Origin of the sequence: Halomonas sp. AOP12-B1-6 (assembly GCF_052379225.1) — a bacterium.
GTDB classification, from domain to species: domain Bacteria; phylum Pseudomonadota; class Gammaproteobacteria; order Pseudomonadales; family Halomonadaceae; genus Vreelandella; species Vreelandella casei.
Window position 1 is genome coordinate 1 of record NZ_JBQSYK010000004.1, and the last position, 115343, is coordinate 115343.

Consider the following 115343-nt stretch of genomic DNA (forward strand, 5'->3'; position numbering starts at 1 on the left):
TAGCCAGCTTTCTGACATTATTGTCGTCGAAAGCGCTGACACCTTCAAGCGCCCGATTTATGCCGGCAATGCGATTGCCACGGTGAAAAGTGACGATGCGCTGAAAGTCATCACTGTACGCACCACCGGCTTTGATGCCGTGGGCGAAGGTAACAACGCCTCTGTGGAAGCAGTCGATACGGTGGTTGAAAACAGCCAGTCCCGCTTTGTCAAAGAAGCGCTGGCCCAGTCAGACCGGCCCGAGCTAGGCGGCGCCAAGGTGGTGATCTCCGGCGGTCGCGGCATGGGCAATGGCGAGAACTTCAAGCTGCTCGACGGCATTGCTGACAAGCTGGGCGCGGCCATTGGCGCCTCTCGCGCCGCGGTTGACGCAGGCTTTGTGCCTAATGACATGCAGGTCGGGCAAACGGGCAAGATCGTCGCACCGGACTTGTACATTGCCGTGGGTATTTCTGGCGCGATTCAGCACCTGGCGGGCATGAAAGACTCTAAAGTGATCGTCGCGATCAACAAAGATGACGAAGCGCCGATCTTTCAAGTGGCCGATTACGGCCTGGTCGGTGATCTGTTCGAGATTCTGCCTGAGTTTGAAAGCAAGCTGTAGGTGCTAAGATAAAGAGTAAGAAAAACCACTTCGGTGGTTGAAAATCTGCGGGCTGACCGCATATCAGTAGTGTAAGCAACGAAAGCCACTCAAGGAGATGATGATATGGCACATACATTACCCGAACTGCCGTACGCATATGACGCTCTCGAACCAAACATCGATGCGATGACGATGGAAATTCATCACTCTCGTCACCATCAAACCTACATCACTAACCTGAATGCCGCGCTAGAAGGCACAGGTCTTGAAGATGTTCCCGTTGAAGAGCTGGTTGCTAATCTGGATCGCGTTCCAGAAGCCAAGCGCCAAGCGGTTATCAACAATGGCGGCGGCCATGCCAACCACTCTATGTTTTGGCAGATGCTGTCGACTAACGCTGGTGGTAAGCCGCAGGGCGATGTTGCTAAAGCAATCGACGCTGAACTGGGTGGCTTAGAAGCTTTCCAGGAAGAGTTCAAGAAAGCGGCGGTTGGTCGTTTTGGCAGCGGCTGGGCGTGGTTGTCTCTGACGCCCGAGAAGAAGCTGGTAGTGGAAAACACGTTGAACCAGGATAGCCCGCTGATGCACGGCAACACGCCGCTGCTCGTTCTGGATGTTTGGGAACACGCCTACTATCTGAAATACCAAAATAAGCGTCCTGACTACATTGCCGCGTTTTTTAACGTTGTGAATTGGGAAGACGTTGAGCGTCGCTACCAAGCAGCGATTAGCTGATAGTGCAGTGATTTACTAGCGACGTTTGCTCGTAAAGCTGTGAAAAACCGTCCACTTTTTAGTGGGCGGTTTTTTCGTTATGGGGCGCAGAGTTAGCGCTGAATTGTCAATACAACTAAAAATAAAAATACCACATGTGCTTGAATTGATTTTTAAGTAGTCTATATATAGTATCCATGGTGCCTTTGAGAGGGGAGAGGCGCTACATGTGCTCTATCCTAAAAATGCCGCTTTGAACAGGGGAATATCCATGGAAATTCAGATTTATAGCAAGCCTGCGTGTGTGCAATGTACGGCTACATATCGCGCGCTTGATAAGCAGGGCCTTGAGTATAAGGTTATCGATATTACTGCGGAGTCTGGTGCGCAAGAAGAAGTCGAAGCGCTTGGCTATCGCCAGCTTCCTGTCGTCGTTGTAGGTGAAGATCACTGGTCGGGTTTCCGTCCTGATCGTATTCAAGCACTGGCCTAGATTAGATCATTGTCATGCTGGTAAATTGCTCAGAAATATCGGTAGCCGGCACGTTGGTTTATTTCTCTACCAAGTCAGGTAATACCCATCGTTTTGTAGAAAAGCTTGGTTTCGCCGCAACGCGGCTGCCGCTGAATAGAGATGAGCCTGCTGTACGCATCGACCAGCCCTTTATTCTAATTACGCCTACCTATGGTGGCGGCGGGGCGCAGGGCGCGGTGCCAAAGCAGGTCATTCATTTTCTCAACGATGTACATAACCGCCACCTCCTGCGGGGGGTGATCGCAGCGGGAAATACTAATTTTGGCGATGCGTATGGTCTAGCTGGCCGTATTATTGCGAAAAAGTGTAGCGTCCCTCTGCTGTATCGGTTCGAACTTTTTGGCACCGACGATGACGTCGCCAATGTCCGCAAAGGAGTAGTAGAGTTTTGGAAACGACAAGCGTAGCCACAAAAAAATCAGTCACACAAAACGGGGCAGAAGCAAAGCGGCCAGCGGCGGCTTCTGAGACGCGTACTCTGGATTATCATGCGCTTAATGCCATGCTCAATCTGTACGGTGCCGATGGCGAACTGCAGCTAAGCAAAGACCGCGAGGCGGCGAGGCAGTATTTTTTACAGCACGTCAATCAGAATACGGTGTTCTTCCACTCGCTGGAAGAAAAGCTCGATTACTTGGTTGAAGAGCAGTATTACGAAGCCGAAATGCTTGCGCAGTACAGCTTTGCTTTTGTAAAAGCGCTGTTTGAACAGGCCTATGCGTACAAATTTCGCTTTCCCAGCTTTTTGGGCGCCTTTAAGTATTACACCAGCTATACCCTGAAGACGTTTGACGGCAAGCGCTACTTAGAGCGCTACGAAGACCGTGTCTGCATGGTGGCGTTGACGCTTGCACGCGGTGAAGAGGCGCTGGCTAAGTCGCTAGTGGATGAAATTATCAGCGGACGTTTTCAGCCCGCTACGCCTACCTTTTTGAACTGCGGTAAGCAGCAGCGTGGCGAGCTAGTATCGTGCTTCTTGCTGCGTATTGAAGACAATATGGAGTCGATTGGCCGGGCGATTAACTCCGCGCTGCAGCTCTCTAAGCGCGGCGGTGGTGTGGCCTTTTTGCTGACCAATATTCGTGAGTCTGGCGCGCCCATTAAGCGTATAGAAAACCAGTCGTCGGGCATCATTCCGATTATGAAGTTGCTGGAGGACGCCTTTTCCTACGCTAATCAGCTAGGCGCCCGTCAGGGGGCTGGGGCGGTGTATCTTAATGCCCACCACCCGGATATCCTGCGCTTCTTGGATACCAAGCGGGAAAACGCCGACGAGAAAATTCGCATCAAAACGCTGTCGTTGGGCGTAACGATTCCGGATATTACTTTTGAACTCGCCAAGCGCAACGACGACATGTATTTGTTCTCGCCCTACGATGTAGAGCGTGTTTACGGCGTGCCGTTTGGTGATATCAGCGTCACCGAGAAGTATCACGAAATGGTGGCGGATGCGCGTATTCGCAAGCACAAAATTAATGCGCGAGCGTTTTTCCAAGTGCTGGCTGAACTGCAGTTTGAGTCGGGCTATCCGTATATTATGTTTGAAGACACGGTCAACCGGGCTAACCCGATAGCTGGCCGTATCAATATGAGTAACCTTTGCTCTGAGATTCTTCAGGTTAATACGCCCACCGAATATGACGAAGACCTTGGCTACCGCCATGTGGGTCAAGACATCTCGTGTAATCTGGGCTCGATGAATATCGCCAAAGTAATGGACGCAGGCGATATCGGTACCAGCGTAGAAATCGCTATCCGTGGCCTCACGGCCGTGTCGGAAATGAGCAATCTACGCAGCGTACCTTCTATTGCTGAAGGCAATGCGCAGTCGCGGGCGATAGGCTTGGGTCAAATGAACCTGCACGGCTATCTGGCGCGGGAGCATATTTATTACGGCTCTGATGAAGGCTTGGATTTTACCAACCTGTATTTCTACTGCGTGGCTTTCCATGCCATCCGCGCATCTAATCGCTTAGCCATTGAGCACAGCGGCACTTTTGCAGGCTTTGCAGACTCTACCTACGCTTCTGGCACCTTCTTCGATAAATATACCGATCAAGCGTGGCTACCGCGTACTGATAAAGTGCGTGAGCTGTTTGAGAAAAGCGGGATTGCCTTGCCGAGTCAGCAGGATTGGCAGGAGCTGAAAACATCGGTCATGGCACACGGTTTGTATAACCGTAACTTGCAGGCCGTGCCGCCTACCGGGTCGATCTCTTACATCAATAACTCTACCTCCAGTATTCATCCGGTGGCGGCGAGAATTGAGATTCGTAAAGAGGGTAAGCTTGGCCGTGTTTATTATCCGGCGCCTTTCCTGAATGAAGCTAATTTTGACTATTTCCAGGACGCCTATGAAATTGGTCCGGAAAAAATCATTGATACCTACGCCGAAGCTTCGCAGCACGTTGATCAGGGCCTATCGCTGACGCTGTTCTTCCCGGATACCGCCAGTACGCGCGACATCAATAAAGCGCAGATTTACGCTTGGCGTAAAGGCATCAAAACCCTTTACTACATTCGTCTGCGTCAGAGTGCGTTAGAAGGCACCGAAGTGGAAGGCTGTGTTTCGTGCACGCTGTAACCAGCAAAGCGCTTTGCGCCCCGTGTCTATTATTGAACGCTACGTTTTGCTAACCGAGCTTTGAGAGCAATGTCATGAACACCATGCAACGTTTGTCGCGGGTTGACGCGATCAACTGGAATCGGCTTCAGGATGATAAAGACCTGGAAGTCTGGAATCGCTTAACCAGCAATTTCTGGCTGCCCGAAAAGGTGCCGCTTTCTAACGATATCCAGTCGTGGAATACGCTGACCCAGCAAGAGAAACAGCTGACAATTCGAGTATTTACCGGCCTTACGCTGCTAGATACCATTCAAAGCAGCATTGGTGCGCCGGTGCTGATGGAAGACGCGCGTACGCCTCACGAAGAGGCGGTTTATACCAACATCGCCTTTATGGAGTCGGTGCATGCGCGCTCCTACAGCTCTATTTTCTCTACGCTTTGCGCCACGCGCGATGTTGATGATGCATTCCGGTGGAGTGAAGAGAACCCTACGCTGCAGGCGAAATCTCAGTTGATCCTAGAGCGCTACCGCTCCGATGATCCGCTGATGCGTAAAGTGGCCAGCGTTTTCCTTGAGTCGTTTTTGTTCTACTCCGGCTTTTATCTGCCGATGTACTGGTCAAGCCATGCCAAGCTGACCAATACCGCTGACCTGATTCGTTTGATCATTCGTGATGAAGCGGTTCACGGCTACTACATCGGCTACAAGTTCCAGCAGGCATTGGCTGAAGCGACACCGGCACGACAGCAAGAGGTGAAAGATTACGCCTATGAGCTGTTGCTGGAACTGTACGATAACGAAGTGCGCTACACCGAGTCGCTGTATGACGAGGTAGGCTTGAGTGAAGATGTTAAAAAATTCCTTCATTACAACGCCAACAAAGCGCTGATGAACCTAGGGTTTGAGCCACTGTTTCCCAGCAGCGTCACTGATGTTGACCCTACTATCATGGCCGCGCTGTCACCCAACGCCGATGAGAATCACGATTTCTTCTCAGGCTCGGGCTCTTCCTACGTGATTGGTAAGGCCGTCGCCACTGAAGACGACGACTGGGCGTTTTAATCGCGCACGCTGAAAGCTAGGCTAGACTATTATTAAAGGCGGTAACTCATCAGAGTTGCCGCTTTTTTTTATGCAAATGTTGGGCGTAACATCGGCTAATTGTTAATGATAAATATTGTCATTAATTCTATTAGTGGTAGGCTATGCGTCGTAAAAGATGAACGCAAATCGTTCTAATACCTAATTAGCTTCTAGTCGGGCGGCAGCAGTTGCCCGCTACTCAGTGACGGAGAGTCGACGTGCTGAACAGGCCTTTCTTTGCTTTGCGTGGATGTTGGCTAGCGGGAGTGCTGGCCAGCAGCGCGCTAATGGCAAGTGATCAAGCAGTGGCTCAAGCGGCCCAAAGTGTACAAGCCCAGCAAACCCAGGCAGCTCTCCAGGAACAGATAGATGCCGCTGATGAGCAAACGCGCTCTCAGTTAGAAGAGTTGCGCCGTTTAGAGCGTGAAAGCCGACAGTTAACGACTGATAACGCCTCCTTGGCCGGACGTTTAGCTTCAGAAGCCGAGCGTCAGCAGCGCCTTGCTACCGCGTTAGATACGCTGGAAGAAACGCGTGCAGCGCTTCCCGTGATTGAACAAAATATGTCCGAGCAGCTAAGCCAGTGGATCGAAAGTGATCTGCCATTTCTACGCGATGAGCGCCTAGCGCGCGTTGAGCGCCAGCAAGATGAGCAGGGCGCGGATACCATTGAGCGTATTGGCGGGCTGCTTGAAGCGTGGCGCGTTGAGCTTAACTACGGGCGCGAGATCGACAGCTGGCGTGGCCGTTTGCAACAAGATGGGCGGGAGCGGGAAGTGGACTTCTTGCGTATTGGGCGTATCGGCTTTTACTACCTGACACCGGATGGGCGTGAAGGTGGCGTTTGGAATGCACAAGACGCCGCATGGCAGGCCCTGGATGATTCCTACCTGCGCGAAGTGCGCAACGGGCTGCGCATGGCGGAAGACCAGCGTGCCCCTGACCTATTAACCTTGCCGCTCTCGATCAGTGCCAGTGAACCGCGGGGAGAGCAGCCATGAGCCGTTTTTGCTTAATTACTGATTACCTATCGACGCATCGTTTAGCTCTTCATCGGTTATCTCTTCGCCGAGTTGGCTATGCTTGCGCTTTAGTGGGGCTGGTAGCGGTCAGCGACGTTTCAATGGCGCAGACTGATAGCACTACCTCGCTGCGCGAGGCCCGCGAGGCCGCCGAAACGCGTGATCAGCAGCGGCTAATGGGCTTTATAGACGATCAGCAGGCTTTAGCGTCTGCGCTGGAGCAGGCGCGTGCTGAGAATGAGGATGCTCAGCAGCAGTACGAAGCGCTACAGACGCAGCAGGCAGAACAGGCGCAACAGGCCAGTGAGTTAACTGAGCGTCAGTCTGAACAGGGTGAGGCAATGTCCGGCTTGCTGGCGAGTCTGGCTCAGCACAGTGCGGATGTTCGCAATGAGCTAGGCGGTGATAGCCTTCTGGCAATAAGTGAAGAGGCACTGCCGCCGCGCTTGGATAATGTGGAAGTGTTGGAGCGCCACCAGTTAGAAAACGTGGTGGACCGGCTAGCCGCATTGACCGCCAGTACTGGGCGCGCGGAGCATCTTGAGCTAGCGGTGGCGGACGCGAATGGCGACATAGCGCCTCAAACCGTTGTGCGGCTGGGCGACTTTGCTATTTTTAGCGAGTCTGAATTGCTCCAGCGCAGCGAGGGAGACGGCGGTTTGGCGGTGTTGCCTCGTACCCCACGGCAAATTGGTGCGCTATTGCCTGCTTATTTTCAGGATGAGAGCCGTGTGTTTGCCGTTGACCCAACCCAGGGCAGCGTGCTGCAGGCACTCGCTCAGCAGCCCAGCTTATGGGAGCGTTTTCAGCAGGGCGGCTATGTGGGATATGTCGTTGTAGTGCTTGGTGTTATTGGTCTCGTGGTTGGCTTAGGGCAGTACGCGTATCTGGTGCTGGTGAGCATGCGCGTACATCGTCAGCGCCAATCACTAAGCCAGCTGCAAACCAATAATCCGCTAGGGCGTGTACTGCTGCGCTTTGAGGGTATGGATAAGCATCAAACCTCAGAGGCATTAGAAGCACGCTTAGACGAAGCGGTGTTGGCTGAACTGCCGAAGCTTGAACGAAGCCAGCCCATGGTTAAGCTGCTGGCGGCTATTGCGCCGTTACTCGGTTTGCTGGGTACCGTGACCGGTATGATTGTGACCTTCCAGGCGATTACCGTTTTTGGTACCGGTGACCCTCAGTTAATGGCAGGTGGGATTAGCCAAGCGCTAGTTACCACCGTGCTTGGCCTCATTACGGCGGTGCCGCTGCTCTTTGTGCAGACCGCGCTTGCTGGCCGTAGCCGCTATTTAACGCACGTGATCGAAGGGCAGGCGAGTGCGACATTGGCCGACCACCTTGAGACCCACGCGCCCGCTCATACGGTGACTTAACATGTCCTCTCTTCCTCTATGGCTCGAACCCGTTGAGCGCTTGGTGGAAGCTGGCGGCGCTGTATTAGTGGTGCTAGCGGTGGTGGCCGTACTGGTTTTTGCCATGGCCATGGAGCGCTGGTGGTACTACCGCATCACTTGGCGCGTGGCCCGGCGTCAGCTACTGCATCGCTGGGCCGCTCGCAGTGACCACGCCAGTTGGAGCGCGCGGACATTGCGCCAAGTGTGGGCCGAAGCATTGGTGGCCAAACTGCGCAAACCGCTGCCATGGCTGAAGCTGCTGGTGGCGCTATGCCCCTTATTGGGTCTGCTGGGTACGGTGACAGGCATGATCAGTGTGTTTGATAGCCTGTCGCTAAGTGAAACCCATCAGGCTCGCGCTATGGCGGATGGCGTGGCGCGAGCCACGCTGCCCACGCTGACCGGTATGGCCATTGCGGTGGTAGGGCTATTGTTTATTAGCCGCTTAGAACACGTGATTCGTCGTGAAGACCAGCGGCTGCATGATCGCTTGGCTCGGGCGTTGGAGGAAAGTGATGCGTAGACGCCGTTCTATAGATAACAATGCGGAGAGCAATGAGGTCAACCTCACTCCGATGCTTGATGTCGTGTTTATTATGCTGATTTTCTTTATCGTCACCACGAGCTTTGTCAAAGAGAGCGGTGTCGAGATTGAACGTCCTGAGTCCAGTGCTGCCAGCCCACGCCCGGATGCTCAGGTGCTGGTGGCTATTTCGCCTGAGGGTGCGGTCTGGGTCGACGGCAGCCCTGTCGACGTGCACCGGATTGGTCAGCAGGTTGCCGGTATGTTGAGTAAAGATGGCTCTGTCGTTATCCAGGCAGACCGCGCGTCCACCACCGGGCTATTGATTGAAGTCATGGACCGTTTGCGTGAGGCGGGAGTCGACCAGGTGGCGGTGGCAGCGAGTCGGAGCAGGCCATGATGCGGCAAGGGCTGTCGTTATTAGGTGGCGCGGTATTGGCGGTAGGCTTGTTTTGGCTGCTGGCGCAATTAGTGACCCCGCCGGAGCGCACGCCAGAAAAGATAACCATGAGCATGGCCATGAATATGGTGGAAATGCCTGACGTCGCGCCTGAGCAAGAAGCCCCGGCACCGCAACCCGCCGAGGCTGCACCGCAGCAGGCGCCGCCTCCCATGCCTACACCCGAGCCACCGCCAGTATCAGACAGCGCGATTAGCATGCCTGAAATTGAACTGCCGGATGAGCCTGTCGAGCCGGTTGAGATGGACAGTGAACTACCTGAGTTGACCGAAGTTACGCCGGAGCCGACGCCTGCGCCAACGCCACGGCCTGAGCCGGCACCTGCGGAGCCCGCGCCTACTCAGCGGGAAGCTGCATCTAGTGCCTCGGAAGCAGCGCCCGCCGAACGTGAAGCCGCGCCACAGGCTGAGCCTGCGCCCTCTAATGAGCCCGTGAGCGTTGGTCAGGCCACGCCGACTAGCCGGGTTAACCCCAGCTATCCATCGCGTGCGCAGCGTCGGGGCATGGAAGGTTTTGTAGAAGTGGCCTTTATGATTCGTCGTGATGGCAGCGTTGACGCCTCTTCTATACGCGTCACTAACGCGCAGCCGCGCCGAGTGTTTGAAGAGGCGGCGCAGCAAGCTATTGCCCAGTGGCAATTTGAACCCAGCGATCAGTTGCGCAATGCCACCCAGCGGATCGAGTTTGAGTTGAGGTAGCGCTATGAAACGTCTGATGTCTATTGTATTACTCAGCGTCTGGTCTGCCGGAGCGCTTGCAAGCCCTGCGCTGAAGGGCGATGTTATTGCTGATCTCACTGGATTGCAGCGCCAGTTGCAGCAAGGTCTCTTAAGTGATGTTGCCGAGCGGGCGACGTCGCAGGCGGAGCGATTAGCCGGCGGTAATCAGTCAGACCGCTGGGCTAGCGCGCTCTATCAGCAGCTTGCAGCCGGTGCATTGATGCGCCAGGACCAGCCAGGTGAGGCGGCCGATAGGCTGGCCATTGCCCGCGGATTAAATGGCGTTGATAGCGAGCAGGCGGCACAGTGGTTGCGAGAAGAAGCGTCATTGCATCGCGCTGCCGGTCAGCGTGACCAGGCAATTGAACTGCTTAGTGAGTGGTTGGCTAATCATCAAGACGGCGATGCTAGCTGGCAGCTAACCCGGTTGCTTGCCCAACAAGAGCGCTGGGATGAAGCCGCTGGCTGGCTTGAGACAGCGCTGGAACAAACATCACAGCCTAGTGACGCTCAGCACACCTTAATGCTGGCCGTTTATCGAAACGCAGGGCGGGGTGAGCAGGCGTTGAGCCGTTTGCTGGATGGTTTGGATGCTCAAAGCGAAGCCGCTCAATGGCGAGAGGCGGCTGGGCTGGCTCAGCAGGCGGGGCAGGCGAACGTTGCCGCTGGCCTATGGGACATGGCATGGCAGCTGGGTAAGCTAACGCAGCCTGAGGATCGCTGGTTGTTAATTCAGCTGCATCTTGCGGGAGGGACGCCTGCCCGGGCGGCAGAGTATCTTGAGCAAGCGCTGAGTGAAGGCGCTATTGTCCGTGAGGAATCAACGTTGCGCCTGCTGGCCAGCGCTTGGCAGCAGGCAAAGCATGCTGAAAATGCGCTGAATGCCTGGCAGGCCTTAGCGCTACATACCGAGTCCGCCGCTGATTGGCGTGCCTATGGCCAGTTAGCTTACGCCTGGGGTGACGATCAGCAGGCGAAACAGGCGTTCACTCGAGCGTCAGCGTTAGGCGACGATGAAGCCGAGCAGTGGCTAGCCAGTTTTAGCTAAGCTTTGAGCGTTAGGTTAAAATCGCTCCAAATCGGCGCATGATCAGAAGGGCGCTCAATGCCTCTCAGGTCATAGTCAATGCCTGACTCAGTGGTGCATTCGGCCAGTGGCTTGGTGACCAAGATGTAATCAATGCGCAGGCCGCGCTTGGGATTTTGATCAAACGCTTTGGAGCGGTAGTCAAACCAGCTGAAGCGATTGTCGATATGGGGGTAGCAAAGACGATAGCTATCGGTTAATCCCCAGGCTTTAATGCCAGAGAGCCACTCACGCTCAATCGGTTGGAAGCTGGCTTTGCCTTCGCGTAGCCAGCGCTTGCGATTAGCTTCACCAATGCCGATATCCTGGTCTTCGGGCGAAATGTTGAAGTCGCCCATCACTGCTAGCCGCTCGTCAGGTCGATGCTGTTCGTTAAGCAATCTGGCGAGCTGGCCATAAAAGCGTTCTTTATGCGGAAACTTGGTGGGATGCGTAACGTTTTCACCCTGAGGGAAGTAGCCATTCCAGATCGTTACGGGGTCACCATCGTCAGCTAGCAGGCGCACGCCAATCATGCGGCGCTGTGCGTCTTCTTCATCATCAGGAAAGCCGTAAAACACGTCTTGCGGCGCTTGGCGGCACATTAGGGCAACGCCATAATGTCCCTTTTGACCGTGATAAAAAACGTGATAGCCCATAGCTTCTACGTCTGCGAGCGGGAATTCGCTGTCTTGTACTTTGATTTCCTGCAGGCCAATCACATCAGGCTGCTGGGTATCGATCAGTGCCTGTAACTGGTGAAGACGCGCACGAATGCCGTTGATATTGAACGAAACCAAGCGCATTACGAGTCGCTTCCTTTAGGGCTGTCAGGCTTGTCAGGATGAATAGCAATGGTTTGGCCGCTCTGCTGGCGGGCGAGCTTTTTCACCGCTTGCAGCTTGCGCTGCTGCTGCTTTTTGGCTACAAAACGCACCGAGGAAACCACTTGATCAGGATTGTCGTGGCGCCATTTTTTGTAATCTTTGCGCCGTCCGGTACGTATAGTAACCTTGTCGGCCAGTGAGCGAGTTTTTTTCTTACGCGTCATGTCGCGCTCCTTACGTCGATTTGACGGCTATTCTAACAGGCCTTGGGCCTCCTTCGACAGCAGGACGCGCTCTTATCGCCAAGCCCTGGTACAATGCGCACTTCTTAATGCCTAACCTCCACAGCAATGGACAGATAGACAGCCTATGAGCGAGTCGGAACAGACCACAGCACCGGCCCAGAACCGCAAGCCAAAACGCCGCCGTCGGAAGCCGCGTCGTCGCCAGTCGAGCTGGGATCTTCGTCAGTTTCAGGTGCCTGCCGTGGCCGGCAAGTGGCGCTTTCATGACTTTGATCTGCCGCTACCACTGATGCGCGCTATTCATGCCCAAGGGTTTGAATACTGCACGCCTATTCAAGCTGAGGCCCTGCGCCAGACGCTTTTAGGTGGCGACATTGTCGGCAAAGCGCAAACGGGAACCGGTAAAACAGCCGCCTTTTTGATCTCAGTCATGAGCTACTTCCTAGAAGAGCCCACGCCCGATGGTCAAAAGCCGGGTGCACCACGCGCGCTGATCATTGCGCCTACCCGCGAGCTAGCGCTGCAGATTGAAAAAGATGCCAAAGCCTTAGCACGCTTTACGCAGCTCAATGTGGCCAGCGTCGTCGGCGGTATGGACTATCAGAAGCAGCGTGAGAGCCTGGGTAGCAAAATCGATATTCTGGTGGCAACGCCAGGGCGCTTGCTGGACTTCCACCAAAAGCGTGATATTGATCTCAGTGAAGTCGAAGTACTGGTGCTAGATGAAGCCGACCGTATGTTGTCGATGGGCTTTATTCCTGATGTGAAGCGGATTATTCGCTACACGCCGAAAACAGAAGAGCGTCAAACGTTTCTGTTCTCGGCTACCTTTACCGACGACATTCTCAATCTTGCCAGCCAGTGGACGCTTGATCCTGCCCACGTCGAAATAGCAGTGACGGTTGAAAACCAGGCAGATATAGATCAGCGCGTTTACTTGGTGTCAGATGATGACAAGCAACGCTTGCTGGTTAATTTGCTACAGCAGGAAAGCTTTGAGCGCGTCATGGTCTTCGGTAACCGCCGTGATTTGGTGCGTAAGCTGAATGATCTGCTCAGCAAAGCCGGCGTTAGCGTGGCGATGCTGTCGGGCGATGTGCCGCAAAATCAGCGTATCAAAACGCTGGAAAGCTTTCGTGAAGGCGAAATTCAGGTATTGGTCGCAACCGATGTGGCCGGCCGTGGGATTCATATTGAAGATGTAAGCCACGTCATCAATTACACCCTGCCTGAAGATCCTGAAGACTACGTGCATCGTATTGGACGCACCGGGCGTGCAGGTGCGAAGGGCGTCTCGATTAGCTTTGTCGGTGAGGAAGATGCGTTTTCACTGCCGGAAATCGAGCAGTACATCAACGACAAGCTGCCCTGCGTACATCCGCCGGAAGGTATGCTCTAAACCGCATGCTTGATACAGCCCTAAAAGGCGAGATTCAAGACGCGTATCGTCGCGTGGTGGAAGGCCTTGGGCTAACCCCGCGCTACGGGCAGCGCATGATGATCGCCGAAATTGCCCGCACCCTCGGTAATATCGAAAGTGATAGCGAGGGTAAACGGACTAACGATACCCACGTCTGCGTGCTGGAAGCGGGTACCGGTACGGGGAAGACGCTGGCCTATTTGATTGCCGCGCTACCGATTGCTAAGGCGCGAGGCAAGCGGCTAATTGTATCGACCGCAACGGTCGCCCTCCAAGAGCAGGTGCTCAACCAGGACTTACCTTCGTTGGCTAGCCATAGCGGCATTGCCTTTCGCTACGCATTAGCGAAAGGGCGAGGTCGCTATGTTTGCGTGGCACGTTTGGATCAAGAGCTGGAAGGTACTGACCCCAACCCAACGCTTTCGCTTTTTGAGCAGTCGTTGCAAACACAAAGTAGCGATTTTAGCGTACTCGCTAGCGATATGGCGCAGGCATACGGCCAGGGGGAGTGGGAAGGCGATCGTGATAATTGGCCGGCGGCCATTGACGATGCGCATTGGCGCCGCTTAACGGTCGATCATCGCCAGTGCACGGGCCGGCGCTGCGGGCATTTTGGTGCCTGCGCGTTTTTTCGTTCGCGGCGTGAGCTTGAAAATGCCGACGTCATCGTTGCCAACCACGATCTTGTGCTAGCTGATTTAGCGCTGGGGGGCGGTGCTATTTTGCCCGATCCGGCAGACTGCATTTTCGTGTTTGATGAAGGCCACCATCTGCCTGAGAAGGCGCTTTCCCACTTTGCGCATCGTTTTGCGGTGCACGGCTGTTTGCGCTGGTTGAAGACGTTAAGAACCAGCCTGACTGACTTGCATCAGGGGTTGGCCGTTCAACCCACCGTCGCCCGGCTTTTGACAAGCTTGCCTGAGTTGATTCATAACCTTGAGCCTACGCTGGGTGACGTATTTAGCGTGGGCCATCAGCTGGCGGGGCGGCCGAATGGGTTAGCCGATGAAGAGGCGACTCATCAACTGCGATTTGAGAAGGGGCAGATTCCGGATGCGCTGCGCGAGCAGGCCCAGCAGCTGCTGGTTATGTTTGCCTCGCTGTCGCGCTGTCTTGAAAGTATCAGCGATATTTTGCGTGAAAGCCTGGATCCTGATAAGCAAACCGGCTTAGATCGCGAGCAGGCCGAAACGTGGCTGCCTCTAGTGGCGCTACTTCATGGGCGGGCTTTGGAGGCTCACGCATTGTGGCAGGCATTTAGCGAGCAGGATGCGGCTAATGAGGCGCCAAGCGCTCGCTGGATTACCCTTAGCCGTGTAGTAGGAGAGCCGGAAATTGAGTTTTCGGCCAGCCCCGTGTCGGCTGCCCATACCCTGGCTAAGCATTTGTGGGGCCGCTGTCACGGCGCGGTAGTGACCTCGGCGACGTTGACGGCGCTAGGTCGCTTTGAGCGCCTGCAAGAGCGCGCGGGTCTGGCTAATCGCTATCGTTATCAGGCATTGCCTAGCCCGTTTGACTATGCCAATGCCGTGTTGCGAGTGCCGAAAGAGGCGACTGATCCTAGCGATAGGGAGGCTCACGAGAGAGCCATCGTCAGCTTTGTCTCTCAGCTGGCCGACAAAGAGGCTGCGCTGGTGCTGTTTTCTTCTCGTGCGCAGCTGCGCGCAGTCGATAAAGCATTGCCTGTTAGCGTTAAAGCTCGCGTATTGGCGCAGGATTCACTGCCCAAACGTGAGCTGATCGAAAGGCATCGTGCAGCGGTTGATAAGGGCGATGGCAGCATTATTTTTGGCTTGGCTAGTTTTGCTGAAGGTATCGATCTGCCGGGCGATTATCTAACTCATGTGGTCATTACGCGCTTGCCGTTTGCGGTGCCCGATGACCCGGTGGGCGCCACCTTAGCAGAGTGGATAGAGAGCCAGGGCGGTAATGCCTTTATGCGCATTAGCGTGCCCGATGCGTCTATAAAACTGGTTCAGGCCTGTGGGCGATTGATTCGTAAAGAAAGCGATCGCGGCACGATTACCTTGCTAGATAAACGTGTAATTACCCGCCGTTACGGGCAAGCCTTGCTGGACGCACTGCCGCCTTTTCGGCGTGAAATTGTCCAATAAAGTACCGCCGTGATGAGATCTCTGAGGGGTTTTCTTAGAAAGGCTTTTTAGGGGCAGCTGTTCAGGTAGGCGTGTTTGGAGCAGGGCTGTTAAAAAACACAAATCCCCGCCGTGGCGGGGATTAAACGTTTTTTCTTAATGAGCGCTTACTTGATTAGTAAGACTTACTGGCCAATGCGCTTAGACAGTGGAACGGTGAGTTTATCGTTCATGCGGTTGAAAGCTTCTACCGTGGTGTCCCAGTCGATACATGCATCGGTAATGGATACGCCATACTGAAGCTGGCTGAGGTCTTCAGTTAGTTTCTGATTGCCCCAGCCAATATTAGATTCAATCATCAGCCCAATAATGGAAGTGTTACCTTCCAAAATTTGGTTAGTGACGTTTTCTAATACTAGTGGCTGTAGCGCCGCATCTTTATTGGAGTTGGCGTGAGAGCAGTCAATCATGATGTTGGGTGAGAGCTTGGCTTTTTTCAGCTCTTTCTCTGCGAGTGCCACGCTTACGCTGTCGTAGTTGGGCTTGCCGTTACCGCCACGCAGGACTACATGGCCGTAGGCATTGCCGCGCGTACGAATGATGGCTACTTGGCCGGCCTGGTTAATGCCCAAGAAATTGTGCGGGCTGGCAACAGACTCAAGCGCGTTAATAGCGACATCGAGGCTGCCGTCTGTACCGTTTTTGAACCCGACGGGGCAAGAAAGGCCAGATGCCATTTCGCGGTGAGTCTGGGACTCGGTGGTGCGTGCACCAATGGCTGACCAGCTGATGCAGTCTTGCATGTACTGCGGCGAAATTGGGTCCAGCGCTTCGGTGGCCAAAGGTAGGCCCATTTCGGCAAGATCGACCAGCAGCTTGCGCGCGATGTGCAGGCCCTCATCGATCTCAAAAGAGTCGTTGAGATGCGGATCATTAATAAGGCCTTTCCAGCCCACCGTTGTGCGCGGCTTCTCGAAGTATACGCGCATGACTATATACAGGCTGTCGCTGACTTGATCGGCCAATGTGCGTAGGCGACGAGCGTAATCCAGCGCAGCATCGACATCGTGAATTGAACATGGGCCGACAACGACCAGCAGTCGCGGGTCGTTGCCATCTAGGATATTCTGGATGGTTTGGCGACCCTCAATGACGGTGCGCTCTGCCGCAGCGGTGAGCGGTACTGCATTCTTGAGGGCTTCTGGTGTGGTGAGTACGTCTTGAGCGAGGACGTTAAGGTTATTAACCTGTTGTTCTGACATCTTGCTACCTGTGCTTGCGTAATGGCTGAAAAAAGTGAGGGGCGATAAAAGTGGCGCCTACTATCGCTTGCTGAGCAGGTAAAAATCAATTGCTGTGGAACTATCGGTAGTCGAAAAGTGTCAGCCACAAGGTTTTTATGTATTCAGATTAAGCGCTTGATGCGCCGCACAGAACGCGTAACACTGGCGCCACTTTGTTATAAAATGTAGCGGCTCAACGCGCTTAGGTTGTTAAAAAACTTAGGTTGTTAAAAACTTAGCTTGTTAAAAAAATATAGCTTTATCATAGAATGTGGCAACAGGTGTGGACGATACGTTCGCCGTTTACTTTCACTTATTATTAATCAATGCCCAAGGGACGCTATGCTGCTTGCTGTGAACGCCCACTGGTTAGGGCTAATAGGAATGGGGCTCGGCGCATGCCGTACGAGCTTGAGGAGCGTGTGAATGAGCACTCGGGAAACAGACCAACAGCTTGTTGAACGTGCTCAAAAAGGTGATACGCGCGCTTTCGATCTGCTGGTAAAAAAATACCAGCATAAAATTATTGGTTTAATTAGCCGCTACGTACACGATCACTCTGAAGTTCAGGATGTAGCGCAGGAGGCATTTATTAAGGCGTACCGCGCCTTAGGCAAGTTTCGCGCGGAAAGTGCTTTTTATACGTGGATGTATCGGATTGCGATCAATACGGCGAAAAACTATTTAGTTTCGCGGGGGCGTCGGCCGCCCGGTAGCGATTTAGATATTGTTGATGCTGAGATTATCGATCAAAGCGGGCGATTAGCAGACTCTGAATCGCCAGAAGCCGCCATTGCCAGGGACCAGTTAGAGGCGGCGGTCTACCAGGCAATCGCTAACCTGCCCGATGACCTGCGTACGGCTATTACCTTGCGCGAGTTAGATGGCCTTGCCTATGAAGATATAGCGCAGGTGATGCAGTGCCCGGTAGGCACCGTGCGTTCGCGTATTTTTCGTGCTCGCGAAGCAGTCGACGAACATATTCGTCCGCTTGTTTCCACGGCACGGAACAGCCGCGATGAATGATGGTCAGAAGTAACAAGCAATATGGCTGGCAAGGAATGCCTTCACAAGAATTAGCTTTTACTTTTTTGTGAACTGTCTGGGAAATGACGCGTCATAGAGCTGACTGCCTTGATTAGTAGGCACTGTCTTAATTGGCAAACGCCTTAATTGGCAAGCGCCTTAATTGACAAAAGTCTTACTTGGCAAAAGATTGAAATGATGGGCCTTAAGCAGCAGTTGTTAAGACTTGTTTTGGCCAGTGAAGTCGTCGGGGCGATAGCGCGTTTAACTCGCAAGCGTTGCCTCAGTACTTCTTTTAAACAGTGTGAGGGTGTGAAGTATGAGTCAAAACACACGGGAATCACTTTCGGTGTTAATGGATGGCGAGAGTGATGAGCTTGAGCTACGCCGAGTGTTGAAAGCACTGCCTAATGATGACGGTGCCGCAGAGACATGGAGGCGTTACCATTTAGCACGCAGCATGATGCAGCGTGAAAGAGGGGTTGATGTAAGCCTTGACCTTTCTGCTGGCATTATGGCCCGATTGCGCGACGAGTCCGCTCCTTCCATGGATATTGAAGAGCGTGTTGCTACGCGTAGCGGTGGGATCTCCTTCGCCCGCGGTGCGGGTGTTGCGGCCGCCGTATCGCTAATGGTGATCTCTGGCGTACAGTTCTTTGGCAACGGTTTGTCTGAGAGCCAGGGTGGTGGCGGTATTGCCGCATCATCTAATGCGACTAGCCAGGTACAGCCAGTCAATTTAGCCGCCCAGCCTGCTATGGCATCAAATGCTGATATGCCTATGTTTGAGCCTACGCCTTTTCGAATTAGTGGCCAGTCAGCTCAGAGCGGCCTGATGAATGTTAGTGAAGCAGGCTTCTCTGCCCAGTCATCTCAGGGTATTAGCGCCTCGCAAGGGACTAATATTAACGTTGATCAGATCGGCATGCTGCAATCCTATTTAGAGCAACATACTCAAAGTGCTGCTTATGGAAGTGGCGACAGCTGGATGCCGCTCATGCGCTCTTCAGCGGTAACTGAGCCGCTGGGCCAGCGTTAATTATCTGCCATCACTCGGTGGAGTACTGTTAGGTGAGTAGAGCGTGCTAAGAAATAGAGCGTTCAACGTGTTAATACCCTCCCGAGCAGGGCATGCATGGGTACTGGCACTGTCAGTCGGTATGTTTTCGCTTCAGGCAAATGCGCAAAGTGATGACAAGGCTAATTCTGGCTATGAGTGTGCGGACACCTTGGTTTCGACACCCAGTACCGGCGCGGAATGGTTAGAGCGCGGCTTGTGGGCTAGCCACTGCTATGCTTTTCAGGCAAGAGCCGTGGCTATAGATGCTATCAATGTGCGTACACTGGCACTTTCGCACCGCATTCAAGACGGCATACGTCAGCAGGTGGTGCAGTATTTGGATGGCCCCTCAGTCAGCATTGAGCGGCGTTCGCCGGTAGGTAGGCTAGCGTGGACCGAAGACAGTGGCAGTGGTGGGTTTCCTTCCCCAGCTAGGTGGGCAGCCCATCTTGAAGAATATTATCAGATTGATCTTGAGGAAGATGCGCGTGTCGCTGGTCGAGACGCCGTAAAACTAATTTTTGAGCCTCTTGATCAATGGCGTTTTGCTCACGAGTGGTGGTTAGATCGTGAGACAGGGCTGCTGCTCAAGCACGTGCTTATTGATCAGCAGGGTCGCATTATTGAGACCTTCCAAATTACTCAGCTTCAATCGCCTGAGCAGTACACCGGAAATATCCGCATAGACTCTCCGAAGGTTGCGCTCAGTACATCATGGCGTACGACTTGGTTGCCCGAAGGTTTTGTGGGCCAGCCGGTTGCATTCTCTGGCAACGACGTTCAGCAGCGTGTTTATAGCGACGGTTTAGCCACCGTGAGTATTTTTGTCGAACCTCTTGAGGAAGATGAAGCTGACGGCTTGCGCGAAGGTGTGCAACAGGTGGGCGTATCTGCCGTGGCTATTGAGCATTACACCACCGACGAGGGGCGCTGGCAGTTGATTGCCATTGGTGAAATGCCGGTCACTACCCTCCAGCGAATTGCTCGCTCAATTACTTTTGATCAAGATGCTGAAGAAGAGAGCGGTCGTGCAGATCCTTAGCGATTCAATAGGGGCCGCGTGGTGACGGAAACTACCTGCGCCTCTTTGCTGCGTGTGGCCAAGATAGTTGCCCATGCTAATGACGGACTTGTTGTTGAGGTGGTCGCTCAGGAAGGCTGCGAGCAGTGCGCTAAGGGCCGAGGCTGTGGGGTAGGGCTGCTGGCCCGTCAGCGTAGCCGGCAATTAGTCGTTGCGCTTCCGTGTGCAGCTTCAATCGATACCGACCAGTCAGTTGAACAGTGCTACCCATTAGGCCAACAGGTCACCATAAGCCTGCCGCGAACCTCTGTTACGCTGCTGGCTTTTTTTGTATATGCACTCCCCTTAATGGCGGCACTCTTGTTGGCTGGCTTAGTCCCGCTAATCAGCACTGCTCAGTGGCTTGCGCCACTGGTGTTTTTTGCGGGCCTAATCGTGGGTGCTATTAGTATGAAAGTATTATTGCGTGAGCGAAGTGAACGCTTTCGCCCTCGCTTGGTCTGTTAGTTCTCCCGCACCTCGCTACGAGTTGCACGGCCTTTGATGATTATTACGTTCAGTAGGAGCTCTTGCATGAAGCGCTTGATTCTCCCTTCCACGCTCTGGGTATGCATGGTGGCATTGCTAACGGCTGGGCAGGCTGCTAATGCCCAAAGCCTGCCGGATTTCACCGAACTCGTTGAAGCCGCCGCGCCAGGTGTGGTGAATATCTCGACAAGCCGAACGATCCAGCGAAGCAGTTCGCCTGGATATGAAGGGTTTGGTGGCCAGGAAATTCCGGAAATTTTCCGACATTTTTTTGGAGAGAGCTTTGGTGGTAACCGGCCATCGCCCCCAGATGGCGGGCAGGGGCATAGCGAAGAGCGCCAGTCTTTAGGCTCGGGGTTTGTCATTAGTGATGACGGCTATGTCATGACAAACGCCCATGTCGTTCAGGATGCTGATGAAATATTGGTGCGCCTAAACGACCGCCGTGAGCTGAATGCCGAGCTGATTGGCTCTGACCCACAAACTGACGTGGCGTTATTGAAGATTGATGCAGCCGATCTGCCGACACTGACCCTGGGCAACTCCGACAAGCTGAAGGTAGGTGAGTGGGTTGCTGCCATTGGCTCGCCCTTTGGCTTTGATCACTCGGTCACTGCAGGCATCGTTAGTGCGATTAATCGCACCTTGCCAAGCGATGCATATGTGCCCTTTATTCAGACGGATGTCGCGATAAATCCCGGTAATTCAGGGGGGGCCGCTGTTTAACTTAAGCGGTGAAGTGGTGGGTATTAACTCGCAAATTTTTACCCGCAGCGGTGGCTTTATGGGTGTCTCGTTTGCGATTCCCATCAACGTGGCGATGGATGTGGTCGATCAGCTGCGTGAAAGTGGCCGGGTAGATCGAGGCTGGCTGGGCGTAATGATTCAGCCTGTCTCCCGCGATTTAGCAGAATCTTTCGGCATGGAAAACGCTATTGGCGCCTTGATTGCCGATCTCGATCCTGAAGGTCCTGCTGCGCAGGGTGGCTTGCAAGCGGGCGATGTGATTATTGAGGTCAATGGCGAAGAGGTCGAACGCTCCAGTTCATTGCCACGCCTGATTGGCCGTGGGGAGCCTGGTTCAGAGGTAGCGTTAACCTTGATTCGCGACGGTGAAGAAATTTCTCAGTCCGTTGAGCTGGGCAATTGGCCAGATACTGAGGGGCAATCTGACCAGGCCGATAGTAATAATCAGGTACGCCTTGGCGTAACGGTGGCAGAAGTTGGTGAAGAGGCGCGCGAGCAGCTAAATATTTCTGGCGGTGTAGAAGTTCGCCAGGTTGAGCCTGACAGCGTCGCTGCTGGTGCCGGCATCCGCCCCGGTGATGTGCTGGTGAGTGTTGATCATCGCAGCGTGTCCTCATCGGACGAGCTGATGAAAATTGTCGAAGGATTGCCTTCTGATCGCGCCATTCCAATACGTCTATTCCGCGAAGGCCGCTCGCTGTTCGTCGCGTTACGCCTGGAATAAGCACCTTTTTTTCACACCTAGTCCGGCGGTTCTCGCCGGACTGCTGTTCCTATCCTGCGCATATCGCTACAATGGCGATTATCTTTTTGTCGAAAATAGCCTTTATGAAAAAAATGGCAGCTGTTTTCGAGCTTTGAATTCTCGAAGCGGCCTGCAGTTGAGGCCGCTTGCGTACCACTAAGGCAGAACAGAATCGATGTCCCAAGACGTTCCCAACGGAAAACTCAAGCACATACGTAATTTCTCCATCATCGCGCATATTGATCATGGTAAATCGACGCTCTCTGACCGTCTTATTCAGACCTGTGACGGCTTAACCGCCCGAGAGCTTAAAGAGCAAGTGCTTGATTCCATGGACATCGAGCGCGAGCGCGGTATTACAATCAAAGCGCAGTCGGTCACGCTGGATTACACCGCAAGCGATGGGCAAGTTTACCAGCTGAATTTTATCGATACGCCGGGCCACGTCGATTTCTCCTACGAAGTATCCCGTTCGCTTTATGCTTGTGAGGGCGCGCTATTAGTCGTTGATGCCGCACAGGGCGTGGAAGCTCAGTCGGTCGCTAACTGCTATACCGCCATTGAACAAGGGCTAGAAGTACTGCCAGTGCTGAATAAGATCGATCTTCCCCAGGCTGATCCTGATCGTGTGGCGCAAGAGATTGAAGAAATTATCGGTCTGGATGCGACCGATGCCTGTCAGGTATCAGCTAAAAGCGGTATTGGTATTGATGCACTTTTAGAGCGTCTGGTGCGCGATATTCCGCCGCCCAAAGGTGATCCAGATGCGCCGCTGCAAGCGCTGATTATCGACTCCTGGTTTGATAACTATCTAGGCGTTGTATCGCTGGTGCGGCTATTTGATGGCACGCTGCGCAAAGGCGATAAGCTCCGCATCAAATCGACAGGCCGCGACTGGAACGCCACGGAGGTGGGTGTGTTTACGCCCATGCGTAAGCAGACGGATATTCTGCGTGCCGGTGAAGTCGGCTTTGTTGTGGCCGGTATCAAAGAGATTCACGGCGCGCCCGTGGGCGATACCATTACCCACACTAAAACGCCCGACGTTGAACGGTTGCCCGGTTTTCAGAAAGTTAAGCCGCAGGTTTACGCCGGCATGTTCCCGGTGAGTGCGGATGATTACGAAGACTTTCGTGACGCCCTTGAGAAGCTGGCACTTAACGATGCCTCGCTTGCCTATGTGCCTGAAAACTCCGATGCATTGGGTTTTGGTTTCCGGGTGGGCTTTCTTGGCACGTTGCACATGGAAATCGTTCAGGAGCGGCTTGAGCGTGAGTATGATATTGATCTGCTCACCACCGCGCCGACCGTTGTCTATGAGCTGGCGATGAAAAATGGCGACCTTAACTACGTCTCCAACCCGTCTAAATTGCCAGATATGGCCGATGTTGATGAAATGCGCGAACCGGTAGTGCGCGCTAATATTTTGGTTCCTCAGGAGTATGTTGGCAACGTCATTACGGAATGCGAACAGCGCCGTGGTACTCAGCTAGACATGCAGTTTTTGGGTAATCAGATTCAGCTGGCCTACGAATTGCCCATGTCGGAAGTGGTCATGGACTTCTTTGACCGTTTGAAGTCGATCTCCAAAGGCTATGCATCGCTTGAATATAACTTCGAGCGCTTTGAAGAGGCCAAGTTGGTGCGCCTTGATGTGCTTATTAATGGCGATAAAGTAGACGCGCTAGCGGTCATTATCCACCGCGATCACGCCCATCATCGCGGTCGTCTGCTGGTGGAGAAGATGAAAGAGCTGATCCCACGGCAGATGTTTGACGTAGCTATTCAGGCCGCTATCGGTGGCCAGGTCGTGGCACGTTCAACGGTAAAAGCGCTGCGTAAAAACGTAACGGCTAAGTGTTATGGCGGCGATGTTAGCCGTAAGAAGAAACTGCTCGAGAAACAGAAAGCGGGTAAGAAACGCATGAAACAGGTAGGGCGTGTTGAAATCCCTCAGGATGCCTTCCTTGCTGTGCTCAAGGTTAACGACTAGGAAAGAATACCACCCATGGATTTTTCATTACTTCTGGTACTTGCCGTTGCGCTTTCGGGCGTTATTTACCTGCTCGACGTGGTGCTGTTAAGGCCTAAACGTCGCCAGCGTGTTGCGACAGCTGATGCCAATACCCAGGAAGGGTTAGACGAGCCCACCCGTGAAAAGCTGCTGAAAGAACCGTGGCCCGTCGATTACGCCCGTTCGTTTTTTCCGGTGCTGTTGATCGTGCTCGTAGTGCGCAGTTTTATTGTGGAGCCGTTCCAGATCCCCTCGGGTTCAATGCGGCCTACGCTCGAAGTGGGCGACTTTATCCTGGTCAATAAATTTGCCTACGGCCTGCGGTTGCCGGTGGTGAATACCCGGTTTATCGAAGTTGATGACCCTGAGCGTGGCGATGTCATGGTATTTCGCTTTCCTGACGAGCCCTCGGTGAATTTCATCAAGCGCGTGGTGGGGTTGCCGGGAGATCGCATTCGTTATGAGGGCAAGCAGCTTTACATTAACGGTGAGCCGATTGCTAAAGAGCTGACTGAAGAAGGCCCTGAAGCCTCTCCTGAGCAGCTACTGTTAGCAGAAACGCTAGGTGACGCTGATCACTTTGTTTATAACAACCCGCGCGACCCTGGCCCGCAAATGCGTGAAGTGGAAGTGCCTGCAGGGCACTATTTCATGATGGGTGACAATCGTGACCATTCCAACGACAGCCGCTATTGGGGCTTTGTGCCGGAAGAGAATATTGTCGGTCATGCCTTTGCGGTATGGATGCACTGGGACGGCGGATTGCCGAGTTTTACCAGCGTGCGGCGCATTGAATGAAGGTTTTGCTTACGTTGAGTTTAGTCAGTTATGTCACTTTAGTTAACGTCAATGACGTAGGAGAGCTGTGAGTAATTCCTTGAACGCTTTTTGCCGACGAATCGGCCATACCTTTGGCGATGATATGCTATTGGAGTTGGCCTTGACCCACCGCAGCTTCGGTGGTCGTAACAATGAGCGCCTGGAGTTCCTAGGTGACTCTATTGTCAACTTTGTGATTGCCGAAGCGCTGTTTCAGCTCTTTCCTCAGGCACGCGAAGGCCAGCTTTCACGGCTGCGCGCGCGACTAGTGAAAGGCCAAACGTTGGCCGAACTTGCGCGTGAAATGGAGTTTGGCGAATGTTTGCGGCTAGGGTCTGGCGAAATGAAAAGCGGCGGACACCGGCGCGAATCAATTTTGGCAGACGCGGTTGAAGCCATCATTGGCGCTATCTATCTGGATGCCGGCATGGACGTTGTGCGTGATCGCGTATTGGATTGGTATGCAGAGCGGCTTGGCAATATCTCGCTACAAGATACCCAAAAAGATCCAAAGACCCGGTTGCAGGAATTTCTTCAGTCGCGCCAAGCGGCATTGCCGCGCTATGAAGTTGTCTGCGTGAAGGGTGAGGCGCATGCCCAGACCTTTACCGTGGAATGCTACATTGACCTGTTGACTGAGCATACCACCGGTAAAGGCCCTAGCCGCCGCCATGCTGAACAACAAGCGGCAGAAGAAGCGCTTTCGTATCTTGAAAAAAGTCCTGGAGACAAATCATGAGCCAATCCTGTGGATTCGTTGCCATTGTCGGTCGACCCAACGTGGGCAAGTCCACCCTCATGAACCGTATTCTAGGGCAGAAGGTGTCGATTACATCACGGCGCCCGCAAACCACGCGGCATAAGGTGATGGGCATTAAAACGGTTGAAGAGACGCAGTTTGTCTATGTCGATACCCCGGGCATGCATATTATGTCCAAAGATCGTAATAAAGCGATTAACCGCTTTATGAACCAAGCGGCGACTCAGGCGTTGCGCGACGTTGATTGCGTGGTGTTCATCATTGACCGCACCCGCTGGACGGAAGAAGATCAGGCCGTTCTCAAGCGCTTGGAACATGTAAAAGCGCCGGTGATTCTGGCCGTTAACAAAGTTGATCGGCTGAGTGAAAAAGGCGACCTGCTACCGTGGCTAGCAGAAGTCGGTGCGCGGCGTGATTTCGCCGCGGTGGTGCCTATTTCCGCCAAGCACGGCACCCAGGTAGACACGCTAGAAGACGAGGTGGCTAAATACCTTCCTGAAAGCGTTCACTTTTTCCCCGAAGATCAGATTACCGACAAAAGCATGCGCTTTATGGCGGCTGAGATGGTACGTGAAAAAGTCATGCGCCAACTGGGCGATGAACTGCCTTATCAGATGACCGTTGAAATTGAAGAGTTTCGCGAAACAGAGCGGGTGACGCACATCAGCGCGTTGATTCTGGTCGAGCGCCAAGGTCAGAAAGTCATACTGATTGGTGAAAACGGCGACCGGATCAAGAGCATTGGGCGTGAGGCGCGTCTGGATATGGAGCGCGCGCTAGGCACAAAAGTAATGCTCAACCTATGGGTTAAAGTAAAACGCGGCTGGTCAGACGATGAGCGCGCGTTGAAAAGCCTGGGTTACGACCTAGATTGAGCCTAGCGATGCCGCCGGAGCCGGCTTTTTTGCTGCACCGGCGGCCCTACCGTGAAACCAGCGCGTTAGTCGATCTACTAACGCTCAACCACGGTAGGGTGCGTGCCGTTGCTCACGGCGGTCAGCGGCCGGGTTCAAAGTCGCGCCAGCGCTTGCAGCCATTCACCCCGCTATTTGTCACCTGGCAAGGCACGCGTGAGTTGAAGCGGCTTACGCTGATGGAGTCTCGCGGGCAAACGGCGCTTCTGGCGGGTGAAGGGCTGCTATGCGGGCTATATGCGAACGAAATCGCCACGCGGCTTATGCCATTAGAACTATCGGCGCCGGACGTGTTTGCGTTTTATACGGTGCTGTTAGAAGCACTGCCGATCCCTGCCGAACGTGCGCTAGCGCTGCGCCGCTATGAATGGGCGCTGCTAGAAACGCTGGAGGCAACGCCGCAGTTTACGACGCTTGACGGTGGCGTTTTAGATCCCCATTTGCGCTATCGTTTCGATGCCGCTAGTAGGGCGTTTGCCGTTTCCGAGCGCGGGATAGACGGCCGAACGCTGCGCTACATTGAGCAAGGCGATTGGCAGCATGAAGGACTTGCCAATGCGCTTAAGGCCGTTATGCGCGCGGCGCTAGCGCCTCACCTAGGCACCGCCGTTTTGCGCTCACGGGAGCTGATGCTCGATTTGGCTCGCCGTCGTCAACGTTCTTAATGGCTGTATTTGATAATTTATAAACTCTTATTTTCTTGCTGCGTTGGAGGCACTATGCATCCCCCTCGGATACTGTTAGGCGTCAATATTGATCACATTGCGACACTTCGCCAAGCCCGAGGCACGCGTTATCCTGACCCCGTGCAGGCGGCTTTAGTCGCCGAGGAAGCCGGTGCCGATGGGATTACGGTGCATTTGCGCGAAGACCGCCGCCATATACAGCCGCGAGACGTGCGCATTTTGGCCGAGATGCTTAATACGCGCATGAATTTGGAAATGGCCGTTACCGAAGAGATGCTCACTTTGGCTGAGGAGGTGCGTCCTGCGCATGTCTGCTTAGTGCCTGAAAAGCGTGAAGAGTTAACCACCGAAGGCGGTTTGGACGTCGTTGGTAGCTTTGACGTGATTGCGGGCGCTTGCCAGCGTCTACGCGCGGTAGGCTGTGATGTTTCGCTATTTATTGATCCTGAGGAAGCTCAGATTGACGCAGCCCGCCGCGCTGGCGCACCCACTATCGAGCTGCACACCGGTGCCTATGCGCAAGCTAGGTCTGGCAGCGATGCCGCGAATGCGGAATATCATCGCTTAACCGTTGCCGCCACTCATGCCGTGTCGCTGGGGTTAGTCGTCAATGCCGGTCATGGGTTGCACTACCATAACGTTGAGGCGATTGCCGCATTGCCGGGCATTAACGAGCTCAATATTGGTCACGCCATCATGGCACGCGCGCTTTTCGTGGGTCTCAAAGAGGCCGTGCAGGAGATGAAACGCTTGATCATTGCCGGCCAAGAGGCCGGCTTAATGGCCGCGTTAGATGCTCATGACCTGGAACACGACCATTCACATGGCGAGAGCGCTGGCCATGAAGGTGATTCTGAGCATCGCCATAACGGATGCTGCGGGCACTAATGAGCGGTTTCTTTGTTTAGAGGTTATGTTGGCGATGATTGTGGGAATTGGCTCTGATATTGCCCGTGTTGAGCGCTTTGTACAGGCTATACAACGTCACGGTCCGCGCTTTGCTCAGCGTATTTTAGGCCCTGATGAGCATGCTGCGTGGCTGCAAAAGTCACAGCCTGCCGCCTTCTTGGCCAAACGGTTTGCCGCTAAAGAAGCGTTTGTGAAAGCGCTCGGACTCGGCCTGCGAGAAGGCATGCAGTGGTGTGATATTCAGGTGCTTAATGACACCTTGGGTAAGCCACATTTTGTGCTCAGTGGCCAGGCCGAACGGCTCCTTCTGGCGGCGGGCGTTACAGCTAGCCATGTCACGCTAAGCGACGAGGCTGAGTATGCGGTGGCCTTCGTTGTGTTGGAGCGCTAGCCGCTTCAACCATCAGGCCCGTGATTAACCTATAGCGTTGGTTGAAAGAACCTGCACTAATGCCTAAGTAGCAGCGGGCGATAAGTTCGCAGCTTTGCCATGGCTCTATACAGGTCTTCTAAGAGCCCATGTACATGGGCTAAACCACTGGTGCGAAGCCGGGTTTCCAGCGTTTCTACCAGCAACGCCAATTCAGGCGCGCCACAGTAGCGGCTAGCGCCATTCAATCCGTGCACCCAATCCAGCAGCGTCGCCAAGTTTTGCTGTGAGTAAGCGCCGCGCATCTGCTTTTCACTCTCTTCAAGGCTGTCAATTAGCCGCTTTAGCTGCTCGCGCGCTAGGTAGTCTTTGCCGCCCGCTAGGTGCGCTCCCAGCTCCAAATCCACCACTGGTAATGTCGCAGGCTTGGTATTGGCATAGCGAGGTTTAATGGCCATTTTAGCGCCCCTCGGTGAGGACGGTGGTGTCGTAAAATCGGCAAGTCGGTGGGTCTGGCTTAAAAATCTACTCAGTAGCTGGTGCAGTTGCGTCTCATCGATGGGTTTGATGAGTACGTCATCTAAACCCTCCGCCAGCCACTTTTCGCGCTCACTGCTGAGTACGTGGGCGGTAACGGCCACAATCGGGCAGCGTGCCCAGGTGCTGCTCAGACGGCGCAGCGCGTGAGTGGTTTGAACGCCGTCTAGCCCCGGCATGCGAATATCCATTAGCACCATATCAACGTTATGGTTGCGTGCGAACTCTAGCGCGTGATGGCCGCTTTCTACTGCTGTGATGTGAATTGTCGGGCTTTCTAGCATGCTTTTAAGCAGCTCCCGGTTCGGCGCATTATCGTCCACAATCAAAAGCTTTAAGACCGGCGACTCCGTAGGGGGCGAGTTGGGATGGTCTGCAGGCTTACTGGGAATAAGCGCAGGTAATAGCAGTTGATACAGCGAGGTTGCCAGTTGATCACGTGAAAAGGGCTTATAAAGCGTTTCTCCACCATAGGTTAAACGCAGTGGCGGCAGGTCGAAGCTATTGCTATTGGCTAAAATCAACACCGGACACGGGGTTTGATCAATCACGTTTTGCCAATGGGTTTGACGTTCGAGGCTAAAATCATTGTGCTCTAGCCCAAGGATTAGCAGCTGCTCCTGCTCTAAGGCATCTACTGGCATCGGTATCGCTTGCCAGCGCTGAAGCAAATGCTCCAGCATATGCCGAGTGGGCAGGTGTTCTTCATACAGGCGTATATGGGGATTATCTAAGCTGATTTCCGGGGGGCGCTCAATGGCTTTATGCGCTAGCATTGGCAGCGTAAACGAGAACGTAGTACCCGTGCCAAGCTCGCTTTCAACGCTGATCTCGCCACCCATGCGCTCAATCAACTGGCGACAAATGGTTAGCCCTAAGCCGGTGCCGCCAAACTGGCGCGAATGGCTGGGCTCTGCTTGTGTAAACGCGTTAAATAACGCCTGCTGATGGGTGTCGCTTAAGCCAATGCCGGTGTCACTGACGCTGATGCTCAGCACCACATGCTGCCCTTCATGGTTATCCAGCATGACGCGAACAATCACTTCACCCTGATGGGTGAACTTAAGCGCATTGCTGATTAAGTTGTTCAATACTTGGTGGATGCGTAGCGGGTCGCCGCATAGCGGTGTCGGCACATCGTCGTATACCATCGCCACTAAATGCAATTGCTTACGCTGGGCTTCTGGCGCATGCAGCCCCATAACCTCATCGACCAGCGTCACGATATCAATATCGGCTTCTTCTAGGGTCAGGCGATTGGCCTCAAGTTTAGAAAAGTCGAGCACGTCATTAACCAACATGAGCAGGTTGTCGCTGGCGCGATGCACGTGTTGAAGCCATTCCTGCTGGCGGGTGTCCAGTGATGAGCGGCCCAGTAATCGGCAAAAGCCTATAATACCGTTCAGCGGTGTACGGATTTCATGGCTCATATTGGCAAGAAATTCAGACTTCACAGCGTTTGCACGCAGCGCGCTGCGATGAGCCAAATCGAGCTTTATGTTCTGCTCTTCAATGGTTTTCATTGATGCTTGCAGCTCGCTGGTGGCCTGCTCGATTTGCGTTTGCATATCGCGCTGCGACTGCTGAAAGTGTTCCGCAAGGGTATTGACATGGGTATAGAGGTGATTAAGTTCCGCGGCACCCGAGGACGCTAAACGCAGCTGATAATCGCCGCGGGATAAGCGATACAAAGCATGACTGGCTTCTTCAATATGCCGGGTAACGTAACGGCTGATGGCAAAGGCGATTAAAAACAACAGCAGCCCCAGTAGCATGCCACCTAGGCTAAGGCTGGCAATCAATTTATAGCGCTCAAGCGTCAGCGCACGGATTTCCATTTCTACATCTAGCCAGCCTAGGATATTTAAATCGCTAGCGTTAAACGTCGTGAGCGGTATGCGTAATCGCCACCTATCGTCATCAATAATAAGCTGCTGATCCGCCGGTGGGCTCAGCGGCACGGGGGCGGGCTTGCCAAGTAACAATAGGCGACTGCCTTGCTCATTAAACACCGCAACCGTCCTCAGTCCATTGAGGCTCAGTAGCTGACGCGCTAAGTTCTCAAGCTGCTCAAGGTCGGCATCAGCAATTGCCTCACTGAGGCTGGGTGTTATTAGTTCGACAGCATTTTCTAAGCGCTCTTTTTTCATGGTATGCGTCTGGGCATCGTTCTGTACCATCAGGAGTACGGCCATGATGGCGTATACCAAAAGGGGTAGACCGAGTAAGGCAAACAGCAGACGGGTATTCAAAGACATGAAAGAAGCTCGCTGATTCAATGAGGTTGCCTGTCCAGGCCGAGGCAGCACCGATATAATGCAGCATAACGGTTACGATAAGGAATGTTCGATGAGCTATTTCAAGAACGATTTCAAAAACGATCTCAAAAACGATTTTACAAACTATCCTACGCTAGAAGATGTGGTGGGCAATACGCCGCTGGTGCGGCTGAAGCGAATTAGCGCTGGGCGCAACAATACACTGCTAGCCAAGCTTGAAGGTAATAACCCCGCGGGGTCGGTCAAAGATCGCCCAGCACTGTCTATGTTAATAGAGGCAGAAGCCCGCGGCGAAATTTCTCCCGGCGATACACTGATAGAGGCAACTTCAGGCAATACCGGTATTGCGCTTGCCATGGCAGCGGCGATTAAAGGCTATCAGATGGTGTTGGTAATGCCAGAAAATGCCTCGGATGAGCGTAAGCAGGCAATGGCTGCCTACGGGGCAAAATTAATTTCGGCAAGCAAAGCGGGAGGCATGGAAGGGGCTCGCGACATTGCGGATGACATGATAGCCAGAGGGGAAGGTAAGCCGCTCAACCAGTTCGCTAATCCGGATAACCCGCTGGCGCATTACCGTACAACCGGCCCTGAGATATGGCAGCAAACGGGCGGGGAAGTGACTCACTTTGTAAGCTCCATGGGCACCACCGGCACCATCATGGGCGTATCGCGCTATTTGAAAGAGCAGAATCCGGCAATTCAAATTATTGGCTTGCAGCCTGCTGATGGCGCCAGCATCGCCGGTATACGTCGTTGGCCGAAAGAATACCTGCCGGCTATTTTTGAAGCCCCCCGCGTGGATGTCACGCTGGATATCGGCCAGCAAGAGGCGGAAGAGCACATGCGACGTCTAGCGCGTGAAGAAGGCATCTTAGCGGGTGTGTCCTCCGGTGGCAGCTTGGCCGGTGCGCTGCGTATCGCAGAGCAAACGGAAAATGCCGTGATCGTGTTTATCGTCTGTGATCGCGGTGATCGCTATCTTTCCACCGGCCTTTTTGCCCCAGGAGTATAACGATGGCTATGTTGGGAAAGCGGCGGCCACCAAGGCCTGCATCGGGCCATTCTGGTTTGGCGGGTACGCCAGGTGGCAAAGGGGTGCATGCCCTCTCCGAAGATAGCTCACCGTTAGTGATTGAGCGCTTAGCGCACGATGGCCGGGGTGTTGCCCATGCGGCCAACGGTAAAACCGTGTTTGTCGCTCAGGCATTGCCGGGTGAGCGGGTTGATGTTGCTATTCACTTGACGCGCAAACGCTACGACGAAGCGCACATCAAATCACTGTTGACCACCTCTGAGCAGCGCGTAACGCCGCCATGCCTACACTTTGGCCGCTGCGGAGGCTGCGATTTGCAGCATTTGAATATTGACGCGCAGCGTGCGCATAAGCGCGACGTGGTGCGCGATCTCTTTGCCCGTCAGGGCATCACGCTGGGCGATATTAGTTCGATTCAGGGCAGTGACCAGGGCTATAGGCGGCGTGCCCGGTTAGGCGTCAAAGTGGATAGCCAAGGCAGTACCCACCTAGGTTTTCGGGCCGCCCATAGCCATCGGCTGGTCGATATTGAACAGTGCCCGGTATTGGTTGACTCGTTACAGCAGTTGTTAACGCCCCTGCGTGAACTGCTGCAAACGCTAGAGGCTCCGCGTCAGGTAGGTCATATCGAACTACTGGCAACGGCCAGTGCGCAGGTAGTGTTAGTCCGTCAGTTAAAAGAACATGCACCGGATGCCGAGCGCTGGAAGGCCTTTGCGCAAAGCCAGCGGGTAGCGTTAGGCACTTGGCTGGGGCGTGAAACGGCCACGCTGCACTGGGGTGGTGCGCCGCCGGTGCTGGAAGAATCGCTGACGCTCGACGGGCAGCCGCCGCTTGCGCTCAGCTTTGCGCCAGGCGATTTTTTACAAGTCAACGCTCAGGTTAACCAGCAAATGGTGGCTCAGGTGATTGAATGGCTAGCGCCTAAGCCTGGGCAAAAAATACTCGACCTGTTTGCGGGTATTGGCAATTTCAGCCTGCCCATCGCAGCAGCCGGCGCCGAAGTACATGCGGTAGAAGGGAGCCCCGCCATGGTGGCGCGCATTGCCGACAATGCTGCGCGTAATCAGCTGGTAGTAAGCGGTGAGCAGGGGGATTTGAGCGACCCCGCGAACGTTAAGGCGCTGTTAGCCACCCATCGTGATAGCGACGCGCTGGTGCTTGATCCGCCGCGCATCGGCGGTGAAGCAATATGTCAGGGGCTGGCTCATCAACGGGTACCCAGAGTGGTCTATATTTCCTGTGACCCCGCAACACTTGCCCGAGATGCGGCACATCTTGTGCATGCGGGTTACCGTGTGAAGCAAGTGGCCGTCGCCGATATGTTCCTTCACACTGCGCATATGGAAACGCTGGTGCTGTTTGAGGCTGATGGTGTTTAGGTGGATGGCCTTAAGTAAACAGTTTTAAGTAAATGGTTTTAAGCAAATGGTTTTAAGCAAAGATTATTTAAGTTGTTGTTAGTTAAGCAGGCGCTTTGTAGGCTGATAGGTTGGAAGTGCCGGGGCTTATTTTCGCCCATCGCATCGAGCCACGGAGGCGGTCGTGTGGAGACCGCTTCTCTGAATGGATGAATTATTGTCATGGTAAAAGTGCGTGAAGACCAGCCGCTCACTGCTAGCGGGCAGGTAGACATACAACAATGGTTAACGCGCCTGCAAGAAGATGTGCGCCTAAGGGATCCAGAGCGATTAGTCGACGCCTGTAAACTAGCCGAAATGCTGGAAACTGAGGCACCACGTACGCATCGCGTCTGGCTATCGCCTGGCTCTAGCTTCCGAATGGGGCTGGAAATGGCGGATATTCTTGGTGATTTGAAGCTCGATCAAGCCACTCTTGAAGCCGCTGTGCTCTACCGCTCGGTGCGAGAGGGTTTGCTCAGCCTTGAAGGCGTCTCCAAGCGTTTTGGCAGTGAGGTCTCCAGCCTCATTGATGGCGTATTGCAAATGGCCGCTATCAGCTATCCAGTAGCGCCTGACCATGCTATGGGGCAGCATAATCAGCAGGAAAATCTGCGCAAAATGCTGGTCAATATGATTGGTGATGTGCGCGTGGCGCTGATCAAAATCGCCGAGCGTACCTGTGCGCTTCGTCAGGTCAAAGACGCGCCGCTGGAAAAGTGTTTACAGGTTGCCCGTGAAGTCGCCGATATTTATGCCCCGCTGGCGCATCGGCTAGGGGTTGGCCAGCTTAAGTGGGAATTGGAAGATCTCTCGTTTCGCTATTTGCACGAAGATGAATACAAAGCGATTGCTAAGCTGTTGGCGGAAAAGCGTCTGGACCGCGATCGTTATATTCATGATGTCGTGGAAACCATCAAAGCCTTGATGGAAGCGCAGCACATTCACCGCTACGACGTGGATGGACGCGCAAAGCACATCTACTCGATCTGGCGAAAGATGAAGCGTAAGCGGATCGACTTTTCCCAGGTTCACGATGTGCGCGCGGTGCGCATTTTGGTGCCTGAGGTGACCGACTGCTACACCGTGCTAGGGATTATTCACTCGCGCTGGCATCACGTGCCCAACGAGTTCGACGACTACATCGCCAACCCCAAAAAAAATGGCTATCAGTCGCTGCATACGGCCGTTATGGGGCCGGAAAATAAGGTTCTCGAAATTCAGATTCGAACCTTCGCTATGCACGAAGAAGCCGAGCTTGGTGTTTGTGCCCACTGGCGCTACAAAGGCCATGACACCAACGCTAAAAGCCGTAGCTACGAAGAAAAAATCGCTTGGCTGCGTCAAGTGCTTGAGTGGCAGGATGAAGTGGGCGGCTTTGGCGATCTTCGCGAAGGACTGGCCAGCGATGTCGCCCCTGACCGTATCTATGTCTTTACCCCAGATGGCCACGTGATTGACCTCCCGCGTGTCGCGACCCCCATCGATTTTGCGTACCGTGTGCACACGGAAATAGGCCACCGCTGCCGGGGCGCCAAGATTAACGGCCGCATTGTGCCGCTGACTTATAAGTTGAAAACCGGTCAGCAGGTGGAGATCCTGACGGCCACTAAAGGCGGGCCTAGCCGCGACTGGCTAAATCCTAGCCTGGGCTACGTGCGGACTTCTCGCGGTAGAGCCAAAATACAGGCGTGGTTTAAGCATCAGGCGAGGGATCAGAACCTTGACGAAGGGCGCGCGCTGTTTGACCGCGAGATGCGCCGCCTAGATGTAGAAGACCTTGACCTGCCTAGATTGGCGAAGGCCGTGAACTACCTCAATGCTGAGGATATGTATGCCGCGATCGGCGCCGGTGACTTACGTATTGGCCAAGTGCTGCACCAAGCGCAGCAGCTGTTCGGTGAAACCGATGATCAAGAGCAGCTCGACCGGCTGCTTGCCAAGCCTAAGCGCCAATCGAGCAAGGCTACGAAAAGCGATATTACGGTGCTTGGCGTGGGCAATCTCAAAACCAGCATGGCGAATTGTTGCCGCCCGGTGCCCGGCGAGCCGATCGTTGGCTTTATCACCCAAGGCCGTGGCGTCACCGTTCATCGCCAGGACTGCAGCAACATTTTGCAATTACGCCTGGATGAGCCTCAACGCATTATTGAGGTAGAGTGGGGCGAGCGTGCCCAGACGCGCTATCCGGTGACGATTGAAATCCAAGCCTGGGATCGTTCGGGGCTGCTGCGCGATGTCACCAGCTTATTAGGTAATGAAAAGGTCAACGTGCTTGCCGTCAACACCTTAACCAATATCGACGAGAGCATTGCTCGTCTGCGGATTACCTTAGAAGTGGATGGCCTTGAGTCACTGGGTCGCCTTTTTTCACGTATTCAGCAACTGCCTAACGTCACCGAAGTGCGTCGCCTGCGTAATGCCGACCCTGAGCATCAACGTCACAAGGGAGGAGCATAATGCGCCACCGAATGGATGATCTGCTGACCCTCATGCAGGTGCTGCGCGATAGCGAGCAGGGCTGCCCGTGGGACCTGCAGCAAGATTGGGAAAGCATCGTGCCGCACACCTTGGAAGAGGCATATGAAGTGGCCGATGCCATTGAAAGGCGTGCTTTTGATGAACTGCCCGGCGAGCTAGGCGACCTACTTTTCCAAGTGGTTTACTACGCCCAGTTCGGTGCAGAGGAGCAGCGCTTCGACTTTGCTGATATTGTCGATACGCTGACCGCTAAGATGCTGCGGCGTCATCCACACGTGTTTCCCAACGGCACGCTTGCCTCGCGCCGCCCACCGGGTGTCAGTGCCGAAGAGCTTCAAACCCAACAGGTCAACAGCCGCTGGGAGTCGCTGAAAGCTGAAGAACGTGAGGAAAGAGCGCGCGCCGAAAAAGCCGCCGATATGCCATCGGTACTCGACGACGTGCCGCGCACGCTACCTGCACTTAGTCGCGCCGCTAAGCTGTCTAAACGGGCCGCAAGGGTGGGCTTCGATTGGCCTGATGCTCAAGGCGTGATAGCCAAAATTCGTGAGGAGCTGGCCGAAGTCGAGGAAGCGCTCGCCGCCGGCGACCAGCGGCATGCCCAAGAAGAAGTGGGCGACCTGCTGTTTGCGGTCACTAATCTTGCCCGCACGCTGAATGCAGACCCTGAACAGTGCTTGCGCGCCACTAATGCTAAGTTCGAACGCCGTTTTCGCCATGTCGAGCGCGAGCTTAGCGCTGCCCAACGGCCGCTAGAAGATGCCTCTCTAGATGAGATGGAGGCCCACTGGCAGGCAGCTAAAGCACAAGAAAAACAACCCAGCCATTGCTGATTTAATCATGCTTAATCTAATGATGACGCGACCCCTGCAAGGAGGCCATGCCAATGAGTCAAGACCTACACGAATCCCTGCGCGATAACGTACGCATTCTAGGCGATAGCCTGGGGCGGACGATTGCCGATGATTTAGGCCAAGCATTTGTCGATAAAATTGAAACGATTCGCGCTCATGCCAAGCGCGGACGTCAGGGTGATTCGCTGCAGCAGCGTGAGTTAATTGAGTATCTTCGCCAGCTACCCGAGCGTGACCTGCTGCCGGTCACTCGGGCGTTTAACCAGTTTTTGAATCTGGCTAACATTGCCGAACAGCACTATCGCGCGCGTTTTCGTCGCGTTGAAGATTACAAACCCGGCTTCCAGCCAGTGCTCGGCGAACTGCTTGAGCGTGCCAAAAAAGCAGGTAATTCACCGCGTAAGCTGGTCGAAACGCTCGCCAATATGCGCGTTGAGCTTGTGCTGACCGCGCATCCCACCGAAGTTATTCGCCGCACGCTCATTCAAAAATACGATGCGATTGATGAATGCTTAACCGCTATTGAAAGCTCGGAAGATTATCCTGAGCGTGGCACCCGTGCCCAGGGGCGCCTGGAAGAGCTGATTAGCCAAGCCTGGCACACCGATGAGATCCGCCACGAGCGGCCAACGCCGGTGGATGAAGCCAAGTGGGGTTTTGCTGTCATTGAAAATTCACTGTGGCAGGCGGTGCCCGATTTTCATCGCGATCTGGACAACCTGCTGTTGGATACCGCCGGTGAGCGGCTCCCCCTGGATGCCGCGCCTATACGCTACGCTTCCTGGATGGGCGGCGATCGCGATGGCAACCCCAACGTTACCGCTAAGGTGACCCGCGAAGTGCTATTGCTGGGTCGCTGGATGGCCGCCGATCTGTATTTGCGCGATCTTGAACAGTTGAAAACAGAGCTTTCCATGTGGAAGGCCAATAGTGCGCTTAAAGCCGAAGCCGGTGATGTGGCGGAGCCGTACCGCGAAGTTCTCAAACGCTTGCTAGCCAGGGTCGAAGCGACCCGCGACTGGGCTAAAGCCGAGCTGGATGGGCGTAACTATGACGGCGGGCCTATTATTGAAACCCGCGATCAGCTCTACTCACCGCTGCTCGCCTGCTACCGCTCGCTGTGCGATGTTGGCCTCGATACCATCGCCAACGGCGCGCTGCTTGATACCCTACGCCGAGTCGCGGTATTTGGCGTGACGCTAACCAAGCTGGACCTGCGCCAAGAAGCGAGCCGCCATGCCCAGGTCATAGAAGAGCTAACCAGTTCACTTGGGCTTGGCCACTACCAAGAGTGGGACGAAGCCAAGCGCCAAGAATTCCTGCTGTCTGAGCTTGCCTCGCGTCGACCGCTGATTCCGCGCCGCTGGGAATGCTCGGCCGAGTCTCGTGAAGTGCTGGACACCTTTAAAGTGATTGCTCAAGAGCACACCGAAGCGCTGGGCACTTACATTATCTCCATGGCAGCAGAACCTTCAGACGTGCTCACCGTAGCGCTGCTGATGAAAGAAGTCGGTGGGCAGATAACGCTGCCGATTGCACCGCTGTTTGAGACGCTCAACGATCTGGATCATGCCGGCGCCGTGGTTGATCAGTTGCTCTCTATACCGGGCTATCGTGCACTGATTGGCGACCGTCAAGAGGTCATGATTGGCTACTCAGACTCGGCTAAAGATGCCGGTCAGCTTGCCGCAGCCTGGGCTCAGTACCGTGCCCAAGAATCGCTGGTGGCTGTCTGTGAGCGCCATGGCGTGGACTTAACCTTGTTTCATGGTCGCGGTGGCACGGTAGGCCGTGGCGGCGGTCCTGCCCATGCGGCGATTCTCTCTCAGCCCCCGGGCTCGGTGAACGGAAGCCTGCGGGTGACCGAACAGGGTGAGATGATTCGCTTCAAGTTTGGCCAGCCGGATATCGCGCTGCGCTCTATGGAAATCTATGCCTGTGCGGTGCTTGAAGCGACGCTGCTGCCGCCGCGTGCGCCAGAACCTCAGTGGCGCGAGGAGATGGACCAGCTCGCGAAGGTCGGCCATGCCGCCTACGTAGGCGTGGTGCGTGAAGACCCAGATTTTGTGCCTTACTTCCGAGCAGTTACGCCGGAAGGCGCGTTAGGCAGACTGCCGCTAGGTTCGCGGCCGACTAAACGGCGTCAGGATGGCGGCGTCGAAACGCTGCGTGCGATCCCATGGATTTTCGCCTGGACACAGATTCGCTTAATGTTGCCCGCATGGCTGGGCAGCGGCGAAGCTTTTGCGAAGCGACTTGAACAGCCCGGCGGGCGTGAAGTGCTGCAGGAAATGCGTAAGGACTGGCCGTTCTTCGGTACCTACTTGGACATGCTTGAGATGCTGTTGGCCAAAGCTGACGTGGCGATTGCCGCTTATTACGAGCACCGCTTGGTGGATGAACCTTCGCTAAAAGCGCTTGGTAAAAAGTTACGCCATCGTTTCGCATCATTGGAAGATGCGGTACTCGATATTCTTCAGCAAGAAAAGTTGCTGGAGAACACTCCGTTGATTCGTCAGGCGATTGATGTGCGTAATCCTTACATCGACCCGCTCCACGGCCTCCAGGCGGAGTTGCTGCAGCGTAATCGTGACGCCGACGGTGCTATTAGCGCAGACCTTTCGCGTGCGCTCATGGTCACCATGGCCGGTATCGCCGCTGGCTTACGCAACACAGGCTAAGCGTTTTTATTTTCACAGCGTTCTAGCATAACGTTCTACAACAAGGAGGCGTCAATGTCCTCAGATGCTCAAGCGGTACTCGATTTTTGGTTTGAAGCGTTGACGCCAGCTCAGTGGTTTAAAAAAGATGCGCAGATGGATCGTACGATTCTTGAGCGATTCAGCAAGCTGCATGCCCAGGCCGCGCAGTGTGAGTGCTATCCTTGGCGGCAAGTGGCCCAAGGGCGACTTGCCGAGATCATTGTGCTGGATCAGTTTTCACGCAATATGTATCGTGACGACGCCCGTGCTTTCGCTACCGATACCTTAGCGCTGGCGCTTGCTCAAGAGGCCGTGGCAGTGGGTGCCGACACCGAGCTTGCGAGTGCGCAGCGGGCATTTCTCTATATGCCCTTTATGCATAGTGAGTCTGCTGCGATTCATGATATTGCCATGCAGCTGTTTAACCAGCCGGGGTTAGAAAATAATCTTGATTTTGAGGTGCGTCACAAAGAAATCATTGATCGCTTTGGGCGCTATCCTCACCGTAATGCACTGTTGGGCCGGGCCTCGACTGACGAGGAGCTGGCTTTTCTGAAGCAGCCCGGTTCGTCCTTTTAATTTTGTATACCTATTGGCTTCATGGCGCGTTATGTCGTTACGAAAATCTACTCGTATTAATAAGTACATTAGTGAAAGCGGTATGTGCTCGCGACGCGAAGCCGACCGTTTTGTGGAGCAGGGCAACGTATGGATTAACGGTCGTCGCGCCACTACCGGTGACCAGGTGGTCGCGGGGGATCTGGTTAAAGTTAATGGCCAAGACATTGAGCCTCAGGAAGAGGACGATCTGGTTCTGATTGCGCTGAATAAGCCGGTGGGCATTGTCAGCACTACCGAATCTAGCGAGAAAGACAATATCGTTGAGTTTGTAAAACACGGCGCGCGCATTTTTCCCATCGGTAGGCTCGACAAAGACTCCCAAGGGCTGATTTTTTTAACCAATAACGGCGACTTGGTTAATAAGATTTTGCGCGCTAATAACAATCATGAAAAAGAGTATCAGGTGACGGTGAACAAACCGGTTACCGATGAGTTTATTGACGGCATGCAGAATGGTGTACCTATTCTCGGCAAGGTGACCAAGCGCTGTAAACTGCGCAAAGAGTCGACGTTTGTATTCACGATTACCTTGGTGCAAGGGCTCAATCGCCAAATTCGCCGCATGTGCGAATATTTTGGCTATGACGTTACGCAGCTAATTCGCACGCGGATTATGAACGTACCGCTTAAAGGCTTAGCGCTGGGCGACTGGCGCGATTTAACCGTTAAAGAGATCGATACCATCGTCACGCTGACCGAAAGCTCAGAGGCTGCGCCAGAGAAGAAGAAAAGCAAACCTAAAATTGACAGACCCAACTACAGCGCACGTTCAAATACTGAAAAGAAAAACCAGCCTGGCGCCAAGGCTGCCAGCGGCAAAGTACACAAAGACCCAAGAGCTAAAACTGTTGGATCAGGTAAGCCCCATGCCAAAGGCAAAAGCTCGACGGTAGGAAAGCCTGGCGCAAATAAACCCGGCGCCAAGGGCAAAGCTGGCGCGAAAGGGGCGGGTAAAGGACACATCGCGCGGGGGAAGCCTACTGCCGGTGGCAAGCCTTCTCAGCGGCGTAAGTAGCCAACAGCGACGATCATTGCTTATCTTTTTCAGGTTCAACCATATTGATTTATATTGCGGCACTTTATGCGGTGGTTAGCGTGATCACCTACATCACTTATGTTGTCGATAAAAAAGCGGCGATTAAAAACCGCCGACGGGTGAGTGAGAAATCGCTTCACCTGCTTGCACTAGCCGGTGGCTGGCCAGGGGCATTGCTGGCGCAGCAACGGTGGCGGCATAAAACGCAAAAAACCAGCTTCCGAGTCGTTTTTTGGCTGACGGTTATTGCCAATTTGGCATGTTTAGTTGGTTTCGTGCTCTACCCTTACAGCGGATGAAATAATGACGGCCTACTTTGTTCAAGCGTTTATCTATCTGCTGGCCGCGGTGATTGCGGTTCCTCTCGCCAAGCGCTTTGGTCTGGGGTCAGTATTGGGTTATTTGGTTGCCGGTGTGGTCATTGGCCCCATCCTAGGGCTGGTCGGTCAAGAGACTAATACGATTCAACACTTCGCGGAATTTGGCGTCGTGATGATGCTATTTTTAGTCGGCATGGAGCTTGATCCCAAGGCGCTGTGGGCCATGCGCGTACGTCTGCTGGGATTGGGAGGGCTTCAGGTGGTGCTAACGGCGGCAGCCGGTGCGGCTATCGCTTGGTGGCTGGGCTTGGTGTGGCAAACGTCATTAGCTATCGGGTTTATTTTTGCACTTTCGTCTACTGCGATTGTGCTCCAAACGCTAAATGAAAAAGGGCTTGTTAAAACCGAAGGTGGGCGCAGTGCTTTCTCGGTTTTACTGTTTCAAGATATTGCTGTTATTCCCATGCTGGCGCTTATTCCGCTGCTGGCGCTGCCTGAATTAATGAGCGCCGGCGGTGATGACGGCCACGCAAGCTTAAATCTGGTATCCAGCCTGCCCGGCTGGGCACATGCCCTGGTGGTCGTGGCGGCCATTGGGAGCGTGGTGGTGGGTGGCTACTACTTGGTGCCTTTACTATTTCGCTATGTGATTGGCTCTGGCCTGCGTGAGGTGTTTACCGCCACGGCGCTAATGCTGGTGATAGGTATTGCTGCACTAATGAGCCTGGTTAATTTGTCGCCGGCGCTGGGTGCCTTTTTAGCCGGGGTGGTGCTCGCTAACAGTGAGTTCAAGCACGAGCTTGAAGCCAATATTGAGCCGTTTAAAGGCCTGCTGCTGGGGTTGTTTTTTATTACCGTTGGGGCGGGGATCAATTTTTCTGTGCTGGCAGCAGAGTGGGGCACGATTCTCTCGTTAGGCTTGGCGGTTATCGTGGTCAAGGGCATCGTCTTGTTGGGCTTGGCGCTGCTGTTCAAAGTGCGGGGCAGTAACGGCTGGCTGTTCACCTTAAGCCTAGCCCAGGCCGGCGAGTTTGGTTTTGTATTGCTTACCTATAGCGTACAAAATAGCGTTATACCGGCTGATATTGCTCAGGTTCTTTCGCTCGTTGTGGCCCTGTCGATGTTCTTAACGCCGCTGCTGTTTATCGTCTACGACAGGCTAGTGTTGCCGTACTATAGAACTGCCTCCAACGATGATCGTGAGGCTGATATGATCGAAGAAGAGGCGCCCGTTATCGTCGCTGGCGTCGGTCGGTTTGGGCAAATTATCTGCCGTTTGCTACGCGCCAACAACATTCCTATCGTGGCGCTGGATCATGAGATCGAGCAGATCGAGAACCTGCGTAAGATCAATATTAAAAGCTACTTTGGTGACGCCACCCGCTCCGATTTGCTAGAAACCGCTGGGATTGAGAACGCGCGGTTGATCGTCATCGCAATAGACGACCCTGACCGCGCTGTGCAAATGGTTAAGCACGTCAAGCAGTTCTATCCCAAGCTCTGGGTGCTAGCGCGGGCCTTCGACCGTGGCCACGGCTATCGGCTGCGAGAAGCAGGCGCCGATGATGTGGTAAGCGAAACCTATCATTCTGCTCTAGAGCTGGGCGGCCATGCGCTAACCGCCATGGGCGTTCACCCCATGCGGGCTAAGCAAATGACCTGGGCTTTTGTGCAAAATGAAGAGGCCCATGAAGATGAGCTGTTTAACGTTTGGAAAGAAATAGAGCAAGGTATTAGCTTCAGCCCCCGCTACGGCGAGCTGTTTATGAAGCTGGAAAGCGCTTTGAACAGCGCTATGCAGCAGAATTGGAACGAACCACAGCGCGAAGATGTACCGATTTGGACACCGCCAGCGTCTTCAGAAGATGAAGGCCGTTAAAACGGCAGATGCAACGAGGCGCTTAACATATTGAGGTGGCTAAGGGTGGGAGCGTCGATACGTTCGTACTCTAAGCGACTGACCAGCCGATTAATCGTCATGGTTGCACCAAAGCCTTGCAGCATCGCGCTGCCGCTTTCGTCGACCCCTTCAACATTGCTCTCACCGCGCCATTCGGTGATGCCGGATTTCGCATAGACGCTAAAGGCGCCCATGCGAACTCCGGCAATAATGGCGCCGCCCAAGCTCAGCGTATCCATAATCAGCGGGTTAATATTGGAGGCGATAGCGGCTTCTTCGCTTTCGCGATAGGCAATTTCAGCGCCGATATCCAGCTGGGGAAGCCGCCAAGGGCTAAACCCTGCCGTTAGCCGAAAGCCGGTGGTATACGTGTCTAGGCTGCTGAGATCGCTACCCTCCAAGATAACACCGTTGTCTAGTTGCATAAGTTCGCTGTCGGCAGCCGTGTAGGCCATTACCGGCGGGGTATCATCGGCGTAGCTGCTTAACCACGGAACAGAGCAACAAAGTAGGGTGCTTGCCAAGCGTTTTATTGGCATTTCTCGTACACCTATCGCAGGGGAGAAAACATTATTTGCATTCAGATTAGCAACTGGCCTGAATCTCTACCACTTTAATTGCACCTTCAGCCAAGTTGTCGACTAGGTTTTTGCCCATACTGGTGAAGCGTTCTCCGAACACCCACTGGGGCGAGAGCACGGGCTGTCGCGGCGTTTGTTCTTTTTGGCGCTGGCGATGGCGCCACGCTAAGGCGGTATCACTCCAATCGTCCACGTGCTCAATAGCAAAACCACCTGCTTCAAGCAGCTGGGTTAATTCTATTAGGCTCAGCAGGTGAGAGTGCTCAAGCGATACTGCCCAGGGCACAGGGAAACGCAGTGCTGCTACGTTGGGCCCACTGACCACTTCGTGCATTACTAGCTGCCCGCCCGGGCGGATTACGCGGCGGCTTTGCGCCAGCACCCGGGCCGCATCGGGCATATTGAGTAGGCTATGCTGAAACAGCACCGCATCAAAACTATTGTCCGCAAACGGCAGAGCACTTGCGTCGCCCGTTACCCAGGAAAGCACGTGCGCCTCAGGCTGATGAACCCGCATGCTCAGCGTTTTATTGAGTGCGCTGAAGCCATGCGTAATATCCAGCCCGGTCATTTGAAAGCCGAGCGCGGCGCCTTGGCGCATCAGCCCCCCTAACCCTGCGCCGATATCCAGCACTTTCGGGTGGGCGCGAATATCCAAGCTCGCGCTGAGCCGTTCGAGCAGCCGGGAAGAGGCCGCTACGCCGCCAATATGTAGCTGATCCAACGGGGCAAGCTGGTGCAGCGTGGGGCCGTCCGGATAGTGAGCATCGATCTGAGCCAGCACGTCATCAGCGCGCAGGGCCCGCTGATAGTGGTCCGCTAGCGGATGGAAGGATGGCATGGCGGATTACTTCTCTTGTTCCAAGCCTGACTCTTGTTCCAAGCCTGACTCTTGATCCAGGCCCGGTTTATCCAAGCCCAGTTCTTGAATGGAAATTTCGCGCATTTTGAATTTTTGAATCTTGCCGGTTACTGTCATCGGGAACTCGTCAACGAACTTAAAGTAGCGTGGGATTTTGAAGTGGGTGATCTTGCCTTTGCAGAACTCGCGTAGATCGTCACTGGTGACGTCGCCGGCAGTGCCGTTAAGTTTTACCCAGGCAATCAGTTCTTCGCCGTATTTTTTGTCAGGCACGCCGGTGACCTGCACATCGGAGATCGCAGGGTGGGCGTACAGGAATTCCTCGACCTCTTTAGGGTAAACGTTCTCGCCGCCGCGAATGACCATGTCTTTGATACGGCCTACGATTTGGATATAGCCTTCTTCATCCATGGTGGCCAGGTCGCCAGTGTGCATCCAGCCAGCCTCGTCTATTGCTTCCAAGGTGGCTTGGTCATTGTTCCAGTATCGCAGCATTACGCTGTAGCCCCGGGTACACAGCTCGCCGATTTCACCCCGCGGTAGAATACCGCCGTTACCGGGGTCGACAATTTTGTTTTCCAGGTGAGGCTGGGTACGGCCCACGGTAGAAACGCGTTTCTCAATGCTGTCATTGGCGCCGGTCTGGGTAGAAACCGGGCTGGTTTCGGTCATGCCATAAGCGATCTGAACACCCTTCATATTCATCTTGCTGATCACCTGCTTCATGATCTCGGTCGGGCAGATCGAGCCCGCCATAATGCCCGTGCGTAGGGATGATAGGTCGGTGGTAGGGAAGTCAGGATGATCAAGCTCTGCGATGAACATCGTCGGCACGCCATAGAGAGCGGTGGCTTTTAGCTCCTCAACCGCTTTAAGCACTTTGCCTGGATCAAAGCCTTCATCCGGATAGATCATCGTTGCGCCGTGGGTAATACAGCCCAAGTTACCCATTACCATGCCGAAACAGTGATACAGCGGCACCGGAATAACCAGCCGATCTTGGCTCGTAAAGCCCATGCTTTCGGCAACGAAAAAACCATTATTAAGAATGTTGTGATGGGAAAGCGTGGCGCCTTTGGGAAAGCCGGTAGTGCCAGAGGTGTACTGAATATTGATCGGATCATCAAACTGCAGCGTGGCCTGCAGGTCATTGAGGTCGGTTTGGCTAACCTTATCGGCTTCCTGCATTAGATCTGACCAGCGCCACATGCCGGGCAGCTTGTCGTGGCTTAGGTTGATGATGCATTCAAGATCTGGCAGTTTTTGCGACTTCAGTTCACCTTCCATGCAATCGTTAAGCCCCTGTTTAAGTTCTGGCGCTAGCTCATACAGCATCTCGCTGTAATCAGAGTTTTTAAAACGATTGGCGGTGACTAAAAAGCGTGCGCCGGAATGGTTAAGCGAGTATTCAAGCTCATGAGTTCGGTAGGAAGGATTAATGTTGACCAGAATGGCGCCAATTTTAGCGGTGGCAAACTGCGTTAGCGTCCACTCGCTGCAGTTGGGCGCCCAGATCGCTACGCGATCGCCTTTTTTAACGCCGATAGACAGCAGGGCACGGGCGCAGCGGTTAACTTCTTCCTGAAGCTTTTGATAGCTCCAATGGATGTTTTGATGCACGACGATCAGGGCATCGTTATCGGCATGCTGGTGCGCTATCTGATCGAATTTGTCGCCGATAGTCATGCCGAGTAAAGGTTTGTCTGCCGTGCTGCTGGTGTAGCTGGGTAAGGTGGATGCTGGTGAGGACATGGTCGATCTCTCCGATATTTTTTCTTGTCAGACGGATAGCCAGAGGCTGATTGGCGGCTGCTATGGGCGTTCGTTATTGTTGTATAAGACCTTTCGCCAACGCCACTTTAGAGCTTGGCTTGCGGCCTAGCTCGCCTGTCACCCAAAAGGCGGTATCGATAATGGCCTGCAGGTCGATTCCCGTTTTAATGCCTAGCCCCTCAAGCAAATAGAGTACGTCTTCGGTGGCTACGTTGCCGGACGCGCCCTTGGCATACGGGCAGCCGCCAAGGCCAGCCGTGGCGGCATCGATAACGCTAATGCCTTCTTCCATTACCGCATATAAATTAGCCAGCGCCATACCGTAGGTATCATGAAAGTGAGCGGCGAGATGCTCGATCGGCACGTGCTGCCGTGTGGCTTCAATCATACGCTTGGCCGCCAGCGGGGTGCCGACACCAATCGTATCGCCCAGCGACACCTCGTAGCAGCCCATCGCATAAAGCGCCTTGGCGACTGCCGCCACTTTAGCAGGGGCAATATCTCCCTCGTAAGGACAGCCCAGCACACAGGACACATAGCCGCGTACCCGCACACCCGCTTCGTGAGCACGTTCAAGTACGGGCTCAAAGCGCGCCAGCGACTCAGCAATCGAGCAGTTAATGTTCTTCTGCGAGAAGGCTTCTGACGCGGCACCAAATACCGCGACTTCTTCCACACCGACGGACAGTGCGTTTTCCAGCCCTTTCAGGTTGGGAGTAAGCGCGGAGTAGACCACGCCTGGCTGGCGCTGAATGCCGCGCATTACTTCAGCCGCGTCACCCATTTGCGGCACCCACTTGGGCGAGACGAAGCTTGCGGCTTCAATATGCGTGATGCCCGCGCTAGCAAGCCGTTCGATAAGAGCAATTTTGGTTGCGCTAGGAACGATTGCCCCCGGCTCGTTTTGTAGGCCGTCACGGGGGGCCATTTCGAAAAGCCTGACTGACGTAGGCAGTGACATCGGTGAGTTCCTTATTCGTCGGCCGCAAAATCGAGCAGCACGGCCCCTTGATTAACGGTATCGCCTGCCTGGAAATGAAAGGTTTCCACGCTGCCGTCGGCAGGTGCAATCATGGTGTGCTCCATTTTCATCGCTTCCATGACCATCAGCGGCATGCCTTTCTCAACGGCCGCGCCGGGCGCTGCCAGCAGCGCGACGACGGTGCCATTCATGGGCGCGGTCAGGGTAGACTCCGCCTCATGCTGGCCGTGATTGATGGCATCAATACGCCGCCAGAATAGCCGGGTTTCACCACTGGGGTCAGCCATGACGACTACGTTGCCGTCTCGGCGCGCCTGTAGCCGGCGGCGGTGGCCGTTTAGCGTCACCGCTACCGCATCGCCGGTCAGCGGCTGTACGCTGGCCGTGAGGGTTTCATCGCCGATAGTCAGGTTCCAGAGTGATTCACCGGCGTTGCGTTTGCCTTCCACCGTTACCACGGCATTTTCGCCCTCGGCAGTCTGGGCACTGGCAGGGTCGCACAGCGCAATGCGGATAGTATGAGGCGCGTTCAGGCGAAAGCCGTCGTGACGATCCCAGGGAGAATCACTGTGGCATTCGTTAGCCAACTGATTAAGGCCAATCAGCGCTGCGCTGGCGTAGTCTTCATTGCTGAAGACGCGCGGGGCGAAAAGAGTAGCTTCGTTGCGCTCGATAAAGCGCGTGTCCAGCTCGACGTTATTAGCGCCCAGATCTTTGAAGTTCGGGTGAGTCGCCAAACGCATTAAGAAGGCACGGTTAGTCACCACGCCCTGCACGTCCAGGGCCGCTAGCGCGCGGTTAAGCGTGGCTAGCGCTGCATTACGGTCAGCGCCATGCACAATGAGTTTGGCGAGCATGGGGTCGTAGTGCATGGACACCGCATCGCCACTTTCCACGCCGCTGTCCAGGCGTACCTGATCCTGATTTTCAAAAGAGTCTAAACCCGCGCCGTCTAAATCCAGCGCAAAACGAGTGAGCAGGCCGGTTGCCGGTAAAAAATCTTGATCCGGGTCTTCGGCGTAAATCCGCGCTTCAAAGCTATGCCCGCTAATGGTCAGCTCGTCTTGGGAGCAGGGCAGCGGTTCGCCCATGGCCACGCGCAGCTGCCATTCAACCAGGTCTTGGCCGGTGATCATCTCTGTGACCGGGTGCTCAACCTGAAGGCGGGTGTTCATCTCCATAAAGTAGAACGAGCCATCCTGTCCTGGCGAACCGTCTAGCAAAAATTCGACGGTGCCCGCGCCTACGTAGCCTATCTCTTGAGCGGCGCGAACAGCGGCGTCGCCCATGGCACTGCGCAGCTCGGCGGTCATGCCGGGGGCGGGCGCTTCTTCGATGACTTTTTGATGACGACGCTGAACGCTGCAGTCGCGCTCGAATAAATACACCCCGTTGCCGTAGCGATCGCAAAATACCTGGACTTCCACATGGCGCGGCTGCACCAGATACTTTTCGATCAGCATGCGGTCGTCGCCGAACGCGGCTTTAGACTCGCGTCGGCAGCCGTCTAACGCGGCCTGAAACGCATCGCCGCTTTCCACCACGCGCATGCCTTTACCGCCGCCACCCGCGCTGGCTTTTAGCATCACCGGGTAGCCTATTTTGTCTGCTTCAGCGCGCAGCAGGGCGTCATCCTGGTCATCACCGTGATAGCCCGGTACCAGCGGCACACCGGCATTGGCCATGCGTGCTTTGGCGGCGGATTTATCGCCCATGGCAGCAATGGCCGAGGCGGGCGGGCCGACAAAGGTGATTCCCGCCTGTTCTAAGGCTTTAACGAAGCTGCCATTTTCGGATAGAAAGCCGTAGCCCGGGTGGATTGCACCGGTACCTGTGCGCTTGGCAGCGTCAATGACCGCGTCGATATTAAGGTAGCTTTCGCGCGCGGCGGCGGGGCCAAGGCGAATGGCTTCGTCGGCTTCACGCACGTGCCGCGCATTGGCGTCGGCATCGGAATAGACCGCGACGGTTTTTAAACCCATACGCCGCGCGGTGCGCATCACCCGGCAGGCAATTTCGCCCCGGTTAGCGACCAGTAAGGTATCAAAAGGCGAGTGACTCATGAGCGACGCTCCGAAGCGTGAGATGCATGGTTAGATTCGGCCCAGGCGGGGCGGCGCTTTTCAAAGAAGCTGGATAACCCCTCTTGGCCTTCTGGGCTTACCCGCAGCTTGGCGATCACCTGGCAGGTATGCTCGCGGGTCTTATCAGCATCAGGTGCTTGAGCAACCGTGGCCATCAGTGCCTTAGAGGTGCGTTGGGCTTGAGGCGATCCCGCCAGCAGAGTGGCTATCATGGTGTCTACGGCGGTATCTAATGTCTCGTGCTCCACGACCTGGTGAGTTAAGCCGAGCGCTAACGACGTGGGGGCATCGATGATTTCCGCCGTTAACGCATAGCGGCGCATCTGACGTTCACCTAAGGCGCGCTGTACATAGGGGCTAATCACCGCCGGCGAGAGGCCGATTTTGACTTCTGACAGGCAGAATCTGGCTTTATCTGAGGCAATTACCACATCGCAGCAGGCAGCAAGGCCTACCGCGCCGCCATAGGCTGCTCCCTGCACACGACAAACCGTGGGGCAGGGCAACGTATCCAAGCCGTGCATTAGTGCCGAAAGCTTGCGGGAATCGGCTAGGTTAGCTTCGAGATCGTAATCAACAATCCGTTTCATCCAGTTTAAATCGGCGCCTGCCGAGAAGCTTTTGCCTTCCGAACCCAGCACAACGACGCGAACATCCCCCGCTTCAGCAAGGGTATGCAACTGCTCAAGATGCGCGTTCAGCTCAGCGATCAGGCTGTCATCAAAGGCGTTATGTACCTCTGGGCGGTTTAAGGTTAGGCGCGCCACTCCGTTTTCTAGAATCAGTGTTGAGTAAGTCATCGGTGCTGAGTCAGTCATTGTATTTGCCCCTACATCCGGAACACGCCGAAGCGCGTCTCTTCGACTTCGGCATTCATCGCCGCGGCGAGGGAAAGCCCCAGCACATCGCGGGTTTGCAGCGGATCAATCACGCCGTCGTCCCATAAGCGGGCGCTGGCGTAATAGGGGTGGCCCTGATGTTCATACTGCTCGCGGGTGGGCTGCTTAAAGGCTTCTTCTTCCTCTTTGCTCCACTCGCGGCCTTCGCGCTCGTGCTGCTCGCGTTTTACCTGCCCCAGTACGCCTGCTGCCTGCTCACCGCCCATGACGGAAATGCGTGCGTTAGGCCACATAAATAGCAGGTTGGGATCATAAGCACGGCCACACATGCCGTAGTTACCGGCGCCAAAGCTACCCCCAATCAGCACGGTGTACTTGGGCACCTTCGCGCAGGCCACGGCGGTCACCAGCTTAGCGCCATGCTTGGCGATGCCTTCGTGCTCGTACTTAGAGCCAACCATAAAGCCGGTAATGTTCTGTAGAAAGATCAGCGGAATCTTGCGCTGGGCGCACAGCTCAATAAAGTGCGCACCCTTAACGGCGCTTTCTGAAAACAGCACGCCATTGTTGGCCACGATGCCAACCGGAAAGCCATGGATATGCGCAAAGCCGGTTACTAGAGTTTCGCCGTAGTAACGTTTGAACTCATCAAAGTCGGAGTCATCAACGATACGGCCAATGACTTCGCGCACGTCATAGGGCTTTTTAAGATCGGTGCCGACAATACCGTACAGCTCGGAAGGGTCGAGTTTGGGTGGCTTGGGTGCCTGCATGGCGAGCTTTCCGCGCTTTTGCCAGTTCAAACGCGAGACGCAGGCGCGAGCAAGCTGCAGCGCATGGACGTCGTTTTCGGCGTAATGGTCGGCAACACCGCTGACCTTGGCGTGAACGTCTGCACCGCCCAAATCTTCTGCACTAATGCTTTCCCCGGTCGCCGCTTTGACCAGTGGAGGGCCGCCGAGAAAAATCGTGCCCTGCTCTTTAACGATGATTGACTCATCGGCCATGGCGGGAACGTAAGCACCGCCTGCGGTACAGGAACCCATGACCACGGCAATTTGCGGAATGCCTTCCGCTGACATAGTGGCCTGGTTGTAGAAAATCCGCCCGAAATGGTCGCGATCAGGAAAGACTTCATCTTGGCGAGGCAAAAAGGCACCGCCGGAGTCAACTAAATAAATGCACGGCAGGCGATGCTTGCGGGCAATTTCCTGGGCGCGAAGATGCTTTTTAACGGTTAGCGGGAAGTAGGTGCCGCCTTTAACCGTGGCATCGTTGGCCACAATGACGCACTCAACGCCAGAGACGCGACCAATGCCAGTCACAACACCTGCGGCGGGTATATCACCATCGTAGATGTTATGGGCCGCCAGGGCGGAAAACTCTAAAAAAGGAGAGCCTTCATCAATTAAGTGATCAATGCGGTCGCGCACAAACAACTTGCCGCGGCTCTCGTGGCGCTCGCGGGCTTTGGCACCGCCCCCTTGAGCAACGCTGGCCGTCAGCTCGCGCAGCTTATTAACTTCGCCGAGCAGTGAGGCTTCATTGGCTTGAAACACATCGCTACGCGGATTGACTTGGCTATTGATAGTACTCATGGCGCGACCCTAATGACGTTTGTTGAAGACGTTTATAAAACCCGCTTGCTAGAGGGTTTCGGTGAAGAGTTCGCGGCCAATTAACATCCGGCGAATCTCACTGGTGCCCGCGCCGATTTCATACAGCTTGGCATCACGCAGCAGGCGCCCGGTGGGGTATTCGTTGATATAGCCATTGCCGCCCAGCAGTTGGATAGAATCCAGCGCTACCTGAGTAGCTTTTTCAGCGCAGTAGAGAATGACCCCGGCCGCGTCTTTGCGCGAGGTCTGGCCGCGGTCGCAGGCGCCCGCCACGGCATACAAATAGGCGCGACAGGCGTTCAGCGTGGTGTACATGTCAGCGACTTTGCCCTGCACCAGCTGAAACTCGCCAATCGACTGGTTGAACTGCTTACGTTCGTGGATATACGGCATCACCACGTCCATGGCGGCCTGCATAATGCCAATCGGGCCTGCGGCCAGCACGGTGCGCTCATAGTCCAGCCCACTCATTAACACGCGAACACCTTTGCCTTCACCGCCCAGGATGTTTTCAGCGGGTACGGCGCAGTCCTGAAACACCAGCTCGCAGGTGTTAGAGCCACGCATGCCGAGCTTGTCGAGCTTTTGAGCGGTAGAAAAACCGGGCATGCCTTTTTCGATGATAAACGCGGTGATCCCTTTTGAACCGGCCTCTGGATCAGTCTTGGCATACACCACTAGTACGTCCGCATCCGGACCGTTGGTGATCCACATTTTGTTGCCGTTTAGCACGTAGCGATCGCCATCTTTCTTGGCGCGAAGCTGCATCGACACCACGTCAGAACCCGCGCCGGGTTCTGACATCGCCAGCGCACCTACGTGGTCGCCGCTAATCAGTTTGGGCAGATATTTCGCTTTCTGCTCAGGGGTCGCATTAATCTTGATCTGGTTGACGCACAGATTAGAGTGAGCGCCGTAGGAAAGGGCAACCGATGCGCTAGCGCGAGAAATTTCTTCCATGGCGATACAGTGAGCCAGATAGCCCATGCCGCTGCCGCCGTTTTCTTCAGAAACAGTAATCCCCAGCAGCCCCATGTCGCCAAATTTCTTCCACAGGTCGTTGGGGAACTCGTTGCTGCGATCGATCTCGGCGGCGCGCGGGGCAATTTCGCTGGCGGCAAAGGCATTGACCTGCTCGCGCAGCATATTCAGTTCGTCATCGAGGCCAAAATTGAGTTCTGAGTAGTGTGAAAACATGGTCAATCACCTTTTATAAATTGTACTGATAACGGTTAGTGAACTGTGATGACTAGACGCTGGCGGAAGAGGGGGATTGGGGCTGCTTGTTTGTACCCGACTGTTCTTCTTTCGGCTTTTTTGGTTTGGGTGTTTTTTCGCTGGGATCTTTTTCGAACAATTCTTCCAGCGCTTGGCGGCAGCGTATTTCGGCGCTTTCAAGCTCTAGCTGCACCATGGTGATGTCTTTCATTTGCTGGTCAAGCGCCGCCTGCCGCTCGCCAATTTTGCTGAGCATTAAGTTCAGCTGTTTTTTACTGCCGCTGCGCGTCTCATCCCACAGCTCAAATAGTTCGCGAATTTCAGCCAGTGAAAACCCCAGCCGCTTGCCGCGGATAGTGAGTTTAAGCCGCACCCGGTCTTTGCTGCTGTAAACACGCGTTTGGCCGCGCCGAGTAGGGTGGAGCAACTCTTGATCTTCATAAAAACGGATGCTGCGGGTAGTTAAGTCAAACTCGCTGGCCAATTCGCTGATCGAGTAAGTTTTGCTCATGGTCGACGTTCTCTCAAAAGGCTTGTTCCTAGATATAGATCTTAGCTATAGCTCCTATGGAACACTGCCCATGAGGCTAAAACAAGTTTACGTTAACGTAAAGCAATAGTTGTGCGCAGTTGAAATGCGTTGAAAGCAATTAAGCTGTTGATAATTAATGTTTTAGGGTGCGTGATTGTTGAGGTACATAAAGCCGATAGACCAAAGTTGTAATTGTGCTGCCACGGCTAGAGTTGCTAGTTTGCACACATACCTTACGTTCAGGTCAAGGCAGTGGTAGGGACTTCTGCTTACCTGTGAAGATTTAGCACAAGAACAATAAGAGGTCTGTCACTCTATGAGTGCAAGCGATGTCATTCAGGGACCTGTCCTCGAAACACGAGGGCTGACCAAAGAGTTTCGCGGCTTCACCGCCGTAGACGACGTTAATCTCCAGGTGCAGGAAGGGCATATTCATGCGCTGATTGGTCCTAATGGAGCGGGCAAGACCACCGTCTTTAACCTACTAACAAAGTTTCTACCGCCGACTCGCGGCGATATTTTGTATCGAGGCCAATCGATCACTAGTAAAAAATCGAATCAGATTGCTCAGCTAGGCCTGGTGCGTTCGTTTCAGATCTCAGCCGTGTTTACCCATATGACGGCATTAGAAAATGTGCGAGTGGCGCTGCAGCGCAAGCTAGGGACATCATTTCATTTCTGGAAGTCAGAGAAGTCTCTTGATCATCTCAATGAACGCGCCCTTGAACTGCTGGAAGAAGTGGGCCTGCGTGAGTACGCCGATACCTTAACGGTGGAAATGCCCTATGGGCGCAAACGAGCGCTTGAACTGGCAACTACCTTGGCGCTAGACCCGACCATGATGTTGCTGGATGAGCCAACGCAGGGCATGGGCGCAGAAGATGTTGATCGTATCGTGGCCTTGATTAAACGTGTATCGAAAGGGCGCACCGTGTTGATGGTAGAACACAATCTGAGCGTTGTTAGCCGCCTGTGTGATCGCATCACCGTATTGGCGCGAGGATCAGTATTAGCAGAAGGCGACTATCAAAGTGTGTCTCGTAATCCGCTGGTTCGCGAAGCCTATATGGGCAGTGATGCCGCTGAAGAGGAGGCCGTCGTATGAATACTGCTGAAGAGCAAGCGCCTATCGACTCTGCTTTAACCGACCCTGCTCTAATCAAAAATACTCAAAGCCTGGAAATGTTGCGTGTTCAGGATCTACACGCGTTTTACGGTGAATCGCATATCCTGCACGGCGTAAATTTTAACGTAAAGCGCGGCGAGCTGGTGACACTGCTGGGCCGCAACGGCGCAGGACGCAGCACTACGCTGAAAGCGATTATGAACATGGTGGGGCGGCGTACGGGCTCTATCGTGATTAATGGCAATGAAACGCTTGCGATGAAGCCGCACCATATTCCGCGTTTAGGCATTGGTTATTGCCCGGAAGAACGCGGCATATTTGCCAGCCTTGATGTTCACGAAAACCTACTGTTACCCCCGACCGTTAGCTCAGGCGGCATGAGCCTAGATGAAATCTACGCCATGTTTCCGAATCTTTACGAGCGGCGTAAAAGCCAGGGCACGCGGCTTTCCGGCGGGGAGCAGCAGATGCTGGCCATGGCGCGAATTTTGCGCACCGGCGCGCGCATGCTGCTGCTTGATGAAATTACCGAAGGCCTTGCCCCGGTGATTGTGCAGAAACTAGCCGAGGTATTAATTCAGCTAAAAGCGCGCGGTATGACCATTGTGTTGGTAGAGCAGAACTTTCGCTTTGCAGCACCGCTAGCCGACCGCCACTTTGTGATGGATCACGGCCAGATTGTCGAAGAAATTACCGCCGCGCAGCTACCCTCGCGCCGTGAGCATCTCAACTCCATGTTAGGGGTATAGCGCGCCGATAAAACGCACCTTTTCATTACTCGCCTAAGCATCACTCTAACTAAGCATCACTATAAATAAGTACCACTATAAATAAGTACCACTATAAAAAGTATGTCGTTACACAACAACAAAGGCCCTAAGGGCCAGGAGACGAACATGACCTTTATGAAAAACCTTACGAAAACAAAGCTGGCTGCCAGCATTGCCGTTGCGGCCGCCGCTAGCTTTGCTGTTTCCACCGCTCACGCCGAAATGAGCGATAGCGAAGTTCGAATTGGCTACCTGGCCGATATGTCCGGTACTTATCGTGACTTGGCAGGCCCCGGCGGGCTAACCGCACTCGAAATGGCCGTTGCGGATTTCGGCGGCAGCGTAAACGGTAGCCCAATTGTGTTGTTCAGCGCAGACGATCGTAACAGTGCCGACGTGGGTGCCAATACGGTGCGTGGCTGGATCGATCAGAACAACGTAGACATGGTGGCGGGTCTGGTCGCCTCTTCAGTGTCGATTGCGGTCACTAAAGTGCTTGAGGAAAATAACGGGCTCGGCATTGTGTCTGGCTCGGCGGCGTCCAGTATTACCAACGAACACTGCACCCCTAACCACATTCACTGGGTCTACGATACCTATCCGCTGGCTAACGGTACTGCGAAAGCGGTCGTAGAGCAGGGCGGCGACACCTGGTTTCTACTGACAGCCGACTACGCCTTTGGCCATGCCCTGGAAGCCGATGTGACCAAGGTAGTTGAAGCCAGCGGCGGTGAAATCGTCGGCGGTGTCCGCCATCCGTTCCCGACTAACGATTTCTCGTCTTATATCCTGCAGGCCCAAGGGTCGGGCGCCAAAATTGTTGGCCTAGCCAATGCGGGAGCCGATACCGTTAATGCCATCACCACGGCCAGCCAGTTTGGTCTAACTCAATCCGGTCAGCAGCTAGCGGGCCTGTTGATTTTCTTGAACGATGTTCACGCACTTGGTTTAGAAGCCACCCAAAACCTGCTGCTGACCACCGGTTGGTACTGGGATATGGACGAGCAGTCGCGTGAATGGTCTCAGCGTTACTTTGATGAAGTGGGCAGTATGCCGACGATGGTGCAAGCCGGTATTTACTCCAGCACCATGCATTACCTGAAAGCCGTTGAAGAGGCCGGTACTGACGACCCTGAAACCATTCGTGCCCAAATGGCCGAGATGCCGATCAACGATTTCTTCGCACGCAATGGCCGTATTCGTGAAGATGGCCGCATGGTGCACGACATGTATCTTGCTCAGGTAAAAACGCCTGAAGAGTCTACCGGTGAATGGGACCTTTACGAGATCCTCAGCACTATTCCCGCCGAAGAAGCCTACCGTCCGCTATCCGAAAGCCAGTGCAAGCTGGTACAGAACTGATTTGCATAAGAGCTAATTTGGATAAGAACTCATCTGGAGTGATTTTACACGTGATGTGTAGCAATGGTTGGCGGCGTCATGCCGCCAACCGCTTGATGGCGAGGAGATTCACATCATGACGATGATATTCGGCGTGCCTATGGCTGTCTTCATGGGCCAGCTAACGCTTGGTCTAGTGAACGGCGCCTTTTACGCACTGCTTAGCCTGGGCCTGGCGGTCATCTTCGGCCTACTGAAGATCGTCAATTTTGCCCATGGGGCGCAATACATGCTGGGCGCCTTCGCTGCGCTACTGGGCTTTCGCTATCTGGGCATTAACTATTGGCTGGCGCTGTTCTTAGTACCACTTGTGGTCGGTGCTTTCGGTGTGTTGCTAGAGCGGTTTTTACTGCGCCGCATCGCCCATTTGGATCATCTCTATGGGCTGCTACTAACCTTTGGTTTAGCGCTTATTTTTGAAGGTACACTGGTCAATTTCTTTGGTGTTTCCGGGGCGCGCTATGCTACGCCCGAGATTCTTCAAGGTGGCTTGAACCTTGGCTTTATGTTCTTGCCCACTTATCGCGCCTGGGTACTGGTGGCCGCTTTGGCGATGTGCCTATTCACCTGGTTCATGATTGAGCGTACGCGGTTAGGCGCCTATCTGCGGGCGGGCACAGAAAACTCCCAGCTGATGCAGGCCTTTGGCGTCAATGTGCCGCTGCTGATCACGCTTACCTATGGGTTCGGCGTCGGGTTAGCCGCGTTTGCCGGCGTGTTAGCGGCGCCGCTCTATCCCGTGTCACCAACCATGGGCTCAAGCCTACTAATCGTGGTATTCGCGGTGGTGGTCATTGGTGGGATGGGGTCTATTTTAGGCGCTATTATCACCGGTTTGGCGATGGGGATTATCGAAGGCTTAACCAAAGTGTATTACCCCGAAGCATCTAATACGGTGATCTTTCTTGTCATGATCCTCGTGCTCATGTTGCGCCCCGCTGGGCTATTCGGTAAGGAGGCATAAACATGACAGAACCTCAAACGACGCTAGCGCCAACGGCCGTGCTTGAACGCCAAAAACGCGCCAAATTTCGCCGCAATATGTTTTATCTGGCGTTGATTGTAGTGGGGCTGGTGGCGCCTTTTATGGTTTACCCCGTTTTCTTAATGAAAGTGCTCTGTTTTGCACTGTTCGCCTGCGCGTTTAACCTGCTGCTTGGCTATGCGGGGCTATTGTCCTTTGGGCATGCGGCTTTCTTAGCGACCGGCGGCTATGTGACCGGCTACCTGCTGGCCAGCTACCCAGGGTTAACGCCGGAGCTAGGCATTCTCGCCGGCACGTTAATGGCAACGCTACTAGGCGTACTGTTTGGTGTGCTCTCTATTCGGCGCCAGGGTATCTATTTTGCCATGGTGACCTTGGCGATCGCTCAGCTGGTGTACTTTATGTATATCCAGACACCGTTTACCGGCGGTGAAGATGGCCTGCACGGCGTCCCTCGCGGGCATCTGTTTGGAGTGATTAGCCTGAGCAGTAACCTATCGATGTATTACTTTGTGCTTGCGATATTCATCGCAGGCTTTGCGCTCATTCAGCGCACCGTGCACTCGCCGTTTGGTCAGGTGCTTAAGGCGATCCGCGAGAATGAGCCCCGGGCGGTATCGCTGGGCTACAACACCGATGCCTATAAGCTAGTGGCGTTTGTGATCTCTGCAGGCTTGGCGGGCTTAGCCGGCTCGACCAAAACGGTTGTGTTTCAGCTGGCCTCGTTGACCGATGCACACTGGCATATGTCCGGTGAGGTAATTTTGATGACCCTGCTAGGCGGCGTGGGTACCTTGCTAGGGCCTTTGATGGGCGCAGGGCTAGTGGTTAGCCTGCAGCATATCCTCGCGCAATCGCCGTTAGGCAACTGGGTTAGCGTGATTCTAGGTCTCATCTTTGTGGTTTGTGTGCTGAGCTTTCGTAGCGGCATTATTGGTGAACTGGACAAAATGTACCGCAAAAACTTTAAGTAGAAGAGTCGCTTTAACGCTTCTTGCTTGCCGATATTGGGCGCCGTATGGCGCCTTTTTTTTAGCGCTACTTTTGTGATGGCTGACCCTTTCTACACCTAAGGTCGCACGCTTGGGTATGTTGCTTGTTAGGGGGTAAATAGATAAGTTAACGTTAACGTCAATTATAACGACAACAGCCAGTGTGTACGCACATTAGCGGAGATCCGCCATGAATTTTGAGCTTAATGAAGACCAGGTTGCCTTTGCTGATATGGCGCGTGCTTTTGCCCAAAATGAGCTAGAGCCACACGCCGCTGAGTGGGATCAAACCGCATTCTTTCCCGTTGATGTGATTCGTAAAGCGGGGGAGCTGGGCTTTTGTTCGCTTTACGCACCCGAGAGCGTAGGCGGGCTTGGGCTTTCGCGCTTGGATGCCAGTATCATTTTTGAACAGCTTTCCATGGGCTGCACCTCAACCACCGCCTATCTCACTATTCACAATATGGTGACCTGGATGCTGGCAGACTTTGGCACGCCAGATGCAGTCAAGCAGTGGGGCGAAAAACTTGCCACCGGGGAGCTCCTAGGCTCCTACTGTTTAACCGAACCCAATTCAGGCTCAGACGCCGCCTCGCTTAAAACCACTGCCAAGCGCGAAGGCGACGACTACGTGCTGAACGGCAGTAAAATGTTTATTTCCGGTGCAGGCAGTACCGACTTTCTGGTGGTGATGGCACGCACCGGTGGCGAAGGCGCCGGCGGCGTTTCTGCCTTTGGGGTAGATGCTAACGCTGAAGGCATCAGTTACGGGCGTAAAGAAGAGAAGATGGGCTGGAACAGCCAGCCGACGCGCATGATCACGTTCGAAGATGTGCGGGTGCCTGCTAATCATCTGCTTGGCAAGGAAGGTGACGGTTTTAAAATTGCCATGAAGGGGCTCGATGGGGGCCGAATCAACATTGCGACTTGCTCGATTGGTACGGCGCAGCAGGCGATCAACAAAGCCCGCGAATACATGCTGGAGCGTAAGCAGTTTGGTAAACGGCTGGCGGAGTTTCAGGCGCTACAGTTTCGTTTAGCCGATATGGTCACAGAGCTAGTGGCTGCACGGCAGCTGGTACGTATGGCCGCGGCCAAGTTAGATGCAGGCCACCCCGATGCGACTGCCTACTGCGCCATGGCAAAACGCTTTGCCACCGATGTCGGCTTTAAGGTATGCGACGAAGCGCTTCAGCTTTATGGCGGTAACGGCTATATCAAGGAGTACCCCATGGAGCGCTACGTGCGTGATACCCGGGTACACCGAATTCTTGAAGGCACTAACGAAATTATGCGCCTGATCATCTCTCGCCGGGTATTGGCAGACGGCGCCACCGAGCTTTAAGAGAATAAGGACGGCCAATGAGCAGTGTACTGTTTACCGAACATGCCACCCATGATGGGCATGTGATTGCAGAAATTAAACTCAATGCCGAGCGTTCGCTAAATGCGCTAACGCTTGAAATGTGCGAAGAGATGTTGCCCCGCTTAAATGCCTGGGCTTTAGATCAGCGAGTAGTGGCGGTACTGCTGGACAGCGCTGGTGAAAAAGCCTTTTGCGCCGGTGGCGATGTGGTCAATCTGTATAAAGCCATTGCCGGTGAAGGCGACCCTCGGTTCCCCGAGCGCTTTTTCGAGACCGAGTATCGGCTCGATTATCTCTTACACACGTTTCCTAAGCCGGTCATCTGCTGGGGCAATGGCATTGTGATGGGCGGCGGTATGGGGCTGTTAAGTGCCAGCAGCCATCGTGTTGTGACGGAAACCTCGCGTTTAGCCATGCCGGAAGTCACCATCGGCCTTTATCCTGATGTGGGTGCCAGCTGGTTTTTAAATAGGCTGCCGAACGGCGCCGGGCGCTTTCTGGCCATGACAGGCTGCCAGATTAATGCGCCAGATGCGGTACACCTTGGCCTAGCCGACCGCTGTATTGCCAGCCATCACCGTGATGCGCTGTTGCAGCAGTTGACTGACTCGCGCTGGGGCAACGGTGAAGATACCGACGCCAACGGCGTAGTGAACCGCATTATGCGTGAGCTTGAACAGACATCGCAGCCGGTGTTCGCTGAGCTTGAAGCGCCTATTTACCAGCATTCACCGTTGATTCGCGAACTAATGGATCACGACAGCGTTGAGCAAATCGTCGCGGCGATCACCGCAGTAAAAAGCGAGAATAAGTGGTTCAGCAAAGCCCAGAAAACCTTGGCACACGGCAGCCCGGTGTCAATCAAACTGATTGATGAACAGCTAACGCGCGCCAAGCACATGTCGCTGGCGCAGGTGTTTCAGTCTGAGATGGCGCTTTCAGTACAGTGCTGCCGTCATCGCGAGTTCCCTGAGGGCGTGCGGGCGCTGCTAGTTGATAAAGATGGCCAGCCTGCGTGGAGCTATCCTGATGTTGCATCGGTTGAAGATGCCTTTATTCACGAGCTGTTAGCGTCGCCCTGGGGTAAAAACCCGCTCGCGGATCTGTCTTAAATTTTGTCACTAACAAATAAGGATAATAACAATGACCACCGTTGCATTTATTGGCTTAGGTAATATGGGTGGCCCGATGGCGGCCAATCTTGCTAAGGCTGGCTTTAACGTGCGTGCGTTTGATCTTTCGGCCGAGACGCTTGAGGTCGCTAAATCCCACGGATGTGAAGTGGCTCGCTCTGCCCAGGACGCCGCCACGGATGCCGACTTTGTAATTTCCATGCTGCCAGCAGGCAAGCACGTGCGCGGGCTGTATGTGGATGGCGACGCGCCGCTGTTTGATGTCATTAAGCAAAGCGCGCTGGTGATTGATTGCTCTACCATCGACGCAGATACCGCCCGCAGTGTGGCCGCTGCCGGTGCTGAAAAAGGCATTGGCTTTGTGGATGCACCGGTGTCTGGCGGAGTGGGTGGCGCGCAGGCGGGCACGCTGACATTTATTGTTGGCGGCAGCGATGCTCAGTTTGAGCAAGCTAAGCTTGTGCTGGACGTAATGGGCAAAAATATCTTCCACGCCGGTGATCATGGGGCAGGGCAGGTGGCTAAAGTGTGTAACAACATGCTGCTATCCATCCTGATGGCAGGCACCTGCGAAGCGATCAATATGGGCGTCAAAAACGGCCTCGACCCTGCCGTGCTGTCAGAAATTATGAAGCAAAGCTCTGGCGGTAACTGGGCGTTAAATGTGTATAACCCCTATCCAGGCGTGATGGAAAACGCACCTGCTTCCAAAAATTACCAGGGCGGTTTTCAGGTAGACTTGATGATCAAAGATTTAGGACTCGCCATGGATGTCAGCCAGCAAAGTACCTCTGCGGTGCCCATGGGCTCCGCCGCACGCTCGCTGTTCACCCTGCACAAAGCCAAAGGTAACGGCAAGCTCGACTTCTCAAGCCTGATGCAGTTTTATCAAGATAAGCAGTAGCAATGGGGGTAAACTCAGCCTACTCACTATGCTCAAACAACAAGGATTGCCATGATTACGCTTTGGGGCCGCAACAACTCTACCAACGTTAAAAAAGTGCTGTGGGTGTTAGAGGAGCTTGAACTGCCCTTTGAGCTAATCCATGCGGGGCTTCAACACGGGGTGAATGACACTGCGGAGTACCTCGCCATGAACCCCAATGGCCTGGTGCCGCTGTTCAAAGACGATGCCACCAACAGCCTGCTTTGGGAATCCAATACCATTATTCGCTACCTTGCCGCGCAGTATGGTCAGCGCAAGCTGTGGATAGAGGCTCCCGCCGAGCGAGCACAGGCTGAAAAATGGATGGACTGGGCGAATAGCACGTTTTCGCCTAAGCACCGTGCCATCCTGATGGGCTACGTAAGAACACCTCTAGAAAAACGCGACAGCGCTGCCATTGAAGCTGCGGTTAAAGAGTGTGAAGCGGCTTTTGCCATCATGGATAGCGAGCTCGCAAACCAGCGCTGGTTTTCCGGCGATGCTTTCGGTTTGGGCGATATTGCCATCGCTCCATTCTTCTACAACTTATGGAACAGCGGCATTGCTTGGCAACCGCATCCCCACCTAGAGCGCTGGTACCAGCAGCTTACAGAACGTGCGAGCTTTCGTGACGTGGTGATGATTCCCGTCAGCTAATATTGGCACCCGCTTGCCTAGCACCCATAGCTGGCTTCTAACGCTGCGATACTGGTATCTAAGCCTTGTAGCGTTTCACAGGCCAGCCCATGGCGCTGGGCACTTTCAATCAGCGGGCCCAAAATTGCGCCGCGCTCGGTAGGGCGTTTCGCCTCTACATCCTGCAGCATAGAGGCCTTATTATTGGCAGTGTTCTTCACTACCTGCCACACCATCGACAGCCACGCATTTTCATCGGTTGCCCCGTTCGGCGGCTGAATGCCCTCGGCTATCATAATTGCCGCGACCTCTTTCACCGTGGCTTCAACAAGGCCTGAATACGCCGCATCTCGCAGCTCGCCGTTACGCACACCCTTTAGTGCCACCAGTGGGTTAATCGCCGCGTTCACCGCCAGTTTCTGCCATAGGCGGCTACGAATATCATCCACCGCGGTAGCAGCAAGCCCTGCCTGGTTTAATGTTAGGGTAAGCGTTTGCGCGAGCCCGCCGTGCTGATTGTGTAGATCCCCTATAAACGTATGCCCACGCCCCGCATGCACCACGCTATCATCGCTCGTTAAGTAAGCGCCTTCAGTGGTGGTGGCACACAACACAGGCCCGGCCCAAGCCTGGGTAATACGTGGCTGAGCTAAAAAACCGTTTTGCCACAGTACCAGCGGAGTCGTCGCAGGAATCACATCAGCAAGGCTTTCCAATGCTGCCACCGCGGCCATTGCTTTCGTAGTGATATGCAAATAGCAGGGCAGTGCCTGTGCTTTAGGCGCGATCTGCTCCAACGTGCACAACTTCAAATGCTGTAAACGCTGCTCGCCTTCTGGCGTGGTAACCGCTTGTTGTTCAGGCAGCGCACGGCGACCGATTAGCGTTGTGGCCGTTAAAGGCGAAAGCGAATGAGCCAACAAGCGGCCAATGGCCCCAGGGCCGATAATCCAGTGGATATCTTTCATTGAGTACGTTACTCAGCAGAGAGGTTGTCGCAAGCTTACCGTGTTCGCGATCCAGAAATGAAGGTAGCCAATAGCTAATGATGTGGCTAACTATTATCTGTTCCTTACTATCTGCTAACGTCGAGGCTAAAAGATGTCGTCTCAGTGACTAACAGCAACACTGAGCCCACTCGTTGTCGTAATGCCATGATAATATTTAATCAGATAATGAGCCGCTGACCTACAAGCGCTAGCTTCCCTCATTAACGATACCAGTAGATGCTAATCAACAGAGAGGATGCACCAATGACAGGGACGAATACATCATCAACGAAAGCACTGTTAAGCGATAACCGTGTAAAGGTGATTTTAGCCATCACCGTTATTGCAATGATCTGGGCCGCCGTCGCGCACACCATCGCAGGATCGCGAAAAGATAGTATGGAGGCACTGGAAACACGCCTGGCAGAAACTGAGCGTCAGCACCAGCAGATTCAAGCTCAGATGACCGACGTAGAAGCGGCAGAGCTTGACCTAGCAACGCTGCAGCAGCGGATGGGCAACCTTGAGGTTGAGCAAGCGGAGGCTGAAGCGGCGCTAGCGTCGACACGTGCAGACATTGCCAATACTGAAGACGATTTGACCGCGTTACGAGGTGAGCGTGAAACCCGCGAAAAAGCAACGGGCACCCTTAACGAGCAGATAGACGAAAAGCAGAATCGCCTTGATGAACTGAATGAGACGTACGCCCAGGTCGAAAAAGACAATGAAGAAGCTGAAGCTGCCCGTGATGAGGCTCAACAGGCGCGCCAAGAGGCAGAAGAGGCCCGCAGTGAAGCTGAAGCACGGCTTGATGAGCTAAACGCACAGATTGATGAGGCCAATACGCAACTTACCGCGGTTGGTGAACAGGTAAGTGAGGTCGAAAAAGCCCATGAAGAGGCCGAAGCTGCCCGCGATGCTGCTCAACAGTCGCGCCAAGACGCCGAGGAGGCTCGCAGTGAAGCTGAAGCGCAGCTCAATGAGCTAAAAGCCCAGGTTGATGAGGCCAATACCCAACTTACCGAAGTTGATGAACAGGTAAGTGATTTAGAAAAAACGCGTACTGCGCTTAGCATTGAAATCACCTCGCTCAATGTAATGCGCGCCGCAGCACAAACGCCTTAACAAGCGACACTTCTCTGCGCAGCGACCTCTCCGTTAATTAAGCGGAGAGGTCGCCTAGCATTTTGATTCTCAGGCAGCGTGCGGCGACCAATCAGCTTGTGTAGCCGCGATAAGGGAGTGGATAAGGCTATATGACAGACGGCTAATGGCTAATAACGTGATCATGCATAGTCTGTTAAATTTTAGGCTAAGTAGAGTTGTTTAATTTTTACAGGTAAGTGGATTGCTAAGTCTGTGAAAAATTAGATGCAGCCATGGCAGTAGAGCAGAGGCGTAATCTAGGATTTTCATTGGCCGCTTTCGACCCAAAGCGATTGTGCCGGGAAATGCAGCAGGAACCCGAGTTTGGGATATATGGCCTAATGGAAGTTAATGACTCGAAAGATCATAGGCTTGGGAGAATCTGACAGGCTGCATTTGCCGGAAAAAAGTGCCAGCACGTTTATTCAATCATAGGGCGCGCCGTCTAATACGCTGTTGGGTAACAAGGAATATAGAAAATGGCTTCGAAGGAAGATCTCCAAGATTGGGTCGCCGACGCAATCCGAGCACATGGCGGAAAGGCAAAACTTGTGCAAGTTGCTAAATACATTTGGGATAACTACGAAGCCGAGCTGAAACGCTCTGGAAATCTTTTGTATACGTGGCAGTACGATATGCGTTGGGCAGCAAACGCTCTTCGTAACCGAGGTGTTTTGCGTTCCGCCGACGCGTCGCCGCGCGGTTTGTGGGAGCTTAAGTAGCGGCTATGGAGTCACCCAACAATACGCTGCAGTTGACCGCCCAAAGCGCTGCCGCGCTTTGGGTTCCCTCCGCGGCCTTCGGTCGCTCCGGCGTTAGGGCGCTATCACATATCTCGGAGGTGGTAAGGCGATGGAACGGCTTGATGTAATACTGATGTATGCGGTGCCCGTAGTCATAACGCTGGCACTCATTTTTGTCTTCGTGCAGATTAAGCGCTCGCGCGAGATGCGAATGCTCATAGATCGCGAGAGATATATGCGCTCTCGTATGAGGCTGGAAGAACCCAAAGAGGATCGCCCGCGACCAATACAAGAACTTCTAAAGCGAGATGACGTAACTCTTCGGCTATTAGAAGAGGTACACGAATCGGAGGGGCGTAGATACTTTCGAAGGACCTGGCACGACTCGCCAGACGCAATGCGTCTGACTCATCTTGCAGAGATTGAGCTGGAACTTAAGGAATTTCTTCGCGATTCTGTTGCGGCTGATGATTTTACGGCGGTGAGGGATCGAGTGCTACGGCTACTTGATGAGCTGCGAACCGAAAGACAGCAACTTGCTCAGAAAGAGCCATTCAACGACATCCGCGATCCCGAAAAATCGCTTCTGATCGATATATTCAATGAGTTGCCAGCAGAAGACGCCATTGTCAGACAAAAGGCAGTACAGCTCTCCAATATCATGAAACTCAAGCATGAAGATATAGCGGAACTTCAAAAACAAAACGCACGTGCAGCGAGCTGGACTAGATGGGGAACAGCAGGGACTGTTGTCTTCGGCCTCCTTTCCCTCCTACTCTCACTTGCGCCGCTCTGGACGAAGTCGGGCGCGCCCTAACTCTAGCGTTAGCCTCTAAGTGGGAATGAGCATGAATCAAGCGCACGTGCCTGTAGGTGGCGATTTTAGCCAGATATTCGATCATAAGGATTATCTGGCAATGATAAGTATTCCCGATGAAGCAACATGTATTTTGCGCGGCCATCTCATTTTGGAAGAAGTCCTCAATTTGTGGTCGAGTAAGCTAACTCAAACAGACGATCTTTATACTGGTGCATTTGTACCATTCAAAACTAAGCTTGTGGTATCGAAAAATCTCGGCCTTTCAGAGGAGCTATATAGAGTTCTGGACAAAATTAATGATGTAAGAAATCGGTTCTCTCATAGAAAGGATTACGAGCTTGAGGATTCTGTCATTGAATCTCTTAAAGCAAGAGTTAATGAAATCGTTCCTGCTGCAAAAGTACAAAAATGCGAGACCTTCCACGTGTTTGTTGGCGGCAAGGACCAAGATGGAAATCCCAAAGAAATTACTTACGCATGGGAAAGTAGCGATAATCGGGTAAAATTCGTGCTTATATTTGTCATATTAATGCTCAAACTTACCCAGTGGATTCAAGAAGAGTTTATTAATCGTGGCATCAATTACACAATTATCTCCACAACAAAAGGCTAACAAGGCCATCAATTTGACAGTTTTTCCGTTACGCCTTTTGTGCTTTAAAATAGCACAAAATCTCCACTCCAAAACTGCAAATTATGGCAGCGTTAGAACGAAAATATTAAAACGAGGGGGAACTTATGGATATCAACACTTCAATCCAGCTTAGCGACGGCGAAAAATCCGAACTTGCAACCATTTTAGATTGTGATGTGGACCTATTAGAGCAGGAATTACAGCCTATAGCTTCGGCCGCGATGCTTGAATATACCGCTATGATATTGGGACAGAAGGTATTTAAGCGTGGTTCGGACATGCTGGAGTATCGTCTATTTCTTCTGATCCAGCATCGCTTCGGAAATAAAATACCCGATGAGCAGAAAGTGTGCAGGCTCTTCCAATGTACGAGTTCGGAAAGTCGATCGCTTATCAGATCGGTGATGTCAAAATATCAATACGTATTAAAAGACGCGATTGAGGACTCAGTCAAAGATGCGGTAAATGAGGCTGATCGCGCCGACGGTGAAACTAAGTATTCGGTCGTTATAAACAGCAAGACTGTAGTTGATGAGCTTAATCGAAAATTGGCAGAGCTAGACGGAACTCTTCCCTCAGTAAAGAAAAAATCTGGCAGCGTTTCGACGTACGAAATCGCGCCGTCTGCCTACGAGAATCTCAAATTTCATTTCGGTTTGTAGGGAATACGAGTGGCTCAACTGCTATCTTCAGCATCACTTATCTTGGCAGTAGTCGGTGTGTTCTATAGTTTATGGCACAGCGAGATTGAACGCGCGCTAGGAACAAATATGCCGTCGCACATGGCTGATCGAAAGGCGCCGATTTCGGCTATCAAAAATGTATTAAATTACAAAGCATATCCTTTGGCAGGAATGTCATTAATACTATTTCTTATATATCTGCCAGTTTTAATTTCCATCATTATTAAATCGCTACACGTATTTTTTGAACGTTTTGAAGCTGGACATCTCCCCGCATACGACCCATCAAAAGCTTCGTTGTTACTTGTTATTATCTTGATGGCAGCGCTAGCGTTTTACAGTAGCAAGTCTGCATTGCAGCTACGCCGAAAGATTCGTGATGCAGGCAAGTAATGGGTTCTAACAAATCGCTGCAGTTGACCGCCCAAAGCGCTGCCGCGCTTCGGGTTCCCTCCGCAGCCTTCGGCTGCTCCGGCGGCAACTGAGTTTGGGCGTTATATCAGAGACGACTAAAAGACCGCTCATGGCTGAAAGCAGGTAGCAAAAAGACGTTGGCATGCTGTATAACCAACCTCGATGTGTTCTTTAACCCACAAGAATACAAAATGTAGGAAATAACATGCCCAGAATCCCGTTGCTTATCATCGCTTTATTCTTTTTTATTGGCGGTGTTGCTCATTTTGTCTTTACTGATTTTTTTGTAATGGCGATGCCTGACTATTTGGGTTATCACAAAGAGCTGGTGTTGATTAGCGGCATTTTTGAATTGTTGGGCGCGGTAGGTATTTTGATTTCCAAAACGCGGTTTTTGGCGGGGTGCGGGTTAATTGCGTTAATTGTTGCGGTTTACCCGGCCAATATCAATATGGCGTTACATCCAGAGAGATACCCTGATATACCGGAAATGTTTTTATATATCCGTTTGCCCTTGCAGTTTTTGTTTGTCTGGTTTGTTTGGTGGGCTATTCATCTTGGAAAGCGCAAAAAAGCAATGTGATTAGATTTTATGTACTAACAGTGATTAGGGAATGGCGCTTAGTGCTTTAGAGAACGGAAGAGTAACAGCAGGATGGCTGCTACTTTTCGCTGTTGGTCAGCGTGCTTTGTTAACATTAACATGCTGCGTTGGCCGCATTACCTTTTTAGGTTAGCTCTTTTGAGCTAACCCTGGCAGAGTTTTAAAATGACTGATGTTTAGGTGCGCTTAATGACCTAGTACGTTGGTTTCATTTTTCTTTGATGCTTTGGCTGCTTTCTTTTCCTTGGGCGTTAAAAGCGGTTTCTTTTTGAGATTTTTTTTACTATCTTGACCTTTGCTCATGATGTTATTCCTGTCATTAATAAATGAAGTCGCTTAGCATCAGTAAGAACCAATCTGAGGATAGCTTTTAAGTGTTGCCGCAAATGCACCTGATCCCGAATGCATTATTAAACCAGTATGGCCTCAATCAGGGGGAACTGAAAGACATTGTTTTATTCGCGAATTTTCACGCTTTCAGGCAGCCCTAAATAGTAGGCTTTAAATCGGCTAATAAATAGACCGCGACTTATAAGTTGCTTAGCTAGCTGATAGGGCGCTGATTTATAAGTGAAAATAATTGCCTAGAAAATGGTTCGCAAGGGCTGCCGGTGGGAAATATTCACCAGAGAAAAAAGGGCAGCTGCAGCATGTGCTATTGTTTTTAGCGGCCTTGTAAGTGAAAAGGCTATTTTGCGTATCCACCTTGATTCGTCTTTGCCTATGCCAGAATTATTGTTACTACGCCTAGCCGACGCCATCCTCATCGTCCACGTACTATTTGTGGTCTTTGTGGTGCTTGGGTTACTCGCTGTCTATGCAGGCTATTTCCTGCACTGGCAGTGGGTGCGCAACAGCGCTTTTCGTATCATTCATCTATGCGCCATTGGTTATGTCGTGGGGCAGGCTTGGTTGGGGTTTGTTTGCCCCTTAACCACGTGGGAAATGGCGCTGCGCGAAAAGGCGGGCGTCATAGCTTACAACGGCTCATTTATTCAATATTGGCTCCAGAACCTGCTTTACTACAGTGCCCCTGATTGGGTATTTATTGCGGTCTATACGTTATTTGGCAGCTTGGTGTTGGCCAGCTGGTTTGTTGTGCGGCCTAACCGCTTGGCGAGTAAGCGAGATCCAAGCCTGTAATGAGCAATATTTTGCCTTACGTGACCGCGCCACGAACATGAAACTGTGGATCTCGGTACTCGCCGCTTTCCACGACTTCTCTAAAGTGTTGAGCCGCCAGCCAAACGTCTTCAAAGCTAAGATAAAGTGGCGTAAAGCCAAAGCGCATTAGCCCCGGTTCACGGTAGTCGCCGATAACACCGCGAGCAATGAGCGCTTGAACGATAGCGTAACCGTTTTGGGTGTCGATAAGTGATACCTGACTACCGCGCTGGCTGGACGCCGGGGTGATATCTTCAATACCGTGGCGGTGAAAAATATCGCCTAAACACGCAAGAAATAACTCACTCATTGCCACGCTTTTAGCTCTTACGGCTGCCATGTCGACCTCGGCCCACAGGGTTAGAGAGGCTTCCAACGCTGCGTAAATGATGGCTGAGTGCGTGCCTGTGCGGAAATGAGAAATATCGTTAGCCGGGATATAGTCAGCATCAAACGCGAAGGGCGATGCATGCCCGTGCCAACCGGAAAGCGGTTGCCAGCCTTGGTCTTGATAGTTGCTATGCACGTAAAGAAAAGCCGGTGAGCCAGGGCCGCCGTTGAGATATTTATAGGTACAGCCCACCGCATAGCGGGCGCCGCTTCCGTTAAGGTCGATCGGTAGCGCGCCTGCCGAGTGAGCCAAGTCCCAAATCACTTCAGCGCCGTGTTCGTGTACCAATCGAGTGGTGGCCGTTATATCGCGAAGCTTGCCGGTGCGATAGTTGACCTGGCTAAGCACTACCACCGCCACGCCGTCCAAGTGCTCTGCCAAGTCGCTATTTTCAGGGAGAAAACGATGCTCTGAACCGCTTATCCGGCAAAAACCCTGGGCGATATATCCATCGGTAGGAAAGTTGCCACCCTCGCTAAGCACCGCTTTGCGCTCCCCTTGCTGCTGGCCGATGATATAGCCAAGCAGCTTGAAGATGTTCAAAGTAATATTGTCCGTAACGGTAACTTCACCGCGTTGTGCGCCAATCACCGGCGCTAATAGATTGCCTAATCGCTCGGGAGCGTCAAACCAACCCTGGTTCCAACCCTTAATCAGCTCGTCACGCCATTGATCTAAGGTATCGTCCACGGCCTTTTTAGCAGCGATGGGCTGAGCGCCAAGGGAGTTACCATCTAAGTACAGCATGCCTTTCGGTAGGGCGAAGCGGCGCTTAAAATTGGCTAAAGGGTCGTTTTGATCCAGCGCTTGAACACTGGTAAGACTCACCCCATTTTGGTTTGTACTCATATCACTACTCCCGAAAATTGCTTAGATTGCCTCGTTCGTTGCTAGTTTTTTTGCCTGAGGTTCGCCTAAATCCCAGAATACGCCAGCGGCCATTTTAAGTCCCTGCTCAACGATGGTTTCAAGCAGGTGTTCGTCGGGCGCATGCTGATTGCAAGATGGGTAGGAGTGGGGCAGCCAGACCGTCGGCAGGTTGAGAGCTTCCGAAAAGCAGTGATTGGGGATCGTGCCACCCAGGTTAGGTAAAATATGCACGTCTTCTTTAAGGCTTAGACGGGCTGATTCCGCCACAAAGCCGACCCACGGATGATGAGGGTCCAGCCGAGTTGCGGTATAGCCACCTAGCATTTCAAGCTGAATAGCCTGGAAGCCGTGGGCATCAAGATGCTGACGCAAATGGCTTTCGATGGCCAGCCAGTCAGTTCCTTTAACAAAGCGCAGCTGTAGAACGACTTCAGCACTTTCAGGAATCGCGCCCACCGGTTTGTCCGTTCTGCCTGCACTCATGCCTAAAATCTCTAGCGTGTTAGTGCCATACAGGCGCTCGCCATCACTAAGCTGGTTTTCACCCCACGCGGGATTGATCGTCGGGTCGGTTTCGCCTCCGCCCACCGGCAAGTCGCGAATTAGCTGGGAAACCTCGGCTGGAATCGCCGGTGCTTTGAGGAAATCGACCTGGATTCTGCCTTCTGAAGAGAGCAGCGTGGCAATGGCATTACAGACCACCACGGCGGGGTTGGTGATGATGCCTCCCCAGTTGCCGGAGTGGCGTCCGCCGTTGCCGGTCGCCAACGAAAGCTTCAGCTGGAGTATGCCCCGCGAACCCAGGAATAGCGTGGGCATGTCGTGGCGGATACGCGGGCCATCCGAGGCGAGAAATAGATCGGCTTTCAGGGCTTTCTTGTACGCAAGGCAGGTCGCTTCCAGCCCGGGTGAACCGATCTCTTCGCCCATCTCAAAGAGTATCTTGACGTTATAACCCAGCTTGCCCTGGCGGGCCTTGATCACCGTCTCAAGGGCGCTGAGGTTAACGCTGTGCTGGCCCTTGTTGTCAGCAGTACCGCGACCATAAACGCGCCCGTCAATGAAGGTCAGTGCCCATGGGTCGATGCCATTGGCCCATTTGTCTTCCTGACCATCGGTAACATCGCCATGACCATAAAGTAACAGCGTCGAAAGTGCTGGGTCTTCTATGCGTTGGCCGATCAGTAAGGGAGGTAGGCCAGCGGTTGGGTTGGCAATGATTTGACAGTCAAACCCTAGCTTGGTTAACAGCGGCGACATTTCATTGTTCAAGTAGTCGTGCAGGATGTCGTGACGAGTTGGGTCCTGGCTGACCGTTTTAAGCGCCACTCGGCGTGCCAGGCTGCGATAAAAGTTGCCGTTGGTAAGCTCGTTAACCGCCAGTTGAAGCGCGTGTTCGCGACCTGAAAGCTGCGTTGTATCCATGAACCCCCCTTATGGTCGTTGGAATGTTGGAAGTCGTCGAAAAGAACTGTGCGTAAGACGCCACTAAAAAAGAGTAATTCTTGGCTACCTTTGCGACTATTATGAATCTTTCAAATATTCTTTCTAATCATTAGAAATCAGCTGCGCTCGCCAGGCGTTAATCAAAAACGGGGAAGAGCACGATGCAGGAACTCAACTTGCGTTTTTTTCACAGCGTGGCTAAAACGGGCTCGCTTTCTGCCGCGGCAGAAGAGCTGCACGTTGCCGTCTCTGCGGTGAGTCGTCAGGTCACGAACCTTGAGCAACGCCTGGATATCAAGCTGTTCAATCGTCAGCCTCGCGGCATGCAGCTCACCGAAGCGGGTAGGCTACTGCAAGCCTATGCACTGCGTAATCAGCTGCAAGTCAGCAGCGTCATCGAACAAATGCACGACGTGATGACGCGTCAGCAGCGTAAAATCACCGTGGCATGCCCCGATGGTATGGCCTGGCATTTTCTGCCCAGCGTTATCTCTGAATTTATTACGCAATGCCCGGACACGTGTTTTGATCTACATATGGTGGATTCAGTGCGCGCCTCGGAACTCGTCAAAGAGGGTGAGGCGGATATTGCCCTGACCTTTAGCCTTTCACCTGATATCGGTATTCACGTCGTCTCTAGCCATAACGCGGCGATTCGGGCGCTGATGTCCAAACATCATCCTTTGGCCAGCAAGGCTGAACTGCACGTGGCAGACCTGAGCCAGTATCCGCTTAGCATGTCCTTGAACGGGTCCACCATGCGCTATTTGTTTGATGTGGCATGCAGCCTTTCAGGTATCAGCATACAGCCCAGCTTTTCCTGCGACTCGCTGGGCGCTACTTACACTATGGTGTGCGAGCATCCTAATATGGTTGGGCTGTGTAGCGCCGTGGCGGTGAGTGGTAAAACGCAAGCGCAAGGCTTGGTGTTAAAACCGCTGTTGGAGCCGCAGCTGGCGCTTCGCAGCCTTCAAGTACAGGTCATGGCAGAGCGCCAAATGCCTGCTCACATGAAGGCATTTCTGGGCTTTTTAGACCACCGGCTTATCACTGCCTCGCAATAAATTTCGGTACTGTTGCGCTAGAGGGGCCCTAAAAAGGCCCGTAATTAATGCTGACCGCAATGGCCACGAAGGCGCTACCTGCGGCGATCCACAGTATCACCAGCGGCAGCACAAACTTGAACCACTCCACATAGGAAATTCGGGCGATAGCCAAACAGGCCATTAGAGTGCCGGAAAGCGGCGTAATAATATTAGTCACAGCATCGCCTAGTTTGAAGGTAATGAAGGTGGACTGACGGGTTACCTCAAGCATATCGCCAATGGGCACCATAATAGGCATAACGATCGCCGCCTGACCGGTGCCGGAAGTAATTATGCCGTTAAAGGTCAGGTTGAAGAGATAAAGAAGCTGCATAGCCATGATTTTGCCGTGACCATCCAGCGAGCTGGCAACGCTATGCACAATGGTGTCAATCAGCTGGGCCTGCTTGAGCAATACGATCACGGCTGCCGCTACCCCAACGACCAGCGCGCCATACATCACTTCACCCGCGCCATTCATCAGCCGTTTGATAAACGCATTGGGCGAGATTTTGCCGAGCACTGCGGTAATAATTCCAAGCATCAGAAAGGTCGCGGAAAGCTCAGTAATACCCCAGCCAAACGAAAAACCGCCGTATAAGAAGAAGGCAAAGGAGGCGGCAAACATCGTCAAAATAACTTTGTGGGAAAAAGTGAAATCTGGCGCAGACTCTTCTTCAAGGGCTTCCTGAGCTTCGCTGGTCGCGCTAAGCGTGACATTCTCGGCGCTGTTGTTAGCCTGTTTGCTCTTAACTCGCTTGTCATAATGGCAAATATACGCGGCAGTAATGGCCAGAAAGACCACAAAAATCGCACTGCGATAAACAAAGCCTGAAAACAAAGGCAGCTCGGCAATGGTCTGCCCGGTAACGGTCACGGTGGGGTCGAAAACGCCTGCGGCAAAGCCCGCATAAGAACCCAGAAATATAATCGCTACTCCAATAATAGGGTCAAGTTTCAGTGAGCGTGCCAGAAACAGGCCGATAGGTATAAACGCAATCGCTAGGTTAGCGCCTACGCCCACAGATGCTAGCGTTGCAAAGGTGGTGCAGAAAATCACGATGAGAATGTTTTGCCGACCTTTGGCTAGACCAATCATGCGGTGAATGCCGGCGCTAAGAGCCCCCGTCGATTCGATAACTTTAAGAACGCCACCGACGATCAAAATCAGAAAGATAACCCCTGACGCTGCCACCAACCCTTTATGAATGGAGGTGAATAAATCCATTAAATTTAGTGACGGAGCCGTGATATAGCGAAAGCTATCGGTAGATACCTGCGTCAAGCCATTAACGCTACTTCTCTCGTAAGTACCGGCGGGAATGAAGTAGGAAGCAATCAGCACTAAAATCATGAAGCCGAACAAGATGATAAAGACATCGGGCATCGGTAGCTTTTTCTTTTTGCGCTCTGTAACGCCGGTTTCGCTTGAGTTTGCCTTTAAGGACATCGTTGTCTCCACTTCAAGAGGATTGTCATTTTAATAATGAGGGATATACGGAAGGCATATTTATATAAAAATCAACCTACCAAGGAAGGCGAAAGTGGACAATTGTGGATTAATCAAACGTGTTTTCTATTTTTGGTAAGTGAGTTATTGGTTAGGTGTTGTGTATGACGTGCTGGCCTGTAGATAATGGCTGGCGCTACAAAATGGAGTGGTATTTACCATTGAGCTCATGATCAATCAGGGCAAGGCTAATATTCTATGGCGACTATTATTTATATATTGCTGTTATCGCTGCTGGCAGGTGCGGCGATGCCCGCGGGGGCGCTATTGGCAAGACTTGATGTTGTCCATCCAGCGCTATTGGGCAGCTCTTGGCGTCATTTTATTGTCGCTTTCGGTGGCGGTGCTCTTATCTCAGCGGTGGCGTTGGTATTAGTTCCCGACGGCGCCAGCAAGCTGCCTATTCTACCGGCTGCCTTATGCTTTGCTGCCGGTGGCGTGTGCTTTTATTTGTTAGATGCCTATTTGAGTAAACTGGATAGCGCGATGGGCCAACTGGTCGCGATGCTCTCTGATTTTATTCCAGAGGCCATCGCGTTGGGCGCGGCTTTTGCGGTAGGCGAAAGCACGGGGTTATTACTCGCGTTACTAATGATTTTACAAAATTTGCCTGAAGGCTTTAACGCTTTTGAAGAGTTGAGCAGTCGTTCTCAACTTTCTGCAAATACAATTGTTTGGGCTTTCAGTGGCCTCGCCTTGGTGGGGCCACTATCAGCGGCAACCGGCTATTACCTATTGGCGCAGTATGATGGGCTGATGGGCGCGTTAATGCTGTTCGCTAGTGCGGGGATTTTGTATCTGGTCTTTCAAGATATTGCACCGAGCTCAAAGCTTGAGATGCGGGGCATGCCTGCCCTAGGTGCAGTGGCGGGTTTTTTGTTGGGCTTGATCGGCAACATGATGCTTCTGGGCGGTTAACGATAAGCCTGAATTAGCGGTAGGTTTTTATCTTTAAATAAAGGACAATTAATAATCATTTTTATTAAGGATACAGACATGCCTGCAACCTCTAAAACGTTGATTTTAACTGCTGCTGGCGTTGTAGTGTTGGGGGGCGGGGGATATTTAGGTGCGCAGGCGGTAGTGGGTAATGAGGTTGAAAAAGCGCTTACCCAAAGCTTTGCGCAGATGGATGACTCGCTTTCCTGGTACGCAAGGGATGTGACGATTGATAAATCGCTGTTCAAAACAACGGTGACCGCAACGATCGGCATGGTAGGTGTTGAAAATGCCAACGCGCAGGTAAACCTGCTGGTCGATCATGGCGTTATTAAAAGCCCGATCACGGGTACGATTCATCCGAATGAACAGTTTGTGATGGGTGATATCGATGTTGACTTGGTGGCCACCCGCAGTTCGATAAACGGCCAACTTACGGCTAGTTCTTTAAGTACGGTTGATGTCGACAGCACGCTCCATGATCTGGTGGTAGATTTAAATCGTGAAGATCTCAATGCTTGGAATGTTGAAGGGCAGGCGCGTGAAATCCTGGTTAATAATGAAAGCGATTCGGTGCGAATAATATCGCCTCGCGCTACGATGCATACACAAGGTGACGAGAACCGTGTGATGCAGCAGTATTTGGCAATACCCAGAGTCGAGTTTTTGGCGCAGGGTGTCAGTGTCTACATGGAGGATATCGAGCTTGAGGGAGAGTCTGAATCCGTGGGTGATACGTCAATTGTTAATTCAGGTGCTTCTTTCAAAGTCGCCGATATGGGTACAGACGACACATCCATAGGCAGTGTTTCGCTTGAGATGATGGCCAATAATTGGGATGTACAGGCCTTTCAGACGTTGCAAGAAGCCTATGCGCCGCTGGAAGCAATGCGCTTAGAGTACGAAGAAAGCGGCGAGCGGGGTGACGAGCAAGAAAAGCGTGAACTGCTAACCCAGGCCATTGAGAGCGGCTACGATGTACTGATTGCCAATCCGTCGATTGCCTTCCAGCCTTTGGAAGCACATGTTGTGCTGCCGATGATGGGTATCGACTTCAAGCCGCGCCTCACGGCCGATATAAGCTTTGATGGCGCCGATCTTTCTAAACCTGCCTTGTACAGCGCGCTTTGGGATGAAGAGTTGCCGCAGCCTGAGCTGTTGCAGGCCTCAGATGACGTGATGAGCGAAGCCGACGCACTGACGTATCTTGCCAATCGAGTGAGTCTGGATGTCAGCCTGACAACGCCTCCTGATCTCGTTATCGGCATGATTCCAATGCCGTTTGCAGGCTTGTTAGACCCGACGAGTGATATGCAGCACGTCGTGTGGAAAGACGGCACGTTAACGGTTAATGGTCAGCCTGTGATGTAACACGCTTGAAAGGTGCGGAGATTATGAATGACATTATCTTCGCACCTAATCATCTCAAGGACTTCTGGAAAGATTGCTTTTCAAAAATAGCTCTTCAAAAATAGCTCTTCTACGTATTTAGGCGAGTTCGGGCGTTGGAGCGTCCCTAAACGTCACCTGTAACTCACTCACCAGCATTTCAACGTTGCGTAGTGCTTGAGCAGTAGACGCGGCCAGCACTTCGCCACCTATTTCCTGCCCCTCAATGGCAATGTAATGTAGCCGGGTAATACCCATAAACTCAAACGCTGAGGCCAGATTTGGCTCCAGATGGTTCATGTGCGCCATTGCTTCGCCGGGTGCCATATCAACGCCGCCTCTGGCGGTGAGAACGGTAATCCCCCCGAAAAACCAGGGTGCTTAGAAGTAGAATTTTCCGTAAGCTAAACGAGGGGGTATTCGGCATAAAAAAGCACGTTTTTCCGACAGCCAGATCAGCTAGGAGGTGGGCGTAGTTACCGGCTATTTAATGTGATTGATGACCACAATCGAGAAGGCTTGGGTATTGAGGTGGACCTGCCACTATTCTCTGAAGGTGTAATGCGAGCCCTTGATCTGATCATCGAGTAGAGAGAGAAACCTGCTCAGAACCGCTGTAACAACGGTCCAGAATACATCAGCACCACTCTGGCCGCCTGGGCCGAAGAGTACGAGGCAACCAGGCAATTTACAGCAAAACGTTTATATCGAACGCTACGAGCGCAACGTGCGTTATGACTGGTTGGCTCACTACTTATTCAGCTCTATCGAGGAAGTGCAGGAATATGCAACGCAATGGTTATGGACCTACAATCACGAGCGACCGATCATGATGCTCGGGGGCATAACCCCCCAGCAAAAACTTGCCCCTGTGGTCTGAACTCTACTTCTGAAGCCCTCTAAAAATGGGGGGATTACCTAACTACTAAACTCTTCTGAAGAATAAGTAATGTAAGACAGAATCGTGGCAATCATTCCGTTATGGTTTCGAAAGTCTAGTCCACAGTAAGCTGAAGCAAGGTCTATACCGGCATTATGCAATGGCATTGCAACATCATGAATATGTCCCAACATAGATAAGGGCACAATGCCAAAGGGGATATCTTCAGTGAAGTAGCGCGTTGACATTGCAGTGGGCCCCAGAGTTCCAGGCGACTTCTTGTAGACTTGATTAGCCATTTGCGAAACACTCCCAGACTTAATGCCGGGGAACGTCCGTAGATAATGCTCAAAGATATCGCGCACTTCCACCTTGAGAGCTCGGGCCAAGCAAAGACGTTCATAATCTAGCTGTTCAGCTAGACGCCCTACGACCGGAGTTATATATCGATAATTATCCCACGATTCGCCTGCTTCAATGCGGGTTATATTAGCTATGCCGTTTGCCAAGTGTATTTGGGGGTTTAGGTTACTAAGGCCAATAGCTACATCGCCGTTAACTATGCGAAAAATCGGCCCAAAAATCGCATTACAAAGTGAGAGAGCCGCATGTTGATCAGCAAACCCAAAGGCTCGCATATCGACTAAATCACGCATTGTTCCCACTCGAACAATATCATCAACACGCTGAGCTGTCGCAACAGTAGTTGACCAGGCAATACATCGAATGCACTTACCCATCCGTTTTGCACTTTGTTGAAAATAGATGGCACTCATCGATAGCTCCGCACTAAATACCACCACCTGATTATTACTCAGAAGAGGCAATATACGATCTATCATTTCCTGCACGTCGTTCGCACGCCGAGCGAATATAATAATGTCTGTATTAGCTACTGCAGCATCTAACGTTTCCACTACTGCAATCTCTCTCTCTCCTTTGATCAGCCCATCAAATCGGACAGGGTTAGAAGGAGCATGCTCCTTAGACCACAGCCTTATGCTATGTCTATCTTTTAAAAGCATAGCACAATAAGTCAGCCCTATTGGCCCAGCGCCAAGTATTGAAATATTCATATTTTCTCTATTTTTCTTAACAAAAAAAGGATGCCAAGTTTAAATGCTATCTGGGAAGAATGTTTTAGGTAAATATAGATAAATGCTTGGAAAGAAAATCACGCTGAGAATCACTAATAAAGTAATCATGATGATTGGCAAGACTGCTAAGAAAGCGCGAGGTGCATCAACTTCACCAATTTGTGCGGCTATTAACAGACAGATACCATAAGGCGGAGTCGTAAGGCCAATAGCTAAAGAAAGGCAAACAACTAAGGCCAAATGAATATCTGGAATTTGTGCTAAAATTCCTAACTCCGTAATAATAGGCAAGAAGATTATGACAGCGGTGATTGGGCTAAGCACTGTGCCAATTAACAAGCAAAAAATCATTAGCATGACCATTACTGCGATCTGGCCACTTGAAATGGAGATAATAAGCTGTGCTACTAACTCGGCGACACCCATATAGGCTATTAACCAGCCCATAATACCTGCCGTAGCAACTGCGAACATTGGCAACGCATAGGCAACAACAGTAGAGCATAGAATTTCGAATAACTGGCCTGAGCGCACTGTGCGATAAACTATAACTGCTAGTATTAAACCAACTAGAGAAGCAATTGCTGATGCCTCGGTGGCGGTAAAGAAACCGCTGGTAATTCCTCCAAGGATGATAATGGGAATAAGTAGCGTAGGTAAAGCACGTTGCGATGTTTTCTTGCGTGATTCCCAAGATGGCTTCTCTATATTTACAATATTATGACGAGAAGCGACATAATATGTATATCCCATTTGCCCCATGCCAACTAACAAACCAGGTAGAATACCTGCTAGAAACAGCCCTGCTATAGAAATATTGCCGAAAGCCCCATAAATCACAAAAAGAATTGAAGGTGGAATTATCACGCCTAACGTGGACGACGTTGCAGTGAGTGCGACAGCAAATGGAGCTGGGTATCCAGCTTTTTTCATCGCAGGTATCATGATTGCCCCGACACTGGCTGTATCAGCTGCGGCTGAACCTGACATGCTGGCAAACATCATACTAACCAATACATTGATATGGCCCAGCCCACCTTTAATATGACCAACAAAAGATTGCGCAAATGCCATAAGACGTTCGGTAATGTCGCTGTCATTCATTAAGCGTCCCAACAGCAAAAAAAATGGTACAGCCAGAAGGGCAAATGAATCAATGTTAGACATAACCTGATTGGCAATGGATGTGGCGGGAAGGCCTAATTGGATAACAGTTGCCAATGAGGCAAGTCCAATGGCAAAAGCTATTGGTACTCGTAAAGAAATTAGAGCTAGGAAACCAATCAAAAGTGTAATAATAGGGTGCATAGTTTGTCCTTATTCGCCAAAGCGGAAGAGTGAGCGGACATCCCGAACAACAAGCTCGACAGTGAAAAAAGCCATAGCGATCGCCGACAATGGCAATGCAACAGATTGATAAAACATTGGAAACCCAATTGAGAATGACTGTCTCCGCCAGCCCATTTGTGCGTAATCCATACCATGTTTTATGAACACCCAAACTAAAGGTACACATAGCAATAGTGCGATAAATCGCAAAGCGCCATTGATTCGAGTATATGGAGCAGGAAAGATCTCTACGACGTAGTGGATGCCTTTACGAAAACCTACTGCTGCACCCAGAAAAACACTCCAAATAAAACAGAACATCGCAACTTCATCTGTCCAAACATATGTGCCTGATAGTATGTTCCTAGCGAAGACTTGAAACAGTATGGTGATGATAAATATGAGGAAGAAAAGGCCGCCAGTGATGTAGTAAGCCTTTTCTAACACGTTACCTAAACGCGTTAGCATATTATTCCCTTATTTGTGAATTATTTGCAGAATGGGAGTAAGTGCATAATCAGTTAATAGCGCGAATACTTTCCAAGATTTCCGTTGCACCGAACTCTGCAGCCGCATCATCATGTAAAGGGCGCATGCTTTGAATAAGAGGTGCAGTGTCGATGGTGGTCAGCGTTACTGCACCGCTTTTTATCAAGGGTTCTAGCAAGGAGAGGTCGTATTCGAACCCTTTATCGATAGCCACTAATGCCGCAGTGGCGGCGGCATCACGTACAACTTTTTGGTCCTCATCGGAAAGGTGGCTAAATGAATAGTCAGACATTGTAATGTGGCTTACCATGAATTGGTGCTGTGTCTGAGTATGATAAGGGGCTGCCTCATAGAGCTTACCGCCAACATATCCGCTGACTGTGCTCTCAAATGCATCGGCCACTCCAGTTTGGAGTCCAGTGTAAAGCTCAGTGAATGGTAATGAGATAGGCTGTGCCCCCATTGCTGCCCACATACGTGCATCCATTCTTGATCCTGGTACACGCATTTTCATTCCCTTCAGATCCTCTGCCATAGATACTGGAGCTCCTGTATTACTTAAGTTTCGAACTCCACCGCCAGTCAAGGCAAGTAACACTAGGCCGCTATCAGAAGTTTCATATGTTTCTTGGAAATAACTGAGAACCTCACCGTCACTCTGCATTGCAGCACGGAAAGCCTCCTCATCTGGAAAAAGATAGTTTAGGCTAAAAAGCTGAAATTCTGGAAAGAATGGCGTGGCTTCTTGAGTTCCTCCAATAAGTACATCAATGGTCCCAAGGCGCATTTCGTCTAGTACGGTCGCATCGCGGCCTAGGCTGCCACCGCCGAATACGCGGACATTAATACGCCCACCGGTAGCCATTTCTACCTCGTTCTTGAAAGTCTCGGCGGCATCCAGCCAAGGGTGAGGCGCATTTACCTGAGTACTTAGCCGGAGCGTTTGTGCTTCTGCTACGACACTCAACAGCGTGATAGTAACGCCCATAACTGTCGAAACTTTAGACATTTGCATATTGTTACTCCGCATCAGAAAGTCTTTTGAAATGTAAAGCGGCAATGAGTTGCTTATCAGAGAACTTAGAGAATGCCCAACGGTTATGATAATGTCTAATCGCAATTAATGATCTTACTATGTGTAAATCTTATAATTATGAGTTTGAAATATGCCCACAAAAATCACATTTCGGCAGGTTGATGCATTTCGAGCCCTTATGACGAGTAAAACTATGACTGGAGCGGCTTATCAGATGTCCATCACTCAGCCTGCTGTCAGCAGGCTGATATCAGATCTAGAAGTTGCATTAGGCTTGCAATTATTTGAGCGTTATGGACCCCGTATTAGACCAACCAATGCTGCAATTAGATTAATAGAAGAAGTTGATCGTGTTTATTTTAGCCTTGACTATATTCAAAATGTGGCCCAAACGATTCACCGCTTCCCGGAAGATCCAATTCGAATTGCTGCACCCCCTTTTCTGTCATATGGTTTTGTAGCGCGGCTTATTTCACACCTTTCATCCACATACCCCGGCCTAGTAATAAGCTTACATACAGACTCCTCGCGTGCGGTTGCCGAGCAGGTGTCACGCGGTCAGCATGACATTGGGTTCTGTACACTTGTGTCGGCTGAACATAATTTACGGGTGCTATACCGCAGTTCCGTTAATGCTGTCTGTGTACTTCCTGCACGTCACCCATTGGCTCGTCTACGTAGTATTCATGTAAATGATCTAGCGCAGGAACGCTTGGTCGTTTTAGGGCCAAGTGGCACTATCCGACCTCAGATTAATAATGTGTTTAAGAGTGCCGGAATCTCTCCCCTGATTGCAGCTGAGGTTATGTTATCGGCAAGCGCTCTGGGATTTGTGGCCGAAGGTTTAGGTATTGCGTTGATGGATCCTTTTTCGGCGGTAGCCTCACGGGATGAACGCATTCGTATTCGGCCATTCACCCCAGTAGTGGGCATGGACTTTACTGCGATAACCCCTCGACAAGGAGTACATCCTCGTATTATGTCGAGCATCGCACAAATACTTGAGCTAGCAATGAAAGATGAGGTTGCTAACTGGGCGCAGGATTTACGCGGACCTTTTGATTTATGAGGTGCGGTAATCCCCCATTTTAAGAGGGCTTCAAAAGTAGAGTTCAGGCCACAGTGGCCAATTTCTGTTGTGGGGTAATACCTCCACGACCCATGTTAGGACGCTCGTTATGGTAATGCCAGAGCCAACAAGTGTCGTAATCTTGAACTTCTTCAGTACTTTTGAACAGATATTGAGCTAAACAGTCATAGCACACCGTTCGATTGTAGCGTTTTATGTAAGCATTCTGCTGAGGCTTTCCTGGCTGGATAAACATTAGCTTAAAGCCTCAGCAGAATGCTTACCGCTGATATATTCTTGCCCGTTGTCACAACAAATAGAGTGCGGCTTACTCCGCCATTCAATGATCTGGTTTAACGCCCTGGTCACTTGCTCAGGAGGTAACGAGATAGCGACCTCGATACCAAAGCCCGCTAGTTTAAAGTCGTCGATCACGTTCAGAAGGCGATAACGACGACCATCGCTCAATTGGTCATACATATAATCCATAGATCAACTGCTGTTAATCATTTCGGACACCGCTATGGGCTCTGGCTTCTCTCAGATCAACCGTTTCTTCGGTTTGATGCGCAGATTCAGTTCCAACTCGCGGTAAAAGCGGTAGACCCGCGTAGAGTTCCAACGAAAACCATCCACATTACGCAGGTGCAGGAAGCAAAGGCCAAACCCCCAGTTCTCTGGTTATACGTTAGCTTGATCAACCAATCGGCAATCTGATTGTTCTCGTCGCTGAGCGTTGCTTGGTAGCGATAGCAACTCTCACTGATGCTAAACATCCAGCAGGGTAGGCGGATACTGATGTGCTTTTCTAGGACGGCTTTCTGCGTCATCTCTCGGCGACGAGACGGCTTCACCACTTTTTTTCGATGGCTTCCTTGAGGATGTCCGCCTTCAATTGTTCCTCGGCGCACATCTTTTTGAGCCGTCGGTTGTCATTCTCGAGCTCCTTCAGCCGTGTCATCATGTACGCATCCATACCGCCGAATTTAGCCCGTCACTTGTAAAAAGCCGCACTGCTAATGTGATGTTCACGACATAGCTCAGGAACGGATGCACCGCCTTCGGCCTGCTTGAGGATCGACAGTATTTGTCTGTCAGAAAAGCGTGATTTTTTCATGCAGAATCTCCCTTCGTTTAGCTTACGGAAAATTCTACTTTTGAGAACACTGGCTTTTTGGGGGATTACCTTCTCACCGCCTCAGATTTTAGCTCCGCACTAATTTGCGAGTTCTCTCCGGACAATTTCTGCACCTGCACTCAAGGCCTTTAGCTTGCCGCTTGCTACTCGACGAGGTAATGGGGCCATGCCACAGTTGGTACAAGGGTAGAGCTTATCGGCATCTATAAACTGAAGTGCTTTTCGTAGGGTCTTGGCTACTTCCTCTGGTGTCTCAATGGTATCGGTGGCCACGTCAATCGCGCCTACCATTACTTTTTTACCTCGGATGAGCTCGAGTAGCTCCATTGGAACATGAGAGTTGTGGCATTCTAATGAGATAATATCGATATTAGATTTTTGCAGCTTGGGAAAAGCTTCTTCATATTGTCGCCACTCTGAACCCAATGTTTTTTTCCAATCTGTATTGGCTTTGATGCCATAGCCGTAGCAAATATGTACAGCCGTTTCGCATTTAAGGCCTTCAATTGCTCTTTCTAACGTAGCAATTCCCCAATCATTAACGTCATCAAAGAATACATTAAACGCAGGCTCATCAAATTGAATAATATCAACACCTGCCGCTTCTAATTCTTTGGCTTCCTGGTTAAGGATTTTGGCAAATTCCCAAGCTAGCTTTTCGCGGTTTTTATAATGATCATCATAAAGCGTGTCGATCATCGTCATGGGGCCTGGTAGCGCCCATTTTATAGGTTGCTTTGTTTGCTGACGTAAAAACGTGGCGTCATCAACAAAAACTGGCTTTAGGCGAGTCACAGGGCCTACGACTGTTGGTACGCTCGCATCATAGCGATCACGAATTCTGACGGTCTTACGCTTCTCAAAATCAACGCCGCTGAGATGCTCTATAAATGTGGTGACAAAGTGTTGGCGCGTTTGCTCGCCATCACTAACAATATCGATACCTGCCTGTTGTTGTTCGTGCAATGACAAACGTAAAGCATCATGTTTGCCCTCAATTAATTCTTCATCCTGCAATTTCCAGGGTGACCAGAGTGTCTCAGGTTGTGCAAGCCAAGACGGTTTAGGTAAGCTGCCAGCAGTTGAAGTGGGTAGCAATTTTTTCATAATAGATAACCTTGTATTTTTCGATTAATCACAGAGCGTAATTAGTGGACCACTGCTCAAGAATCGCTTGGTATGGTTTGATAAAATTTTCTTCAACAAATTTTCCCTGTTCAATAGCCAGTCCGCTGCGTTCTTCTCGATCATAAATAATTCGAGTTAATGAGTAATCTTGATGCTTCAAACTTGGTTGATAGGATTTTCCTGCCGCAGAATTAGCATTGTAAATCTCTGGCCGGTAAATCTTTTGGAAGGTGTCCATCGTGCTGATGGTGCTGATAAGCTCAAGATTAGTGTAATCACCAAGCAAATCGCCGGTAAAATAAAAAGCCAAAGGCGCAACACTATTCGGGGGCATAAAGTAGCGAACCTTTAATCCCATTTTTTTGAAATATTCATCAGTTAAAGAATACTCGTCTTGCTGGTATTCCATACCTAGTACCGGGTGCTGGTTTTCAGTCCGTTGATAGGTTTTACTACCTGAAACACTTAGGCATATAACAGGCGGTTTGCTAAAGTGATCTTTGTATGTATTTGAGTTTACGAAGCACTGAAATAGCTTTCCATGCAGGCCGCCGAAATCATCTGGCGTGCTAAAGGTGGGCTGATCTTTATTGTGCCCCAGTAGCAGTACACTAAAGTCATAGTCTCGCACGTAAGAGGAAAAATTATTTCCTACAATACCCTCAATGCGTTCATTCGTTTTTCGATCAACAATATTGGTTTTCAATACTTCAATCAGAGGGAGCGAATTGCTAGTGCTTTCAATATCAATATTCATCTCAACGGAGATGATTTCAAGTTCGACAGTATAGCGATCGCCTTTAAGATTGTCCCAATGTGCCAGTGCATTGAACCGATTGTTAATCATATTTAAAGTATTACGCAAGTTTTCTTGGCGATTCTTGCCTCTAGCCAAGTTGGCAAAGTTAGTAGTGAGCCGCGTATTTTCGGAAGGATGATAGTTTTCATCTAAACGAATACTTTTAAGAGAAAATGTAAATTCGTTGCTCATGGTGATTGGGTATCCTAATGGCCTGCGTTTATTGCTCAGCAGTCTTAAAATTGTCTATAGTTAAAGGCTGTAGGCATTTTACGCTGAGTCATTGATTGAGCAAAAACGAATTAATTTCATTACAGTATTAGCGACACTCATGACTCGGTAAGTGGCACAGTATGGGTGGTGTGGCTCTTATTGCTTGAGTTTAGGTTGTAGAGCGTGCGGCCGGTCATAGCCGTGTGATGGTTTTACGGTAATTCTCACAAAGCACAGATGACGCCATTAAGATAAACGTTGCGCCGACAGAAAGTATGGTTGGGTGGGCGTTACTTTTTTCTCACGGCTCTTCTTTTGCGCACCGCTTTCTTACCCATGCCACGTAGCGCAGAAAAGTCACCGCGTTCTACTTCAGCAATTAGCGCTTTCAGGCCATCAGTGAGGGGCTGCATAAACTGACCGTAACGCATCCGTTTTTCGCTGATTGCCTCAAGCTGAGATTCCCAGTGTGCCGTCATATCAGGAACGACCATCCGTTTAGGCAGACTGTTCACAAGATGCTTGCCTGCTTCTGTCGAGTGAATTTCCTTACCTTTCTTCGTCAGAAACTGCCGTTTAAACAAAAGTTCGATAATTCCAGCACGGGTGGCTTCTGTGCCGAGTCCGTCTGTATCCCTGAGTACTTTTTTGATTTCAGGGTCTGATACATATCTCGCTATTCCCGTCATGGCTGAGAGTAAGCTCGCGTCTGTGAAGCGTTTCGGAGGGCTGGTTTGTTTCTCGTCCATTTTGCCGTCGATGCAGGTAACAGAGTCTCCCGACTTCACGTTGGGAAGAGCCATTGATGAAAGCTCTGCGTCTTGTTTCGACATCTTTTGAGGTGGTAGCAGGGCCTTCCAGCCGTTAGAAATGACTGATTTGTGCTTGGCAACGAACAAACCGCCTTCCACCTCGCTGTCTATTTGGTGTTCCGCATACTCAAATGCTGGGTAAAACTGCATCAGGTACTGGCGGGCAACTAACTCGTAAATATTCTTCTCATCCTGAGATAGACGGTCATCTGGCACTGCTCTGGATGTCGGTATAATCGCGTGGTGAGCACCTACCTTGGCATCGTTCCACGCCTTGCTCTTAAGATCGAGGTCAGCCTTTTGTACGCTACCAGCAAGCGTCGCCGATGTTTTGGCAATCGACTGAGCCACCGTATGGCGCTCGCCATAGTGGCCTTTCGGCAGATACCGACAGTCTGAACGTGGGTAGGTAATCAGCTTATGGCGTTCATATAACTGTTGGCATACGTCCAGAGTCTTCTGAGCACTTAAGTTGAACCGCTTTGATGCATCAATTTGCAGTGAAGACAGGCTGTAGGGCAGGGGGGCGGGCTGTTTTTTCTTGTCACGTTTAGCTGCGATGACCTTGCCTGGATGTCCGATCACCTTTTGCAGAACGACTTCAGCAAGCTTTCTTGAAAGCACGCGGCCTTCTTCGTCCATATAAGGCTCACAGGCAGTGCTAGGCTTCCATTTTGCTGTAAAAGACTCACCAGCCACTGTCTGAAGCGTTATAAAGACTTCATAAAATGGCTTGGTTATAAAGTTTTCGATTTCTTGGTCTCGGTGAACAACCAAGCCCAACACGGGGGTCTGCACCCGGCCAACTGACAAAACGCCGTTATAACCAGCGCTTTGGCCAAGAAGGGTGCAGAGGCGTGTCATATTGATGCCATAGAGCCAATCGGCCCTTGCCCTTGCCAGGGCTGATGTTGCTAACGGTATGAAATCAGTATTCTGGCGAAGATCATTCATCGCCTTTTTGATAGCGGCAGGGTTCATATCGTTAACGAGACAGCGCAAGGTAGCTTCGCGTTTAGCTTTATTAACACCTGAATAATTGATCACTTCATCGACCAAGATTTGACCGACTCGGTCAGGGTCACCCATATTGACCAGTTGATCGGCTTCTTTAATCAGTTTTTTGACAGTATTAAACTGCGAGCGGGTTTGGCTTTTTACGTGATGTTTCCACTTGATCGGGATGATGGGTAGGTGTTCTTTTTTCCATTTTTTGTACTCAGGATCATAAGCATCTGGCTCAGCTTGCTCCAATAAATGACCAATACACCAGGTGACGACATCGCCATTAGCAACCCTGATAAACCCATCACCCTTTTGGTGTGGTCTGGGCAGCACGTCTGCAACTGCGCGCCCGACACTCGGCTTTTCGGCAATATATAGAATCAATTTTTCTTACCTCGACTGAGCCCTATAACGTGTGAATTTTGAGCTCTTCGTTAACCAATATTAGATGGAAATCTCATCGAGTTCATGATGTTAGTTTTGGGGGAAAGGTCATTAAGTGTCAAGAGAGGGCAATGAATGCGTGAGCGTGGCAGAACAAGGCGTTTAATGGGCTTGGGCGCACGTACCGGCGGTGCGCTGCTTAAAACGCGCTTAGGTGGGCAGGCGGATTGGCGTGCCCTTGGCGAGGCGCTGTTTGAGGGGTTATCAGAGTTAAAGGGCCCTGCCATGAAGCTCGCCCAGGTCATGTCTCAATGGGATGATCTGCTGCCTCCCGGCCTAGCTGAGGAGCTTGCCCGCCTGCAGCGCCAAGCCGAGCCAATGCCCTGGCCGCGCATTCGTGAAGCGTTGTTACTCCAGTATGGCGATATTGATCATTACTTCAGCGAGATTGAAGAGCGGCCTTTCGCCAGTGCTTCGATGGGGCAGGTGCATCGGGCAACCACTCACGAGGGTGAAACGATCGTACTCAAGGTGCAATATCCTGGCCTTGCCGAGGTGCTTGAAAGTGATTTGATTCAGGTGCGGCGCATCATGCGTCTAGGCCGCTGGTTCAAAGTCCCCCAGGCTCGTTTGGATGCGCTATTTGAAGAGCTGGCCGACAGCCTGCGCAAGGAGCTGGATTACGTCGCCGAGGCTGAAGCACTGGCTCGCTACGGTGAGCGCTATAAGGATGACCCGCGCCTGATGATTCCCGAGCCACTCCCGGCGCTCTCCGGCCAGTACGTATTAGCAATGCGTTTTGTTGATGGCACGCCGCTACGTGAATTGTCGGAGGCGGATGACGCAACGCGCCAGGGCATTGCTCAAACGTTGGCGGATTGGATTACCCAAGAGTTGTTTACGTTCGGTGAGCTGCATGCCGACCCTCACGCGGGCAACTTTGCTGTGGATGCCCAGGGCCGGCTGGTCATTTATGATTTAGGTGCGGTCATCGAGGTGCCTGAGGCGCAGGTAAAGGCGATGATGCAACTGCTGGATGCCACGCTGAAACATGACCCCATGGGGATGGATGAGGCATTAATGAAAATGGGCGGGCGCCAAGGGCAGGGGGCGCCTTTGGCGCTGTACAGCGAGTCGGCCGAGTGCATTGCGCCACTGTTTGCGCCGGGCGAACAGGATTTCAGCGATGTGCGAGTCCATCGTCGCCTGCGTGAGCTTACCCCAAAAGTGTGGGCTGCCATGGACCGCTTGCAACCTCCCGCGGAGACGCTTTTGCTTTCGCGTGCGCTAAACGGCCACTACTGGAATTTGGTGCGACTAGGTGCTCGACTGGACATGCATGCGCGGACGTTACCTCTTATAGCGCGGGCCCATTAACGATAAAACGATTGCCACTGCGGCGATGACGGCCTTCGTGATAAACTATGTCGCTTTCATTTTAGACATCGTTATTTATAGACACACGATTGATAGACATCGTTTAACGCAGTGGAGACGGCAATGCTAGCGGTATGGGTCGATCAGCTGCTGGGATTTGCCTCCGGGGCACTCTCGGCAATCAGGCAGCAAGAACATTATCCGGACTTCATGACCTGGGTGCGCGCCAAAGGCGCGGACGCCTTTAACGGCGACGTGGCTATGGCACAGGCGCTGGCCCCGGTGCTGTGGTCGCAGGCGCCGTTAGAGCGGCTGGATTTTGGCAGCGAGCCGCTTGCCACGCCTGGGCGCAACGAGCCGTGCTGGTGTGATTCCGGTCGCAAATTTAAGCAGTGCTGCTATCAGGTTGAGTTTCCTACTGACATTCCCGAGCAGATGATGTGGATGCTCTCGCTGCGCGAATGGAAGGGCGCTACCTTGAAGGCTGCGCTGGATAGCCAGCAGGCGCCCGCTCAGGCGCTATTAGAAGCTGGCCTTATCGCTGCGGAAAGTGGCCAGACCGGCCGCGCAATGCAAATCCTCGAATCGCTCTTTGACGGTAGCGATTGGTCACGTCTACCCGAGCAGGCTGAGCCTGCCTTCGAGATCCTGCTGGATATTTATCAAGAGCGCGGCTTTACCCGCAAACGTGCCGATTTGCTCGACGAAGTGATGGAGCGCGGGCCGCTATTTTTACGCGGCGTGGCGCTTGAACGTTTGTGCTTAATGCATCTTGATAACGACGATTTGGACAGCGCTCGCGGTGCTTTCGTCAAAGCTCAGCAGGCGCTGCCTGATTCGCCCACGCTGGCTTACATTGAGGCCATGCTGCTGCTTCATGAGGGGCATGAGCAGGAAGCTAAGGAACGGGCTAATTTCTGGTACCGACGGTTAGTTCGTCAAGGCGAGCTAGATGAAGATCAACTGGAGTTTTTAGCCGCGCTGGCGGAAAACCCCGGCGCAACGCTCGCTGACCAGCTACTGAGCGCTGAAGAAGATTTGGCTACGCCGCTGGTAGCGCTGCAGGCGCTGCTTGCCGCACTGCCTACCGCCCCCAAAATCGACATTCAAACGGACCCGGAAAGCGGTCGATTGCTTTACCACTCAAGTGCCCGTGAGGCGACGCTGTTTGCCGCTTGGCATGAGCAGTTTCAAGTGCTGGTGGATGAAGATGTAGCGCTGGGCTTTCGCGATGACCCCTGGGGTAATGCGGTTGAGTGGATGACGGCGGTATGCGCTCACCCGGAATGGCTGGACGCGCCGCAAGTGGTGCAGGATCTCACTCTGGCATTGACCAGCCGATTTGGCAGCCTGCCCTGGATGGCCCCAACCCTGCTAGAGCCCTTGGCACTGCGCCTCTCACGCTGGCTAGAGCAGGCCCGTGCCGCGGGTGACGGTAACCTGTGCTGGGATGATGCGAATAATGCGATGTTGCTGCGCACCGGGTTAGCGTTGGTGGTAGGCATGGAACGTGGGGCGCGCCAGCACTCTCGCGAATTAGCAGAAGAGCTGCTACTCATCGATCAAGAAGATAGCCTTGGGCTGCGTGAGCTGGTGCTTGATCAACTGCTGCGTGATGATCGCAACGAAGAAGCGCTGGCCTTAGCCGAAGAGAATGATGATGACGGCTCGTTAGTGCTGGGGCTGTTAATGGGTAAAACCCTCGCCCTCTATCGGTTACAACATCTTGAAGCGGCAGAGACTGCGCTTAGCGATGTGGTTGGCCATAATCGCCATGCCTTAGAGCTTATTTGCTCTGAAAGCCCGCGCCCCTCTATGCCCCATGCGGATGGCCAGGTCGACCCCGGCTCCCGCGCGGAAGCATGGCAGTACCGCACCTTGATGCGCGATCAGTGGCGTACCACCTCTGGGGCGTTGGACTGGTTAGAAGCCCATCGCTAGGCGTTTTGCATAACTTGCGCTCATTAGGCTAATGAATGTCTTCTGGTTAGACGCCATTGAGTTTAATGAGCGTAAGGTTCAGGGGTGGGCACCAGCTGTTTATCTCGGCTGATCCAAATCGCTAGAACGATAGCGGGTATTCCCAGCAGGGTCGCGATCACAAAAAAGCTCGGATAACCCTGCGCCGTGACCACCAGCCCGCCAAAACCACTTAAGAATTTTCCGGGTAGCGTCATCAGTGACGAGAACAGCGCGTATTGTGTTGCGGTGTAAGCGCGCGAGGTAAGACTAGAGAGAAAGGCAATAAACACGGCGCTAGCTAGCCCGTTGGCAAGGTTATCGCCAATGATCGTGACCACCAGCATGGGCAGCTGATTACCTACGATTGCAAGTACGGCAAACAGCAAGTTAGTGACCATTACTAATCCTGCACCGATAATAAGCAGTGGGCCGATGCCATAGCGCGCGACCAGCAGTCCACCTAAAACCCCGCCGGCAATGCTCATTCCAATGCCAAATATGTTGGTAACATTGGCAATGGTCGCCAGTGAAAACCCTAAATCTATATAAAGCGGGTTCGCCATCGAAGCCATGGCCAAATCGCTGATTCTAAACACTGCAATAAAGACCAGAATCCACAGTGCTTTCACCCCGTAGCGTCTAAAAAAGTCAGTAAACGGGCATACCAGTGCGCCAATACTCCAGGCGCCAAGGCGGCGTAAGACTTTGGGTTTTCCGCGGCTTGAACGAATAAACGCCCGAACTTTAGGTTCATGAATTAACTGAATAGAGAGCGATGCACGCTTTGGCTCGGGGCGCAGTAATACCGTGAGTACGCCAATGCTCATCAGCGCTGCCATGGTCAGATAGGCCATGCTCCATGAAGACGATGCGGCGATGTAAAGCGCCCCAGCGCCGGCGGCAAGTAGCCCCCCGCGATAGCCGACAATATAAGTGGATGCCATGGCTGCCTGGACATCATCCTCGGCAGACTCAATGCGATAGGCATCGATGGCAATATCTTGAGTGGCGGAGCCAAAGGCGACCAGCAGCGCAAAAACGGCTACCCAGCCCAGGTTGCCAACCGGGCTTAGACCCGCCAGCCCAATTAAGCCTGCTGCAATTAAGCTTTGTGCCAAAAGCATCCAGCCACGTCGTTGGCCGAACGCACGAGTGAGTAGCGGAAGCGCCAGCCGATCAACCACGGGCGCCCAGAAAAATTTTATTGAATAGAGCATGCCGATCCAGGCAAAAAAGCCTATGGCCGCCACTTCAACGCCGTCGCTGCGCAGCCAGGCTGAAAGCGTTGAGAACACCAATAGAAAAGGCAGGCCTGCTGAAAACCCCAAAAAAAGCATGGTAATAACGGACGCACGGCAATAAATAGCCAGCGCTGCAAGCCAACTGCGCTGGGGGAAAAGGCTGGGCATTAAACGCTACTCCTGGAAAGACGTTGGCAACGACCAAGTGATAAACTGGGGCTGTCATTCATCACAAAGCCGACAGCTTACCGGAGAGGAGTTTTCAATGTCGATTAAGGCGCATCAGGTTGTGACCTTGCACTATGTCCTTAGAGATATTCTCAGCGATGGCAGCCAGCGAATACTGGATGATTCCAACGCGCGCGGTAAGCCGCTTGAGTACCTTCACGGCCACGATAATATTGTCCCTGGCCTAGAAAATGCGCTAATAGGCCAAGTGGTTGGCGCTCAGTTAAGTATCCAGCTGTTGCCCGCTGATGCCTACGGTGTTCGCAATGAGGCATTGATTCAAGACGTCAGCCGAGGCTCGTTTGGTGGCGCAGAACTAGTCCCCGGCGGCAATTTTCAAACTGAAGGCGAGGCGGGCCCACAAATTGTGACTGTGTTAGATGTTAGGGATGATCGGGTCACTATCGATACTAATCATCCTTTGGCAGGGCGTACGCTTAACTATCGGGTAAATATTCTTGAGGTGCGTGAAGCAACGCGTGCTGAGCTAGCTAAAGGGCATCCGCTACCGCCCGGCACCGAGCATAGTAAAGTCGAAGATCGTAAGGTGTTATAGGTTTTACCTAGCTTAATGATAAGCCAACATTTGTAACAATGAGCAAACAATAGGGAAAAGGCTTGGTTGAGTGGCACTCTGACGACGCGTTGGTTAAAGTGAATGCAGAAATCAAACAGTGTTCGATAACTGCGGAGAAAAGAGATGAGCCAAATCGAAGAGCCTACCTTATTAAAGCAGCGTCGTTCCCGCCGTCAGGTGTTAGCCAGCTTAGGCTTGGGCGCGGCAGCTCTTTACGTGGCACCTACGCTGCTTTCAATGGATCAAGCGCAAGCCCACGACCATCGTTCGCGGCCTAGTTACTCAAGAGCGAGCTACTCAAGAGCAAGTTACTCCAGACCCAGCCATTCAAGACCGCGTCATTCTCGACCTAACCATTCTCGACACCGCCACGCCAACTCGCACGACAATCGTCGCCATGGTTCATCCCGTGGCTATGAGCCTCGGGCCTACAGGTCACGCCTCGATGAGCTTTCACGATTTGAACGCGACGGTGTGATCGAGCTGCGTATTAGTCGTGTACTGAAGCATTTATGGTGAGGTGAGTGATGAACGCTGCAGACGGTCTTGCCCATGACTATGCGTTACCCGGCATCGGCCCATATATTCGATTGATGAATGCACAGCCGCTATTGCCGGTTCTGCGGGCGGCGATGCCTGGGTGGCCGTTAACCGAGTGTTCGCTTCAGCCGACTGCCCCTGAGATTTGCGTTTGGCAGCAAGAAGATGGCTTTTGGCAGCAGGCGCCAGCACTGCCAAAAGGTATGTGGCTGGATACGCCCGTCAGCGCTGCATGCAGCGTTATTGCCGATTTAGCCGGGGCATTTTTACATTGTCATCCTGATTACATTGGCCTGCACTGCGGTTCTGCACAAATAAACGATCAGCTTGTGATCTTTCCTGACTCACATCGTGCGGGGAAGAGTACGCTTACAGCCGCTTTTGCGGCTGCCGGTTACCGAGTGTTTGGCGATGACGTAGTGGCATTAACCCCTGAAGGTGAGGGTCTGTCGCTTGGCGTTGCTCCCAGGCTGCGTTTGCCGCTTCCCGCTTCTCTAGACGAAGAGTTTCGGGACTTTATTAATCATCATCAGGGGCCAAGCGATGATCGCTATGGCTATGTCGCACTGGATGAAACGCTGTTAGCCAGTCATGGTGAAAAGTGCCCGGTTGGCGCGATTATACTGATTGATCGTGATGATAGTGTTACTTCCCCGCAGCTAACAGCGCTTCAGCACGGCGAGGGGCTGTGGCAACTGTTAAAGCAGAATTTCGCTGACACGCTCTCTGACCAAGTATTAGTCGCTAAGTTTTGGTCCTTGATGAAGCATGTCCCTTGTTTTCTATTGCGTTACGCCGATGCTTTTCAAGCGGCCGATTTCGTGGGGCGTGAGCTAGAAAAGGTGATGAATGCACGGCCGTCAAACGATGCGCTAGCGTCACAAGACGTGCCTACACCTGGCGTTGCTGCCTTGGATCGAAACGATCAGCGCTGCTGGCACGCCTGCCAAGCCGCGTACGAATATCCGCTGGGCGATGAGCTATTTGTGATTGTCGAAGAGGGTGGCGCCATTCACAGAATGAATCTGACGAGCCGGGCGGCATGGGGGTTATTGCAGCATGAGGCGCTTACTATAGAGGAGCTTAGCCAAACGCTGGCAGCCTTTTTTATGCCGGTCTCGCTTGAGCAAGTCCGCAAAGATATCGCCGAGCTGCTGGGGCAATTTTTAGCCGCTGGTTTGATTGAAGAACCACCGCGCCGTTAGCTGCGCGGTGGCTTTAACTCATGTCTTAGCTGGCTTTTTCGCGCAGAAAGTCAATGATTTTATCCGCAGAAACCATGGTCGCTTCGCTGTCTCGACGGCCTTTATATTCCAGTTCGCCGTTGTCTAAGCCACGATCGCCAATCACTAAGCGGTGAGGCACACCCATCAGTTCCAGGTCGGCGAATTTAACCCCTGGGCGAGTATCGCGGTCATCCAGCAACACGTCTAATCCCGCAGCGCTCAGTGCTTGGTATAGCCGTTCAGACTCTTCGCGCACACGCTGAGATTTGTGTGCATTCATCGGCACCAGCGCCACTTGGAACGGTGCAATCGCGTTGGGCCAGATAATGCCGGATTCGTCGTGATTTTGCTCAATGGCCGCCGCGACTACGCGCGTTACGCCGATGCCGTAACAACCCATCCATGGATGGCTGGTTTTGCCGTTGTCGCCCAGTACGTTCGCGTTCATAGCCTGTGAGTATTTTTGACCCAGCTGGAAAACATGGCCCACTTCAATGCCGCGCTTAATAGACAGCGTGCCTTGGCCGTCTGGGGAGGGATCGCCTTCGACCACGTTGCGCAGGTCGGCAACGTCGGGCAAGGCGACATCGCGCTGCCAGTTAATGCCGAAGTAGTGTTTGCCATCGACGTTGGCGCCTGCGCCAAAGTCGCTCATAAGGGCGACGCTTCGATCAATAATGATCGGCATCTCAAGACCTACTGGGCCAAGTGAGCCAGGGCCTGCACCAACAAGAGCGCGAATTTCTTCTTCTGTGGCCATGGTGAGCGGGGCGGCTACCTGGGGAAGATTTTCGGCTTTAACTTCGTTTAACGTGTGATCACCGCGTATCAGCAGCGCGATCAGCCCACCTTCGGCTGCTTGCACCATTAGTGTTTTAATCGTTTTCTCAATGGGCAGATCAAACTGCTCAACTAAGGCTGCGATGGTCTTGGCATCGGGCGTCTCAACTAAGCGTAGCTCTTCGCTAGGCTCGGAACGAGCGGCTTGGCTGCCAAGCGGTGCGGGCAATGCCTCGGCTTTCTCTATGTTGGCCGCGTAATCTGACGCGTTAGAGAACACGATATCGTCTTCGCCAGAGTCGGCTAAGACGTGGAATTCGTGTGAGCCGGAGCCACCTATGGAGCCGTTATCCGCGATCACAGGGCGGAAATTAAGCCCTAAGCGTGTGAAGATACGCGTGTAGGCGTCGTACATGTCTTGATAGGTCTGTTTCAGCGAGTCTTCATCAAGGTGAAAAGAGTAAGCATCTTTCATGATAAATTCACGCGAGCGCATCACACCAAAGCGTGGGCGAATTTCGTCACGAAATTTGGTTTGAATTTGGTAGAAGCTGACCGGTAGCTGTTTATAGCTGGCGATTTCTTTGCGCACCAGGTCGGTAATAACTTCTTCGTGGGTAGGGCCCACGCAATAGTCACGGTCGTGACGATCTTTCATGCGTAGCAGCTCAGGGCCATATTGCTCCCAACGGCCTGATTCCTGCCAAAGCTCAGCAGGTTGCACGGCGGGCATCAGTACTTCTTGAGCGCCAGCGCTGTTCATTTCTTCACGTACAATGGCTTCCACTTTTCGCAGCGTGCGAAGGCCAAGCGGCAGCCACGTATACAGGCCAGACGTTAAGCGGCGAATCATCCCGGCGCGTAACATTAACTGGTGGCTAATGACTTCGGCATCGGCCGGCGTTTCTTTTAACGTGGCAATCAGTAATTGGCTGGCGCGCATGGGCGTGAGCATTCCTTAGGTACGTGTACTGAAAAATCAGGGCTTAGTGATAGGGCGTTATAGCCCCGTTAGCGTTGGATGACGACATTGTACGGCCTAGTCGTTAAAGCGGCAAAATCCTACTTCTCACCAGCGCCCTATGCTTTTGATAGATTGTGCTAAACTGCTTTGGTTTACGGTGCGGTCATCGGCAATAAGACGCCAAGTCACAATATCTACCCGGCGACCGTTATTCTTATTACTTGAGGGAACCTTCATGCATCATGTAGTGCGTCGCTGGTTGACGGGGGCCGTCGTTGGGGCTTCTGTGGTGGCACTAAGTGGTTGTGGTACGATTTTTCATCCTGAGCGAAAAGGCCAGCTAAGTGGCGATATTGACCCGGTCATTGCTATCGCTAATAGCGTAGGGCTGCTGTTTTTTATCGTACCTGGGGTGATTGCTTACGCCGTGGATTTCTCTAATGGCACTATCTATCTGCCGGGCCGCAATAGCGCGTCAGTTGATGTTCGCCACTTAGACGACGCTATGGACGTAGCCTCACTAGAGAAGTTGCTCTCAGAGACCGCGGGCAAGCCGGTGAGCTTGGAAAATGAGCTGGTAATGATTGAAGAAATGGGCAGCCTGGATGAAGCCTTGGCGATGGTTCGTATGTCAGGCGTGCTGGATGATGAGAAGCTGTCAGCGATGTAGTTAAATGACATACAGCGATAGTGACTGGCTTTAAAAGCCCAGCGCAGGCTTCACGCCGTGCTGGGCTTTTTTGTGGTTATCGTTAATACCATTAGACCCGCCACCAGCCCCCAAAATGCGCCTCCAATTCCCAGTAAAGTAATGCCTGAACCGGTCAGTAAGAACGTCACAATGGCTGCATCACGCTGCTTCGCGTCATAAAAGGCATTAGCCAGGCCACCGCCTAAGGTGCCTAGCAGAGCAATGCCCGCTAAAGCCATCACGAGTGCCGAAGGCATTGCGTTAAATACCCCCGTAACGGTGGCACCGAAAATGCCTAAAATGATATAGAAAACACCCGCTGCCACGCCCGCCGTGTAACGCCTATGTGGATTCTCATGCGCGTCAGGGCCCAGGCACACTGCCGCGCTAATGGCCGCCATATTAAGCGCAAAAGCGCCAAACGGCGCTAATAGCAGCGTAGTGACCCCTGTCCAGCCAATCAGTGGCGAGCTATTGGGGTGGTAGCCGGCCGCGCGCAGCACCGCGACACCCGGCAAGTTTTGTGTGGCCATGGTGATGACAAACAGCGGTATGCCAATGCCAATGAGCGTAGAAAGAGTAAATGCCGGTGCCGTAAACACGGGAATGGACGGAGAGAGAGGGACATCATGCAGGTTGATTTGACCTTGCAAGGCGGCGATAGCCAAGCCCGTTATCAAGACGCCAGGTACTGCCAGTGATGGCCATAAACGTCGTCCCGCTACCCAGGCAGCGAGCATTAACAGCGGTATCAACCACTCGCGTTCCATGACCACGAAAAGATCTAATCCAAAGCGAAGTAGTATGCCAGCTAGCATGGCCGAGGCAATCGCACTGGGTATATAGCGCATTAAGCGTTCAAACATGCCCGTCACGCCGCACACGGTAATTAACAGCGCCGAAAATAGAAAGGCACCGATAGCCTCTTGCATGGGAATGCCAGGTAAGCTCGTCGCTAGGAAGGCCGCGCCGGGAGTAGACCATGCGGTGAGTAACGGCATGCGATAGCGTAATGATAGACCCAGTGAGGTCGCCCCCATGCCAAGGCCTAGCGCCCATAGCCAAGAGCTGATTTGTGCCGGTGATGCGCCTGCAGCGGCAGCCGCTTGGAAAATAATCGCCGCTGAGCTGGTATAGCCAATAGTAACGGCGACAAAACCCGCGGTAACGCTTGAGACACTCATGTCGTGCCATAGCGAATACCGCCGCGCTGGGGGCTGGGATGAAGGGTCGTCTGATGTTTCCTGCATGAGGCCTCCCGCGAAGCGCGCCAACATAAGTCGTCAAATAGCGCTGCATTGTGCGTTACAGCGCACTGTGCGTCCAGGCACCAGCTTGTCTGGCGCCTCTGTTATGAATGACGCTCGACGTTAATGGCTATCTAAAAAGCGTTTGAATGCGGCGGGCTCATCGGTGATAACGCTGCTAATGCCCCATGCCCACCGGCTATGAAAGGCGCTTGGGTCGTTGGCGGTGTAACAGAGTAGCTGGTAGCCATCGTGCAGTATGGCTTCGGCTTGGGTACGCTTTAAGCGTGGCCAATCGGGGTGCACGCTGAAGGCCTCAATAGCCTCGCACTGGGGGCGCCATATTTTAGGCACGCTGCCGAGCAGCACGCCCAGTGCTAGTCGGTCGCTGTTCGCAAACTGACGACAGTGGGCAAGCGCGCGGCTATCAAAGGAGGAGATAATCAGCCGCTCGGAGGGCAGAGTATCGAGCATTACCGGTAGTGTGCGCTCCACCAGTGCGATGGGATCACGGCCTTTGTTGACCTTAATCTCCATATTGACGCCCATGCCCAGCTCGTTAAGCAGCGCTAGCATCGCCTCTAAGCTGGCCATTTTTTCGCCCGAAAAGGCATCGCCAAACCAGCTGCCCACATCTAAGGTTTGGGCATGGGCCCAGTCCATCGACGCAAGCGCTCCGCGGCTATTCGAGCAGCGCGCTACGTCAGCATCGTGCCAAATCACCGGCGTGCCGTCACCGAGTAGCTGCACATCTAACTCTACCCAGTTGATCCCGGCCTGATAAGCGGCGCGCACTGCCGACAAGGTGTTTTCAGGGGCAGCGGCTGAATAGCCCCGGTGAGCAATCAGCGTGGGCAGTTGAATTGCAGGGTGGGTCATGAAAAATCCCTAAGCCTTCGACGATAGATATGCGTTAAGTCTAGCATGGGTGCATGACTGCTGTGTTTCAGTGCTCAGGTGCAGGCATGTATTCAAATGCGCTAGCATGCGAGCTTGATTTATAGGACGCAACACGCTTCGATAGCAGTATCAGCCGTACGTCTGCTATTCACCAGCTATCTGTTATTAACCGGTTGAATAGTGACTAAACTTAACAATCAATAAGGACGATCTAATGTCTCAGCGTATCCAATTTACACGTACCGGCGCCTCCGATGTGCTTGAGCTGGTCAATGTGAACTCTGCTGATCCAGGTCAAGGTGAAGTGCGCATTGCCAATAAAGCGATCGGCCTTAACTTTATCGATATTTATTTTCGTACCGGCCTTTATCCAGCGCCGTCTATGCCTTCGGGGCTAGGTACCGAAGGCGCGGGCGTTGTCGACGCCGTTGGTGAAGGCGTCACACACTTAAGCGTCGGTGATCGCGTCGCCTATGCGCAAGGCCCGTTAGGCGCCTATGCTCAACTGCACACACTGCCAGCGGCAAAGGTCATCAAACTGCCCGACTCGGTTGATTTTGAGACAGCGGCGGCCAGTATGCTCAAGGGCCTGACCGTGCAGTATCTGCTTCGTCAAACCTATGCGCTGAAAGGCGGCGAAACTATTTTATTCCATGCGGCCGCCGGCGGAGTTGGTTCGATTGCCTGCCAATGGGCGAAAGCGTTAGGTGTAAAACTGATCGGTACGGTCAGCTCGCAAGAAAAAGCGGATCTCGCGATGGCAAACGGTGCCTGGGCGACGATTAATTACAGCGAAGAGAACGTTGCCGAGCGTGTACGTGAGCTGACGAACGGTGAAATGTGCGACGTGGTCTACGATTCTGTGGGCAAAGATATGTGGGAAACATCGTTAGATTGTTTAAAGCCCCGCGCTCTAATGGTTAGTTTTGGCAACTCTTCCGGCCCGGTTGACGGTGTGAATATTGGTATTTTGAATCAGAAGGGTGCGCTGTTTGTCACTCGTCCAAGCCTTAACGGCTATGCGGACACGCGGGAGCGTTTGGAAGCAATGTGCGATGACTTCTTCGCCATGCTTGAGAGCGGTAAAATTACGATTGATATTGCTAACCGCTATCCGCTGGCCGAGGCTGGTAACGCACAGGATGCGCTACAGAGCCGCAAAACCACGGGTTCAACCGTATTGCTTCCCTAAGGCATCATGCTAGTAACAAAAGCCGCTGTGAGCGGCTTTTGTTACTTACGGCTTAGGTTATTTTAAAGCATTAATAGCTACCGCTTAAATAGTGGCAGTTTAGGGTTATACCTCAAAGGCCATATCAAAAAAACGCTGCTCAATTTGGCTGGCTTCAATAAACGGCTTGCTAAGCGTTTCAAAATCGCGCTCGGCGCCTACGCGGTTTAGCTCGTTACATAAAAAATTAACCCAGCGAACAAAATCAGGCTCGTTATGGAGCACAATCCAGTCGCGGTGTTCAGGGCGTATAGGCAGCGGTTCTTGAGCACGCTGAGCCCACTCGAGATAGAGCCATTCAGCGACTACCAGTACTACCAGGATAAAGGCGTAATCCTGTGAATTGCAGGCGCTTTCCATTAGCGCAATAAACGCGTGGGTTGGCTCGGCCAGTTCCGGATTTTTCCACTGTGCTTCGGGAATGTTTAATGCTGCAAACGAATCAATAAAATAGCGATATTCGCTACCCGCCAGTACCGAAAGCTGGCGTGCATGCGTTAGGCGGGCATCTGGATCGTCGGCGACACAAACCGCAGCGCCAAGTAATCGTACAAAGCTATCGCAAAAGTGAAAATCCTGAACCAAATAGCGAGCAAAAACGTTATCCGCAATCTTGCCTTCAAGCAATTGGTCCACAAAACGATGATTGACCGAGGCATTCCAGTGGGGCTGGGCAGCTTCGCGCAGGCGGTGACATAAATCCATACGATCTCCAGTGTGCTGAATAACCCTTGACCGCTATCTTATCGATTTCAACGGTAGAGTGCAGTGAATGCTTGTGTAGGCAGTGAGTTAGTTATATTTTTCACGCGCCATCTGCAGGTCATATACGGCTGTATAGATATCGCCTAATGTATAGGTGATGTATGCACCGTTAGCTTATACGGCAGTTCGACAAGTAAACTGATAGGGCGGTGCAATCGCCTTGCTCTTATTCAATGGCGGCACACGGAGGTGATTAGCATGGCAGCAGACGTTATCGGTTTGGCACCAAGTACGTTAGTGTTTATCGTACTTGGACTAACGCTGGTTGCTTTTATATGGGGCCGTTTTCGCTATGATTTAGTCGCGCTGGCAGCACTGTTAGGGTCTGTGATGCTGGGCCTGGTGCCCGCTGAAGGCGCCTTCGCTGGTTTTGGCCACCCGGCGGTAATTACCGTCGCCGCTGTGCTGGTGCTTAGCCGTGGGTTTGAGCGCTCTGGTGTGGTCGATATTATTTCAAATCAAGTGCTTAAAGTCGGTGAAAACCTGCTTCTCCAGCTGTTAGTGTTGGTGGGCACCGTCACACTGCTGTCGGGTATTATGAATAATGTGGGTGCCTTGGCGCTGCTGCTTCCAGTGGCGATGCGGCTGGCCCGTGAGCACAACACCTCGCCTTCTTTACTGCTGATGCCGCTGGCATTTGGATCATTGCTCGGCGGCCTGACAACGCTGATCGGTACGCCGCCCAATATCATTATTTCCAGCTATCGACGTGAAGTGACGGGCGAAGCGTTTAGTATGTTTAGCTTTTCTCCCGTGGGTGTTGCCGTCGCGCTGGCGGGGCTGGCTTTTATTGTGTTAATCGGCTGGCGCCTGACGCCAAAACGCAGCGGGCAAGCCTCTACGGATGAAATGTTTGATACCGCCAACTATTTGGTCGAGTTAAAAGTGGCAGAGGGATCAAAAGCCAAAGGCTTAACGTTGCAGCAGCTGCGCGACGAGCTGGACGAAACGATCCCCGTGCTGGCGGTGGTGCGTGATGATGAGCGCCGTGCAGGATATGATTTTCACGGTGCTTTGGAAGAGGGCGACATTCTGCTATTAGAAGCAGGCCCTGATGAGCTTCAAATGCTGGAAGACAAAGTAGGGCTTAGCGCGATTGCCGAACGGGAAGAGGACGCTGAGGAAGAATCAGATACATCCGAGCACCCTGACGCTGAGCCTGCTAAGAAAAAGCCAGCGAAGGAGGCCGCACCGGTCGATACCGAGGGCCTACAGCTAATCGAAGCGGTTGTGCGCAATGACTCAATGATGATTAATCGCAGCGTGCGGCAGCTGCGTTTAAATCATCAGTTTGGGCTGCACTTAGTGGCCGTTGCCCGTGACGGCGGGCGCTTGAAGCAGCGCTTGCGCGATATTCGTTTTAAAAATGGTGATGTTTTATTGCTTCAGGGCAGTGAAAATGAAATTTCAGAAAATTTAGCCTCACTTGGCTGCCTGCCACTTGCAAAACGTGAGCTGCATTTAGGTCAGCCGCGCAAGTTGGTGATATCGATTGCCATTTTTGCTCTCGCGATCATGGCGATGATATTTGATTTATTGCCTGCAGCCGTTGCCATGAGTACCGCGGCACTGATTTCACTGCTGATCGGCGTGCTGCCGTTACGTGAAGGGTATCAGGCGATTGACGGCCCTGTGATCGTACTGCTAGCGGCAATGATTCCGGTTGGCGAAGCATTAGAAACTAGCGGTGGCGCGGACCTGGTGGCCAATACGCTGCTGCATTTTGGCAGCGACTGGCCGGTAGTGGTCACCATGATCGGATTGTTCCTTCTCTCCATGTTACTTTCTAATGTGGTTAACAATGCGGCAGCGGCGCTGCTGATGGCGCCAATTGCAGTCAGTTTGGCCAATGGCTTCGACGTTTCGCTTGATCCATTTTTAATGGTCGTGGCGATCAGTGCATCCTGTGCGTTTTTAACGCCGATTGGGCATCAGTCAAACACGTTGGTCATGGGGCCCGGTGGGTATCGGTTTAGTGATTATTGGAAGCTGGGCTTGCCACTGTCAGTGGTGGTGTTAGCCGTTTCTATACCGCTCATTTTGCTGGTGTGGCCGCTTTAGGAGAGCTTGTCACTCTCGGCCTATTAATAGATATAGAGCGAATGGTGGATGATTGTTATTAGGTTTCGAAAATTTTGCTAACCTACTACGCTCTGATACCAATAAAAATCGAACAGGCCGGGCCTATGAACCAACAATTTCGTCAGGATGCCATTGTCGAGCTAGTTCGGCAGCAAGGCTATATGAGCATTGAACAACTCACCGCCCACTTTTCGGTGACGCCGCAAACCATCCGCCGCGATTTAAACACGCTGGCTGATGAAGGGCGGGTTCGACGAGTCCATGGTGGCGTAGGGATCGAGTCCAGTACGGTCAACACTGCGTACAGCACCCGCAAGACGCTGCACTTGGAAGAGAAAGAGCGCATTGCCCACTGCTTAGCTCAGAATATTCCTAATCACTCGTCACTGTTTATTAATATCGGGACCAGTAATGAAATGGTGGCTCAGGCGTTGCTAGAGCATCAGGGGTTGGAGATTATTACTAATAATCTTAATGTCGCCGCCATCTTGCAGCATAAAGAGGATTTTACCGTCATTATTGCCGGTGGCCAGGTGCGTTCTCGCGATGGCGGTATCATTGGCGAAGCCACTATCGACTTTATCAATCAGTTTAAAGTGGACTACGGCATTATCGGCATCAGCGGTATCGATGAGGATGGCTCTCTGCTTGAGTTTGATTATCAGGAAGTCCGCGTTGCTCAGGCTATTATCGCAAACTCGCGGCGCATCTATTTGGCGGCAGACTATTCGAAATTCCACCGCAATCCGGTGGTGCGCCAAGGTAATTTGGATCAGCTTGACGCGTTATTCACCGACCGTAAGCCCCCAGAGTCGATTCAGCGTTTACTCACCCAGCATGATGTTGCGCTTCACATCGCCAGCGCTTAATTCGCGGTGATGTAGTTGGGTTACAACGGCGCCTGCGGCCAATGACGCATTGTTCGCTTTGTTGTCGTGACCCATAGTGAATTCACGGATCAGGCGAGTGCTTCGTTATCCCGAGCCACTGAACTGATCCCTGCTACAGAACCATAGCGCTTCATGATTACCCAGTGCTAAAGGCGAAGGTCTTGTAACGCTTGTGACCATCTCGCAATTACCGAACTGGACACTTATCCGGTCCAGCATGAGTAGCAATGTCACCCTTCTTTCTCAATAAGATGGCTGCTTGGTAACCGATTAACGGACCGGCAGCGGATGACCATACCATGAGGTATTACTAATGAACTGCATCGAACTTAGCCAACAAGCCGATAGCATCGCTAGCTCTTTCAGCAAGCAAGATCTCGCTAGGCTGGTCGTGGCGTTAAAGGGCAATCGTGAGTCACTACAGCATGCGGTTGAGGTTATCGATACCGTAGACAGTCGTTCAGGCTGCACGCTGGAAGAGGCCTGGGATGAAGTGCTCTCTGGAGATTCTCAGCTGCGCATTGAAGACGAAGAGTAGGGCGCGAGGTTTTAACCGGTAAGCAACAACTAGCCCCCTTATTACGTAAGGGGGCTTTTTTGTAGCGGCGAAAAGCTTAAGCGTCAGCCGCGGATATCGCTGGCCGTGAGGTATCCCGGTGCAGTTCAAAATAGCTATTAAAGCGCTCTTCAGCATCGTCGCCAAATAACACGCGGCAGGCCTCTTTTAAGCCACTGGATTGGCGCAGTTGCTCATGGGGTACGACAAGCGAGACTTTGGCGCGACGACGTAGAAAATCTTCAAGCTGGGTGATCATTTCGTGGTCGCGGGCGTGCTCTAACTCGCAGCGAATATATTCGGTGCCTTCAATTAAGATGTCAGCTTGAGCAGGGTCCTCTTGGATTTTGGCTAGCATCTGAACAGCTTGGTCAGCGTAGCGCCGCCAGATTCGCGTCGAGAGAGGCTCTGATGAAGTAGCTGCGGTCATCGCATCTAAGTTCATGCGTTTGGCCTGATCCATAAACTGCTGCTTCACGGCGTCTGCTGGCTCGCCATACCATTTAAAATCAGGCGCGGATAGCGTTACGCCCAAGCGCGTCATTTCCTCGGCAATTTCATCACCAACGTTTAAACAGTCGGTGAGTTTGCCGCCAAAGATACTGATATGGGCGCTGTCGTCATTGGTATCGATCACGTGCTTGCGCGAAAGCTGCAAGAAATCACGGTCACTGCCTTGATCGCCTTTAATCGCTAACGGCCGCACTCCGCAGCGTGTCGAGATAATGTCGTCTTGGCTAAGCGGTTTATCTAACGTTAAACGCTTGTTGATATTTTCCAATACAAAGGCGATATCGTCAGCGGTGACGTCAACCTCCGGGTGCTCCATATGCGTATCGGTGGTGCCGATGCAGGTACGATTCCCCATGGGAATGACAAAAAATAGCCGCCCGTCGTCAGCAAAAAACGCCAGTACGCGCTGGGAATCGGTTAACTGCGGGACGATAAGGTGAATACCTTTGGAATAAAGATGGTGGTGCGTCGTTTTTTGACGTGTTAGCTCATTATGTTGATCTACCCAGGGGCCTGCCGCGTTAATCAGTACCTTGGCGCGAATGTCAAAGGTACTGCCATCCATTACGTTGCGGGCCTTGGTGACCCATAAATCACCCTCGCGCTCGGCACCGAGTGACTCAACGTAGTTTGCGGCAACCGCGCCATAGTTGAGCGCGTGGCGCATAAAATTAAACACAAACCGTGCATCATTATCGTGAAGATAAGCATCGGAGTATTCAAAACCACCGACCGAGTTCTGCGTGTTGATGATGGGCTCTTCGTGCTTGATCTTTTTCGATGAGAGTAGTCGTGGCAATTTGGTAAAGCCATTACCCATTAGCCAATAAAGCCAGGTGCCTGCCCATAGGTAGCGCGGTGAGTGGCGAAAACCTTTTGAAATAGTGGTTAGAAAGCGGATTTCCTGCACCGTGGAAGGATAGCTCTTAATCAAGTGATTGCGGCTTTTACACAGCTTTCGAACCAGTGAAAAGTCGTTGCTTTCCATATATTTAATGCCTCCCCATACTAAATTGGAGGAGTGCATGCTGGTGCTGCCGGCGAAATCGCCACGGTCAATCAAGGCAACTTTTGCGCCTTTTCCTGCCAGTGCCGCTGCCGTGGCCGCGCCATTAATACCGCCACCGATAATGAGCGCGTCAAAAATATCGGTAGGTAACTTTTCAGTGTTTCGATTTCGCAGTGTCATGGCGGGCCCCGTTAACATAAAAAACTCGCTTACCGTCATGGTGTGAACAGTAGGAGGTTTATTGTTTTTTTCACTAACGAAACTATAGGTGATCATTTTCGAACATTCAATGTTCTTTTGGACGCATTAGGCTAGCATCGCCTTATAGACTGCTCGGTAGGTAGATAACGTGGGCGCAAAAAAAACGGCCCCTTATTATCAGGGGCCGGTTGAAGGCGAGCAGAGCAAAAAGCGTTATTTAATGCCGGCTTCTTCCTGCTGAGGTGCTGGCGAGGATTGGCCGTTATGATCAATTAGCGTGGATTTGTTCTTGGCAAAGGCATCGTAGGCGAAGTCATCGACGGTGAGCATTTCCAACACTTCCGCTTCAAAGGTACGCATGAAGATGGCATCGTCCTCGCTGATGAGGCCTTTTTCCAAACCGGCCTCAATACGAGCTTCCGGGTGAAGCGCCGTTTGCGGTATCTCACCTTTTGAATAGGCTTTATTCACCGTTCGATAGAGTACCTCGGCGCGGTCATAGTCAACCAGCAGGGCGTTATAGCGTGCTAGCGGGTTGCGCTGTTCACCGTCATCCGCGTCCCAAGTGTTATCCAACAGCTTTGTGCGCAGAGCGCTGTGGGTGGAAACGCGCTTGGCGATGTCGCGGGCAAGATCGTCATGGGGCTTATTCCAGCGACGGCCGGCCGGCATGACCAAGGCATTGAGCGTTTTACCCAGGATACGATTGGGAAGATTATCGAAAACCTCCACAAGCGCTTGCTCGGCACGCTGGAGTAAAAAGCGGCAGCTATAGTGCAATAGCGCTTCTTCGCCTTCTACCTTACTGCCGGCTTGCCACTGCTTCAGCACCATTGACGTGAGATAAAGATTCGAAAGCACATCGCCCAGGCGTGCAGAAAGCATCTCGCGCTTCTTAAGCGCTGAGCCTAAGCTTGCCATCGCGGCATCGGCACATAGCCCGAAGCCCGCAGAGAGACGTGCCACGTCTTGGGCATACATAGCGGCAGGAGCATCGAAAGGCACGCTAGCTTTACCCAGGCCAAAGCCGAGGGTTAAGGCGCGGGCTGCGTTGCCGAAAATCAGCCCTGCATGGCTGAAGAAGGCTTTATCAAACGCCTGAATATCGTTTGCGTCTTTAGCGGCCAGTTCATCCAGCACATACGGGTGACAGCGGATAGCGCCCTGACCAAAGATCATCAGGTTACGGGTCATAATGTTGGCGCCTTCCACGGTGATCGCCACCGGGTTTGCGCTGTAGCCGATGCCCAAATAGTTGCGCGGGCCAAGCGTCACGGCCTTACCGCCATGAACATCCATGGCGTCACTAAGCAGCACGCGCTGAAACTCGGTTAGCTGACTTTTCAGAATCGCTGAAGGCACCGCGGGTTTTTCGCCGTGATCAATCATGTTCGCGGTTTGGTACACGGTTGCCTGGGAAATGTAGGCCATTGCTGCCATGCGTGCGAGCGGCTCTTGCACACCTTCCATTTCCGCCACCGGCACGTTGAACTGACGACGAACACGGGTGAAACCGCCGCTCCAACCCAGCGCATAGCGCGCAGTGCCGGTAGCGCCTGACGGCAGCGTGATACAGCGGCCAATAGATAAGCATTCCACCAGCATGCGCCAGCCTTGGCCGATCATGTCCTGGCCACCAATGATGGTGTCCAGCGGTACAAAGACATCGTTACCCACAATCGGTCCGTTCATAAACGGGCTGCCGATAGGGTGATGGCGACGACCTATTTCCATGCCAGCGGTGTCACGGGGAATCAAGGCCAAGGTTATGCCGCGATCTTCTTCGTCACCCAGCAGTTTCTCTGGATCAAACAAGCGAAACGCAAGGCCCACAACGGTGGCGATGGGGGCGAGGGTGATCCAGCGCTTTTCGAAGTTAAGACGAAGACCCAGCACCTCTTCGCCATTGATGGTCTGCTTGCAGACGATGCCGGTGTCGGGCAGAGACGTGGCGTCTGAGCCCGCGCGAGGGCCGGTGAGGCCAAAGCAAGGGATTTCACGGCCGTCGGATAAGCGCGGCAGGTAGTGATCTTTTTGCTCTTGGGTGCCGTATTTAAGCAGCAGTTCACCGGGGCCGAGTGAGTTGGGAACGCCCACGGTGACCATCAGCGTTTCATTGGCAGAGAGTTTTTGCAGCACCATCGACTGGGCTTTCGCGGAGAAGCCAAGCCCGCCGTACTCCTTCGGAATAATCATGCCGAAGAAGCCTTCTTTTTTCAGGTAGTCCCACAGTTGCTGGGGCAGGTCGGCGCGCTCATGGGCGATATCCCAGGCATTGCACATCCCCGCCGCTTTGGCGCACTGGTTGGCTAGAAAGGCTTTCTCATCGTCGCGCAGCCCGTCGTCTTTAAAAGCCAGCAGTTTGTCCCACTGAGGCTTGCCTGAAAATAATTCGCCATCCCACGAAACGCTGCCTGCTTCTAAAGCCGTGCGCTCTGTCGCAGATACTTTCGGTGCCACCTTTTTAAACATGGTAAATAGGCGCGGCGTTAGCCATTGGCTACGCAGCGCGGGGAGGCCAGCGGCGGCAACCGCCGCAGCGGCAATAAGCAGCAGCAGGCCGATCACTTTCGCGTCAAACAGCAGGCCAACGAGGCCCAGCACGGCAAGCACGATCAGCGCCGCGGGAGCGCCAGCTTCACGGCGCATTACCACGAGCAGACCTGCGATGGCGAGCACGATAAGGAGTAGGGTGAGCATAGACTCTCTCTCTGTTTCAGGCCTTTTATTTCAGCCTGCTGTTGTTAGTAAAAAGGCAATACAATAACGGGTCGAACGGATGTTTGAATATTGGCAGATGGGTGCCGTTTGGTGCAAGTATTTAGGTAGGGTTAAGGCCATTATAGCCGCACACACTATAAAAAAACGCCATGGCAATAAGCCATGACGTTTTGAGTGATAAACGGACTAAATGTTCAGGTGCGCTTATGTTTAGACGCGCTGTGCGGGTGCGCCGTTTGCTACATAGTAGTCAACGCTGGCACGAGGCAGCGGTGCGCTGCCTTTTATACGGTCAGCGATTTTTTCCGCCAACATAATGGTCGGGGCGTTTAGATTGCCAGTAGGGATTACCGGGAAAAGTGACGCATCGACCACGCGCAGACCTTCAATGCCATGGACGCGGCCCTGGCCATCGGTCACCGCGAGTTCATCGCTACCCATTTTGCAGCTGCCACAGGGGTGGTAGGCCGTTTCGGCGTGTTCCTTAACGAATGCATCGATTTCAGCATCTGACTGAACGTCAGCGCCAGGGGCTATTTCACGACCGCGATATGGTTCAAACGCTGGCTGGGCGATGATATGGCGGGTAAGGCGAATGGCGTCGCGAAACTCTTGCCAGTCGTTCTCTTTAGCCATGTAGTTGAACAAAATGCTCGGCGCCGCGTGAGGATCTTTCGACGTTAAGCGAATGCGGCCACGGCTTTCTGAGCGCATAGAGCCAACGTGGGCCTGGAAGCCGTGAGCCTGCACCGCGCTTTTGCCGTTGTAGCTGATGGCAATGGGTAAAAAGTGGTACTGAAGATTGGGCCACTCTTCTTCATCACGGCTGCGGATGAATCCACAGGCTTCGAACTGGTTGCTGGCGCCTACGCCGGTGCCATTGAAAAGCCATTCCGCGCCAATTTTAGGCTGGTTATACCACTTCAGCGCCGGATAGAGCGAGATAGGTTCCTTGCACTCGTATTGAATGTACATTTCCAGGTGATCCTGGAGATTTTCACCCACGCCGGGCAGGGCGTGAACCGTCTCGATATTAAGCTCTTTCAGCAGTTCTGGATTGCCGATGCCTGAGCGCTGCAAAATCTGCGGCGAGGCGATAGCGCCCCCGCATAAAAGAACTTCACGGCGTGCGTAGACCTGCTGCTTTTCGCCTTTCTGTTCATAACGAACGCCAACGGCGCGTTTACCTTCAAACTCAATAACGTCAGTAACCGCGTGAGTTTCAATGGTGAAATTTTGGCGTTTTTTGGCAGTGTCTAGGTAGCCACGGGCAGTGGACGCACGACGGCCCTTCGGCGTCACAAAGCGGTCCATGGGGCCAAAGCCCTCTTGCTGGTAGCCGTTTACGTCTTCGGTTTCCGGGTAGCCTGCCTGCTTACCAGCTTCAATAAAGGTGCGATAGAGCGGGTTGTTATCCGCTTTTGGCGTGGTCACGCTGACCGGGCCTTCACCACCGTGGTAGCTATTAGCGCCGGTATCGCGGGTTTCGCATTTTTTGAAGTAGGGAAGGCAGCTGAGGTAGTCCCAATCTTCAAGACCGGGCTGTTTGGCCCAGTTGTCGTAGTCGAGGGCGTTGCCACGGATGTAGCACATGCCGTTAATCAGCGAGGAGCCGCCCAGGCCTTTGCCTCGGCCACACTCCATGCGGCGGCCATCCATATGCGGTTCGGGATCGGTTTCGAACGCCCAGTTATAGCGTTTGCCCTGCAGCGGGAATGCCAGGGCCGCTGGCATTTGGGTGCGGAAGTCGAGGCGATAGTCTGGGCCGCCCGCTTCCAGTAGCAGCACACTGACGCTGCTGTCTTCGGTCAGGCGAGTAGCAAGCACGTTGCCTGCGGAGCCTGCGCCGATAATGATGTAATCAAATTCGCGTGGTTGAGACATAATAACTCCTTAAAACACTGACTCAAACGGGCCCATTTCAATCTGTACGGACTTAGTTTGGGTATAGTGATTAAGCGTCTCGATACCGTTCTCGCGACCAATACCCGACTCTTTATAGCCGCCTACCGGCATCTCGGAGGGTGACTCACCCCAAGTGTTAATCCAGCAAATACCGGCTTCCAGTTGGTGAATCACGCGGTGGGCACGATTGAGGCTTTCGCTAAAGACACCGGCGGCAAGTCCATACGTGGTGTCATTGGCGCGGCGAATAACTTCATTTTCGTCATCGAAAACCAACACTGACATTACCGGGCCGAAGATCTCTTCACGCACGATACGCATGTCGTCGGTGCAGTCGGTGAACACGGTTGGTGCAGCCCAGGCGCCATCTGCAAAACTGCCAGTGCTCCAGTCGTCACCGCCTACGAGCAGACGAGCACCTTGCTCTTTGCCCAAAGCGATATAGGAAAGCACTTTCTCTTGATGCTCGAAACTGACCAGCGGGCCAAAGTTGACGCTAGGATCCATAGGGTCACCCGCCTTAATGCGCTTAACGCGCTCGACCAGCTTGGCTTCAAAGGCATCTTTGACGCTGCGCTCCACAAACACCCGTGTGCCGTTAGTGCAGATTTGGCCACTTGAATAGAAGTTGGCCATCATGGCAGCGTCAGCGGCACGGTCCAGGTCGGCGTCGGCGAATACCAGCAGCGGCGACTTGCCGCCAAGCTCCATAGTGACGTCTTTTAGCGTCGAGCTTGCGGCGGCAGCCATGACTTTCTTGCCGGTGCCCGCTTCGCCAGTAAACGAGACTTTGGCGATACCAGGGTGCTGGGTGAGCATGGCGCCCACGCGGCCATCGCCTTGCACCACGTTAAAGACGCCGTTAGGCAGGCCTGCTTGTGTAAAGATCTCGGCCAGCTTCATGACCGTGAGTGGGGTGACTTCGCTAGGCTTAAATACTACCGCATTGCCTGCGGCCAGCGCCGGCGCTGCTTTCCAGCAAGCTATTTGGATGGGATAGTTCCACGCCCCAATGGCACCAATCACGCCCAGCGGCTCGCGGCGGGTGTACACAAAAGAGCTGTCACGTAGGGGGATCTGATTGCCTTCAATAGCAGGCGCCAGGCCAGCGTAGTACTCAAGCGCATCGGCGCCGGTCACGATATCAACGCTCGCCGTTTCGCTAATCGGCTTGCCGGTATTGCGGGTTTCCAATTCGGCAAGCTCGTCATTACGTTCTCGTAACAATGCCACGGCGCGCAATAATACGCGCGAACGCTGCATGCCGGTCATGGCGGCCCACTCACGCTGGCCGCGCTGAGCGGCTTCAACGGCGGTGTCAACATCGGACTGGCTGGCTTGGCCGATCGTAGCGATCAGGCTGCCATTAAAAGGATTGGTGACGGTAAAGGTTTCACCTGACGTGGCGCTTACCTGGCGACCATCAATATAGAGAGGCTGTATGTCTTGAGCGGCCATGTAGGTCTCCTCGAATAAAAACTAGCGATATGTATCGGATGCAGACGTTGCACAGCCATGATGATCAAGCAGTTGATCAAGGTAGGCCTGCGCGATAAGCCGGGCTTCATCTGCATCAAGCCCTGCAGGCGTTAACGCTCCGCGCAGCCATAGGCCGTCAATCATCGCCGCCAAACCGCGGGCGGCGCTGCGGGCATCATGGCGTGGCATTACGCGTCTAAACTGATGGCATAAATGGGTGTAAAGGCGCCGGTCATTGACGTTTTGCAAGCGCTGAAGCATGGGCTTGTGCATGCTGCTCGCCCAAAAGGCTAACCATGTCTTGGCAGCGGGGCCGGTGACTTGAGTGCGGTCAAAGTTGCCCTCAATAATAGCGCTAATGTGGGCGCGCGGAGAGTCGTCTGTTAACGCATGGCGGCGCGCGGCAACGGCCTCGGTAAGATCGGTGAGGATTTGCCGCATGGTTGCTTCCAGCAGGCCATCTTTGCCGCCAAAGTAATGGCTGATGATGCCCGCAGATACGCCCGCATGACGAGAAATGCGCATCACGGTGGCTTCGGCTAGACCAACTTCATCAATGGCAGCCATCGTTGCGTGGATTAACTGCTGACGGCGTATCGGTTCCATTCCAACCTTTGGCACGTTGATCTCCTGCGAACGCTCACCTGTATACGTTGAATACTTAGCGTGAGTGAAACTTGAAACCCACTGTTAAGCATGATTACCTAACCATGATGGCATTTTTTTATTGAACGTTCAATCAATAAAAGATCGGTCTATACAGGCGACGTACTTTTTTCTGAATGTGAGCTGAGCTCTCAGTGCGCTCGCATCAGACGTTTCAAGGGGACAACGAACATGAGTAAAATTTCGACGTGTTACGCCGGTGCTTTACTGCTGGCCGCCGGATTGCCAGCGGTGGCTTATGCCGACGAATGCA

The 115343-nt window shown here is 52.8% G+C and carries 101 protein-coding genes and 3 pseudogenes (1 of these 104 running past the window's edge); 68 read left to right on the forward strand and 36 right to left on the reverse strand.

Going from position 1 to position 115343, the window contains the following annotated elements:
• From ACT3TR_RS12600 to ACT3TR_RS12655, 12 genes are all read left to right on the forward strand, one after another.
• Nucleotides 1-604, forward strand: a 604-nt coding sequence (locus ACT3TR_RS12600; RefSeq protein WP_444625569.1) for an FAD-binding protein, incomplete at its 5' end; no start/stop codon positions are given.
• 105 nt (nt 605-709) lie between these two features.
• On the forward strand, nt 710-1321 hold the full coding sequence (locus ACT3TR_RS12605; protein WP_193062642.1) for a superoxide dismutase: 612 nt from the start codon (nt 710-712) through the stop codon (nt 1319-1321).
• A 250-nt stretch (nt 1322-1571) separates the two neighbouring features.
• Nucleotides 1572-1793 (forward strand): glutaredoxin-like protein NrdH, encoded by a 222-nt coding sequence (nrdH, locus tag ACT3TR_RS12610; RefSeq protein ID WP_096280553.1) that lies wholly within the window; start codon nt 1572-1574, stop codon nt 1791-1793.
• A 14-nt stretch (nt 1794-1807) separates the two neighbouring features.
• A complete protein-coding gene (gene nrdI / locus ACT3TR_RS12615; protein WP_193062644.1) occupies nt 1808-2242 on the forward strand; it encodes a class Ib ribonucleoside-diphosphate reductase assembly flavoprotein NrdI in 435 nt (144 codons plus the stop codon).
• Nucleotides 2224-4419: a class 1b ribonucleoside-diphosphate reductase subunit alpha gene (gene nrdE / locus ACT3TR_RS12620; protein WP_193062646.1), complete on the forward strand. Its 2196-nt coding sequence runs from the start codon at nt 2224-2226 to the stop codon at nt 4417-4419. The genes nrdI and nrdE overlap by 19 nt, the downstream gene beginning before the upstream one ends.
• Nucleotides 4420-4493: 74 nt before the next feature.
• Nucleotides 4494-5465 carry a class 1b ribonucleoside-diphosphate reductase subunit beta gene (gene nrdF, locus ACT3TR_RS12625; protein WP_096280544.1) on the forward strand — a complete coding sequence of 324 codons (972 nt, stop codon included), beginning with the start codon at nt 4494-4496 and terminating at the stop codon, nt 5463-5465.
• 239 nt (nt 5466-5704) lie between these two features.
• Nucleotides 5705-6487 (forward strand): DUF3450 domain-containing protein, encoded by a 783-nt coding sequence (locus ACT3TR_RS12630; RefSeq protein WP_193062650.1) that lies wholly within the window; start codon nt 5705-5707, stop codon nt 6485-6487.
• Between the two features lie 122 nt (nt 6488-6609).
• Nucleotides 6610-7887: a MotA/TolQ/ExbB proton channel family protein gene (locus tag ACT3TR_RS12635; protein ID WP_444625573.1), complete on the forward strand. Its 1278-nt coding sequence runs from the start codon at nt 6610-6612 to the stop codon at nt 7885-7887.
• 1 nt (nt 7888) lies between these two features.
• On the forward strand, nt 7889-8431 hold the full coding sequence (locus ACT3TR_RS12640; RefSeq protein WP_444625568.1) for a MotA/TolQ/ExbB proton channel family protein: 543 nt from the start codon (nt 7889-7891) through the stop codon (nt 8429-8431).
• Complete coding sequence (locus ACT3TR_RS12645; protein WP_193062654.1) at nt 8424-8831, forward strand: ExbD/TolR family protein; 408 nt, start codon at nt 8424-8426, stop codon at nt 8829-8831. Before ACT3TR_RS12640 ends, ACT3TR_RS12645 begins: the two co-directional genes overlap by 8 nt.
• The gene (locus tag ACT3TR_RS12650; RefSeq protein WP_444625567.1) at nt 8828-9589 is read left to right on the forward strand and encodes a TonB family protein; all 762 of its coding nucleotides are present in this window, start codon (nt 8828-8830) and stop codon (nt 9587-9589) included. The genes ACT3TR_RS12645 and ACT3TR_RS12650 overlap by 4 nt, the downstream gene beginning before the upstream one ends.
• 4 nt (nt 9590-9593) lie before the next feature.
• Entirely contained in the window at nt 9594-10658 is a 1065-nt protein-coding gene (locus ACT3TR_RS12655) for a tetratricopeptide repeat protein (protein WP_444625566.1), read from the forward strand.
• On the opposite strand, the gene xthA is transcribed toward ACT3TR_RS12655, so the two are convergent.
• Both xthA and ACT3TR_RS12665 read right to left on the reverse strand, forming a co-directional pair.
• Nucleotides 10655-11482 (reverse strand): exodeoxyribonuclease III, encoded by an 828-nt coding sequence (gene xthA, locus ACT3TR_RS12660; RefSeq protein WP_444625565.1) that lies wholly within the window; start codon nt 11480-11482, stop codon nt 10655-10657. The two genes, ACT3TR_RS12655 and xthA, sit on opposite strands and share 4 nt — an antisense overlap.
• Nucleotides 11482-11727: a hypothetical protein gene (locus tag ACT3TR_RS12665; RefSeq protein ID WP_096280520.1), complete on the reverse strand. Its 246-nt coding sequence runs from the start codon at nt 11725-11727 to the stop codon at nt 11482-11484. The genes xthA and ACT3TR_RS12665 overlap by 1 nt, the downstream gene beginning before the upstream one ends.
• A gap of 145 nt (nt 11728-11872) precedes the next feature.
• On the opposite strand from ACT3TR_RS12665, the gene rhlB reads away from it, so the two are divergent.
• Together rhlB and dinG are read left to right on the forward strand one after the other, a co-directional pair.
• Nucleotides 11873-13147, forward strand: a complete 1275-nt coding sequence (gene rhlB, locus ACT3TR_RS12670; protein ID WP_096280517.1) for an ATP-dependent RNA helicase RhlB — start codon at nt 11873-11875, stop codon at nt 13145-13147.
• Nucleotides 13148-13152: 5 nt separating this feature from the next.
• Nucleotides 13153-15282: an ATP-dependent DNA helicase DinG gene (dinG, locus tag ACT3TR_RS12675; RefSeq protein ID WP_444625564.1), complete on the forward strand. Its 2130-nt coding sequence runs from the start codon at nt 13153-13155 to the stop codon at nt 15280-15282.
• Between the two features lie 164 nt (nt 15283-15446).
• Here the strand turns inward: dinG and ACT3TR_RS12680 are convergent, their stop codons facing one another.
• Complete coding sequence (locus ACT3TR_RS12680) at nt 15447-16523, reverse strand: 3-deoxy-7-phosphoheptulonate synthase (protein ID WP_193062666.1); 1077 nt, start codon at nt 16521-16523, stop codon at nt 15447-15449.
• Between the two features lie 447 nt (nt 16524-16970).
• On the opposite strand from ACT3TR_RS12680, the gene rpoE reads away from it, so the two are divergent.
• From rpoE to acpS, 12 genes and pseudogenes are all read left to right on the forward strand, one after another.
• On the forward strand, nt 16971-17570 hold the full coding sequence (rpoE, locus tag ACT3TR_RS12685; protein ID WP_193062668.1) for an RNA polymerase sigma factor RpoE: 600 nt from the start codon (nt 16971-16973) through the stop codon (nt 17568-17570).
• Between the two features lie 319 nt (nt 17571-17889).
• Entirely contained in the window at nt 17890-18609 is a 720-nt protein-coding gene (locus ACT3TR_RS12690) for a sigma-E factor negative regulatory protein (RefSeq protein ID WP_193062670.1), read from the forward strand.
• Between the two features lie 67 nt (nt 18610-18676).
• On the forward strand, nt 18677-19672 hold the full coding sequence (locus tag ACT3TR_RS12695) for a MucB/RseB C-terminal domain-containing protein (protein ID WP_319022215.1): 996 nt from the start codon (nt 18677-18679) through the stop codon (nt 19670-19672).
• A gap of 21 nt (nt 19673-19693) precedes the next feature.
• Nucleotides 19694-20158: a SoxR reducing system RseC family protein gene (locus tag ACT3TR_RS12700; protein ID WP_319022216.1), complete on the forward strand. Its 465-nt coding sequence runs from the start codon at nt 19694-19696 to the stop codon at nt 20156-20158.
• 66 nt (nt 20159-20224) lie between these two features.
• Nucleotides 20225-21650, forward strand: a pseudogene (locus ACT3TR_RS12705) (DegQ family serine endoprotease).
• Between the two features lie 196 nt (nt 21651-21846).
• A complete protein-coding gene (lepA, locus tag ACT3TR_RS12710; protein ID WP_193062675.1) occupies nt 21847-23664 on the forward strand; it encodes a translation elongation factor 4 in 1818 nt (605 codons plus the stop codon).
• A gap of 15 nt (nt 23665-23679) precedes the next feature.
• On the forward strand, nt 23680-24483 hold the full coding sequence (gene lepB / locus ACT3TR_RS12715) for a signal peptidase I (RefSeq protein WP_444625563.1): 804 nt from the start codon (nt 23680-23682) through the stop codon (nt 24481-24483).
• Between the two features lie 67 nt (nt 24484-24550).
• Complete coding sequence (gene rnc / locus ACT3TR_RS12720) at nt 24551-25243, forward strand: ribonuclease III (protein ID WP_096280489.1); 693 nt, start codon at nt 24551-24553, stop codon at nt 25241-25243.
• Complete coding sequence (gene era, locus ACT3TR_RS12725; protein ID WP_193062679.1) at nt 25240-26139, forward strand: GTPase Era; 900 nt, start codon at nt 25240-25242, stop codon at nt 26137-26139. The genes rnc and era overlap by 4 nt, the downstream gene beginning before the upstream one ends.
• 8 nt (nt 26140-26147) lie before the next feature.
• On the forward strand, nt 26148-26843 hold the full coding sequence (gene recO, locus ACT3TR_RS12730) for a DNA repair protein RecO (RefSeq protein ID WP_444625562.1): 696 nt from the start codon (nt 26148-26150) through the stop codon (nt 26841-26843).
• A 54-nt stretch (nt 26844-26897) separates the two neighbouring features.
• Entirely contained in the window at nt 26898-27752 is an 855-nt protein-coding gene (gene pdxJ, locus ACT3TR_RS12735; protein ID WP_444625561.1) for a pyridoxine 5'-phosphate synthase, read from the forward strand.
• Nucleotides 27753-27786: 34 nt separating this feature from the next.
• Nucleotides 27787-28164, forward strand: a complete 378-nt coding sequence (gene acpS / locus ACT3TR_RS12740; RefSeq protein ID WP_193062712.1) for a holo-ACP synthase — start codon at nt 27787-27789, stop codon at nt 28162-28164.
• 56 nt (nt 28165-28220) lie between these two features.
• Here acpS and ACT3TR_RS12745 read toward each other — a convergent pair whose 3' ends face one another.
• A complete protein-coding gene (locus ACT3TR_RS12745; RefSeq protein WP_444625560.1) occupies nt 28221-30938 on the reverse strand; it encodes an ATP-binding protein in 2718 nt (905 codons plus the stop codon).
• Nucleotides 30939-31029: 91 nt separating this feature from the next.
• On the opposite strand from ACT3TR_RS12745, the gene cysM reads away from it, so the two are divergent.
• From cysM to ACT3TR_RS12790, 9 genes are all read left to right on the forward strand, one after another.
• A complete protein-coding gene (gene cysM, locus ACT3TR_RS12750; protein ID WP_193063578.1) occupies nt 31030-31974 on the forward strand; it encodes a cysteine synthase CysM in 945 nt (314 codons plus the stop codon).
• A 2-nt stretch (nt 31975-31976) separates the two neighbouring features.
• On the forward strand, nt 31977-33377 hold the full coding sequence (rlmD, locus tag ACT3TR_RS12755; protein WP_444625559.1) for a 23S rRNA (uracil(1939)-C(5))-methyltransferase RlmD: 1401 nt from the start codon (nt 31977-31979) through the stop codon (nt 33375-33377).
• A 201-nt stretch (nt 33378-33578) separates the two neighbouring features.
• Nucleotides 33579-35855 (forward strand): GTP diphosphokinase, encoded by a 2277-nt coding sequence (gene relA / locus ACT3TR_RS12760; protein ID WP_444625558.1) that lies wholly within the window; start codon nt 33579-33581, stop codon nt 35853-35855.
• Entirely contained in the window at nt 35855-36709 is an 855-nt protein-coding gene (gene mazG, locus ACT3TR_RS12765) for a nucleoside triphosphate pyrophosphohydrolase (protein ID WP_444625557.1), read from the forward strand. The genes relA and mazG overlap by 1 nt, the downstream gene beginning before the upstream one ends.
• 53 nt (nt 36710-36762) lie before the next feature.
• Nucleotides 36763-39411, forward strand: a complete 2649-nt coding sequence (ppc, locus tag ACT3TR_RS12770; protein ID WP_444625556.1) for a phosphoenolpyruvate carboxylase — start codon at nt 36763-36765, stop codon at nt 39409-39411.
• A 54-nt stretch (nt 39412-39465) separates the two neighbouring features.
• Nucleotides 39466-40011: a DUF924 family protein gene (locus ACT3TR_RS12775; RefSeq protein WP_444625555.1), complete on the forward strand. Its 546-nt coding sequence runs from the start codon at nt 39466-39468 to the stop codon at nt 40009-40011.
• 31 nt (nt 40012-40042) lie between these two features.
• Nucleotides 40043-41068, forward strand: coding sequence for a 23S rRNA pseudouridine(2604) synthase RluF (gene rluF, locus ACT3TR_RS12780; RefSeq protein WP_192536217.1), 1026 nt, complete (start codon nt 40043-40045; stop codon nt 41066-41068).
• A 44-nt stretch (nt 41069-41112) separates the two neighbouring features.
• On the forward strand, nt 41113-41388 hold the full coding sequence (locus ACT3TR_RS12785) for a DUF1294 domain-containing protein (protein ID WP_444625554.1): 276 nt from the start codon (nt 41113-41115) through the stop codon (nt 41386-41388).
• A 4-nt stretch (nt 41389-41392) separates the two neighbouring features.
• Nucleotides 41393-43288, forward strand: a complete 1896-nt coding sequence (locus ACT3TR_RS12790; RefSeq protein ID WP_444625553.1) for a monovalent cation:proton antiporter-2 (CPA2) family protein — start codon at nt 41393-41395, stop codon at nt 43286-43288.
• On the opposite strand, the gene ACT3TR_RS12795 is transcribed toward ACT3TR_RS12790, so the two are convergent.
• The 9 genes from ACT3TR_RS12795 to ACT3TR_RS12835 form a co-directional block, all read right to left on the reverse strand.
• Entirely contained in the window at nt 43285-43848 is a 564-nt protein-coding gene (locus ACT3TR_RS12795) for a hypothetical protein (protein ID WP_444625552.1), read from the reverse strand. The two genes, ACT3TR_RS12790 and ACT3TR_RS12795, sit on opposite strands and share 4 nt — an antisense overlap.
• Before the next feature lie 46 nt (nt 43849-43894).
• Nucleotides 43895-44731 (reverse strand): class I SAM-dependent methyltransferase, encoded by an 837-nt coding sequence (locus ACT3TR_RS12800; RefSeq protein WP_444625551.1) that lies wholly within the window; start codon nt 44729-44731, stop codon nt 43895-43897.
• Between the two features lie 6 nt (nt 44732-44737).
• On the reverse strand, nt 44738-46504 hold the full coding sequence (locus ACT3TR_RS12805) for an AMP-binding protein (RefSeq protein ID WP_444625550.1): 1767 nt from the start codon (nt 46502-46504) through the stop codon (nt 44738-44740).
• A 73-nt stretch (nt 46505-46577) separates the two neighbouring features.
• Nucleotides 46578-47486, reverse strand: coding sequence for a hydroxymethylglutaryl-CoA lyase (locus ACT3TR_RS12810; RefSeq protein WP_444625549.1), 909 nt, complete (start codon nt 47484-47486; stop codon nt 46578-46580).
• An 11-nt stretch (nt 47487-47497) separates the two neighbouring features.
• Entirely contained in the window at nt 47498-49570 is a 2073-nt protein-coding gene (locus tag ACT3TR_RS12815) for an acetyl/propionyl/methylcrotonyl-CoA carboxylase subunit alpha (protein WP_444625548.1), read from the reverse strand.
• Nucleotides 49567-50391, reverse strand: coding sequence for an enoyl-CoA hydratase/isomerase family protein (locus ACT3TR_RS12820; protein ID WP_444625572.1), 825 nt, complete (start codon nt 50389-50391; stop codon nt 49567-49569). The genes ACT3TR_RS12815 and ACT3TR_RS12820 overlap by 4 nt, the downstream gene beginning before the upstream one ends.
• Before the next feature lie 29 nt (nt 50392-50420).
• Nucleotides 50421-52028 (reverse strand): carboxyl transferase domain-containing protein, encoded by a 1608-nt coding sequence (locus ACT3TR_RS12825; RefSeq protein ID WP_444625547.1) that lies wholly within the window; start codon nt 52026-52028, stop codon nt 50421-50423.
• Nucleotides 52029-52076: 48 nt separating this feature from the next.
• Nucleotides 52077-53246 carry an isovaleryl-CoA dehydrogenase gene (locus ACT3TR_RS12830; protein WP_444625546.1) on the reverse strand — a complete coding sequence of 390 codons (1170 nt, stop codon included), beginning with the start codon at nt 53244-53246 and terminating at the stop codon, nt 52077-52079.
• A 52-nt stretch (nt 53247-53298) separates the two neighbouring features.
• Nucleotides 53299-53778, reverse strand: coding sequence for a MerR family transcriptional regulator (locus tag ACT3TR_RS12835; protein WP_444625545.1), 480 nt, complete (start codon nt 53776-53778; stop codon nt 53299-53301).
• A gap of 337 nt (nt 53779-54115) precedes the next feature.
• Between ACT3TR_RS12835 and ACT3TR_RS12840 the strand changes: the two genes are divergently transcribed.
• The 9 genes from ACT3TR_RS12840 to ACT3TR_RS12880 all read left to right on the forward strand — a co-directional run bounded on the left by ACT3TR_RS12840 (nt 54116) and on the right by ACT3TR_RS12880 (nt 63154).
• On the forward strand, nt 54116-54904 hold the full coding sequence (locus ACT3TR_RS12840) for an ABC transporter ATP-binding protein (protein ID WP_444625544.1): 789 nt from the start codon (nt 54116-54118) through the stop codon (nt 54902-54904).
• Complete coding sequence (locus tag ACT3TR_RS12845) at nt 54901-55674, forward strand: ABC transporter ATP-binding protein (protein ID WP_444625543.1); 774 nt, start codon at nt 54901-54903, stop codon at nt 55672-55674. The genes ACT3TR_RS12840 and ACT3TR_RS12845 overlap by 4 nt, the downstream gene beginning before the upstream one ends.
• Nucleotides 55675-55821: 147 nt before the next feature.
• Nucleotides 55822-57057, forward strand: a complete 1236-nt coding sequence (locus ACT3TR_RS12850) for an ABC transporter substrate-binding protein (protein WP_444625542.1) — start codon at nt 55822-55824, stop codon at nt 57055-57057.
• A 115-nt stretch (nt 57058-57172) separates the two neighbouring features.
• Nucleotides 57173-58060, forward strand: a complete 888-nt coding sequence (locus tag ACT3TR_RS12855; protein ID WP_096280416.1) for a branched-chain amino acid ABC transporter permease — start codon at nt 57173-57175, stop codon at nt 58058-58060.
• Nucleotides 58061-58062: 2 nt separating this feature from the next.
• Entirely contained in the window at nt 58063-59055 is a 993-nt protein-coding gene (locus ACT3TR_RS12860; protein WP_441685853.1) for a branched-chain amino acid ABC transporter permease, read from the forward strand.
• Nucleotides 59056-59263: 208 nt separating this feature from the next.
• Nucleotides 59264-60418 carry an acyl-CoA dehydrogenase family protein gene (locus ACT3TR_RS12865; protein ID WP_444625541.1) on the forward strand — a complete coding sequence of 385 codons (1155 nt, stop codon included), beginning with the start codon at nt 59264-59266 and terminating at the stop codon, nt 60416-60418.
• Nucleotides 60419-60435: 17 nt separating this feature from the next.
• The gene (locus ACT3TR_RS12870) at nt 60436-61551 is read left to right on the forward strand and encodes an enoyl-CoA hydratase/isomerase family protein (RefSeq protein ID WP_444625540.1); all 1116 of its coding nucleotides are present in this window, start codon (nt 60436-60438) and stop codon (nt 61549-61551) included.
• A gap of 31 nt (nt 61552-61582) precedes the next feature.
• Nucleotides 61583-62476, forward strand: coding sequence for a 3-hydroxyisobutyrate dehydrogenase (mmsB, locus tag ACT3TR_RS12875; protein WP_444625539.1), 894 nt, complete (start codon nt 61583-61585; stop codon nt 62474-62476).
• 51 nt (nt 62477-62527) lie between these two features.
• Nucleotides 62528-63154: a glutathione S-transferase family protein gene (locus ACT3TR_RS12880; protein WP_444625538.1), complete on the forward strand. Its 627-nt coding sequence runs from the start codon at nt 62528-62530 to the stop codon at nt 63152-63154.
• A 17-nt stretch (nt 63155-63171) separates the two neighbouring features.
• Here the strand turns inward: ACT3TR_RS12880 and ACT3TR_RS12885 are convergent, their stop codons facing one another.
• Nucleotides 63172-64101 carry a ketopantoate reductase family protein gene (locus ACT3TR_RS12885; RefSeq protein WP_444625537.1) on the reverse strand — a complete coding sequence of 310 codons (930 nt, stop codon included), beginning with the start codon at nt 64099-64101 and terminating at the stop codon, nt 63172-63174.
• Nucleotides 64102-64386: 285 nt separating this feature from the next.
• On the opposite strand from ACT3TR_RS12885, the gene ACT3TR_RS12890 reads away from it, so the two are divergent.
• The 8 genes from ACT3TR_RS12890 to ACT3TR_RS12925 all read left to right on the forward strand — a co-directional run bounded on the left by ACT3TR_RS12890 (nt 64387) and on the right by ACT3TR_RS12925 (nt 70309).
• Nucleotides 64387-65247, forward strand: coding sequence for a hypothetical protein (locus tag ACT3TR_RS12890; protein ID WP_444625536.1), 861 nt, complete (start codon nt 64387-64389; stop codon nt 65245-65247).
• Nucleotides 65248-65747: 500 nt separating this feature from the next.
• A complete protein-coding gene (locus ACT3TR_RS12895) occupies nt 65748-65990 on the forward strand; it encodes a hypothetical protein (protein WP_444625535.1) in 243 nt (80 codons plus the stop codon).
• Nucleotides 65991-66120: 130 nt separating this feature from the next.
• Entirely contained in the window at nt 66121-66828 is a 708-nt protein-coding gene (locus ACT3TR_RS12900; RefSeq protein ID WP_444625534.1) for a hypothetical protein, read from the forward strand.
• A gap of 31 nt (nt 66829-66859) precedes the next feature.
• Complete coding sequence (locus ACT3TR_RS12905; protein ID WP_444625533.1) at nt 66860-67444, forward strand: hypothetical protein; 585 nt, start codon at nt 66860-66862, stop codon at nt 67442-67444.
• Between the two features lie 125 nt (nt 67445-67569).
• Nucleotides 67570-68127, forward strand: a complete 558-nt coding sequence (locus ACT3TR_RS12910) for a hypothetical protein (RefSeq protein ID WP_444625532.1) — start codon at nt 67570-67572, stop codon at nt 68125-68127.
• A gap of 9 nt (nt 68128-68136) precedes the next feature.
• Complete coding sequence (locus ACT3TR_RS12915; RefSeq protein ID WP_444625531.1) at nt 68137-68541, forward strand: hypothetical protein; 405 nt, start codon at nt 68137-68139, stop codon at nt 68539-68541.
• 241 nt (nt 68542-68782) lie between these two features.
• Entirely contained in the window at nt 68783-69145 is a 363-nt protein-coding gene (locus tag ACT3TR_RS12920; RefSeq protein WP_444625530.1) for a DoxX family protein, read from the forward strand.
• Nucleotides 69146-69889: 744 nt separating this feature from the next.
• Complete coding sequence (locus ACT3TR_RS12925; protein WP_444625529.1) at nt 69890-70309, forward strand: DUF2784 domain-containing protein; 420 nt, start codon at nt 69890-69892, stop codon at nt 70307-70309.
• Nucleotides 70310-70325: 16 nt separating this feature from the next.
• On the opposite strand, the gene kynU is transcribed toward ACT3TR_RS12925, so the two are convergent.
• Together kynU and ACT3TR_RS12935 are read right to left on the reverse strand one after the other, a co-directional pair.
• The gene (gene kynU / locus ACT3TR_RS12930) at nt 70326-71570 is read right to left on the reverse strand and encodes a kynureninase (RefSeq protein WP_444625528.1); all 1245 of its coding nucleotides are present in this window, start codon (nt 71568-71570) and stop codon (nt 70326-70328) included.
• 21 nt (nt 71571-71591) lie between these two features.
• Nucleotides 71592-73016: a M20 family metallopeptidase gene (locus ACT3TR_RS12935; RefSeq protein ID WP_444625527.1), complete on the reverse strand. Its 1425-nt coding sequence runs from the start codon at nt 73014-73016 to the stop codon at nt 71592-71594.
• Nucleotides 73017-73198: 182 nt separating this feature from the next.
• On the opposite strand from ACT3TR_RS12935, the gene ACT3TR_RS12940 reads away from it, so the two are divergent.
• Nucleotides 73199-74101, forward strand: a complete 903-nt coding sequence (locus ACT3TR_RS12940) for a LysR family transcriptional regulator (protein WP_444625526.1) — start codon at nt 73199-73201, stop codon at nt 74099-74101.
• A gap of 28 nt (nt 74102-74129) precedes the next feature.
• Here ACT3TR_RS12940 and ACT3TR_RS12945 read toward each other — a convergent pair whose 3' ends face one another.
• Nucleotides 74130-75572: a YfcC family protein gene (locus tag ACT3TR_RS12945; RefSeq protein WP_444625525.1), complete on the reverse strand. Its 1443-nt coding sequence runs from the start codon at nt 75570-75572 to the stop codon at nt 74130-74132.
• A gap of 258 nt (nt 75573-75830) precedes the next feature.
• Between ACT3TR_RS12945 and ACT3TR_RS12950 the strand changes: the two genes are divergently transcribed.
• Both ACT3TR_RS12950 and ACT3TR_RS12955 read left to right on the forward strand, forming a co-directional pair.
• A complete protein-coding gene (locus tag ACT3TR_RS12950; RefSeq protein WP_444625524.1) occupies nt 75831-76550 on the forward strand; it encodes a ZIP family metal transporter in 720 nt (239 codons plus the stop codon).
• 78 nt (nt 76551-76628) lie between these two features.
• Complete coding sequence (locus tag ACT3TR_RS12955; RefSeq protein ID WP_444625523.1) at nt 76629-77942, forward strand: DUF945 family protein; 1314 nt, start codon at nt 76629-76631, stop codon at nt 77940-77942.
• Nucleotides 77943-78059: 117 nt separating this feature from the next.
• Here ACT3TR_RS12955 and ACT3TR_RS12960 read toward each other — a convergent pair whose 3' ends face one another.
• The gene (locus ACT3TR_RS12960) at nt 78060-78320 is read right to left on the reverse strand and encodes an NAD(P)H-dependent oxidoreductase (protein ID WP_444625571.1); all 261 of its coding nucleotides are present in this window, start codon (nt 78318-78320) and stop codon (nt 78060-78062) included.
• Between the two features lie 93 nt (nt 78321-78413).
• Here ACT3TR_RS12960 and ACT3TR_RS12965 point away from each other — a divergent pair.
• A pseudogene (locus ACT3TR_RS12965) lies at nt 78414-78840 on the forward strand (integrase core domain-containing protein); the annotation flags it as partial.
• A 38-nt stretch (nt 78841-78878) separates the two neighbouring features.
• Here the strand turns inward: ACT3TR_RS12965 and ACT3TR_RS12970 are convergent.
• The 4 genes from ACT3TR_RS12970 to ACT3TR_RS12985 are packed head-to-tail and all read right to left on the reverse strand — an operon-like array spanning nt 78879 to nt 82770.
• Complete coding sequence (locus ACT3TR_RS12970; protein ID WP_444625522.1) at nt 78879-79916, reverse strand: NAD/NADP octopine/nopaline dehydrogenase family protein; 1038 nt, start codon at nt 79914-79916, stop codon at nt 78879-78881.
• A gap of 39 nt (nt 79917-79955) precedes the next feature.
• Complete coding sequence (locus ACT3TR_RS12975; protein WP_444625521.1) at nt 79956-81245, reverse strand: TRAP transporter large permease; 1290 nt, start codon at nt 81243-81245, stop codon at nt 79956-79958.
• 9 nt (nt 81246-81254) lie between these two features.
• Nucleotides 81255-81734, reverse strand: a complete 480-nt coding sequence (locus ACT3TR_RS12980; RefSeq protein WP_444625520.1) for a TRAP transporter small permease — start codon at nt 81732-81734, stop codon at nt 81255-81257.
• Nucleotides 81735-81783: 49 nt separating this feature from the next.
• Nucleotides 81784-82770 (reverse strand): TRAP transporter substrate-binding protein, encoded by a 987-nt coding sequence (locus ACT3TR_RS12985; RefSeq protein WP_444625519.1) that lies wholly within the window; start codon nt 82768-82770, stop codon nt 81784-81786.
• Nucleotides 82771-82921: 151 nt separating this feature from the next.
• Here ACT3TR_RS12985 and ACT3TR_RS12990 point away from each other — a divergent pair, with 151 nt between their 5' ends.
• Nucleotides 82922-83860: a LysR substrate-binding domain-containing protein gene (locus ACT3TR_RS12990; RefSeq protein WP_444625518.1), complete on the forward strand. Its 939-nt coding sequence runs from the start codon at nt 82922-82924 to the stop codon at nt 83858-83860.
• A 43-nt stretch (nt 83861-83903) separates the two neighbouring features.
• Here the strand turns inward: ACT3TR_RS12990 and ACT3TR_RS12995 are convergent.
• From ACT3TR_RS12995 to ACT3TR_RS13010, 4 genes and pseudogenes are all read right to left on the reverse strand, one after another.
• Nucleotides 83904-84977, reverse strand: a pseudogene (locus ACT3TR_RS12995) (IS3 family transposase).
• Nucleotides 84978-85076: 99 nt separating this feature from the next.
• Nucleotides 85077-86105, reverse strand: a complete 1029-nt coding sequence (locus ACT3TR_RS13000) for a methionine synthase (RefSeq protein ID WP_444625517.1) — start codon at nt 86103-86105, stop codon at nt 85077-85079.
• Between the two features lie 28 nt (nt 86106-86133).
• A complete protein-coding gene (locus tag ACT3TR_RS13005) occupies nt 86134-87117 on the reverse strand; it encodes a DUF1852 domain-containing protein (protein WP_444625516.1) in 984 nt (327 codons plus the stop codon).
• 311 nt (nt 87118-87428) lie between these two features.
• Nucleotides 87429-89339, reverse strand: coding sequence for a DNA topoisomerase III (locus ACT3TR_RS13010; RefSeq protein ID WP_444625515.1), 1911 nt, complete (start codon nt 89337-89339; stop codon nt 87429-87431).
• A gap of 135 nt (nt 89340-89474) precedes the next feature.
• Here ACT3TR_RS13010 and ACT3TR_RS13015 point away from each other — a divergent pair, with 135 nt between their 5' ends.
• Nucleotides 89475-90716: an ABC1 kinase family protein gene (locus ACT3TR_RS13015; protein ID WP_444625514.1), complete on the forward strand. Its 1242-nt coding sequence runs from the start codon at nt 89475-89477 to the stop codon at nt 90714-90716.
• A gap of 123 nt (nt 90717-90839) precedes the next feature.
• Complete coding sequence (locus ACT3TR_RS13020; protein ID WP_441686458.1) at nt 90840-92657, forward strand: SEC-C metal-binding domain-containing protein; 1818 nt, start codon at nt 90840-90842, stop codon at nt 92655-92657.
• 62 nt (nt 92658-92719) lie between these two features.
• Here ACT3TR_RS13020 and ACT3TR_RS13025 read toward each other — a convergent pair whose 3' ends face one another.
• The gene (locus tag ACT3TR_RS13025) at nt 92720-94087 is read right to left on the reverse strand and encodes an AmpG family muropeptide MFS transporter (RefSeq protein WP_441686460.1); all 1368 of its coding nucleotides are present in this window, start codon (nt 94085-94087) and stop codon (nt 92720-92722) included.
• A gap of 97 nt (nt 94088-94184) precedes the next feature.
• On the opposite strand from ACT3TR_RS13025, the gene ACT3TR_RS13030 reads away from it, so the two are divergent.
• The 3 genes from ACT3TR_RS13030 (at nt 94185) to ACT3TR_RS13040 (ending at nt 96469) form a co-directional block, all read left to right on the forward strand.
• Nucleotides 94185-94703, forward strand: coding sequence for an FKBP-type peptidyl-prolyl cis-trans isomerase (locus ACT3TR_RS13030; protein WP_444625513.1), 519 nt, complete (start codon nt 94185-94187; stop codon nt 94701-94703).
• Between the two features lie 144 nt (nt 94704-94847).
• The gene (locus tag ACT3TR_RS13035; protein ID WP_441686464.1) at nt 94848-95243 is read left to right on the forward strand and encodes a hypothetical protein; all 396 of its coding nucleotides are present in this window, start codon (nt 94848-94850) and stop codon (nt 95241-95243) included.
• An 8-nt stretch (nt 95244-95251) separates the two neighbouring features.
• Nucleotides 95252-96469 carry a PqqD family protein gene (locus tag ACT3TR_RS13040; protein ID WP_441686466.1) on the forward strand — a complete coding sequence of 406 codons (1218 nt, stop codon included), beginning with the start codon at nt 95252-95254 and terminating at the stop codon, nt 96467-96469.
• A gap of 25 nt (nt 96470-96494) precedes the next feature.
• On the opposite strand, the gene ACT3TR_RS13045 is transcribed toward ACT3TR_RS13040, so the two are convergent.
• The gene (locus ACT3TR_RS13045; RefSeq protein ID WP_444625512.1) at nt 96495-98213 is read right to left on the reverse strand and encodes a proline--tRNA ligase; all 1719 of its coding nucleotides are present in this window, start codon (nt 98211-98213) and stop codon (nt 96495-96497) included.
• A gap of 256 nt (nt 98214-98469) precedes the next feature.
• Between ACT3TR_RS13045 and ACT3TR_RS13050 the strand changes: the two genes are divergently transcribed.
• Nucleotides 98470-98904, forward strand: coding sequence for a hypothetical protein (locus tag ACT3TR_RS13050; protein WP_441671433.1), 435 nt, complete (start codon nt 98470-98472; stop codon nt 98902-98904).
• Nucleotides 98905-98954: 50 nt separating this feature from the next.
• Here the strand turns inward: ACT3TR_RS13050 and ACT3TR_RS13055 are convergent, their stop codons facing one another.
• Entirely contained in the window at nt 98955-100175 is a 1221-nt protein-coding gene (locus ACT3TR_RS13055) for a benzoate/H(+) symporter BenE family transporter (protein WP_444625511.1), read from the reverse strand.
• A gap of 120 nt (nt 100176-100295) precedes the next feature.
• Nucleotides 100296-101051: a glycerophosphodiester phosphodiesterase family protein gene (locus tag ACT3TR_RS13060; protein WP_441686830.1), complete on the reverse strand. Its 756-nt coding sequence runs from the start codon at nt 101049-101051 to the stop codon at nt 100296-100298.
• 235 nt (nt 101052-101286) lie between these two features.
• Between ACT3TR_RS13060 and ACT3TR_RS13065 the strand changes: the two genes are divergently transcribed.
• Nucleotides 101287-102264: an NADPH:quinone reductase gene (locus ACT3TR_RS13065; protein ID WP_444625510.1), complete on the forward strand. Its 978-nt coding sequence runs from the start codon at nt 101287-101289 to the stop codon at nt 102262-102264.
• 105 nt (nt 102265-102369) lie between these two features.
• On the opposite strand, the gene ACT3TR_RS13070 is transcribed toward ACT3TR_RS13065, so the two are convergent.
• Entirely contained in the window at nt 102370-103008 is a 639-nt protein-coding gene (locus ACT3TR_RS13070; protein ID WP_444625509.1) for a TenA family protein, read from the reverse strand.
• A gap of 258 nt (nt 103009-103266) precedes the next feature.
• Between ACT3TR_RS13070 and ACT3TR_RS13075 the strand changes: the two genes are divergently transcribed.
• The 3 genes from ACT3TR_RS13075 (at nt 103267) to ACT3TR_RS13085 (ending at nt 106578) form a co-directional block, all read left to right on the forward strand.
• A complete protein-coding gene (locus tag ACT3TR_RS13075; protein ID WP_444625508.1) occupies nt 103267-105129 on the forward strand; it encodes an SLC13 family permease in 1863 nt (620 codons plus the stop codon).
• A 125-nt stretch (nt 105130-105254) separates the two neighbouring features.
• Nucleotides 105255-106019: a DeoR/GlpR family transcriptional regulator gene (locus ACT3TR_RS13080; protein ID WP_444625507.1), complete on the forward strand. Its 765-nt coding sequence runs from the start codon at nt 105255-105257 to the stop codon at nt 106017-106019.
• 334 nt (nt 106020-106353) lie between these two features.
• Complete coding sequence (locus ACT3TR_RS13085; RefSeq protein WP_180096060.1) at nt 106354-106578, forward strand: hypothetical protein; 225 nt, start codon at nt 106354-106356, stop codon at nt 106576-106578.
• A 76-nt stretch (nt 106579-106654) separates the two neighbouring features.
• Here ACT3TR_RS13085 and ACT3TR_RS13090 read toward each other — a convergent pair whose 3' ends face one another.
• The 5 genes from ACT3TR_RS13090 to betI form a co-directional block, all read right to left on the reverse strand.
• The gene (locus tag ACT3TR_RS13090) at nt 106655-108298 is read right to left on the reverse strand and encodes a glycerol-3-phosphate dehydrogenase/oxidase (RefSeq protein WP_444625506.1); all 1644 of its coding nucleotides are present in this window, start codon (nt 108296-108298) and stop codon (nt 106655-106657) included.
• Between the two features lie 234 nt (nt 108299-108532).
• Nucleotides 108533-111019, reverse strand: a complete 2487-nt coding sequence (locus ACT3TR_RS13095; protein ID WP_444625505.1) for an acyl-CoA dehydrogenase — start codon at nt 111017-111019, stop codon at nt 108533-108535.
• A 231-nt stretch (nt 111020-111250) separates the two neighbouring features.
• Nucleotides 111251-112924 (reverse strand): choline dehydrogenase, encoded by a 1674-nt coding sequence (gene betA, locus ACT3TR_RS13100; protein ID WP_444625504.1) that lies wholly within the window; start codon nt 112922-112924, stop codon nt 111251-111253.
• A 9-nt stretch (nt 112925-112933) separates the two neighbouring features.
• The gene (gene betB, locus ACT3TR_RS13105; RefSeq protein ID WP_444625503.1) at nt 112934-114403 is read right to left on the reverse strand and encodes a betaine-aldehyde dehydrogenase; all 1470 of its coding nucleotides are present in this window, start codon (nt 114401-114403) and stop codon (nt 112934-112936) included.
• A gap of 21 nt (nt 114404-114424) precedes the next feature.
• The gene (gene betI / locus ACT3TR_RS13110; RefSeq protein ID WP_176483399.1) at nt 114425-115045 is read right to left on the reverse strand and encodes a transcriptional regulator BetI; all 621 of its coding nucleotides are present in this window, start codon (nt 115043-115045) and stop codon (nt 114425-114427) included.
• 216 nt (nt 115046-115261) lie between these two features.
• Here betI and ACT3TR_RS13115 point away from each other — a divergent pair, with 216 nt between their 5' ends.
• Nucleotides 115262-115343: the start of a choline ABC transporter substrate-binding protein gene (locus tag ACT3TR_RS13115; RefSeq protein ID WP_444625502.1), read on the forward strand. Its footprint extends 854 nt past the window's final position; 82 of the gene's 936 nt are visible here — the first part of the coding sequence; its start codon is at nt 115262-115264; its stop codon lies off the right edge, out of view.

Excerpts from the sequence above, each read along its gene's own strand:
- ACT3TR_RS12605 (WP_193062642.1), top strand. The coding sequence starts at position 710 with ATGGCACATACATTACCCGAACTGCCGTACGCATATGACGCTCTCGAA.
- nrdH (WP_096280553.1), top strand. The coding sequence starts at position 1,572 with ATGGAAATTCAGATTTATAGCAAGCCTGCGTGTGTGCAATGTACGGCT.
- nrdI (WP_193062644.1), top strand. The coding sequence starts at position 1,808 with ATGCTGGTAAATTGCTCAGAAATATCGGTAGCCGGCACGTTGGTTTAT.
- nrdF (WP_096280544.1), top strand. The coding sequence starts at position 4,494 with ATGAACACCATGCAACGTTTGTCGCGGGTTGACGCGATCAACTGGAAT.
- ACT3TR_RS12635 (WP_444625573.1), top strand. The coding sequence starts at position 6,610 with ATGGCGCAGACTGATAGCACTACCTCGCTGCGCGAGGCCCGCGAGGCC.
- ACT3TR_RS12640 (WP_444625568.1), top strand. The coding sequence starts at position 7,889 with ATGTCCTCTCTTCCTCTATGGCTCGAACCCGTTGAGCGCTTGGTGGAA.
- ACT3TR_RS12645 (WP_193062654.1), top strand. The coding sequence starts at position 8,424 with ATGCGTAGACGCCGTTCTATAGATAACAATGCGGAGAGCAATGAGGTC.
- ACT3TR_RS12650 (WP_444625567.1), top strand. The coding sequence starts at position 8,828 with ATGATGCGGCAAGGGCTGTCGTTATTAGGTGGCGCGGTATTGGCGGTA.
- ACT3TR_RS12655 (WP_444625566.1), top strand. The coding sequence starts at position 9,594 with ATGAAACGTCTGATGTCTATTGTATTACTCAGCGTCTGGTCTGCCGGA.
- xthA (WP_444625565.1), bottom strand. The coding sequence starts at position 11,482 with ATGCGCTTGGTTTCGTTCAATATCAACGGCATTCGTGCGCGTCTTCAC.
- ACT3TR_RS12665 (WP_096280520.1), bottom strand. The coding sequence starts at position 11,727 with ATGACGCGTAAGAAAAAAACTCGCTCACTGGCCGACAAGGTTACTATA.
- rhlB (WP_096280517.1), top strand. The coding sequence starts at position 11,873 with ATGAGCGAGTCGGAACAGACCACAGCACCGGCCCAGAACCGCAAGCCA.
- dinG (WP_444625564.1), top strand. The coding sequence starts at position 13,153 with ATGCTTGATACAGCCCTAAAAGGCGAGATTCAAGACGCGTATCGTCGC.
- ACT3TR_RS12680 (WP_193062666.1), bottom strand. The coding sequence starts at position 16,523 with ATGTCAGAACAACAGGTTAATAACCTTAACGTCCTCGCTCAAGACGTA.
- rpoE (WP_193062668.1), top strand. The coding sequence starts at position 16,971 with ATGAGCACTCGGGAAACAGACCAACAGCTTGTTGAACGTGCTCAAAAA.
- ACT3TR_RS12690 (WP_193062670.1), top strand. The coding sequence starts at position 17,890 with ATGAGTCAAAACACACGGGAATCACTTTCGGTGTTAATGGATGGCGAG.
- lepA (WP_193062675.1), top strand. The coding sequence starts at position 21,847 with ATGTCCCAAGACGTTCCCAACGGAAAACTCAAGCACATACGTAATTTC.
- lepB (WP_444625563.1), top strand. The coding sequence starts at position 23,680 with ATGGATTTTTCATTACTTCTGGTACTTGCCGTTGCGCTTTCGGGCGTT.
- era (WP_193062679.1), top strand. The coding sequence starts at position 25,240 with ATGAGCCAATCCTGTGGATTCGTTGCCATTGTCGGTCGACCCAACGTG.
- recO (WP_444625562.1), top strand. The coding sequence starts at position 26,148 with ATGCCGCCGGAGCCGGCTTTTTTGCTGCACCGGCGGCCCTACCGTGAA.
- pdxJ (WP_444625561.1), top strand. The coding sequence starts at position 26,898 with ATGCATCCCCCTCGGATACTGTTAGGCGTCAATATTGATCACATTGCG.
- acpS (WP_193062712.1), top strand. The coding sequence starts at position 27,787 with ATGATTGTGGGAATTGGCTCTGATATTGCCCGTGTTGAGCGCTTTGTA.
- ACT3TR_RS12745 (WP_444625560.1), bottom strand. The coding sequence starts at position 30,938 with ATGTCTTTGAATACCCGTCTGCTGTTTGCCTTACTCGGTCTACCCCTT.
- cysM (WP_193063578.1), top strand. The coding sequence starts at position 31,030 with ATGAGCTATTTCAAGAACGATTTCAAAAACGATCTCAAAAACGATTTT.
- rlmD (WP_444625559.1), top strand. The coding sequence starts at position 31,977 with ATGGCTATGTTGGGAAAGCGGCGGCCACCAAGGCCTGCATCGGGCCAT.
- relA (WP_444625558.1), top strand. The coding sequence starts at position 33,579 with ATGGTAAAAGTGCGTGAAGACCAGCCGCTCACTGCTAGCGGGCAGGTA.
- mazG (WP_444625557.1), top strand. The coding sequence starts at position 35,855 with ATGCGCCACCGAATGGATGATCTGCTGACCCTCATGCAGGTGCTGCGC.
- ppc (WP_444625556.1), top strand. The coding sequence starts at position 36,763 with ATGAGTCAAGACCTACACGAATCCCTGCGCGATAACGTACGCATTCTA.
- ACT3TR_RS12775 (WP_444625555.1), top strand. The coding sequence starts at position 39,466 with ATGTCCTCAGATGCTCAAGCGGTACTCGATTTTTGGTTTGAAGCGTTG.
- rluF (WP_192536217.1), top strand. The coding sequence starts at position 40,043 with ATGTCGTTACGAAAATCTACTCGTATTAATAAGTACATTAGTGAAAGC.
- ACT3TR_RS12790 (WP_444625553.1), top strand. The coding sequence starts at position 41,393 with ATGACGGCCTACTTTGTTCAAGCGTTTATCTATCTGCTGGCCGCGGTG.
- ACT3TR_RS12795 (WP_444625552.1), bottom strand. The coding sequence starts at position 43,848 with ATGCCAATAAAACGCTTGGCAAGCACCCTACTTTGTTGCTCTGTTCCG.
- ACT3TR_RS12800 (WP_444625551.1), bottom strand. The coding sequence starts at position 44,731 with ATGCCATCCTTCCATCCGCTAGCGGACCACTATCAGCGGGCCCTGCGC.
- ACT3TR_RS12805 (WP_444625550.1), bottom strand. The coding sequence starts at position 46,504 with ATGTCCTCACCAGCATCCACCTTACCCAGCTACACCAGCAGCACGGCA.
- ACT3TR_RS12810 (WP_444625549.1), bottom strand. The coding sequence starts at position 47,486 with ATGTCACTGCCTACGTCAGTCAGGCTTTTCGAAATGGCCCCCCGTGAC.
- ACT3TR_RS12815 (WP_444625548.1), bottom strand. The coding sequence starts at position 49,570 with ATGAGTCACTCGCCTTTTGATACCTTACTGGTCGCTAACCGGGGCGAA.
- ACT3TR_RS12820 (WP_444625572.1), bottom strand. The coding sequence starts at position 50,391 with ATGACTTACTCAACACTGATTCTAGAAAACGGAGTGGCGCGCCTAACC.
- ACT3TR_RS12825 (WP_444625547.1), bottom strand. The coding sequence starts at position 52,028 with ATGAGTACTATCAATAGCCAAGTCAATCCGCGTAGCGATGTGTTTCAA.
- ACT3TR_RS12830 (WP_444625546.1), bottom strand. The coding sequence starts at position 53,246 with ATGTTTTCACACTACTCAGAACTCAATTTTGGCCTCGATGACGAACTG.
- ACT3TR_RS12835 (WP_444625545.1), bottom strand. The coding sequence starts at position 53,778 with ATGAGCAAAACTTACTCGATCAGCGAATTGGCCAGCGAGTTTGACTTA.
- ACT3TR_RS12840 (WP_444625544.1), top strand. The coding sequence starts at position 54,116 with ATGAGTGCAAGCGATGTCATTCAGGGACCTGTCCTCGAAACACGAGGG.
- ACT3TR_RS12845 (WP_444625543.1), top strand. The coding sequence starts at position 54,901 with ATGAATACTGCTGAAGAGCAAGCGCCTATCGACTCTGCTTTAACCGAC.
- ACT3TR_RS12850 (WP_444625542.1), top strand. The coding sequence starts at position 55,822 with ATGACCTTTATGAAAAACCTTACGAAAACAAAGCTGGCTGCCAGCATT.
- ACT3TR_RS12855 (WP_096280416.1), top strand. The coding sequence starts at position 57,173 with ATGACGATGATATTCGGCGTGCCTATGGCTGTCTTCATGGGCCAGCTA.
- ACT3TR_RS12860 (WP_441685853.1), top strand. The coding sequence starts at position 58,063 with ATGACAGAACCTCAAACGACGCTAGCGCCAACGGCCGTGCTTGAACGC.
- ACT3TR_RS12865 (WP_444625541.1), top strand. The coding sequence starts at position 59,264 with ATGAATTTTGAGCTTAATGAAGACCAGGTTGCCTTTGCTGATATGGCG.
- ACT3TR_RS12870 (WP_444625540.1), top strand. The coding sequence starts at position 60,436 with ATGAGCAGTGTACTGTTTACCGAACATGCCACCCATGATGGGCATGTG.
- mmsB (WP_444625539.1), top strand. The coding sequence starts at position 61,583 with ATGACCACCGTTGCATTTATTGGCTTAGGTAATATGGGTGGCCCGATG.
- ACT3TR_RS12880 (WP_444625538.1), top strand. The coding sequence starts at position 62,528 with ATGATTACGCTTTGGGGCCGCAACAACTCTACCAACGTTAAAAAAGTG.
- ACT3TR_RS12885 (WP_444625537.1), bottom strand. The coding sequence starts at position 64,101 with ATGAAAGATATCCACTGGATTATCGGCCCTGGGGCCATTGGCCGCTTG.
- ACT3TR_RS12890 (WP_444625536.1), top strand. The coding sequence starts at position 64,387 with ATGACAGGGACGAATACATCATCAACGAAAGCACTGTTAAGCGATAAC.
- ACT3TR_RS12895 (WP_444625535.1), top strand. The coding sequence starts at position 65,748 with ATGGCTTCGAAGGAAGATCTCCAAGATTGGGTCGCCGACGCAATCCGA.
- ACT3TR_RS12900 (WP_444625534.1), top strand. The coding sequence starts at position 66,121 with ATGGAACGGCTTGATGTAATACTGATGTATGCGGTGCCCGTAGTCATA.
- ACT3TR_RS12905 (WP_444625533.1), top strand. The coding sequence starts at position 66,860 with ATGAATCAAGCGCACGTGCCTGTAGGTGGCGATTTTAGCCAGATATTC.
- ACT3TR_RS12910 (WP_444625532.1), top strand. The coding sequence starts at position 67,570 with ATGGATATCAACACTTCAATCCAGCTTAGCGACGGCGAAAAATCCGAA.
- ACT3TR_RS12925 (WP_444625529.1), top strand. The coding sequence starts at position 69,890 with ATGCCAGAATTATTGTTACTACGCCTAGCCGACGCCATCCTCATCGTC.
- kynU (WP_444625528.1), bottom strand. The coding sequence starts at position 71,570 with ATGAGTACAAACCAAAATGGGGTGAGTCTTACCAGTGTTCAAGCGCTG.
- ACT3TR_RS12935 (WP_444625527.1), bottom strand. The coding sequence starts at position 73,016 with ATGGATACAACGCAGCTTTCAGGTCGCGAACACGCGCTTCAACTGGCG.
- ACT3TR_RS12940 (WP_444625526.1), top strand. The coding sequence starts at position 73,199 with ATGCAGGAACTCAACTTGCGTTTTTTTCACAGCGTGGCTAAAACGGGC.
- ACT3TR_RS12945 (WP_444625525.1), bottom strand. The coding sequence starts at position 75,572 with ATGTCCTTAAAGGCAAACTCAAGCGAAACCGGCGTTACAGAGCGCAAA.
- ACT3TR_RS12950 (WP_444625524.1), top strand. The coding sequence starts at position 75,831 with ATGGCGACTATTATTTATATATTGCTGTTATCGCTGCTGGCAGGTGCG.
- ACT3TR_RS12955 (WP_444625523.1), top strand. The coding sequence starts at position 76,629 with ATGCCTGCAACCTCTAAAACGTTGATTTTAACTGCTGCTGGCGTTGTA.
- ACT3TR_RS12970 (WP_444625522.1), bottom strand. The coding sequence starts at position 79,916 with ATGAATATTTCAATACTTGGCGCTGGGCCAATAGGGCTGACTTATTGT.
- ACT3TR_RS12975 (WP_444625521.1), bottom strand. The coding sequence starts at position 81,245 with ATGCACCCTATTATTACACTTTTGATTGGTTTCCTAGCTCTAATTTCT.
- ACT3TR_RS12980 (WP_444625520.1), bottom strand. The coding sequence starts at position 81,734 with ATGCTAACGCGTTTAGGTAACGTGTTAGAAAAGGCTTACTACATCACT.
- ACT3TR_RS12985 (WP_444625519.1), bottom strand. The coding sequence starts at position 82,770 with ATGCAAATGTCTAAAGTTTCGACAGTTATGGGCGTTACTATCACGCTG.
- ACT3TR_RS12990 (WP_444625518.1), top strand. The coding sequence starts at position 82,922 with ATGCCCACAAAAATCACATTTCGGCAGGTTGATGCATTTCGAGCCCTT.
- ACT3TR_RS13000 (WP_444625517.1), bottom strand. The coding sequence starts at position 86,105 with ATGAAAAAATTGCTACCCACTTCAACTGCTGGCAGCTTACCTAAACCG.
- ACT3TR_RS13005 (WP_444625516.1), bottom strand. The coding sequence starts at position 87,117 with ATGAGCAACGAATTTACATTTTCTCTTAAAAGTATTCGTTTAGATGAA.
- ACT3TR_RS13015 (WP_444625514.1), top strand. The coding sequence starts at position 89,475 with ATGCGTGAGCGTGGCAGAACAAGGCGTTTAATGGGCTTGGGCGCACGT.
- ACT3TR_RS13020 (WP_441686458.1), top strand. The coding sequence starts at position 90,840 with ATGCTAGCGGTATGGGTCGATCAGCTGCTGGGATTTGCCTCCGGGGCA.
- ACT3TR_RS13025 (WP_441686460.1), bottom strand. The coding sequence starts at position 94,087 with ATGCCCAGCCTTTTCCCCCAGCGCAGTTGGCTTGCAGCGCTGGCTATT.
- ACT3TR_RS13030 (WP_444625513.1), top strand. The coding sequence starts at position 94,185 with ATGTCGATTAAGGCGCATCAGGTTGTGACCTTGCACTATGTCCTTAGA.
- ACT3TR_RS13035 (WP_441686464.1), top strand. The coding sequence starts at position 94,848 with ATGAGCCAAATCGAAGAGCCTACCTTATTAAAGCAGCGTCGTTCCCGC.
- ACT3TR_RS13040 (WP_441686466.1), top strand. The coding sequence starts at position 95,252 with ATGAACGCTGCAGACGGTCTTGCCCATGACTATGCGTTACCCGGCATC.
- ACT3TR_RS13045 (WP_444625512.1), bottom strand. The coding sequence starts at position 98,213 with ATGCGCGCCAGCCAATTACTGATTGCCACGTTAAAAGAAACGCCGGCC.
- ACT3TR_RS13050 (WP_441671433.1), top strand. The coding sequence starts at position 98,470 with ATGCATCATGTAGTGCGTCGCTGGTTGACGGGGGCCGTCGTTGGGGCT.
- ACT3TR_RS13055 (WP_444625511.1), bottom strand. The coding sequence starts at position 100,175 with ATGCAGGAAACATCAGACGACCCTTCATCCCAGCCCCCAGCGCGGCGG.
- ACT3TR_RS13060 (WP_441686830.1), bottom strand. The coding sequence starts at position 101,051 with ATGACCCACCCTGCAATTCAACTGCCCACGCTGATTGCTCACCGGGGC.
- ACT3TR_RS13065 (WP_444625510.1), top strand. The coding sequence starts at position 101,287 with ATGTCTCAGCGTATCCAATTTACACGTACCGGCGCCTCCGATGTGCTT.
- ACT3TR_RS13070 (WP_444625509.1), bottom strand. The coding sequence starts at position 103,008 with ATGGATTTATGTCACCGCCTGCGCGAAGCTGCCCAGCCCCACTGGAAT.
- ACT3TR_RS13075 (WP_444625508.1), top strand. The coding sequence starts at position 103,267 with ATGGCAGCAGACGTTATCGGTTTGGCACCAAGTACGTTAGTGTTTATC.
- ACT3TR_RS13080 (WP_444625507.1), top strand. The coding sequence starts at position 105,255 with ATGAACCAACAATTTCGTCAGGATGCCATTGTCGAGCTAGTTCGGCAG.
- ACT3TR_RS13085 (WP_180096060.1), top strand. The coding sequence starts at position 106,354 with ATGAACTGCATCGAACTTAGCCAACAAGCCGATAGCATCGCTAGCTCT.
- ACT3TR_RS13090 (WP_444625506.1), bottom strand. The coding sequence starts at position 108,298 with ATGACACTGCGAAATCGAAACACTGAAAAGTTACCTACCGATATTTTT.
- ACT3TR_RS13095 (WP_444625505.1), bottom strand. The coding sequence starts at position 111,019 with ATGCTCACCCTACTCCTTATCGTGCTCGCCATCGCAGGTCTGCTCGTG.
- betA (WP_444625504.1), bottom strand. The coding sequence starts at position 112,924 with ATGTCTCAACCACGCGAATTTGATTACATCATTATCGGCGCAGGCTCC.
- betB (WP_444625503.1), bottom strand. The coding sequence starts at position 114,403 with ATGGCCGCTCAAGACATACAGCCTCTCTATATTGATGGTCGCCAGGTA.